Origin of the sequence: Bradyrhizobium sp. 87 (assembly GCF_023073015.1) — a bacterium.
Classification (GTDB): Bacteria; Pseudomonadota; Alphaproteobacteria; order Rhizobiales; family Xanthobacteraceae; genus Bradyrhizobium; species Bradyrhizobium canariense_D.
Genome location: NZ_JADPIQ010000007.1, coordinates 1 through 112,031, shown reverse-complemented (window position 1 = coordinate 112,031; position 112,031 = coordinate 1). Strand labels below are relative to the sequence as shown.

Here is a 112,031-nt window from a genome sequence, read left to right as displayed (position 1 = left end):
GGCGATCACACTTTCCGGCTCAGACACAATTCCGGCCCCTCCCCTGTCGGCGCGCCTGACCACGCAGCAGGTCTGGGGCATCTTGCTGCTTGTGCCCTATCTACTCGTCTTCCTGGCCTTCGTCGTCTATCCCGTCGGCTACGGCCTGTGGCTGGCGCGCAGTCCGGCGAACTATGTCGCGCTGTACAACGACCCGATCTTCGCGCGCGCCGCGGTCAACACGCTGATCTTCCTGGTCATCGGCATCAACGTGAAGATGCTGATCGCGCTGTTCCTGTCCGGCTTCTTCGCCCAGCAGCGCCCCTGGATCAAATGGCTGTCGGTGATCTTCATCCTGCCCTGGGCGGTGCCGTCGATCCCGACCATCCTGTCGGTCCGCTTCATGCTCAATCCCGAATGGGGCATGGTCAACCATTTCATCTTCTCTCTCACCGGCGATGACGGGCCGAACTGGCTGAACGATCCGACGGTCGCGCTGACCATGGCGATCGCCGTGCATATCTGGAAGTCGCTGCCGTTCTGGACGCTGATCCTGCTGACCGGGCGGCTCGCGATCCCGCAGGATCTGTACGAGGCGTCCGAGGTCGACGGCGCCAGTCCGTGGCAGAAATTCCGCTTCATCACCTGGCCGTCGATGCAGATGCTCTACGTCACCTGCACGCTGCTCTCGATGATCTGGACGCTCGGCGACTTCAACAGCGTCTATCTGCTCACTGGCGGCGGGCCGGCCGACCTCACGCACGTGCTGTCGACACTCGGCATCCGCTATCTCCGGCTCGACCAGCTCTCGCTTGCGATGGCCTCTATCGTCTGCGCGATACCGCTCGTGCTGCCGCTGATATACTTCATGATGAAACGGTTGTCGCGATGAAGCTTCCCACCCTCCGCGAAGTTGGCACCGAAGCCAAGCTCCTGCTGATCGGCATCCCGGTCTTCATCTGGACCATGATTCCGATCTACCACATGTTCCTGTTCGCGATCTCGCCCAAGGAGGACGCGTTCTCGGGCAAGCTGTGGCCGGATCATCCGACGCTGCACAACTTTCACATCGTGTTCTACCAGGAGCACTATTTCCTGCGAGACTTCTGGATCCAGTTCTGGAACTCGACGGTGATCGCGCTGGCCGCAGGCGCGCTGACCTTGTTCGTCGCGACCGCCGCCGCATTCTCGATCTCGCGGCTTAAGGCGCCGGGCGGCCGCTGGGTGATGAATCTCGCGCTGTTCACCTACTTCATCCCGGCGGCGTTCCTCGCCGTGCCGATGTACCGCACCATGGGCAACTACGGCCTGCTCAACAATCACTGGTCGCTGATCCTGGCGATGGTGACAATCGCTTCGCCTTACGCGATCTGGGTGCTGAAGCAGGCGTCCGACAAGCTGCCGGTCGAGCTCGACGAGGCCGCCGTGATGGACGGCGCGACCACGCTGCAGCTGTTCCGCCTGGTCTATGTGCCGCTGATGATGCCCTCGCTGGTCGCGATCGGCACCTATGCCGTGCTGCTGGCCTGGAACGAATATCTCTACGCGTTCCTGCTCTTGTCCAAGGACACCGATATCACGCTGCCGGTCGCGCTCGGCAACTTCCTCGCCGCCGACGACTCGCCGTGGGAGCTGTTGATGACCACCGGCTTCATCTACGCGCTGCCGCCGGCCGCGGTCTATTACGCCTTCAAGCGCTACATGGTGGGCGGGCTCACGGCCGGTGCGGTGAAGTCCTGAGATCCACGGCGCGCTTTCTTTGGTAGGCAACCAGCAGCGCGATCATCGAGCCGATGAAATAGCCCGCGGTCGCGCCCGAAATCGCGCGGCCGACGACGAGTGCGAGTGCACGGTCGCTCGCATCGACCGCCGAGATCACGCCGACCGCATACTGCAGAGAGAATATGACGAGGTTGCGGATCAGCGCAAAGGCGCCACCCGCGCGGATGATCTCGCCTGTCTTGTGATCGACGTCGAACGGACGCGACGTTAATACGCCGATCGGCAACAACACCAATGCGGCCCCGCCCCAGGCAACCAGCGGCCACGCGCTATCCTGATGTCCGAAGCCAATCCGCGAAATGCCCCAGACGATGAATACGATCGGAACGATCAGCGCACGCCAGATCGGCGTCTTGCGCGGCTGCATCGCCTTGATGCCCTGCCAGACCAGATAGGCGAGCAAGGTCCAGACCCAGAGCGGCGTATGCACCAGGACCTGATAGGCAAACGTCATCATCGCCTCCCGTTATAGCGGCGCCGCGCTCTCGCCCTGCGAGCTCGACAGTTTCGAGGCGAGCGAGGCGATGACGATGACAACAGCAATCAAGGCGATCACCAGCGTGCAGATCGCGTTGATCTCGGGCTTCACTCCGAGCCGCACTTCCGAATAGATCCGGATCGGCAGCGTCGCCGAGCCGGGGCCGGTGGTGAAGCTCGCGATCACGAGATCGTCCAGCGACAGCGTGAAGGCGAGCATCCAGCCCGCGACGATCGCAGGCGCGATCAGCGGCAGCGTTACGGCCACGAACGCGCGCAGGGGGTCGTAGCCGAGATCCATCGCGGCCTCTTCCAAGGAGCGGTCGAGCGAGCCGAGGCGGGACTGCACGACGACGGCGACGAAGCACATCGTCAGCGTGGTATGGGCGATCGTCACCGTCCAGAAGCCGCGCTCCGCGTTTAGCGCCACGAACAGCAGCAGCAGCGACAGTCCGGTGATCACCTCCGGCATCACCAGCGGCGCATAGAGCATGCCGGAGAACAGGGTGCGGCCGCGAAACCGCTCGCCGCGCGACAGCGCCACGGCGGCGAGCGTGCCGATCAGGGTCGCAATGGTTGCCGACGAAACCGCGACGCGCAGGCTCATCCAGGCCGCCTCGATCATGGCGCGGTCATTGAAGAACTCGTGATACCAGCGCAGCGACCAGCCACCCCACACCGTCACCAGCCGCGAGGCATTGAAGGAATAGATCACGAGGATCAGGATCGGCAGATAGAGGAAGGCCAGACCCAGCGAAAGCGAGGCGACGTTGAAGCGGGACAGACGGGAGACCTTGCGCATCGCCTCACCGCCCCTGTTCCAGCTGCCGCTTCTGCAGCCGTTCGTACAGCAGCAGCGGGACCAGCAGCACCACCAACAACACGATGGCCGCGGCGGAGGCGACCGGCCAGTCCTTGTTAGTGAAGAATTCGAGCCACAAGGTCTGGCCGATCATCAGCGCATTGGAGCCGGCCAGGAGATCCGGAATGACGAACTCGCCGACGATGGGGATGAAGCACAGCAGCACGCCGGCGCCGACGCCGGGCAGCGACAGCGGGAAGGTGACGAGCCAGAACACCTGCCAGCGCGGCGCGCCGAGATCGGAGGCGGCCTCCTCCAGCACCGGCTCCATTTTGGCCAGCGTGGCGTAGAGCGGCAGGATCATGAACGGCAGGTAGGAATAGACGATGCCGATATACATCGCGCTGTCGGTGGAGAGCCACACCACGGGCTGACTAACCAGATGCAGCGCCAGCAGTATCTGGTTGAGCAGGCCGTCGTGCTGGAGGATGTTGATCCAGGCATAGATCCGGATCAGGAACGAGGTCCAGAACGGCACGATCACCAGCACCATCGCCACGGCCTGCCAGCGCGCCGGCAGCCGCGCCATGCCGTAGGCGATGGGATAGCCGATCAGGAGCAACAGCGCGGTCGCGGTGACGGCGACGGTGAGGCTACGCACATAGGCGAACACGTAGATATCGTCGGAGACGAGCAGCCTGAAATTGTCGATCGACAGCGCGGCAAAGGCGGCCTTCAGCGCCCCCCATCCCGCCATCAGGTCGAACACCGGCTCGTAAGGCGGCTGCGCGATCGCCGTCTGCGACAGGCTGATCTTCAGCACGAAGCCGAACGGCACCAGGAAGAACAGCACCATCCAGACATAGGGCGCGATCGCGGCAAAGTGAGCCGGTCGCGCAAAAATGCGGCGCCCGCTCATGACGGCAGCACCACGCAGTCGTCGGGCGTGAACCAGGCGACGACAGGCTGGCCCACGCTGTAGGCGTCGACGTCAAGGCGCGCGCTGTTGGCGACCGACGCCTGCACCGTCCCGCCGGCCTCGAGCTTCACCTTGTAAGTGGTGGTGCCGCCGAGATAGCAGATGTCGGCGATCACGCCGTCCAGCTGGTTGATCGCCGTCTCATGACCGGCCTCCCTCGCCGGCCCACGGCGCGACAGCTTGACCTTCTCGGGGCGGATCGCAACCGATAATCTGACCTCACCGAACGGCTCGCGCGGCTCCGCCACCACCAGCGGTCCCGCATCGCGCGTGCCTATGACCAGACGATGACCGTCGCGCAATTTGGACTTGGCGTCGAACAGGTTGATGTCGCCGACAAACTCCGCGATCCAGCGCGAGCGTGGCGCCTCGTAGAGTTCGCGGGGACTCGCGACCTGCGCCAGCCTGCCGTCCCTCATCACGCCGATCCGGCTCGCCATCGTCATCGCCTCTTCCTGGTCGTGGGTGACGATGATGAAGGTCATGCCGAGCCGGCGCTGAAGCTCCATCAGTTCGCCTTGGGTGCTTTCGCGCAGCTTCTTGTCCAGCGCTGCGAGCGGCTCATCGAGCAGAAGGAGCTGCGGGCGTCGCGCCAGTGCACGCGCCAACGCCACGCGCTGGCGCTGTCCCCCGGAGAGCTGGTCGGGCTTGCGCTTCTCGAGTCCGTCGAGCTTCACCAGCGCAACCATCTCCGCCACACGCGTGGCGATGTCTGCGCGCGCCATACCGGCGCGCTTCAGGCCGAAGGCGATGTTGTCGCGCACCGACAGGTGCGGAAACAGCGCGTAGTTCTGGAACATCATGTTGATCGGCCGCTCATGCGGCAGCGCCTGCGCGATGTCCTTGCCGCCGAGCAGAATGCGCCCTTGATCCGGCGCTTCGAAACCGGCGAGCATGCGCAGAAGCGTGGTCTTGCCGCAGCCGCTGGGCCCGAGCAGCGCAAAGAACTCGCCGGCCTTGATGTCGAGCGAGACGCCATCGACGGCCCGGAACGTCCCGAACGTCTTGGCGACGCCCTCGATGCGCAGCAACGGCTCGCCGGCCGCGAGCTGCGTCTCTCCGACCGCAGCCGCAGCCGCGTCTGTTCTGGGCAACTCGTCAGTCATGGTTCCTGCCAACCCCAATCAAGCCGCACGCTAGCGGCCGATCGTCCCTCACTCAACCGGTTAGAGGCCGTTCGTTCACGCATTCGCCATGAACGCAGCCAGCGCATTGCATTCCCCCGCTGACATCGTCAGGCCGAGCTTGGAGCGGCGCCACAGGATGTCCTCGGGAAAACGCGCCCATTCGTGGGTCATGAGATAGCGCACCTCGGCCCCGGTCAGTTCGGGACCGAAGGCGGGGCCGAGATCGTCCCGGGTCTTCGCCTCGGCAAGCACAGCCGATAGCCGCGAGCCATAGGCCGCGACGAGGCGTTGGGCCTGCGCCTCCGAGAGAAAGCGCCAGCGGTCACGCGCAAGATCGACCTCGGTGTCGAAACGATCCCAGGCAAAATCTCCGCCCGGCAGCGCCGCGCCTGCGGTCCAGGGCGGCGACATCGGATAGAACGGCGTCAACTTCGTCACCGCGCGCTCCGCCCGCAGGCGCGAGGTGGTGACGTCACCGCCAAACATCGTGATCAGCGGCGCCTTGCGCCGTCGCGCGTCGAACAGCGTCGTGCCATCACGCCCGCGCGCGGACGCCAGCGTCAGGTTGACGCCGGAGACCGCGCGCACCACGTCGGTCGGGGCAACGCGCTCGCGGAAATAGCGACTGGCCGCTTCGCAGAGATAGCTGACGTCGGCCCCCCGCATCGCGACGATCGCAGGATCGCCGGTGAAATCGTGCGTGACTGTTCCAATCAGTGTGAAATCGCGCGCGATAGGACTCGCGAAGATCAGCCGGCCATCGCTGTTCTGGAAGACGTAGACGTTATCGGAATCGAACAATCGCGGGACGATGATCTGGCTCATCTGCATCGCCGCCACGGCGGGTTGCGGCTGCCGCAGCACGGTCTCGGCGACCATCGACGTCCAGCCGCCGGTGGCGTTGGCCAGTGCCCGGGCCGTGATCGTGCGACGATGGCCGCGGTCGACCACCGCGAGCCGCCATGTGTCGGTTCGATCGGCGCGCACACAGCGCGCTCCAGTCCGAATCACGGCGCCGCGCTCGGCCGCATCCAGTGCCGTGAGCACCACCAGTCGGGAATCGTCGACGACGCAATCCGAATATTCGAAGGCCGTGCCGAATGGTCGTTTCAGCGCGTTGCCGACCGGATGATGCGTGATGTCGAGGGTCGCCGTTGCAGGCAGGCCGCTCCGGCTGGTGGGGCTGTCGTAGAGGAGCAGGCCGACGCGCAGCAGCCATGGTGGGCGCTCGTCGGAATGCGCCGGGATCACGAAGCGCATCGGCCGAACCAGATGCGGCGCGATCCGGAGCCAGATCCGGCGCTCAGCGAGCGCCCGGCGCACCCGGCGGAAGCCGCGCCGTTCCAGAACCGACAGGTCGCCGTGGATCAGCCGCGGCGTTGCCGACGACGCCGCGCCGCCCAGATCGCCCTGCTCCAACAGGATGACCCGCAGGCCGCGGCCGGCGGCATCGCGCGCGAGGCTGACACCGTTCAGGCCGCCGCCGATGATCGCAAAATCGTAATCCGCCATGAAGCCGTCGAATGGGAGCGAAACGCTCGCCATCTCTAGAGCCATTTCCCTTCCGATGAAATCGGAACGGGGCTCTAGATTCTGGTTTGGCGCGTTCTCTTGACGCGAACCCGCATCCGCTGCGCTCGAAAAACGCTCTAGCCGGTCTTGAGCGCAAGCTCCATGACTTCGGCACGACCGACGAGGCCGGCATATTTCCCGATCGGCAGTGGCTTGCCGAGCAGATAGCCCTGCACGCCGTCACAGCCTTCCGCGGCGAGGAAGGCGAGTTGTTCCAGCGTCTCGACGCCTTCGGCGACGATCGACATTTCCAGGCCATGGCCGAGATCGATCACCGCGCGCACGATCGCCGCCGATTGCGGGTTGCGGCCGAGATTGATGATGAAGGCGCGGTCGATCTTGATCTTGTCGAACGGGAACGCCTGGAGATAGCTCAGCGAGGAATAACCGCTGCCGAAATCGTCCATGGAGATGCGCACGCCGAGCGCCTTGAGCCGGCGCAGCAGCGCCAGACCGCGATCGAAGTCCTCGATCAGCACGCCCTCGGTGATCTCGAGCTCGAGCCGACCGGGTGCGAGACCCGTCTCGAGCAGGATGGAATGCACGAGCCCGACCACGTCGCCGTGCATGAACTGCGCCGGCGACAGGTTGACCGCGATCTGAAGCGGCTTCGGCCAGGACGCGGCCTCGCGGCAGGCTTCGCGCAGGATCCACTCGCCCATCTCGACGATCAGGCCGCTTTCCTCCGCGATCGGGATGAATTCGGCCGGGGAGACCTGGCCGCGCACCGGATGCTGCCAGCGCGCCAGCGCCTCGAAGCCGATGATCTCGCTCTCGGCGACGCTGTGGCCCGCTGCTCCCTGCGGCTGGAAGGCGAGCGAGAGCTCGCCGTTCTTGATCGCCATCGAGAGATCCTGGTGCAGCACGCGGCGATCGCGGATCTGCTGGTCCATCTCCGGCTGGAACAGGCTGATCGTGCCGCGCGACTTCTGCTTGGCGCGGAACAGCGCCGCGCCGGCATTGGCGAGCAACGAGGCGGCGTCGGCGCCGTTGTGCGGGAAGATCGACATGCCGGTGGTGACGCCGGCGCGGACCGGGCGGCCGTCGATCTGGAATTCCTTAGCGACGGCATCACCGATCTGCTGCGCCAGCGCGAGACCTGCATCCGGCTGCTTACCGTCGATGATCAGGCCGAACTCGTCGCCGGACAGGCGCGCCACCACGCCGCCGCGCGCGGAGTCCTGGAGCCGCTGGGCCACCTCGACCAGGAGCTTGTCGCCGTGCGCATGACCGAAGACGTCGTTGACCTCCTTGAGACCGTCGAGATCGACGCACAGAACCGCGAACTCCTCGCCGGTGCCCTCGCAGGCCTCGATCATCTGGGTCAACGCCTGCAGGAAAGCGGCACGGTTCGGCAAATCGGTGAGGCCGTCGTGATAGGCCATGTGCGCCATGCGCGACTCGGTCTGCCGGCGATCGGTGACGTCCTCGTGGGTCTTGATCAGATATTGCGGCTCGCCGGTGTCGCTCAGCACGGTGGCGCGGCGGGTGAGGAACAGCCGCAGCCCGTCCTTTGTGGAGATCGGGTGCTCTTCGGTGATCATCCCACGCTTCTTGATCGCGGCTTCGTCGCGCGCGATGATCAGCTTGGCTTCCTTGGGATTGAAGATGTCGGACGCGGTCAGGCCTGTGGCTTCCTCGCGCCTGCGGTTGAGGATCGTCTCGGCGCTGCGGTTGGCGAGCAGGTAGCGGCCGTCCTTGACCTGCTCGACGATCAGGGCCACCGGGATGTTGTCGACCACGAGCTCGAGGAACTTCTTCGTGCTCTCCAGCTCCTTCGACAGCGAGCGGCGATCGGTGATGTCCTCGAACACGAGCATCAGGAATTCGGGCTTGTTGCTCTCGTTGCGGACAACGATCCGGATCGAGGCAACCATGCGTCGCTCACCGGCGCGGTCGACCTCGAATTCGTTGCGAAACTGGCCGTCCGGCGAATCGAGTGCCGTGCGGTCGGTCGCCTCGATGCTGTCCGCCGAGATCGGCGCAAACAGCTCGCGCGCGTTCTTGCCGACGACATGGTCGCGCGAGAAGCCCCAGAACCGCTCATAGGCGCTGTTGGCGAAGATGTAGCGACCATCCTCGATGTTCTTTGCGGCCACGCAGGCCGGCACGTTGTCCAGCACCGTTTCCAGGAACTGCTTGGTGGAGGCGAGCTGCCGCGACAGCCTGCGCTGCTCGCTGACGTCCAGATGCGTCGTCACCGAGCCGCCGTTGGGCAGCACGAAATATTTCACCAGGATGGCCCGCCCGTCCGGCAGTTCGGTGATCAAGCCGTTGGTGCTTGCCGCCTTCTCGTAGAACTCGTCGTTGGAGGCGGCGCCGAGCACCCCGCGCTTGCGTCGCAGCTCAAGGAGTTCGTAGCCGTTCATGTTGGCCCAGAGATCCGACCGCGCCAGGCCGTAAATCTCGATATAGCGGTCGTTGCAGAAGATGACGCGCCGCTGCGCATCCGTCATCACCACGCCCTGGTTGAGATTGTTCATGGCGGAGGAGACGAAGGCATTGCGCCGCAGCTGCAGACGCCTGGTCCGGCGCAGCGAGGAATGGATCCACAGCGCGATCGCGGCGAAGAACGAACAGATCACAATTCCCGCGATCAGGGCTTCCCAGATCACGTTGGGATCAAGCTCGCCGAGATAGCTCGGAGGGGTGAAGCTGTCTGAGAGGGCAAAGGCGCGCGCAGGCGCGACCGCTGCGGCCAGGCACACGACGGCCTGCACCGCAATCGGAAGCGCGCTGCCCGCGTGCCAGTTCTTCTCAGCCATCAGCCACCCGCGATTTCAACGTCGGATTGTCTGGCCTCGCGAGTTTGGATCGGGTAAACGCCTGTACGCGCAACGGAACAATGTGGCATCAAATACGGCAATTGCCCTGACATGATAAATGCTTCCTTAACGGAAAAAGCCCCCGCGTCGCCCTCCCCAGGCGTGGGGCCATCGTCGCTTCGAGCGGACGTCCTGCACGACCATGGATAGGGTGGACTGCGTCGTCATCGGAGCCGGCGTGATCGGGCTCGCGGTGGCTCGAAAGCTGGCGCAAGCCGGGCGCGAGGTGATCGTGCTCGAGCAAGCCGAGGCCATCGGCACCATCACCTCCTCGCGCAACAGCGAGGTGATCCATGCCGGCATCTACTACCGCGCCGGAAGCTGGATGGCGCGCATGTGCGTCGACGGCAAGCACGCGCTCTATCGTTACTGTTCCGAGCGCGGCATCCCGCACAGGAATTGCGGCAAGCTGATCGTCGCGACCAATCCGAAAGAGACCGAGAAGCTGCAATCGATCAAGGCGCATGCCGAGGCCAACGGCGTGCTCGACATGCAGTTGCTCACGGGTGATGCGGCACGTGCGCTGGAGCCGGCGCTCGCCTGTGACGCCGCGCTGCTGTCGCCGTCGACCGGCATCATCGACAGCCACGCCTACATGCTCTCGCTGCGCGGCGAAGCCGAGGACGCGGGCGCGGCCTTCGCGTTTCACACCCCGCTGATCCGTGCCAAGGCGACCGCCGGCGTCATCGAGATCGAGGCGGGCGGCGAAGCGCCGATGACGCTGCAATGCAGCCTCCTCGTCAACGCCGCCGGGCTCTCGGCGACCACCGTGGCGCGCAACATCGAGGGCATGCCGCTGGAACGGATCCCGACGGCCTACCTCGCCAAGGGAAACTACTTCAGCTGCAATGCTAGGGCGCCGTTCTCGCGCCTGATCTATCCGGTGCCCGAGCCCGGTGGCCTAGGGGTGCATCTGACGCTGGACATGGCCGGGCAGGCCCGTTTCGGCCCTGACGTCGAGTGGATCGAGACGATCGACTATGAGGTCGACCCGTCACGCGCCGAGCGCTTCTACCCGGCGATCCGCAAATACTGGCCGACGTTGCCTGACGGTGCTCTCATGCCGAGCTATTCGGGCATCCGCCCGAAGATTGTGCCGCCGGCGGTGGCCACGCAGGATTTCTTGATGCAGGGCCCGCGCGATCACGGCGTCGAAGGCCTGATCAATCTGTTCGGCATCGAGTCGCCCGGATTGACGTCATCGCTCGCGATCGCGGATCACGTCGCCGAGCTCGCAAACATCTAGTGGTTTAAAGCGAATTGGATTCCGGTTGCGCGTAAAGAACTGCGTCCAGACAAGACGCTGGAGCCGCGCAAATCCTTGCACGCTGCGCGCCTTGCAGCAGGGATGAGCGCAAAGGCTCCCATCCCTGCCTGAAAGGGTGCGATCAACTCTACGCTGTTACGGGGTTACTAGTGGAGCGTGTCGCCGTGCCTGAGACGCTCGATCTGGTCCTTGACCATCAACTTCCGGCGCTTCAACTCAACAATTTGCAGGTCGTCTGTTGAAAGGTGCACGAGAGCTTCGTGCAATTCGTTTTCGAGAGTTTTGTGCTTCCGTTCCAATTCAACCAGATGTGCCTGAATTGTCATTCGAAACCTCCTCGGTAGGGGTGAACCTTGGATTCGACCGGACGAGGAAGTGTACATCACCGATTTGTTCTGTCGATGGATATCAGTCGTCGCGCTGTCATTTTTAGAAATTCATATGTAACGAAGCGTGAGTAAGGGAACCACGCGGGAAAAATCCGTGATATCAATGCGCTTGCGCAACGCCGGAGCGACCGCAGAAATATCTCGCGGGAGATCGGCGCGCGACAGCCCGAGATCGCTTGCGATCACGGCGCGCAAGGACGATAGTTTCCACAGGGCATCCACAGCCTTAATCTCACGCCTATCGGTTTTTCGGCCACCGCAGACATGACCAATGAAGATGCGCGCGAACTCGAATCCGAGCTCGCCCGGTTGCACCAGGAACACCGAGATCTCGATGTGGCGATCGATGCACTGCATCAATCGCCCGCCCCCGACCTGTTGCGGTTACAGCGGTTGAAGAAACGCAAGCTGTTGTTGCGTGACCGTATCGCGTTCATCGAAGACCAGATCACGCCCGACATCATCGCCTGATCCACGGGTAGAACTTTACGGCGGCCCCGCCGCACGTAAATCCGCTTGACTCGAAAGGAACAAAATAAGAACATTTGAGCACCCAACACCCCCGGGGAAACCGTCTAAGGAAAATGCAGATGTCGGCAACCGCCCTTCTCGACAACAGCCATTATGAACAAGCCTGCGATCAGGCGATCGCGATGTGCGACGGCAATCTGCGCAGCACCATCAAGGCGCTGATCATGGCCAATGAATATCTGGAGGCCGAGCTGGAAGAATTGCAGGCGGCGGTTTCCGCAGGCTGCATTCCGGAGACCTCGCGCAGCAAGATGCGGAGCAAGAGCAGCGCCGCCTGACTGTCAGCTATCGGAGCCGACCATGTCCGATGTCACCTATTACGTTGCATTACCTTTCCTGACCGACGAGGACGGATCGCCGGTCGCGGGTGCGGCCGAGGAATGCCAGAGCGCGGCGGCCGCGCTACGGCGCGCCGAGATTATGTCGCACGGCGCCGGCCACACCGGCGCGGTCGCGTTCAGCCGCAGCGGCGATCCCATGACCGGCGAATTCGGGGACGCAAAACTGCTCCGCAGCTTCGGCGACGTACCGAAAGACCTCGGCACGCTTTAACTAGCTGCTGACGAGCCTGATGTGCGGCTCGTGCCGCCGGTGCGCCTTGCGCACATACATCGCGGCATCGGCCTCCTCCAGGGCGCGCGTGGCGTCGGATTGCACTCCGAGCAGGGCGACGCCGGCGGAAGCGCCCGCGCTCACGTGCTGGCCGCGAAAGACAAAGGACAATTCGTCGATGGCCTGCTCGAAAGCCGCGGCCTTCGCCTTGGCGTCGGTCTCGCTGAGATTCCAGAGCAGCAGCGCGAACTCGTCGCCGCCGAGCCGGCCGACCACGTCCGAAGCGCGGATCTGCCGCGTCAGCGTGGTGGCAATCGCCTTCAGGACCTCGTCGCCGGCCGCATGGCCGAAGGAATCGTTGATCGGCTTCAACCGATCGACGTCGAGCACGATCAGCGCCCCGCTGGCGCGGTAGCGCTTCATGTAGGCGACGGCGCGGGCGAGCTCGCGTTCGAAGCCGCGCCGGTTCGGAATTTCGAGCAGGAAATCGGTGTCGGCAGCCGCCTCGAGCTCCGCGACCCGCCGCAGCGCCCCCCTGAGCTTGCTCCGGAGCTCGCGGATGGTCGCGTTGATGGCCGGCTCGATGGCCGCTTTGGCCCCGTCATCGGCAGACGCTGCCCGCTGCGACGGCCTGGTCGGACGCCGCGCCGGACCCTTGATCCGACGCTTGGCCGGACGCTTGAGAGCAACTTTGGAGCGGCCGGCACTGGGCTTCGGGCCCTTTTTGGCCTTCGCAGCGCTTGCCCTTTTTGGTTTCTTCATGGGCATCCTGCTCAATGAAGGCTTGCGGGGATTCACCAAGACAGGATAGTTCATTCCCTTCTCCTTGCCACCGCCTTGCGAGCCACCGGCCGGAACCTTTAGTCTGGCCTATCTTTCTGTTTTTCGAGAACAATTCACGTCATGACCGCGCCGATCGCCATCATCATGGGAAGCCAGTCGGACTGGGACACGATGCGGCATGCCGCCGACACGCTCGCAGGGCTCGGCGTTGCCGCCGACACCCGCATCGTTTCGGCCCACCGCACCCCCGACCGGCTGTTTACGTTCGCCAAAGGCGCCAAGACGGCTGGTTACAAGGTCATCATCGCCGGCGCGGGTGGCGCAGCCCACCTGCCCGGCATGGCGGCGGCTCTGACGGAATTGCCCGTGTTCGGCGTCCCCATCGAATCCAGGACGCTCAAGGGCATCGATTCGCTCTATTCGATCGTCCAGATGCCCGCAGGCATCCCGGTCGGCACCCTCGCCATCGGCAAGGCGGGCGCCATCAATGCGGCGTTGCTGGCGGCGGCCGTGCTGGCCTTGTCCGACCCGGCCTTGTCCGATCGCCTCGCCGCCTGGCGCAAGGCGCAGACCGAGGCCGTGGCCGAGCGCCCGGAGGACAAGGCGTGACTGACGCAAAGCAGGTGAAGCTGAAGCCCGGCGACACCATTGGCATCCTCGGCGGCGGACAATTGGGGCGGATGCTGGCCATGGCGGCGGCCCGGCTTGGCCTGCGCTGCCAGGTGTTCTCGCCCGATCCGGACTCACCGGCCTTCGACGTCGTCCTGAATGCGACCTGCGCCGAATATGCCGATGTCGAAGCACTCGAGCTGTTCGCCAACGACGTCGACGTCATCACCTACGAATTTGAGAACGTGCCGTCCGCGGCCGCGATGGTGCTGGATGCGCGCCGCCCGGTGCTGCCCAACCGCAAGATCCTCGAGACCACCCAGGACCGGCTCGCCGAGAAGGATTTCGTGACGCGGCTGGGCATCGGCACCGCAGCCTACGCCGACGTCACCTCGGTCCCGTCATTGCGCGAGGCGATCGCCAGGATCGGCCTTCCGGCGGTGCTGAAGACCCGTCGCTTCGGCTATGACGGCAAGGGCCAGGCCATCATCCGCGAGGGCGACGACGTCGCGAAAGTGTGGACCAGTCTCGCCACCAAATCGGCCATCCTGGAAGCCTTCGTGCCGTACGAGCGTGAGATTTCCGTGATCGCCGCCCGCTCGGCCACGGGCCAGGTCGAGTGTTTCGACGTCACCGAAAACGAGCACCGCGACCACATCCTGAAGATCTCCCGTGCGCCCGCCCGGATCCCGGACGTGCTCGCCGAGGAAGCGCGCAGTATCGCCGGCAAGATCGCGGGCGCGCTCGATTATGTCGGCGTGCTTGCCGTCGAGATGTTCGTGCTCGCCAACGGCACCGGACCCAAGGTGCTGGTCAACGAGATCGCTCCGCGCGTGCACAATTCCGGACATTGGACGCTCGACGGTGCGTCCGTCTCGCAGTTCGAGCAGCACATCCGCGCCATTGCCGGCTGGCCCCTCGGCAAGCCCGTGCGCCACGGCGAAGTCGTCACCATGACCAATCTGATCGGCGACGAGATCAACGAATATGACAAGTGGCTGAGCGTCGCGGGCGCAACGGTGCACATCTACGGCAAGGGCGCGCCGCGTCCGGGCCGCAAGATGGGACATGTCACCGAAGTGCGACCCACGACCGGCAAATAACGGGACCGCGGCGCATGCCGCGATCCCGCTTTGCAGTTATGCCGTCTTCGCGCCCGCGACGACGCCAGTGGGCTCTTCGCTGAGCCAACGATAGATCACCCCGCCCAGCGCGCCGCCGATCAGTGGCGCAACCCAGAACAACCAGAGCTGCGACAGCGCCCAGCCGCCGACGAACAGCGCGGGCCCCGTGCTACGCGCCGGGTTCACGGAGGTGTTGGTGACGGGGATGCTGACGAGATGGATCATCACCAGCGCGAGCCCGATCGCCAGCGGCGCAAAGCCGGCGGGCGCGCGGCCGTGAGTCGCGCCCATGATGATGAACAGGAACATCATGGTCATGACCACCTCGGTGAGGAAGCACACGATCATGCTGTACTGGCCGGGAGAATGGGCATCGTACCCGTTGGACGCGAACCCCTTGCTGACGTCGAAGCCGGGAGCTCCGCTTGCGATGACGTAGAGCAGCCACGCGGCCACGATCGCGCCGGCGACCTGCGCAATCACATAAGGCAGGATCTGTCCGGCCGGAAAACGTCCGCCGGCGGCAAGACCGACAGTGACGGCCGGATTGAGATGACAGCCTGAGATGTGGCCGATCGCATAGGCCATGGTGACCACGCTCAGTCCGAACGCGAGGGAGACACCGACCAGACCGATGCCAACCTGCGGAAAGCCGGCTGCGATCACCGCACTTCCGCAACCTGCGAATGTGAGCCAAAAGGTACCGATAGCTTCGGCCGCGTATTTCTTCATATCCATGTGTCGTCCCCTGCTTTCAAAGATTCCGGAACAAAGCTCCGGAAACGGCCCCACCCTTGGCGTCAAATCTCCCAAATCAGGGCCGCACAGAGGTATTTTGCCTCATTTAATGGCTGAACTTGGCCCGAAAACCCGCTTGGCCGGTGGACATCCCAAGTTTTGTCTGATACATCCGCGCCCTCAAGGTTAAGGGCTTGTGCGTTTCGCCATCCCCTTTGACTTACCAGAATTCAAATCCGATCCACTGAAGAGGATGCCGCGTGCAGGTTCTCGTTCGCGATAACAATGTCGATCAAGCCCTCAAGGCGCTGAAGAAGAAGATGCAGCGCGAGGGTATTTTCCGCGAGATGAAGCTCCGCGGTCACTACGAAAAGCCCTCCGAGAAGAAGGCCCGTGAAAAGGCCGAAGCCGTGCGTCGCGCACGCAAGCTGGCCCGCAAGAAGCTGCAGCGCGAAGGCCTGCTGCCGATGAAGCCGAAGCCGGTGTTCGGTGCTGGCCCCGGCGGTGATCGTGGCGGTCGCGGCGGCCCGGGTGCAGGCGCAGGTGCAAGTGCTGGTCCGCGCGGACCGCGCTGATTTACCCGACTTGAGAGATTTCAGTTTTCGATGACGCGGGCCCCTGGCCCGCGTTATTGTTTTGTGAGCGGTGCCTTGCTGGGATGGGGCACTACCGATGCGGCACTAGCGCGAGCGAACCGTAGATGGCCTCCCCTCTCCCCAAGCGCGGCTTGGCGCGGCTACGGCAGATCTTGCAGCAGCCGTTTGCGCTGGCCTTGATGGGGATTTCGCTATGCGGCTGCTCCTTCGACCTGGGGTCGCTGACGCCGGAGAAGGAGAAGCCGCAGGAGGCACCCAAGGCGGCCACGACCGCTGAGAACGTGGTCAGCGCCGGCAATGTCAGCGAAGCCCAAGCCCATACGGCAAAGGCCCAGGCTCTGGCAAAGTCCGGCGAGACGGCGGCCGCGCTCGATGAATTCAATCACGCGGTCGGACTCGATCCGTACAACGCGCAGGCGCTCTATGGCCGCGCCCTGATCTACCAGGGCAAGAACCAGCACGACTTCGCCATCGCCGATTTCAGTGCCGCGAGCGGCCTTAACCCGCAGAAGGTCGAGCCGCTGCTCGGCCGCGCCACCAGTTATCTCGCCGTCGGCAAGGTCAAGGAGGCCGCGGCCGATCTGGATGAGGCTTCCGAGGCCGATCCCCACAATGCCCAAGTCTGGACCATACGCGGGCAAGCCTATGAACGGCTGGGCGACAGGACCAAGGCGGCGGCGTCCTACACCAAGGCGGTCTCGCTTCGCCCACGCGACGACGCCGCCCGCAGCGGCCTCGCCCGCGTCGGCGGCTGACGAGTCTGGCGCAGCGCGGGCGCCGTCTTAATCCGGGGTGACGCTCTTCGGCAGAACGGAGTGGAACATGGACTTAACGCCCGACAGCATGTCGTCGGCGACATTGGTCTTCGGCCGCGGCATCGACGCGCCGGCATCGGCGCGCAGATCGAGCGGGGGCGCAATCATCGGGACCGGAATATCAGCCGGCGGCGTCAGCCGATTCGGGTTCTCGTTGCCGACCGACGCCGTGTAGGGCGGGCTCGGCTGCGACGAGCCGCCATTGCCATAGGCCTCGGCTGCGGGTGTCGAGACCGTGATCGGCGGCGGCAACGGACGCACCGATGACGTATCCACGGGAATGATACGCGGGGCCTCCGGAGTGCGGGCGGCTTCACGCACCGCAGGCTCCTGAGTCTTCTCGGGCGCCTTGGTCTCGGAAGACTTATTGTCGGAAGCCTTTGTGTCGGCAGCCTTTGTGTCGGAAGCTTTGGCCTCAGCCGCTTTGCTCTCAGGCGACTTGCGCAGGCGCTCGATCGCGGCGCGCACGAGATCGTTGGCGTCGGGGGTTGCGGCCGGCGCGGCAGCAGCGGGCGCCGAATTGGCCTCCACCACCGGGGCGGCGGGAGCGGCTGCACTGACGGCCGGCGTGGACTTGGCGACTGCCTTCTCGCGACCGGACGGCTTGCCGCGCGGGGCGGCCTCGGCCGGTGCCACGTCCGCCGTCGAGGTCTTCGACTCCGCGCCCGGATGATCGGCAGCCTTCTCGGCCGCCGGCTTGTCCGTCACGTTCTTCTCGGAGATGCCCTTGGCCTTGACGCCGGGCGCGGGGAGGTTGGCCACATCGGCGGGCTTGCCGTTCTTGCCGGCCTCGGCGGGCGCCGTCACGGCCGCGGGCGCATCCGCCGCCGGCTTGGCGTTGATGTAATGATTAACGATATACGCCCCGATGATCGTTGCGAGCACCGAGGGGAAGATGTCCATCGAGATTTTAGCGATGTATTTCAGCATTCCGGCCACTCCCCGCGCGATCTGATGCGGGAACTTTGAGGCATAGTGAGGGATCAACTGCGACGGATCAATGGCAAAGGGGTACGCCGGACTTACGACTTCAGCTCAACCTCAAGGAACACGATCTCGGTTGCGGTTTCGTTAAGCACGTCGTGCTGGACGCCGGCCTTGCGAAAATAGGATTTCCCGGCCGCAAGCTGTGCTTTGGACCGCTCGCCATCGGGCGCCACGATGGTCATTTCCCCTCCGACCACGGGAACAATGACGTAGTCCATGCCATGGGTGTGATGCCCGGTGGCGCTGTTTGGCGCGAGCCGCCACTCGGTCACCCGAACCTGCTCATTGTCGACCTGAACCTCGGACTCGGCGGCAAGCATCGGAACTCTCCTGGGGCATATCCGGAAAACCGGTTCAGGGCACGAAAACCACGAACACGTAGACGGCAAATACCACCTTATGGACCAGCCCGAACAGGACATTGGTCCTGCCCGTACCGAAGGTCAGCATGCTCAGGAAGAAGGTCAGGAGCAAAGGCAGGCGGCGCGCCGATCCTGGCCGCGACGGCATCGACCACCAGCGAGAATTTCTTGGACAGCAACACGACCGCCAGCAGCGCAATCAGCAGCAGCACGACGCTGAGCACCAAGGCCCGGCCCGACAGATGCGCCTCGCACGGCCAGCGCCGGAAAGATCCAGGCCGATCGAGGCGTCGGATTGTGCGCGCTCATCCATCGGCTCCAATTGTCTCAGCCGAGCAGTAGCAATCGCGCGGCAGATTCAATGCCAGCGCAGGATCGGAGCGAACGGCAGCAGCGTCAGCAGCACGAACAGCGGGATCAGCACCGCGCTGGCGCGCAGGAAATAACCGAAGAAGCTCGGCATCTCGATGCCGTTCTCGCTGGCGATGCTGCTCACCATGAAATTCGGCGCATTGCCGATATAGGTAAGCGCGCCCATGTAGACTGCGCCCATGGAGATGGAGGCGAGCGTGCCCGAGAGTTCGTGCATCAGCATCTGCGGGTCGCCGCCGGCGAGCTCGAAGAACAACAGATAGGTCGGCGCATTGTCGAGGAACGCCGACATCAGACCGGTGAACCAGAAATAGGCAACCTCGCGCGGCGTGCCGTCCGGAGCGGTCACGGCCGACAACAGCCAGGCGAACGCGCCGTGATGGCCGGCATCGAGCATGGCGATGACCGGGATGATCGCGATGAAAATGCCGGCGAACAGCTTTGCGACTTCGCGGATCGGCTCCCAGGTGAAGCCGTTGGCCTGCCGGTGCTCGTCCGGCGTCAACCACACCGACAGGCCCGCTATGGCCAGCAGCGCCGCGTTGCGGGCGATATCTTCCAGCTCCAGCCTGGTTCCGAGAATGTCGAAAGCGATGCCGGGCTTCCACATCGCCGAGGCCAGCAGGCTCGCGACGATGGCTGCAATCAGCACCAGGTTGACGAGGCCGCGGATGCGGACCGGCTTCGCGGCGCCGGCGGCGCCGAGCAAGGGTTCGCTGCGGAAGCGCCAGACGTCGATGACGACGAAGATCGCGAGCAGCAGTCCGGCAACGATCGCCGTCTGCAGCCAGATGGTCCGCGTGGTCCAGAAGAAGTCGACACCATGCAGGAAGCCGACGAACAGCGGGGGATCGCCGAGCGGGCTCAGCGCGCCACCGACATTGGCGACCAGGATGATGAAGAAGATGACGACATGGGCGTTGTAGCGCCGCGGTCGGTTGGCGCGGATCAGAGGGCGGATCAGGATCATGGCCGCCCCCGTGGTGCCGACGACACTCGCCATCACCGTACCGAGCGCGAGGATGCCGGCATTTGATGCCGACGTCGCCTTGATGTCGCCCGTCACGAGAATGCCGCCAGCCACGACATAGAGCGAGAACAGCAGCACGATGAAGCCGAGATATTCGGCGAGCATGGCGTGAACGAGCGCCGCCAACGTCGCCATGCTCCCGGCCAGGATGACGAGCGAGGCGAGTGCCAGCAGCGACCAGGCCGCGGCGATCTTGCCGTAATGATGGTGCCAGACTTTTGCAAACAGCAGCGGCCCGAGAGCGATCGACAGCAGGAGGCCGGCAAAGGGCAGCGCATACGGCCAGCGCATCGCCGCGCCGTCGAGCCCGGTCGCCGCCCATGCGTGCTGTGGCAACAACACGACGAGGATCGCGGCGATGAACCCGCTCGCGCGCCGAACGACAAGCCGTCTAGAAAGCAATGAAGTGCCTCGCCGTTTCAATCGCACCGAACGCATCGAGATTGTCGTGTCCACCGCCCGCAAAGCGAACGAACTCCTTCGGTTCGTGCGCAAGCGCGAACAGACGCTCTCCGAACACGATGGAAATGGCAAGGTCATCGGTGCCATGCATCACCAATAGCGGCACAGTGACGCGCGGGATGCGCTCGTCGGAATGAAATGGATCTCGCATCAGCAGGCGGACCGGAACGTACCAGAACGATGAAGCTGCAATATCGGCCGTCGATGTATAGGGCGCTTCCAGGATGAGTTTTCCAACACGATGCTCCGAGGCGATCGCGACCGCCACGCCGGTCCCGAGCGAAAAGCCCCACGCGACGATTCGCTCCGCCGCGTAGCGCGCGGTGGTGAAGGCGTAGGCGGCCGCGGCATCGCGCAGCAGGCCCGCCTCGCTCGGCGCCCCGCTCGAGCCGGCATAGCCGCGATAGGACAGCGCGACCAGGCCGGTGCCGTCCGCCGTCATGGCCTTGAGGCGGCTGACGCGACCAGCGAGATAATCGCCATTGCCCGGAAAATACAGGATCACGGGGCGGCCTGGCTTCGCCGGCACGTGCCAGACGATGACATTCTCGCCATCGGAGGTAGTCAGGACGTGCTCTTCGGCCTCGGGGAAGCCTGCGGCGTCCGGCGTGGTGCGACCGACGGGCGGGATCGGAAACAGCATCTCGCGCTGCCTGACATACAGCACGAGGAGACCGGCGCAATAGACGGTCACGAGCAGGATGGCGATCCATTTGACGATGGTCATGATGACGCGACCCGGCCCCTGTTCAGGGTTTGCACCGGCTCGGCAGCAATTTCATGACATCGCCCGAGGCGGGCCGGAACGTCACGGCAGCCGCACGCCGCCTGGTGAGCGGTGTGCCACGCGACGCGCTGCTCGCGCGTCGCATTGGCAATGGCCCGCTTGCCTCCGCGCTACATCGCCTTGACGATGTTCTCGGTGACCTTCTTGGCGTCGCCGAGCAGCATCATGGTGTTGTCGCGATAGAACAGCGGATTGTCGATGCCGGCATAGCCGGAAGCGAGCGAGCGCTTGATGAACATCACGGTGCCGGCCTTCCAGACCTGGAGCACCGGCATGCCGTAGATCGGCGAGGTCTTGTCCTCTTCGGCCGCCGGATTGGTGACGTCGTTGGCGCCGATCACGAAGGCGATATCGGCCTGCGCGAATTCGGAGTTGATGTCCTCGAGCTCGAACACCTCGTCATAGGGCACGTTGGCCTCGGCCAGCAGCACGTTCATGTGGCCGGGCATGCGGCCGGCGACCGGGTGAATGGCGTATTTCACCTCGACGCCTTCTTTCTTCAGGATGTCGCCCATTTCACGCAGCGCATGCTGAGCCTGTGCCACCGCCATGCCATAGCCGGGCACGATGATGACCTTCTGCGCGTTCTTCATGATGAAGGCTGCGTCGTCGGCCGAGCCGAGCTTGGCCGGCTTCTGCTCGCCGCCGCCACCGCCGGCCGCCGCGGTCTCGCCGCCGAAGCCGCCGAGAATGACCGAGATGAAGGAGCGGTTCATCGCGTGGCACATGATGTAGGACAGGATCGCGCCGCTTGATCCCACCAGCGCGCCGGTGATGATCAGCGCGGAATTGCCGAGGGTGAAGCCGATGCCGGCCGCGGCCCAGCCCGAGTACGAGTTAAGCATCGAAATCACGACCGGCATGTCGGCGCCGCCGATCGGGATGATCATGAGGACGCCGAGCGCCAGCGCGATGATGACGATCAGCCAGAAGTCGAGCGCGCTGCCCGTCATGACCAGCCCGACGATGAAGACGACGAGCGCGATCGCGAGCGCAATGTTGATGATGTGGCGGAACGGCAGGATGATCGGCGCACCGCTCATGCGCGCGGACAGCTTCAGGAACGCGATCACCGAGCCGGTGAAGGTCAGCGCGCCGATGGCGACGCCGAGCGACATCTCGACCAGGCTCTGCGGATGGATGTTGCCGGGGCTGCCGATGTCGAAGGCCTCCGGCGCGTAGAACGCACCGGCCGCGACCAGCACCGCGGCCATGCCGACCAGCGAATGGAACGCGGCGACCAGTTCCGGCATTGAGGTCATCGGCACCCGGCGGGCAATCACTGCGCCGACGCTGCCGCCGATCGCGATGCCAAGGATCACGAGGATCCAGGCGAGGCCGTCCGCCGGCGGATGGCTGGCCAGCGTGGTGGCGACCGCGATCGCCATGCCGATCATGCCGAAGAAATTACCCTGCCGCGATGTGGCGGGGCTGGACAGCCCGCGCAGCGACAGGATGAACAGCACACCTGCCACGAGATACAGAACTGCAGCCAGATTGGCGTTCATCTCAGGTCCCCTTTGTCTTTGTCACCCCGAGGTGAACGCCGCTCACTTCACCTTCTTCTTGTACATCGCCAGCATGCGCTGGGTGACAAGGAAGCCGCCGAAGATATTCACGCAGGCGAAAATGAGCGCGATGAAGCCGAAGCCGCGCGCCCAGCCCGAGCCGCTCGAGATCATGCCGACCCCGACCGCGAGCAGCGCACCGACCACGATCACCGAGGAGATCGCATTGGTCACGCTCATCAGCGGCGTATGCAGCGCCGGGGTCACCGACCACACCACGAAATAGCCGACGAAGACGGCGAGAACGAAGATCGACAGCCGGAAGACGAAGGGGTCGACGACCTGTGCAACATGCTCCATGGCGGCTCTCCTTACGCTTTCGGCTGGAAGTTCGGGTGGATGACGGCGCCGTCCCTGGTCAGCGCGGTCGCTTTGACGAGCTCGTCGTCCCAGTTCACGGCCAGCGCCTTGCTGGTCTTGTCGACCATCGTTTCGATGAAGTTGAACAAATTGCGCGCGTAGAGGCTGGAGGCCGACGCCGCGACGCGGCCGGCGACGTTGGTGTAGCCGACGATCTTGATGCCACCGACATCAGCGACCTCGCCCGCCTTGACGCCTTCGACATTGCCGCCGCGCTCGACGGCGAGATCGACCAGCACTGATCCCGGCTTCATCGACTTGACCATGTCAGCCGTGACGAGCCTCGGCGCCGGCCGGCCCGGAATCAGCGCGGTGGTGATCACGATGTCCTGCTTCTTGATGTGCTCGGCGGTGAGCGCGGCCTGCTTGGCCTGGTATTCCTTGGACATTTCCTTGGCGTAGCCGCCGGCGGTCTGCGCGTTCTTGAATTCCTCGTCCTCGACGGCGAGGAATTTTGCACCGAGCGATTCGACCTGCTCCTTGGTGGCGGGCCGGACGTCGGTCGCGGTGACGACGGCGCCGAGACGGCGTGCGGTCGCGATCGCCTGGAGGCCGGCGACGCCGACGCCCATCACGAACACTTTGGCGGCGGGCACCGTGCCGGCCGCGGTCATCATCATCGGGAAGGCGCGTCCGAAGGCCTCGGCGCCCTCGATCACGGCGCGGTAGCCGGCGAGGTTGGCCTGCGAGGACAGCACGTCCATCACCTGCGCGCGCGTGATGCGCGGCATCAATTCCATCGCGAAGGCGGAGACACCGGCATCGGCGATCGTCTTCAGCGCGGCCTCGTTGCCGTAGGGGTCCATGATGGCGATGACGAGCGCGCCGCGCTTGTACTGCGCCAACTCGGAGGCTTCAGGGCGCTTCACCTTGATGATGATGTCGGCGTCCTTCAGCGCGTCGGCGCTGACGGTGGCGCCCACGGCGGTGAATTCGGAGTCCGGCAGGCCCGACTTGAGGCCGGCGCCCGGCTCGACGGCGATCTCGGCGCCCAACGCCTTGAACTTCTTCACCGTATCCGGCGAAGCGGCGACCCGCGGCTCCGACGGATCGATTTCCTTGGCAACGGCGATCTTCATAGGCCCTCCGGCGACGCGGGAAGAAGCGCGCACGCGAACTTAGCGTTACTCCCGCAACGTTGGATACCGGTTTTCAATCCGGCTTGATTGCAAATTTTATAGGCACCGACGACACTGGCGGTGCTGCAGGGGATGAATCAGGTCAGGAAGATCGCCATCAGGATCACGATAAGCGCGACCGAGACCGTGCCGTACTTCACCAGCTTGATGAAGCCCTCGTAGGTCTGCTCGTGGGCAACGTAGTCGTTGCCGTCGGCGGTGCTGTACGCCACTTCGCTATGGTCAGCCATGAATTGTCCCCAGTCGAAAGTCGAATTTCGTGGCTGGGATACCGCAAACTTCCGGGCAGGGCAACGGCACGGAGGCGCGGTTTCCCGGCAAATCAGGTCATTTGGAATTCCAATGGGCGGGAATTCGGCTCAGACCGGTGATCCGCCCGTCAGAGGCGGTCTCCGATGCCACGAGCCGAGGCCTCTCAGCGCAGGCCGAGCGCACGGCGGACTGCGCCGATCGGCTCCACCTTGCTGTCGCAGAAGTTTCGCTTTGCGCAGCGTTCTCCCGGAACGTTGACGACGATTGCATCCGCGCCGGCATCCTCGGTGAGAAAACCGTGGCTCATGTGGAAACCCAGCGCGCGGTAGACCTCGAACTGCTCCTCCGAGAAGAACTGGTCACCGGTGGTTTCATGCGGGAAGGTGTCGTTGCGGCGTGCATAGTCGCGGATGTAGTCGTTCTCGTCTCCGGTCAGGGACGACTTGATGTACACGAGGTACCCCTTTTCCCCCGAGCCGTAGTCGATGGTGCCGACCGCCACGTGCGGTCCGCCCGCCGTGCGCCGGGCCGGGGATTTGGTTGCGTTGCACTTCATCCACTCGAGCGTGGTGTTGCGGATCGGCGTCCACGGCAGATCGATGATGATCCCGAGATCGATGCGCGCATAGCGCTGCAGCGTCACCAGGGATGAGAAATTCATGGGTGCATCGGCTTCGGCGTCAACCGCGATGATCACCTTGCAGCGTCGTCGCAACAACTCGTAGACACCGAGATTCTCGATGTGTCCGCCGTCCGTCAGGTAGACCGCATCGGCATTCTCGTAAAGCCGGCCCGAGATCTCAGACCATAGAAACAAAGGGGTCGAGTGGTGCTGCGGCTTGTCCTTTGTCGAGACCCAGCGCGGGTTCTTCAACCAGTACCCCAGGCGCACGTTGAGGAGCGCCAGGGTCGGGGTCAGCGAGCGGATCGACCCCGAGCCCATGTTCGACGAAGCAGCGGCCCCGGAGATTGCCATCGCGGTCGCAAGATCGAGGCCCGGCGCGACCTTCTCGAATGCCGGTGTATTCGCATAGCCAGTGGCCTCGCTGCCGACGTGCAGCGGCGAGAATATGAAGAAATCCGCGTTCCGTCCCCGCCGATTGGCGAAGTCGGATCCTTGGATGTTCAGCGCGGCGTTGATGATGGGATATGGCGAGGCCAGGCTGCATTTTTTCGATGTCGCGACCGTCATCGCTCCCGCTGGATCGACCCCGTAGACCATCTGATGTAACAGACCGCTCAGCTTCTCCTCGTCGAGCGGAAGGAAATCCCTCCCCTGGTCCAGGCTCGGCATGTTCCGCGACGGCTCCCCGTCGGCGTAATAGAGCGGATTGAACAAGAAGGCCTTGCTGAGGCGATCACGATAGAGCCGGTGCAACGAATTGGCATTCGGCCCGAGAACCCACGACAGGCCGAACATGGCCGAGCCCGACAAGAAGTAGAGCAGCATCATCCGCCAGCTGACACTGTTGCCGAACTGGTACTTCGACCAAGTGAATTTGTCCGGGGACTGCAATGACGCAACGGAAAACAGCCATGCGGGAATGTGCGAGATCGGCCCCACCGGCTTGGAGACGACGACCTTCGCTTCGCGATTGGTGATTTCGGCCGAGAGCTTGCGGGTCGCCGAGTCAAACTGGACATTTCCCTTGACATCGACACCGGCCGCGGGCGGCACGGGTTGCACGCCAGCCGCTCCCCACTCCTCGATCATGGGGTATTGACGGTAGGCGGCGTCGAGGGTCTTGTCGTTCGCGATGCCCCAATAGCAAAGATAGAGATATCCGACCCAGATCAGCAAGGGCAGCGCCAGTCCCGCGACAAGCACGGCTGCTTTCGCCGCATGGGCGAGCAGGCGTGATCCCAGGTCCGAGGCGCCGGCGCCCTTCAGCAGGTCGGCGAATTGCTGCCGGAACAGCGTGACAGCCGCCGCAACCGGCGCAGTGATGGCCGCAAGCGATTGGACCCACTTGATTGCAACGCCGCCAATGATGCCGCCGGACTGAGTCGTGTTAGCGTCGGCGACATCGAACATCTGGGCGATCATGAAGGGCTGAAATTCGAAGAAGCAGATGGCGGCAAGCAGAACGAGATAGGTCGCGCCGACCGTCGACGGATAGCCGCGGAATTCACCTCCCTTGGTCGACGAAATCGATCGCAGCACTGCCCAGCCAAAGAAAAGCGCAAGGCCGAGCAGGACCGCTGCAAGCGAAAGGCCAAAGTGATCGACATTCAGGCAGCTGGCGATCGCACAGATGAGACCCATCGCAAACGCAAGACCGGCCAGGTACCGAAACAGCTCGCGCCGCCCGACTTTGAAAAGGCGCCCGACCAACAAAAGCAGCAAAGCGACAACAAGGCCGACAAGAAAGAAGGCAGGCATCAATCCCAGGCTGGAGAGGGGACCAAGATTGTGGGTGTCGTCGACGCTCAGGCCGAAGAAATTGGTCGTATAGAGTGACGAGCGTGCGGCGTTGGACAGGATCGTGATCACTGCAACGAGCAGTACAACCGGCAGCGTCAGGCTCAGATTGGCAACGAGTCCACGCACGACGATTGCGACGCCGGTGATCAGGTCGCGCGCGCCGGCCGGAACGAGATAGTTCGAGTAATTCCGGATATGGCCCACCGCAGGCGTGTCACTGATCTCATTTGCGCTCTCGGCTCCAGGTGTCGGCGTGCTTCCGAAGACGAAATTCTGCGCCCGCGTCATGGTCGCCGTAAACGAACAGCCGGTGTAACCGCCGCCCGATACGGTCGACAGATAGTCGATGTGCTTGATGAGCCCGTGGTGATTGAAAGCCTGCAAGACGCCGAGGCAGATTGCGGAGGATCGGATCCCGCCGCCTGACAGCGCAAGGCCGACCGTGTCGATCGCCTTTTCGTCGCCAGGGTATGCAACGGGATCCATACCCTGGGCTAGGCGGCGGTTGTTGATGGCTGCGAGCTCGCGCTTGACGATCTTCCGGTGCTGCGTCCCCCACAGCTGCTGTTCCCCCACAGCCCGTGGCGGCTCCACCTTGGGGTCTGGGGCACTGATCCTGGCCATGTTCGCCTCCCTGGCCGAGCACACGCGACGATCAACGATCACAGATTGCATTGCAGGTCGAACCCGCCTGCAAGAATTAGTCCGGTCCCGGGCACAAACGTTCAATGTGCATGGCGGGATCTTTACAACCCGCCTCCCCCGTTGTCGGAACAACGGGACACTCGGACGGCCGACCCGACCTGCTCGCTGCAGCGCTGAAGGCGGTTCGGCTCAGCCCATCGCTTCCAGTTCGTCGATCATGCCGGCGATGACGCTCAGGCCGCCGTCCCAGAACTTTGGATCCTTGGCATCGAGCCCGAACGGCCGCAGCAGTTCGGAATAATGCTTGGTGCCGCCGGCGGCGAGCATGTCGAGATAGCGCTCGGCAAAGCCTTCGGCCGCGTTCTCGTAGACGGCGTAGAGCGAGTTCACGAGACAATCGCCGAATGCATAGGCGTAGACGTAGAACGGCGAATGGATGAAGTGCGGGATGTACATCCAGTAGTTCTCGTAGCCCGCTTTGATCTCGATTGCCGGACCAAGGCTCTCGCCCTGCACCGAGAGCCAGATCTCGCCGAGCCGCGTCGCGGTGAGCTCGCCGTTCTTGCGTTCGGTGTGGACCGCGCGCTCGAAGGAATAGAACGCGATCTGCCGCACCACGGTGTTGATCATGTCCTCGACCTTGCCGGCGAGCAGCGCCTGGCGCTGCCTTGCGCTCCTGGTCTGCGCCAGCAGCCGCCGGAAGGTCAGCATCTCGCCGAACACGCTCGCGGTCTCCGCCAGCGTCAGCGGCGTCGGCGCCATCAACGCGCCGTTCCTGGCCGCCAGCACCTGATGCACGCCATGGCCGAGCTCATGGGCGAGCGTCATCACGTCGCGCGGCTTGCCCTGGTAGTTCATCAGCACGTAGGGGTGCGCGGACGGCGTGGTCGGATGCGAGAAGGCCCCCGGCGCCTTGCCCGGACGTACCGGCGCGTCGATCCAGCGGTCGGCAAAGAAGCGCTCGGCGATATCAGCCATCTTGGGCGAGAAGCCGCGATAGGCGGAGAGCACCATGTTTCGCGCATCGCCCCAGCCGATCACGTCGGTCGCAGCAAAAGGCAGCGGCGCGTTGCGGTCCCAATAGGCCAGGCGCTTCCTGCCGAACCAGCGTGCCTTCAGCGCGTAGTAGCGATGCGACAATTTTGGATAGGCTGCGCGCACCGAGGCGACCAGCGCATCCACCACCTCGCGCTCGACGCGGTTGTTCAGGTGCCGGGAATCTGCGACGTCCTTGAAGCCGCGCCAGCTATCGGAGATGTCCTTGTCTTTGGCCAAAGTGTTGGTGATCAGCGCAAAGGTGCGCTCATTGGCCTTGAAGGTCTTTGCGAGCGCCTCTGCCGCGGCCTTGCGCTTGGCGCCGTCGCGGTCCTGCAACAGATTGAGCGTCGGCTCGATCGCGAGCTCCTTGGGCCCGACCTTGAAGCGCAGGCTCGAAATGGTCTGGTCGAACAGCCGATTGAAGGCGGAATAGCCGGTCTGCGCCTTCTCCAGGAAGAGCTGCTCGAGCTTGTCCTCGAGCTGGTACGGTTTCTCCTTGCGTAGATCCTCGATCCAGGGACGGTAGTGCGCGAGCTCGGTGGCCTGCATCGCGCGGTTCAAAATATCGTCATCGATCCGGTTGAGCTCGAGCGCGAAGAACAGCAGATGCGTCGATGCCGCCGTCAGGCGCTCGGAAACGTCGCCGTAAAACTTTGAAATCTTGGGGTCCACGCTGTCGCCGGCATGAACGAGGCCAGCGTACGAGCCGAGCCGGCCGGCGAGGTCGTCGATCGCCTCATAGCGTCGCACGGCTTCTGCGAGCCATTTTCCGCCATCTTCCTTTGCTGTTCCTGTTGCGAGCTTGCCCTTGTAGTCCGTCTCGAACGCGACGCAATCGGCATCCATCTTTGCGAGATCGCGCGCCACTTCCGGCGCATCGATCCCGGAATAGAGGTCGGCGAGGTTCCACTCCGGAAGCTTGCCGGTCTTGCTCGCAGGCTTTGCGGGTGAAGGTCTGGAGGACTTTGCCTTGATGACCGATTGCTTGGTGCCTGGTTTGCGGAGAGCAGACTTTTTGAGAGCAGACTTTTTGAGTGCAAGCTTGGAGCTCGAATTCATTGTGTGGGAAACCTGTGTTCAACAATCGCGACGGCGGGCGGGGGCATCAGGATTTAACAGTGCGTTAATCGGCTTCGGCCAGAGTGCCCCGATTCGAGACAGATAGTAGTAGCGTGCGGGGAACACCATGGCTGCCAGTATTTTGATCGCCGACGACGACGCTGTAGCCCGCCGGCTGGTCGAAAACATGGTGCAGAAATGCGGCTATGAGACGATCGTGGTGGACTCCGGCGATGCGGCGATCGCCGCCCTCACCGCCCCCGACGCGGCCATCGACGGCGTCATCCTCGATCTCGTGATGCCCGGCCTCGACGGCATGGGCGTGCTGGCGAAAATCCGCGAAGCGGGTCTCAGCATCCCCGTCATCGTGCAGACGGCCCATGGCGGCATCGACAATGTGATCTCGGCGATGCGCGCGGGTGCGGCCGACTTCGTGGTCAAGCCGGTCGGCCTGGAGCGGCTCCAGGTCTCGCTTCGCAACGCGCTCAATTCGTCCGCGCTCAAGGGCGAACTGCAGCGCATCCGTCACAGCCGCGAAGGCCGGCTGACCTTCTCCGACATCATCACACGCGCCGAGGCGATGGCGGGCGTGATGCGCGCGGCGCAGAAAGCAACAAACTCCTCGATCCCGGTGCTGATCGAGGGCGAGTCCGGCGTCGGCAAGGAGATGTTCGCGCGTGCCATTCATGGCAGCGGCGAGCGCAAGGCCAAGCCGTTCGTCGCGGTCAATTGCGGCGCGATCCCCGACAACCTCGTCGAATCCATTCTGTTCGGTCACGAGAAGGGTGCCTTCACCGGCGCCACCGAACGCCACACCGGCAAGTTCGTCGAAGCTCATGGCGGCACGCTGTTCCTGGACGAGGTCAGCGAGCTGCCGCTGAGCGCGCAGGTCAAGCTGCTTCGCGCGCTCCAGGAAGGCGCGGTCGAGGCGGTCGGCGGCCGCAAACCCGTGAAGGTCGACGTCCGCATCATCTCGGCGACCAACCGCAGGCTGCTCGAGCGGGTCAAGCAGGGCCACTTCCGGGAAGACTTGTTCTATCGCCTGCACGTGCTGCCGCTGACGATCCCATCGCTGCGCGCCCGGCGCGAGGACATTCCGCATCTGCTCAGGCATTTCCTGGCGCGCTTTGCCGCCGAGGAGAACCGCCCCATCACCGGCATCAGCGGCGAGGCCGTTGCGCACCTTGCCCAGCTCGATTGGCCCGGCAACATTCGCCAGCTCGAAAACGCGGTCTATCGCGCCGTGGTGATGAGCGAGGGCGACCAGCTTGGCCTCGACGACTTCCCTCTGATCGCCTCGCAGCCGCATCCGGGAACAGACATTCCGACCGCGCCGCTGATGCTGGAGCCGATCGCGGCCCCCTCCGTGGTGTCAGGTAATGAAATACCGATCGCGCCGCTGCCCATGGCGGGTGCCCTCTCAATGCTGACCGCGACCGGCGACGTCCGGCCGCTGGAAGACATTGAGAACGAGATCATCCGTTTCGCGATCTCGCATTACCGCGGGCAGATGTCGGAGGTCGCCCGCCGCCTCAAAATCGGCCGGTCCACCCTCTACCGCAAACTCGATGAAGCCGGAGTTCCCGGCCATGGCGGCAAAAGCGGTGAGGAGACGCACTGAGCCGGACGCGAACGGCGGTTCGTCCGGGCGGAGCGATACGACTGTAAGCCGTTCGTATGACGACGGAATTCGACTGCGATTTGAACCGTGACTTGGAAGTGACAGACACAGGGAAAAGCGCGTGGCAGAAGCGCACAATCCGTTGCCAAGAGGCGTGCTTGAAGTCAGTTTGTCGTGAGTTGTCCCGGGTAGCGCTGGCTGCGAAATCGGGGCCTGTATATCGTCCGCGTAAGATTCGTCTGCGTAGGAATCGTTGCGTGCAGGCGTGCAACTTTCGAGAGGCCGGCGCGGTTTAGCCGAAGCTCAATAGGCGATAACGAAGCTGTTCCACGGGGGACAGTTCACCCGAGGGGTGCGACACAATGCGTGACTGTTTGAACCACCGTGCAGGCTTTGACCGTGTCTTGATCACGGTCGCGGCGACCTTCCTCACGGTATCGGCCAGCTCAGCCCTGGCGCAGGATCAGGCGCACAGCAGCGCTGCCGAGCTCGCGATCGAAGCCGCCATCCCGCGCCCCGAACCCGCAAACGTCCCGCCCCCGACCGCATCAGACATCAAGCTCGACACCACCGCCACGGTGGTGGACCCTGCTAAGGAGCCCGCCAAGGAACCCCTGAAGGCCGAATCCGCCCCCGCGCCGGACAAGGTCGAGACCAAGCCTTCCGACGTCGCCACCACGCCCGCCGCCGAGGCGACGAAGAGCGAGACGGCGAAGACTGAACCTGCCAAGACCGAACCTGCCAAGGCCGACACGGCGATCCCAACGCCGGCCGCGCCCGCCACCGCTGCGGCTCCGGCCTCGGAGCCGGTGAGGGCCGCGAGCAACGTTCCCGCGGCCGACCAGCCGGTCGCCGACAAGCTCAAGGACATCATTGGCGCAAAGGCCTCGCGCTATCTCGACCGTAAGAACGAACGCGCTGCGATCGAGAAGTTCTACGGTGCACGCGACTTCGCGCCGGTCTGGAGCCAGGGCGGCAGCCTGACCGCTGCGGCCAAGGGCGTGATCGCACGGCTGAAGGACGCGGCGTCCGACGGTCTCAATCCCGCCGATTACCCGGTGCCGGACTTCGCGGCCGCCACGACACCCGATACGCTCGCCGATGCCGAGCTCAAGCTCACCGCCAGCATGTTCGACTATGCGCGCCAGGCCCAGAGCGGCCGCATGCACTGGTCGCAGGTCAGCGGCGACATCCTCTATCCCGAGCATCCGGTCGATCCGAACGAGGTGCTCGCCAAGGTCACGACCGCGGCGGACGCCTCCGCGGCGCTCGACAGCTACAATCCGCCGCAAAAACTTTACAAGGAGCTGAAGGCGAAGCTCGCGGAGCTCCGCGGCCAGGGCAACGGCCCGGTGATCGAGATCGCCGATGGTCCGGCGCTGAAATACACCCCGGCCGGCAAGAAGCAGGCTGAAATCGTCGTTGAAGATCCGCGCGTGCCGCAGCTGCGCGCCAAGCTCGGCATCACCGAGAACGCCAGCGACACCCGCTATGACGCGGCGGTCGCCGAAGCCGTGCGCAAATTCCAGAACAGCGCCGAGCTCAAGGCGACCGGCATCCTCGACGACAAGACGGTGAGGGCGATCAACGCCCCGAAGCGCGACAAGCAGATCGACGTGGTGCTGGTGAACATGGAGCGCTGGCGCTGGCTGCCGCGCGACCTGGGCGCGCCCTCGCTGGGCGATGCCTATGTCATCCTCAACATTCCCGACTACACGTTGAAGGTGATGCAGCGCGGCCAACAGGTCTGGACCACCCGCGTCGTCACCGGCAAGCCCGGCACGCATGCGACCCCGCTGCTCACCGAGACGATGAAGTACATCACGGTCAATCCGACCTGGAACGTGCCGCCGTCGATCGTCTACAACGAATATCTGCCGGCGCTTCAGCAGGACCCGACAGTGCTCCAGCGCATGGGCCTCAAGCTCGAACAGAACCGCGATGGTTCGGTGCACATCTCGCAGCCGCCCGGTGAAGCCAACGCGCTCGGCCGCATCCGCTTCAATTTCCCCAACAAGTTCCTGGTCTATCAGCACGACACGCCGGACAAGAACCTGTTCGCCCGGGACGAACGCGCCTTCAGCCACGGCTGCATGCGCGTGCAGAACCCGGATCAGTACGCCTCGGTCCTGCTCAACATCGCGATGCCGAACGAGAAGTACACGCCGGAACGCATCCGCAGCATGTACGGCAAGAGCGAGATCGACCTGAAATTCCCGACCCCGATCCCGGTCAACATCACCTATCAGACCGCATTCGTGGACGATGGCGGCAAGCTGCAATTCCGCAAGGACGTCTATGGCCGCGACGCGACCATGATCAACATCCTGAAGAACGGTCGCGGCAAGGATCTCGAGAACGTCGTCGCGCACTCCCAGCCGAGCTATTCACGCCCGGCGACGACACTGCCGAACGGGGTGTTGGCGGCCAACAACGGCGGCTCGTCCGGGCCGAATTTCTTCGAGCGGCTGTTCGGAGCGCCCACCCCGCCGCCGGCCCCGGTCGGCCGCCGGCCGCAGCAGCAGCGGGTATTCACCCGCTGAGCCAGGCCGCCCGGCGCCTGATTTCCTGAAATTCTGCAGTAAAATCAGCGACCTCATCCTCTGGATGGGGTCGCTTAACGTTAACCATTCTCCACCTGACCTCAGGCAGCGGGCGTTTTTTTGCCACACTCACCCGGTTAGGTTCGCGATCTGACTTGGTTTGGGGGCGGGAAGGTCAACCTCGAATTAACCTTCTCGCTTTAACAAAGCGTTCATCCTCTTTCGCGCGCTAACGGGGTTAGCGGGAGAGTCCATTTTGAACGCTCGTCGACTGGGTGGGCTCTAACGTGCTGACTGGAATCGCACGCCAATTCGCTGTGCTGTCGTTGTCCCATGCGGGAGTGAAGGCCGGATCCAGAATCGGCCTCGCTGCCGTATTGCTGCTTGCTGCCGCGGGTTCAGTTCACAACGCCGCCGCGCTCAACGAGACCAAGACGCTCTCCTTCCACCACACCCATTCCGGCGAAGACCTCACCGTCACCTTCAAGCGCGACGGACGCTACGACGAAGCGGCGCTGAAGCAGCTCAACCACTTCCTGCGCGACTGGCGCAGCCAGGACGAGACGGTCATGGACCGTCACCTCTTCGACATCCTCTGGGAAGTCTACCGCGACGTCGACGGCAAGCAGCCGATCCAGATCATCTCCGCCTACCGCTCGCCCGCGACCAACTCCATGCTCCGCCGCCGCTCCTCCGGCGTGGCGCGCTTCAGCCAGCACATGCTGGGGCATGCGATGGACTTCTACATCCCGAACGTGCCGCTGGAGCAGATCCGCTTCGCCGGCCTGCGCCTCCAGCGCGGCGGCGTCGGCTTCTACCCGACCTCCGGCTCGCCGTTCGTACATCTCGACACCGGCAGCATCCGGCACTGGCCGCGCATGACGCATGACCAGCTCGCCCGGGTCTTCCCGGACGGACGCACCGTCCACCTCCCGACCGACGGCACGCCGTTGAAGGGTTATGAGCTCGCCAAGGCAGAGATCGAGCGGCGCGGCAGCGGCGAGGATTCCGGCAGCAAGTCGAATTTCTTTGCCGCCCTGTTCAAGGGCAAGTCGGCTCCGGCCGCGGCGAGCAACGACGAGGATGACGAGGGCGCGCCCGCCCCGTCCGCGAAGACTGTCGCGCCGACCGTGGTCGCCGCCGCGACCAAGCCGGCCGATCCGGTGCCGACGCCGCGCGCCAAGCCGTCAGTCGCGGCGACGATCCAGCTCGCCTCGGCCGATGCGCAGATCGTCGCGCTTGCCAAGCCGAAGCCGGCCCCCGTGGCTGACAAGCCGGCCGCCGGCAAATCTGCTGACGCCAAGCCCGAGACCCCCGCCGACATCATCAATGCCCGCGGCTTCTGGGATACCCCGACTGCGCCGCAGCAGGCGACGCCGGCCCAAATTGCTGCGCTGAAGGCACGGCAGGCGCTTGCCGCCGCCACCGATCCGCAGCCGACCGCGAGCGTGTCCAGCGCCGCCTATCAGGCGCTGGCCTACGCGCCGGCGTCCGCCTCCCCGGTCGACCGCGCCAATGTCGTCGCCGCCTCTGCGCCGATCCCGCGCTCCGCCCGTCCCGCCGCCGCATCGCGCAACGTTGCGCCCGCGACCGAGATCAACACGGTGGTCGGCAAGCGCATCGACGGCATGGTCGCAACCGCGACCCGGCTCTCCGCAGCCAAGGGCGAAAGCATCTGGCTCAAGATCGTGATGCTGTCGCCGAGCGCCAGCCGCGCGATGTCGGTCACGCTGATGGGCGAGCTCGACACCGCCGCAATGCGCGCCTACTTCGTCAAGCCGCAGTCCGTGATCGCCATGGGTTTTGCCGACGATCCGATGCAGGGCCTGTCCTGCGACAGTTTCTCGGGCACCGCCACCGCCAAACTCGAGACGACGTCCTTCGTCGTACGGACGGCTTCGCTGCGCTGACGTCTTCGCGCGCCGCTAACGCTTCCTCCGTCGATCCAGATGATACGTCCACGCCAGCAACAGGCAGACCGATAGGTCCTGCTTCGGCAGCTTGCCCGACACCGGCAACAGCAACGCCCTGGTCTGCCGATATTCGAACTGATCGGGAAAGCGTTCACGAAAGGTATCGACCAGCGTCGTCTTGCAGTTGAACAGAATCGCGGCGTGCGCGGAGTCCTTCAGGCGGCCGAGCCGGATCGTGCTGCCACTGCCGGTCTCTTCGGTCAGATAAGCAGGCTCGCCCCATTTCAACGTTTCGGTAAGACGGCCGATGCCTTCATGCGCCGCGGCGGCCGCGAAGATCAGCTCGCGTACCCAAAGCAGCCGCTTGCCGATCGACGCCGGAAAAGCATCGTAGGCACGGCTTACCTCGCGCGGCAGCGGCGGCGCAGTCACCGCGGTCTCCTTCGATCGGCATGGTGTCGCCCTGGCGAAAGCCAGGACGACACCGATAGCTCAGATCATCCCCAGTGCTTGCATGTAGGTCTCAAGGATCGTCTCGGCCTCGGCGCGCTCGTTCGGGTCCTGCTTGCGCATGCGCACGATGGTGCGCAGCGCCTTGACGTCGTAGCCGTTGCCCTTGGCCTCGGCGAATACGTCGCGGATGTCGTCGGAGATCGCCTTCTTCTCTTCCTCCAACCGCTCGATGCGCTCGATGATGGACTTGAGCTGGTCCTTGGCAAATTTCGTCGCGGGCTCGTCGTCGCGGACGGCGGCGGAGGTGGCCATCTTGGTACTCCCAATGGAACTGGCAAAACGAGGTGACGCCGGCATCCTCACCGCGCGTGCTGGTTAGACCCTTAGGGTTCGGACCTCTCGCGTTCAAGGCAGCATCGCGCTCGTCCACAGCGCGCCCACACCTTCCTGCGGCGTGTCGAAGAAAGCGGTTGTGTGATGCGACTCAAAGGCACCGCATATCAGGCTGCCGGCGAGGCCGTTCAGTGCCCCGGATGAACCTTCTTCATGGCATCGAGCTGCTCAGGCGTGGCCGCGCCCTGGTATTTCGACTTCCAGGCCTCATAGGGCATGCCATAGACGGCTTCCCGGCTCTCATCCTTGCTCAAGGCGACGCCTTGGGCGTCGGCGGCGTCCTTGAGCCAGTTGGACAGGCAGTTGCGGCAGAAGCCTGCGAGGTTCATCAGGTCGATGTTCTGGACGTCCGTCCGCGTCTTCAAATGATCGACCAGGCGCCGGAAAGCGGCAGCCTCGAGTTCCGTTCTGGTTTTGTCGTCAATTGCCATGGCTGGATCCCTCGGCTTTGCGAATTGGCTGTGACCTGGATGGGTCACCCTTACGAGATCAGGTGGGGCCTGTCACAGATTTTGCCATATCGCGGCGCAAACGGGCGCGAAGCCGGCTTCAGGCAGTTCCTGGGCCCTACGCCAAATCGTCAATGATCTGATATAGCTTCCGCGACAATGATCGCCGAATCTCCCCGCTCCCGCCTTCGCCTGCTCGCCCGGTTGGTCCCGGTGCTGGTGGTTGGCCTGCTGTACCTCTGGGCCAGCCCGGCTTCCGCCGATTTCCGGCTCTGCAACAACACATCGAGCCGGGTCGGCATCGCGCTCGGCTACAAGGATGCCGAGGGCTGGACCACCGAAGGCTGGTGGAACATCTCGTCGCGCTCCTGCGAGACCCTGCTGCGCGGAACTCTGGTGGCCCGCTTCTATTACATCTACGCCATCGACTATGACCGCGGCGGCGAATGGTCGGGCCAGGCTTTCATGTGCTCGCGCGATAAGGAGTTCACCATCCGCGGCACCGAGGATTGCCTTGCGCGCGGCTATGACCGGACCGGCTATTTCGAGGTCGATACCGGCGAGCAGCGGGCCTGGACGGTGCAGCTCACCGATGCCAACGAACAGCCGTCAAAGCAGCAGCGCGTGCCAGGCCTCCCCGGCCCTGTTGGCCCGGGGGTCCCGGGTTTGCCCAATGGCCCGCCCGGTGGTACGCCCCCCGCCGCGCCTGGCCTCCCGCCAGCTCCCTCGCCCCCGTCTGGAAATAAGCCATGAGGCGTCTTCGCCGTATCAAGATTCTCGCGACCCTTGGACCCGCTTCTTCGGACCTCGCGATGATCCGCCGCCTGTTCGAGGCCGGCGCCGACCTCTTCCGCATCAACATGAGCCACACCCCGCATGACAAGATGCGCGAGCTGGTGGCGACGATCCGCAACGTCGAGAGCAGCTATGGAAGGCCGATCGGCATTCTGGTCGATCTCCAGGGGCCAAAGCTCCGGCTCGGTGCCTTCGCCGAAGGCGCGGTCCAGCTCCAGAATGGCCAGACCTTCACGCTCGATTCCGACAAGGCGCCGGGCGACACCACCCGCGTCCAGCTCCCGCATCCGGAGATCCTGGCCGCGCTGCGGCCGGGCCACGCGCTGCTGCTCGACGACGGCAAGGTGCGGCTGATCGCCGAGGAGACCTCGAAGGAGCACGCGGTGACGCGCGTCGTGGTCGGCGGCCGGATGTCCGACCGCAAAGGCGTCAGCCTGCCCGACACCGACCTGCCGGTCTCGGCGATGACGCCGAAGGACCGCGCCGATCTCGAAGCGGCGCTGGTCACCGGCGTCGACTGGATCGCGCTGTCCTTCGTGCAGCGCGCCGACGACGTGCTCGAGGCCAAGAAGATGATCCGCGGCCGTGCGGCGGTGATGGCCAAGATCGAGAAGCCGCAGGCGATCGATCGCCTCGCCGACATCATCGACGCCTCCGACGCCCTGATGGTGGCGCGCGGCGACCTCGGCGTCGAGCTGCCGCTGGAACGCGTGCCGAGCCTGCAGAAGCAGATGACGCGCATGGCGCGGCGCGCCGGCAAGCCGGTGGTGATCGCGACCCAGATGCTGGAATCGATGATCCAGTCGCCGGTGCCGACCCGCGCCGAGGTCTCCGACGTCGCCACCGCCGTCTACGAAGGTGCCGACGCCATCATGCTGTCGGCGGAATCGGCGGCCGGCAAATTCCCGGTCGAGGCCGTCTCGACCATGAATCGCATCGGCGAGGAGGTCGAGCGCGACCCGATTTATCGCTCCGTCATCACCGCACAGCGCCCGGCCCCGGAAGCCACCGCCGGCGATGCCATCGCGGACGCTGCGCGGCAGATCGCCGAGACGCTCGACCTGCCGGCCCTGATCTGCTGGACCAGTTCGGGATCGACCGCCGTGCGCGTGGCGCGCGAGCGGCCGAAGCCGCCGATCGTGGCGATCACGCCGAACGTCGCGGCGGGACGCCGGCTGTCGGTCGTCTGGGGCATACATTGCGTGGTGGCAGAAGATGCGCGCGACCAGGACGACATGGTGAGCCGCGCCGGCCAGATCGCGTTCCGCGACGGCTTCGTCCGGGCGGGCCAGCGCGTGATCATCGTCGCCGGCGTGCCGCTCGGCATCCCCGGCACCACCAACATGGTGCGCATCGCCTCGGTCGGCCCCGAGGGCGAAGCGAATATCTAGCTCCGCCGGCACCCGGCAAACAAAAAATGTCGAAAACAACCCCATGCACAGTAGCCGGCGGGTCCGGCGGATGTGCTGAGGTTTTTTGAAAAGGCGAGCTCGAGCAACGGCCTGGGCGCGATCAGGTCCGCCGGTCGATCAGGATGACGTTTTAGGCCCCAACCAGCGCTTTCGCCGTCGGCAGCAGCGTCTGCTGCACGACGAGCCCCCTGGCGCGGGCGTCCATGACGCCGACCGCGCGGAGCGCCAGCAGCGTCACGGTCTGCACGGCATCGCGCATCCTGGCGGGATCGTCGAGATTGTCCGGCGCGAGCGGTCCGACCAGGGCCTCGTGCAGCGCGCCGAGCAGCGCGGTGGCAGCAAGGGCCGTGTCCTGCGCCGGCAGGTGGCCGGCGCGCACGGCGGCGTCGATCCGCGAGGCCATCTCGCCCGCGATCTCGCGCCGGCTGGCGAGACGTGAAGCGCTGACATCGACATCGACCGGCTCGGCCAGGATGCCCCAGGCGAGCCTGCGCTGTGACAGGGTATGGACAGCCACGGTGGTGACCGCCGCCGCCAGCGCCGAGGACGGCCCCGGCGCGGCATCGGCGGCTCGCCGGATCGCCGTGAGCTCGTCGCGGGAGACTTCGGCAATCAACTCGGAGATCAAATCGGCCTTGGAGGGGAAGTAGCGGTAGACCGTACCCGCAGCGACGCCGGCGCGAACCGCGACTGGCGCAATCTGCACCGCCGCCATCCCGCCTTCCGCCGCCGCCTCCCGCGCCGCCGCCAGTATCGCACTGCGCCGGGCCGCAAGGCGCTTCACCACTTGATGCGTCCGCCGATAAACCATGGCGCGCTTCCTGTCCCACACGCCGGTCGCACGCCTTGCGGCCGAACGCTTCGTCACTGATATCGCAAATCGCCCCGCAAGGACTGAACAACTATTCAGAGTGGATGACAAGGTGCAAATGCATGAAGCGTCACGCAAAAAAAACGCGAGCTCAAACAGCTAAAAACGTCGCGAACTGCTTTGGTGAAGGGGTAACCACGATCGTTACCGCCATCTTAAACCTGCTCCGCGACTGTGCTGCGGTATCGCGATCCCACCTCGGTGCAGCATGGTCGACACGGACGCCCGGACCGCCTGGCAGCTCTTCCACCTGAACTGGCTTCCCATCGCAGCCATGGGCAGCCTGCTGGCGCTGGGCCTCGCCTTCACCGGCCTGAGCCTCGAACCAGTCGCCTATTGGGTGACGCTGGCAGTTGCTGCAGTCTTGCTCGCGCTGGCCTATGGCCACCGCATCGTCAAAGGCGAGCTTGCCGACCCGAAGCTGCTGTTTTCGCTCGGAACGATCGGACAGATCATTCTCACCTGCGCCATCGTCGGACCGCTCAGCTATGTCGCGGCTAAGCTGAACTGGCCGCTGCAGGACCAGGCGCTGCTTGCGATCGACCGTGCACTCGGCCTCGATCCCGAACCGATCGCGCGATACGTCAACGACCATCCCTGGCTCGCGGACTGCCTGGCTCGCGGATATGGGCTGATCAAATTGCCGCTGCTCGGCATTCCCGTCGTGCTGGCACTGACGGCGCACTATATGCGGCTGCAATTGTTCATGCTCGCGATGAGCCTCGCGCTCGCGGTCACCATCGCGATCTCCGCCGTCGTGCCCGCGATCGGCACCTATTGGGGGCTGCAGCTGTCCGCCGCGCATTTTCCCGAAATCAACACCGCGGTCTATGCCGGGCAGTTGCGCGACATCCTCGCGCTTCGCGACGGTAGCCTGCACGAGCTCCAGTTGTTCTTCCTCGCCGGCGTTGTCTCGTTTCCGAGCTTCCACGCCGCATCCGCCGTGCTCTACATGTGGGCGCTGTGGCCGGTGCGCGGCCTCGGCGGCATCGCGGCTGCGCTCAATCTGCTGATGATTGCGGCAACACCGGTGATCGGCGCGCATTACGTCATCGACGTCGCCGGCGGAATCGCAGTCGCCGCAGCGTCGATCTGGGCGGCGAAATTCTATCTCGAATGGCACCGCCGCGCGCAGCAGACGTCTGCCGCGCCTGCGCCGTCGGCGGTCTGGCAGCCCGGCCTCGCGGAATGACAGCCGACAAGTTGCCCTAGGGTCCGCGCGTAGCGGCGTGCCCGCCGGCAACTTTCAATGTTCAATGTTCTCGACGGTGGGAACGCCTGCGCTTTCGGAGCCGCGGCAGACGCTTTGCCGCCCTACAAGCTTGCTACAGCTTCACGACTTCCCAGATCCGGAAATCGTCCGCCAAAAGAAAAGAGCCCCGTCAAGGACGGGGCTCTTTGAATTCGCGATTCGTACAGCGTTACTTGAGGCTGCTCGAGATCGAGGTGAACTTGGCGTTCAACGTGGTGCCCAGGTTATTGACGACAGTGATGATCGCCAGCGCAATGCCGGCGGCGATCAGACCGTATTCAATAGCGGTGGCGCCGGATTCATCTTTCGCAAAACGCGCAACGAGGTTCTTCATAAAGAGCTCCAAATGAGTACACGAGGCTACAACTGATCTGGTCTTTTGGGCTTCCCAGCGCCGCTTGACCATGGAACCGAACGTAGAGGCAAAGAATTGCGCCGCAGTTAATTCGACTGCGGAAACACAGAGCGGTTTGCGTGTATGCGTCGATGGTAAACCGAAATCTAAAACGATCCGTTAAATTGTCGAGACATCAAGCCGGCCCCGCCTCACCGGTTTACCCGGAATTATGACCGCCGTGGTCCAATGTCGATCGCTCGGCACAACGACAAAAACACCAGGACGACGAGGCGGCATGTCCCTTTCCTTTGCCAACAGCATCACGGTGCAGGGTCGTGCGCGAGCCCTGGTGCCGCTGTGCGTCGGTGCGGGCGCCTATCTCTTCTTCGCGTATGTCGGCGACACGCTGCTTCAGGACTCCGACTCGCTCTGGCAGATCAAGATCGGACAATGGATCCTCGATCACCAGGCGCTTCCCTACACGGACTTCTATTCCTTCACCCGTCCGGGGGCGCCCTGGGTTTCGACCTCATGGCTGTCGCAGGTCCTGTTCGCCCTCTCCTATGCGCAATGGGATTGGGCCGGCCCGGTGGTCCTCACCGCGCTTGCGGTCGCATTGTCGGCGGCGATGCTGGTCGGCCTGCTCGAGGCCCATCTGGAAATTCCGCGAGCGGTCCTGTTCGCGATGTTCGCGCTGTTGCTGTCGCTGCACCACGTTCTGGCGCGGCCACACATGCTGGCGCTGCCCGTGATGATCGCGTGGGTCGGCGTATTGATGGCCGCAGCCGACCGCAAGGGCGCCCCGTCATGGTACTGGCTGCCGCTGATGTCCCTGTGGTCGAACCTGCATGGCGGCTTCGTGCTGGGCCTGGCCCTGATCGGCCCGATGTCATTTGTGGCGCTCTGGGGCATGGAGTCCGGCAAGCAGGTCCGACTGCTGTCGCGCTGGTTCCTGTTCGGTGTTGCGGCACTCGCCGCAAGCTGCGTCACGCCTTATGGCTGGCGCACATTGCTCGGCGCGATCAACATCCTCAATCTGGGCGAGCTGCTGACGATCATCTCCGAGTGGGCGCCCGCGAACTTCGCCTCCTTCAACGCATTCGAAGGCGCGCTGTTCGGCCTGATTGCGATCGGGCTGTATCGCGGCCTGACGCTCTCGCCCCCGCGTATTCTTCTGATCCTGCTTCTGACCTGGATGGCGCTCACCCACGTCAGGAGCATCGAGGCCTTCGCCTTCCTGGTGCCGCTGGTGCTGGCCAAGCCCCTCGGCGAACGGTCTGCGCTGCCGCAGCCTGGCACGCAGGGCGGCGAGAGTTGGGCTGCCCGTTACGTCACCGCGACCGGCGCGCTGATGATCGTGGCCGCAGGCTGGACCTCGACCTCACTCTACATGGCGCATCACCGCTTCACCTTCACGATGGATCAGACACCGGTCGCCGCCGTCGATCTGCTCGAGAAACGCAAGGCGCAACGCATCTTCAACGCCTACCAGTTCGGCGGCTATCTGATCTCGCGTGACATCCCGGTCTTCATCGACGGCCGCGCCGAGCTCTACGGCGAAACCTTCGCCATGGACGTCTTCAAGGCCGTGGAGCTCAAGAAGCTCGACAGTCTGACGCGGCTGCTCGACGCGTACCAGATCGACGCCACGCTCATGGTCGCGGACGCACCGGCCGCCCAGGTGCTGGACCACATCAAGGGCTGGAAGCGGCTCTACGCGGACAACATCGCCGTGATCCACGTGCGAACCGGCGGCACAGAGGCCGGCGCGATGCCGGAAGCGGAGTCCTCGAGGGAAGCCGTCAAGTGAGCGCGTCAGCTCAGCAGCCGATATCCGGTCCATCGCGCCGCTGGATCGGAATTCCTCTCGTGATGCTGCCAGCGTTTTCGATCGCAACGCTCTTCGCCTGGGGCGTCCTGATCTCCACCTTCACCCATCCCGGTTGGATCGGGCTGAACCACGTCGCTCCCGGCACCGACTGGATGGTGTTTTACGGCGCCGTCAAATCGTCGCTCGCCGGCAATCTTGCGCTGGTCACCGATGGTGACGCGTTCACGGCCTATCTCAACCAGTCGTTCGCATCATGGCTCACGGTGCCTCTGGAGTTCCGTCCATGGTTCTATCCGCCCGGCTTCCTCGTTCTGCTGCTGCCATTCGCGCCGCTTGGCTTCATCGGCTCCTATGTCGCATTCCAGGCCGCGACCGCAGGCTTCCTGGCCTGGGCGCTTCGCAACCGGTCCGATCAGCCGCAACTGACGCCCTACATCATCGCGGCCGTGCTGGTCTCGCCATCGGCATCTCTCAACCTGGCCGATGGACAATGCGCCTTTCTCGTTGCCGCACTGCTGGTCGCGGGCGTCAGGCTGCTCGGACCGCGACCGCTCCTGGCCGGGGCAATCCTCGGGCTGCTGAGTTTCAAGCCGCAATTCTTCCTGCTCGTCCCGCTCGCGCTAATGGGGGCGCGCCGCTATGGCAGCCTGTGCGCTGCTGCATGCTCGGCATTCGCATTGGCGGCTGCAAGTGCCATGATTTTTGGCGTCGAATTGTGGCTCTGGTGGATACCGCAGGCGTACAACAATCTGGTCAGCCCCGACGCGAAATGGCTGGCCTATGGCCGCATCTGGGGTCACAGCGTGTGGGCCTGCGCGATGCTGCTAGGCCTGCCGGAGCGGCTGGCCTCCATCCTGCAGCTGGCCGCGATCCTTTCGAGCGCGGCGGCAACGTTCGCGGTCTTTCGCTCCTCGCTCCGTACCAACAACAAGCTGATCGTACTGCTTGCGGCAACCGTGCTGGCAGCCCCGCATTCGGGCCCTTATGACGCGACGCTGCTGACGGTCGCCGTCGTGCTGTGGCTTGCCGCATCGATCGATGCTCCACGCTTTCGCGACTGGCTGATCGGGCTCGGCATCTGGATGGTGCCGTTGCTCAGCCCGGCGGTGTATATTCCGGCGGGACGACTATCGCCGCTCCTCATCGTCGCTCTCATCGGCGTCGTGTTCGGCGCGTTGCGCAGTCCGGCAGGGTCTGGCGAGCCGGCAATGTCGCCGCATTCCTGAATCCAATCTGCGGCTGGCGATGCGGGCGCCGAAGTGATGACGCAAACTCCGGAGCGTGTGCCACCACTTCTAGCGTGATTGGCGAGAGATGGTGGGCCCGGCGCTTAGGCACCTTTGCCTGCCGTACTTCTGAGTTTCCAGTGCAACTGCATCAAAATCGTCAATGCGAGCGCAGTGAAGCAAATCCAGACTGTCACCGCGGATCTATTCTGGATTTCTTCGCTGCGCTCGCAATGACGGGCGCTGAGTTGGCACCACCCGCAAATCACCATCACCAACAAAAAACGCGGCGTTTCCGCCGCGTTTTTCAATTCGATCTGCCGTACGCGATTACGCCTGCGGCTGCGGCTCCAGGCCGGGATCCGGATCGGGTCGCGGGCGCGACTTGCCGGCCGGCGGCACGGCCGAGGCGCGCGGTGTGGTCGGCTCGAGCACGGATTCGCGGTTCGGCTTCTTGCCCTTGAGCAGGTCGATGATCTCGTCGCCGGAGAGCGTCTCGAATTCGAGCAGGCCCTTGGCGAGAGCTTCGAGATCGGCGCGCTTCTCGGTGAGAATACGCGTTGCCTCGTTATAGCCTTCTTCGACGAAGCGCCGGATCTCGGTATCGATCTTCTGAACCGTCGCTTCCGATGCGTTCTGGGTGCGCGACACCGACATGCCCAGGAAAACCTCGTCCTGATTCTCGCCGTAGGACACGGTACCGAGCGCCTCGGACAGGCCCCAGCGCGTCACCATCATGCGCGCCAGACGCGTCGCCTGTTCGATGTCGGACGACGCACCCGAGGTTACCTTCTCGCGACCGAAGATCAGCTCTTCGGCGACGCGGCCACCCATCATGATGGCAAGGCGCGAGGTCATCTGCTCCAGCGACATCGACAGCTTGTCACGCTCGGGCAACTGCATGACCATACCCAGCGCACGCCCGCGCGGAATGATGGTCGCCTTGTGGATCGGATCGGTCGCGACGACGTTGAGGCCGACGATGGCGTGGCCGCCCTCGTGATAGGCCGTCAGCAGCTTCTCTTCCTCGGTCATGACGAGCGACTTGCGCTCGGCGCCCATCATCACCTTGTCCTTGGCTTCCTCGAACTCGGCCTGGGTCACCATCCGCTTGTTGCGGCGGGCGGCGGTGAGCGCGGCTTCGTTGACGAGGTTCATCAGGTCGGCGCCGGAGAAACCCGGGGTGCCGCGCGCGATGGTCTTGAGGTTGATATCCGGCGCCAGCGGCACCTTGCGGACGTGGACCTTGAGGATCTGCTCGCGGCCGACGACGTCCGGGTTGGGCACCACGACCTGACGGTCGAAGCGGCCGGGACGCAGCAGCGCGGGATCGAGCACGTCGGGACGGTTGGTCGCGGCGATCAGGATCACGCCCTCGTTGGCCTCGAAGCCGTCCATCTCGACCAGCAACTGGTTCAGCGTCTGCTCGCGCTCGTCATTGCCGCCGCCGAGGCCGGCGCCACGGTGACGACCGACGGCGTCGATTTCGTCGATGAAGATGATGCAGGGCGCGTTCTTCTTAGCCTGCTCGAACATGTCGCGGACGCGGCTGGCGCCGACGCCGACGAACATCTCGACGAAGTCAGAACCCGAAATGGTGAAGAACGGCACGTTGGCTTCGCCCGCGACCGCACGCGCGATCAGGGTCTTGCCGGTGCCGGGAGGTCCGACCAGCAGCACGCCGCGCGGAATTCGGCCGCCGAGGCGCTGGAATTTGCCGGGGTCGCGCAGGAATTCGACGATCTCCTGCAGGTCCTGCTTGGCCTCGTCGACGCCCGCGACGTCCTCGAAGGTGACGCGGCCATGCGCTTCAGTCAGCATTTTTGCGCGCGACTTGCCGAAGCCCATCGCCTTGCCGGCGCCGCCCTGCATCTGCCGCGACAGGAATATCCACACGCCGATCAGCGCGATGAAGGGCAGCCAGGAGACCAGCAGCGAGACGAACCACGGCACGTTGTCGCCGGGCGGCTTCGCGGTGATCTGCACCTTGCTGTCATAGAGGCGCTTCACGAGCGTCGGATCGCTCGGCGCATAGGTCTGGAAGCTCGAGCCGTTGGTGAAGGTGCCGTGAATGTCCGGCCCCTGGATTACGACGTCGCGCACATTGCCGCGGTCAACCTCGCTCAGGAGCTGGGAGAAGGCGATGTCCTGCGAGGAGGCGCGCTGACCCGGATTCTGGAAGAGCGTGAACAACGCCAACAGCAGCAGGACAATGATGACCCAGAGGGCGAAATTGCGCAGATTGGCGTTCATCGATCTTCCTTCGTGGTCGCGCGGATCGCGGCCTGAGCCTTGGGCAGTTATTTGGGCAGCGCGAGGAAATCCCCAAGGAATCCTCTCGGTTAGACGCATACAATCTAGGTGTCGCTCCGGTCGCTGCCAAGGGAACGAGATGGGACTATTTAGCCCATCTTAGTCCGATTCCCGCTGAAATAATGGCGCCCGGATCCGGGTTTTTCCTGCCTGGTTAAGGTGTCCTCACGGCGCGGTCTCGAAATGGCCGGTGCCATGATCCGCCCTTATCCACCCTTGATCCACCCTTGCGCCGGGCCGGCGCCGGGGCGATGCGGATACGTCCCCCGGCAAGGCTGATCAAGGCTCCCGCAAGCGTCTGCTTCAGGGCCGGCCGGCCATTTGCGGGTGCGCGGGCACTTGCGGCAATGGCCTGATCGAGCACGGCCAGGAGGGATTCGACCTTGCCGAGTTCCGCCGGCCCCTCATGCCCGAACGCGTTGATGGCCCGCAGCAGGATCCGCAGCCGGACCTCCTCCGGCAGGGCGGCAAACCCGGAGGCCTCGAAGCTTCGAACGCCGGCCTGCGGCGCATCGCCGCGATCCCGCAAACGGAGGAAGCGCTCGGCTCCATCGGTCAGCACCTCGACGGCCAAATTGGCGCGCGCCAGCCTTGCCGCGAGCCGAGCCAGGCTGCGGGCATCACCGCCCTCCGCCGCGAGCTGCGGCAGCAGCGCACGCAGCCGCGGCCGGGTAAAGGCAGCGTCGTGGTTGGTGGGATCGTCGGCAAAGCCGATCTTCGCCCGCTTCAAGGTCGCGATCAGCTGCGACTTCGGAACATCGAGTAGTGGACGCGCAAGAACGACGCCGTCGCGCTCGGTGAGACGGGCCATCGCCGACAGCCCGGCTAATCCGCTGCCGCGCACAAGCCGCATCAACAGGGTCTCGGCCTGGTCGTCGCGGGTGTGGGCGGTCAGCACGTGGCTCGCACCGGCGAGGCGCGCGGCCTGCACAAGCAGGCGGTAGCGAGCTTCGCGCGCGGCGGCCGGCAGTCCCGTTTTCGGCTTTGCCCCGCGCCAGCGCACGGTCCGGTGCGGCAGGCCAAGCCCGGTTGCGAGACGCTTGACCGCGCGCGCCTCGCGCGCCGCCTCCGGCCGCAAGCCGTGGTCGATGGTGACTACGGTGAGACGCGGGCCGCGCGAAAGGCTGCGATGCCAGCGCGCCGCAAGCCACATCAGCGCCACCGAGTCGGGCCCGCCGGAGACCGCGAGCAGCAGTCCCTGCGCGCCTTTCAGGCCTGCGAAGAGGCGCTTGGCCTCACGCGCCGAGATCGGTGAATTGTCCTCTGACATGACACTGCAATCGTCCGCGGATGGACACTGTTTAGCGCAGCGCCATCCGTCTTGTCAGGATCAATCGCCGCGCCTCAGCACTTCACCCGCTTCTGCTCGCGGTCGACCGCAGCTTTGACGCCGGCGGAAGCGCGCGGATATTTGCGCCCGACTTCACCGAAGGCGGCACACGCCGCCTCCTTCTCCTTCAGCGCCGCCAGCGACTGGCCGAGCCGCAGCAGGGCATCCGGTGCCTTGGCGGATTTGTCGTATTTCGTGGTGACGGCGAGGAAGGCTTCCGCGGAGTCGCGATATTGCTGGCGCTGGAAATAGCTCTCGCCGAGCCAGTATTGCGCGTCACCGAGCAGCGGGTCGCTCGGATATTTCTGCGAGAAATTCTTCATGGTCTGCTCGGCCAGCGCGTAGTCCTTGCGCTGCATGTAGCCGATTCCGAGGTCGAATTCGTCGCGCGGCGTTGCCGAGGGCGGCAGGGTCGCAAGGCCCGTGCCGCCTGATGGCGCGGGAGAGCCGGATGAGACCGGCGGATAGCCGGGCTGCGCAGCCTGAGGCCCGACCGCCTGCGGATAGCGGGGGCCGCTGTTGGCGAGATCAAGCGGTTCGCCGGCGCCACGGCCGCCGGGCGCGCCGCTCGGGGCACCTGCAGGCATCGGTTGCTGCCCGCCGCCGAGCGCGCGCGGCGCACCCGGCGCATTCGGACTCTGGTTCGGGTCGAAGGCATCGCCGCGGCGGCGCGTGCCCGGCGCGCCGGGCGCAGGCTGCTCCTGAACGATCGGTGCCGGAGAGGCGATCTGCGGCTGCTCGTAATTCGGCTGGGCCGCTTGCTGGTGCGGCGGCTGCTGGCGATAGGCCGGCGCGGCTTGTGCGGGCGGCATGGCCGCGACATTGGGCTGGACCGGCGTCTGGCCGGGCGAAGCTTGCGCGCCGCCCTCGAGCGCTCTTAGCCGCTCTTCGAGCTGGCGGTTGCGATATTGCAGCTCTTCGTTCTGACCGGTGAGCTGGCGCAGCTGGTTCTCCAGCCGCTCGATCCGCATCTCGGGATCTGCATCGTCCGATTGTGCGAGGGCGGGCGAGCACAACGAAAGCAGCGCGGCGATCGCCACGGTGCCGGTGAAGACCTTAAATCTGGATGACATCTTGCCCTGACGACGAAAGCGAAATGGCCTGCGACCGAACATTCGACGCGCCACACATTGAAGGGGAGTACGCCAAAACTGTGACTGTAACAAACGGGTTTCTGTCACAGATCGCTGAAACGAAACCGGCGCCCGAGAGGGCGCCGGCATAATCGCTATCTGAAGATGAACGGCGCCTGACCGATCGTCAGGAGCTCGCGTTCAGCACGGTGACGGCGCGGCGGTTCTGCGACCAGCAGGAGATGTCGTTGCAAACGGCCACCGGCCGCTCCTTGCCGTACGAGATCGTGCGCATGCGGTTCGGATCGATGCCGCGCGAGGCGAGGAACGAACGCACCGATTGGGCGCGGCGAGCGCCGAGCGCGATGTTGTATTCGCGGGTGCCGCGTTCGTCGGCATGACCTTCGACGGTGAAGCTGTAGCGCGGATAGCTCTGGAGCCACTGCGCCTGCTTCTCCAGGGTCACGATCGCCTGCGGGGTCAGATCGGTCTGGTCGCTTTCGAAGAACACGCGGTCGCCGACATTGACGACGAAGTCTTGCTGGCTGCCCGGCGTCGCCGCGTTGGCCATCGCATCCGTGGCAGAGTTCTTGTTGGCGCAGGCACCCATCGACAACGCGACGGCAAGCACCGCGGCCAGCTTCAATCCCTGGAGGATGCGCATAGGATGTTTCATTCCGGAGCCTCCACGCTCACGTTTCGTCCACTGCTGTCCGGTCTACAGGGGGTTGGTTAAGCGAACGTTCCGTCAACCTTGATGGAACCTTGCCACAGCCGGTCAAATGCCCCCAACCAGCGAAAAGCAACCGTCATGGTTAATGGGTTGTAAATGTGGCGCGACGGTGAAGGCAAGCCGCAACGACCGGCAAAAACCGCGGCCTTTGCTGGAATTTTAGGCTCGTCGCGTGGGGCCTAGCGGGCAGAACCCGTTGCCGAGACGGCTACGTCCGGGGGCCGCTGCGTGGCCAGCGACACCGGGCGCGCGGCAGCCTGGCGGGGGCTGCTGCGTTGAAACAGCATGCGCCGCTCAAACGCGCTGGAGCGCATGATCGGAAAGCGCGTCAGGACCTTTTCCCGCTGGTTCCGGAAATCGGACGCCATCAGCACGGCCTTCTTGGTGGGCCAGCCCGGAAACCCGCGTGGCTCCGGTGAAATGGTCTCGTGCAGGAAGATGCGACGATAAAACGCCTGGTGGTCGGTCCGGATCATGGCCAGCCCGGTATCGGCGTTGAAATGATCGCAGGCCACAAAGGCCAGCCGCACCGTCAGATAGGGCAGCTCCGGAAAACGCTGGTGCTTTTCGGGATCGGCAACAAACCGGCATGGATCGATGAGAACTTCGCCGCGGTCGAGGCGGGGATGCAGCACGTCGCCAAACACTTCGGTCGTGTAGGACATCCGCCAGTCCGACGTCAGGACGTGAATGCGAACGGAGCTGCAGAGCTCTCCATCGACATAGACCCCGAAATTCCAGGTGTTGGGCGCATCGTCGAAGCGATCGGTTACGCGCCGCGACTCCGACGGCTCGATCAGACCGGCGTGCAGATAGGCCCGGTACCGCATCAAATAGAGGTTGTCTCGGTCCTCGGGAGTTTCGATCAGGCGGTAATCGATGCGGTCAAACAGAGCGGCTCCCCGCGGAAGGAGCACCGTTTGCGGTTCAGCTCCAGACGTCATCCAGTACCCCTACACTCCAAAGCAACTTCTGCGAGTGTGAGGAGATTAATGGTTCATTAACGGAATTGCAAAGGCTTAGAAACGTTAGGGTTAACCTTTGCAGCCCGCAAAAACACGGGCGAACGAGAGCTAAATGCGTTGAAGGAGCGAGGCGGAGAAAGATCAGGCGATCGATCGCGAGGACACCATGACGATGTGGTCCTCAGCCCCGCGGCGGCCATGCGAGGCATTGAGCAATTGGCGAATCCGGACTGCCGGCACCGGCCGGCTGAACAGATAGCCCTGCCCTTCGGTCACGGTGCCGTCGGCGCTGATCAACTCGAGCTGATCATTGGTCTCGATGCCCTCGACCACGACCGCCATGCCGAGATCGGCCGACAGCCGCGCTACGCCGCGCAGCAGCGTCAGCGGCCGGTCGGCATCGATGCCCTCGAGGAAGGAGCGGTCGATCTTCACCTTCTGCATCGGGAAATTGTGCAGGTAGCTGAGGCTCGAATAGCCGGTGCCGAAATCATCCAGCGAAATGCGCACGCCGATCGCATGCAATTGCGACAGGATGTCGTGCGTGAGCTGGGTGTTGCGCAACAGGGAGGATTCGGTGATCTCGATCTCCAGCCGATGCGCCGGGAGCCCCGAAACCTCGAGCGCGTAGCGGATTTCGCTCAAGACGTCGCGCTGGTGGAATTGCTGCGGCGAGAAGTTGACGGCGACGCTGACGCCCTCCGGCCATTTCATGCATTCCATGCAAGCGCGGCGCAGGATCCAGCGGCCGAGATCGACGATCAGCCCCATGTCCTCGGCGACCGGGATGATGTCGATCGGCGAGACCGTGCCGCGCACCGGATGATTCCAGCGCAGCAGCGCCTCGCACGTCGTGATCTTGCCGGATTTCAGATTGACCAGCGGCTGATAGAACAGCTCGAACTCCTCGTTGGCGAGCGCCTTGCGCAGATCGAGCTCGAGGATGCGGCGCGCCTCGACGGTCGCCGCCATCTCGTCGCGGAAGAAGCAGAAGGTGCCGCGGCCGTCGGCCTTGGCCCGGTACAGCGCCATGTCGGCATTCTTGAGCAGCGTGTCTGCGCTGATGCCCTCCGGCAAGGTCAATGCGATGCCGACGCTGGCGCCGATCTCGACCAGATGATTGTCGATGCGGTAACGCTCGCTCAGCCGTTCGACGATCCGGCGCGCCAGCGCAGCGGCGTCCTCGGGCGAGGAGATGTTCTCCTGGAACACGACGAATTCGTCACCGCCGAAGCGGGCGACGAAATCCTCGGGGCGCAGCATCTCGCGCAGACGGTTGGCGACCGCGCACAGGAGCTGGTCGCCGCAGGGATGGCCGAGCGTGTCGTTGACCTGCTTGAACTGGTCGAGGTCGACGAACAGCAGCGCGGACAGGCGCTCGGCGCCGTGCGAGATCGCCAGCAGCCTTTCGATCTCATCGCGGAAATGAACGCGGTTGGGCAGCGCGGTGAGGTCGTCGTAGCGCGCCAGATGCGTGATCTTGGCCTCGGCGCTACGTCGCTCGGTAATGTCCTCGAGCAGCACCACCGCGCCACCGTCAGCCATCGGCTGGACAGTCCAGGACAACGACCGGTTTCGCTGCGTATCGGGATCGGCGGTGATGATCTCCTTGGCTTGCGAACTCTCGATGTCCGCGACGATTCGCTCGCCGCTCCCAGCGGAGATGGATCCCGCGCTCACGCACGCCGCGACGATGTCACGCGCGTTGACCCCGCGCTGCGCGAGACCTTCCGGCAGATTCATCATTGCGCCGAAGCGGTGGTTCATGACCGCCAGCTGTCCGTCGACGCGGAACATGCAGAGGCCGTGCGGCATGTTGTTCAGAGCCGTATCGAACTGGCCGGCGAGCGCGGCTTCACGCTCACGTGCCACGACCGCTCCCATGAAGATTCGATGCAGATTCACCGAGAGCTGCATGATCGCCATCAGGAACGCGGCGCTGACCAGCGCCATCGCGATGTAGTAGGGTGTTCCACGCAGCGCCAAGGCAAGCACGGCCGGGCCGAAGATCAGCACGGCCTGGAGGTGGAAGATCGCAGGCCGGCCATATGCCCTGCCCGCGCCGCCTGCCGCGATTCCGGTCGTGACGGACAAGGCGATCATGTGGGCCACGGCGTCGTCCGTGGCCAACAGGGTGGTGGCGCACCAGATGCCGATCGCAGCCGCCTGGATCTTTGCTCCGATCTGATAGCGCTTCTGCCAGCGTGCGGCCGCCTCGACGGTCATGACCGCGTGACGTGCCTGATAGAGGCGCAGGTCGATCGCCCGCGCGGTCCCGGCCAGGATCAGAAGTGCGACGCACGCCCAGATCAGCGGCTCGCCCGTCCTCAGCGCGGTGAGGGCCGCACCAATCGACACGAAAATGAGTCCCGCCAGCAACGGGCCAGGCGCTTCGAACAGCGAATCGATTTGCGCCGCCGAAGTTTTCGGCGGCCGCTGTTCCGGCTCTCCGCTCTGACTTGCAAACTGCATCTGGTGTTTACGCGCGTCCTGTCTGGAGCGCAGTTTTACCGATCCGGTATGAAGTCTTTCTGAGGGAACATCGTTAAAGTCGAGTTGTTTTGAATGACCAATAGTCGGAATACATCAATAGAAACAAACCCATGGGAAAAGTTTGCCTAGTGCAACCTTAAAGAACAATTATCGCGGGGAAACATCTCGCCAAGTTTTCGGAAAAGGCGCGCGGTCAAATCATCGCGCGCCGGGGGCGGCGGCTAGCCCGATGTCGAGGACAAGAGCGGCGACCATGCCGGGTCGGAGGCGAAGCCCGGCGTCGGCACTTTCAGCTCGTTGCGCCCCGAGATGTCGACGGAGAACAGCGACGGCCCGCCGCTGCCGCCCGGATCGCGGAAGAACATCAGCACGCGGCCGTTCGGCGAGAAGGTCGGACCTTCGTTATGATAGCCGGAGGTGAGAAGCCGTTCGCCGGAGCCGTCCGGCTTCATCACGCCGATCGAAAACTGCCCGCCACCTTGCCTGGTGAAGGCGATGTAATCGCCCCGCGGCGACCACACCGGCGTCGAATAGGTGGCGTTGTTGTCGTCCTTGGAGAAAGAGATGCGCTGCGCCGCTCCGCCGCCCGCGGCCATGACATAGATCTGCGATCTGCCGCCGCGATCGGACTCGAAGCAGATGCGGGTGCCGTCCGGGGAGTAGGAAGGCGAGGTGTCGATCGCGGGCGTGTCGGTGAGGCGCGTGGTCGAGCGCGAGCGCAGATCCATCACGAACAGGTTGGAATTGCCGCCCTGCTGCAGACTCATGATGACGCGCTGGCCGTCCGGCGAGAACCTCGGCGCAAAGGTCATGCCGGGGAAGTTGCCGACGATCTCGCGCTGGCCGGTCTCGATGTTGAACAGGTAGACCTTCGGATCGCCCTGGCCAAATTCCATGTAGGTGATCTCTTGCGAGTTCGGCGAGAAGCGCGGCGTCAGCACGAGGTCGGAGCCGCGGGTCAGATAGCGCACATTGGCGCCGTCCTGGTCCATCATCGCGAGCCGCTTGACGCGGCGCTCTTTCGGCCCGGTCTCGTCAACGAACACCACGCGGCTGTCGAAATAGCCCTTCTCGCCGGTCAGCTTCTCATAGATCTGGTCGGAGATGATGTGGGCGATGCGACGCCAATATTCCGGCGAGGTGAAATATTGTTGGCCGGCGAGCTGCTGGCCCGTGACGACGTCCCACAAGCGGAATTCAGCCTTGAGGCGGCCGTCCGGCTGCCGCGTCATGCGGCCGGTGACGAGGGCCTGCGCGTTCAGGGTCTTCCAGTTCTCGAACTGCGGCGCGACGTCGATGTTGCTGATGCGCTCGATGAAGGCGGCCTGGTCGACCGGCGCAAACAGGCCCGAGCGCTTCAGATTGTTGGTGATGACCTGGGTGACGCCGTTGCCGACGTCACCGTCGGCCGGCGAGCCCGGCACAAAATTGGTGATCGCAATCGGAATCGGCCGAAACTCGGTGGGATCGATGCGGAGCCGTCCCTGCGGCTGCTGGGCCAAGGCTTGTCCGCCCCCCAGCATCGCGAGCGTCGATCCGGTCAGGGTCATGAAGCGGCGGCGGTTCATCGATCGAACGTCATTCATCGCAAAATTCTTTTGTTCGGATGTCACAACATGTCTTTCAGGCCGAAAGTCATCGGAATGAGCTTCCAGCTCTCGTATTGCTGCTTCGGCATGAACGAATAGACCTGACACTGCACGATGGCGCGTCTGGCACTCTCCGCCACCGCCTGTGCGATCGATCGCGACGGTCCCCTCACCGCGACGACGATCGGCTCGGACGCGAGCGATCCGTCGATCTTCATGGGAATGTCGATGTCGGCTTCGTATTGATCCGCATCCTGGCCGTTATAGGTCGGCGTGAAGCAGCGCTTCACCGCCCCCTGGAACGCGCCCCGCCAGGTCGCAATGTTGTTGGCGGCCGTTCCGGTCGTCGATCCCAGCGAGGCCGACGCATTCAGCGTCGAGCCGGCGAGTTCGTGCCGGGTCGCGGCGCGCTTGTCGAGATCGCGCTGGATCTGCGCGGGATCGAAGCTGCGCTCCTTGGGCTTCGGCAGCTGCTGTTGCGGCTGCACCGCCGCGACCTTTTGCTCCGGCGGCTTGGGCGGCGGCTTCTTGGTTTCGAGCTTTTTCTGCAGCTCGGCGATCGGATCTTCCTTGGCCGGGTCAGGCTTTTTTTCCGGCGGCTTCGGTTCTTCCTTGGGCTTCGCCTCAGCGACGGGCTTGGGCGGCTCGGGCTTCTTCTCGACCGGCTTCTCCACGGGTTTTGGCGGCGGCTCCGGCGTCGAGTTGGTCTTGATCAGCTCTTTCTTCTCGGTGACCTTGCCGACAGCGTCTTCCTCGGGCTTGGCTTCCGCGATCTTCTCGACCTTCGGCTTCGGCTCTTTCTTGTCGCCGGTCTTCTGCCCCGACATCATCTGCGCGAGTTGATCGGTGGAGATGATGTCGATCGGCAGCGACTCTTCCGCCGGCACAAAAGCCCTGCTGCTAAAGGTGACGAGCCCCCATCCCAGCACGAGGACGTGGAGGGCAATCGACGCAACGAGTGTCTTGTCGACCTTCACCTTCACGGTTTACCCCTGATCCGCTTCCGTGACGAGCGCCAGCTTCTTGAAGCCTGCGCCGGACAACTGGCCCATGACCTTGGCCACCGTCCCGTAATCCGCCTTCTTGTCGGCACGCAAATAGATGCGTTCCTCGAGCCCGCCGCGCGCGTCCGTGATCGCCTTCAGCTTGGGGATCAGTTCGTTGATCGCGATCTCGGCGTCGTTGATGAACACCTTGCCCTTGATGTCCACCGACATCTGGATCGGCTTCTGGTCGTTGTTTTCGAGGCTCTTGGCCTGGGTCTGCGGCAGGTCGAGCGGCACGCCGACCGTCAACATCGGCGCCGAGACCATGAAGATGATGAGCAGCACCAGCATCACGTCCACCATCGGCGTGACGTTGATTTCGGCCACGACCGGCTTGCGCCGGCCACGGCGCCCACCGCCTCCGGACGAACTCGCAACGTTCATGCCCATGGTCTGGTGCCCAAATTGCCCTTCACACTATACATGCCGTCCGTCAGCCCCGCTCGTCGATCTGGCGCGACAGGATGGCTGAAAATTCATCGGCGAAGCCTTCGAGCCGCTGGGCCTGCCGGTTCACCTCGGAGGTGAACTTATTGTAGAAAATAGTGGCAGGAATGGCGGCGATAAGGCCGACGGCGGTCGCAAACAGCGCCTCCGCGATGCCAGGGGCCACCACCGCCAAAGAGGTGTTTTTCGACGCCGCGATCGACTGGAAGCTCGACATGATGCCCCAGACGGTGCCGAACAGGCCGACGAAGGGGCCTGCGGAGCCGACGGTGGCGAGCACCAGCAGCCGGCGTTCCAGCCGCTCGACCTCGCGGGCGATCGAGACATTCATGACCTTGTCGATGCGCATCTGAAGGCCTGCGACCGAGCGGGCCTGGCTCTCGAACGAACGCTTCCACTCGCGCATCGCGGCGACGAAGCAGGCCGCCATGGAATGTGTCGGCTTGGCCGAGAGCGTGCGATAGAGGTCCTCGATCGACTCGCCGGACCAGAAAGCCTGCTCGAAACGGTCCATCGAGCGGCGGGTGCGGGCAAACAGGAAGATCTTGTCGATGGCGATCGCCCAGACCCAGACCGAGCAGGCGAGAAGCCCCAGCATCACCGCTTTCACGATCCAGTGAGCCTGCCAGAACAGCGCGATCAGCGACACGTCCGCGGAAGCGGCAACCGGAAGGGCTGACTGAGCCACGTCGGCCGGATTCATAAGCAGTATCCTCTCAAGGCGATCGTTACCTGATGTCCCGACCTAATGTCCCGGCCAGCAAATGGCCGCCGGTTCCCCAATAGCCGCGCTAGAACCGGCGCGGCCGGCAAGCCCGCTCAAAGCCTTGTCTTTCTGGGGTGCAGGGCTCGTCCAAAGCCGGCCGCCTGCATTCCCTGCCAAGATGTCAAAACTATGGGCCCGACCCCAAGGCTCAGACTTCAGGCTTTGGGCGCGCGATTGTCCGCAATTACCAGAGCCCGGCGATGGTTAATGCTGGGTTACCGCAGACGAATTTGAGTGCGGGAAAGGGAGGTCGCACAGGGGGATGGGAGGCGCGGCGGGCGGGCCGTGTTCCCGACGGGACGGTGCGCTGCGCCCGGGACAGCAGAGTTCCGCTTTCCCGTGCGCATCAGGAGCGGAGCCCGCTATCCCGGTCAGAGGAACCAGCCTACGTCCGAAAAATTGTCTGGAAAATCACTTCTCGCGAGGTTTTGCCATGAGCATCAACCCCAAGACGACCGCCGCGGTCGGCGATCATCCGCTCCACCCCATGATCATCCCGTTCCCCGTCGCCTTCCTGGTCGGCGCGCCCATCGCCGATCTCGCCTTCATCGGCACCGGTGACGGCTTTTGGGCCAGAGCCGCGATCTGGCTGATCGGCGCCGGTATTGTGATGGCGCTCGTTGCGGCCGTGGCCGGCTTCACCGACTTCTTCAGCGACGCCCGCATCCGCAGCCTCAATGACGCCTGGTATCACATGATCGGCAATCTCGTAGCCGTCGTGCTGGCCCTGATCAATTTCTACCTCCGCTACGCGCAAGGCGCGGAAGCTGCAATCAAGCCGTGGGGCGTGGCGCTGTCCCTGGTCGTGGTCGGCATTCTGCTTTTCACGGGCTGGAAGGGCTGGGAGTTGGTCTACCGGCATCACGTCGCGGTGCTGGACGCGCCGGGCCAGACCAGTTCGGAGCCGGTCAGCCCGCGTCATGGCGGCGAGAGCCGCCGCCGCGCCGCGTGAACGAGGAGCACGTCGCCTGATGACGTGACGGCGAGTCAGGCCGCGGAAGCGGGCTCTGGGCAATTGGTCAGCCGCGCCGGATTGCCGATTGCGGTGCAGCCCCGGGGCACGTCGCTCGTCACGACGGTGTCGGCGCCGATCTTTGCAAAATCGCCGATTCTGACGTTGCCGAGAATTGTCGCGCCGGAGCCGATGAACACGCCGCGACCAATGCGAGGCGAGCGCGCCGGCAGTTCCGTGCCACGACCGATGCTGACGTTCTGAAGGATGGTGGCCTCGTCGCCGATCACCACATCGGCACCGATCACGATGCCGGTGGCGTGGTCGAGATACACCGACGATCCCAAGCTCGCCGCCGGATGAATGCTGACCTGCAGGACGTTCGACGCCTCGTTCTGAAACAGCAGCGCCGCGTCACCATGGTCGTGATGCCAGAGCCAGTTCGAGACGCGCCACGCCTGCAAGGCGACGTAGCCCTTCAAGTGCAGCAGCGGCGCCAACACTCCGCTGATGGCGGGATCGCCAAGCACGATGGCCTGCAAGTCGCGGCCGGCCGCCTCGATCAGATCCGGCTGACCATTGAAGGCGTCGCGGGAAAATGTCGTGAAGCGCGCGCGTTCGACCTCGCTGTCGCCAAGCCGGCGTCCGATCAGGTCGGACAGTGCGGCGGTAAAATCGTCATGGACGAGGATGAGTCCGACAAGAGCCTTGCCGAATATGGCGTCGGCTGCCGCGGTGCGCTGCGCCTCGTCGCGGATCTTCTGCCAGAGGGTTTCGCTCGCCATCATCGCCGCTTCCGCCATCGTTGCTGCCTGCGGTATTTTGACGCTTCCTTTTCACTGTCGGCTATAGGCCGTCGGCAGCCCGCGCGCCACGCACCCCGTGAGGCTACGAGCTTGCATGCCAAGCAGTCGGGATCATATATATGGAGGCAGCCGAGTTCCGCCCGTAGCTATGGTCTCAGGTTCGTGCTGCCGCGCTGGCCCGGGTTGCTCAGGCAAAGCATCTCGTTCAAAGCCCCGCAGTGGTCCGCCATCCCCGGGATTGTCGCACACAGCGGCCCTCAGTGCTGCCGAAGCGAATCCCGAATCCCCGTCCTCCAAGGTCACGCCAATACATGTCGCCCAACGCCCCCGCTGACGACCAACACGACGACATCATGTATCCCTCCGCCCTGCCGTTCCTGCTGGTCCATCTCGGCTGCATTGCTGCGATCTGGACCGGCGTTACCTGGCAGGCCATCGCGATCTGCGCCTCACTCTATGTCGTCCGTATGTTTGCGATCGGAGCAGGCTACCACCGCTATTTCTCCCATCGGGCTTTTGCGACCGGTCGAGTGTTTCAGTTCATCCTGGCCTGGCTTGCGCAAAGCACCGCGCAGAAAAGCGTTTTGTGGTGGGCGGCCAAGCATCGACATCATCATCTGCATTCCGATACCGAAGACGACGTGCATTCGCCGCGTCATCGAGGCTTCCTCTACAGTCATCTCGGCTGGATTTTTTACAGGGAGCACGATGGCACCGACCTCGTGAAAGTCGGAGATTTCGCCGCCTATCCGGAGTTGATGTGGCTGCATCGCCTGGAACTCCTGCCAGCCGTCACGCTGGCTGCGCTCTGCTTCCTGGTTGGCGGATGGTCCGGTCTCGTCGTCGGCTTCCTGTGGAGCACCGTGCTGGTCTATCACGCGACCTTCTGCATCAATTCCCTCGCCCACGTGCATGGACGCAAGCGGTACGTGACCGGCGATGATTCACGCAACAATTGGCTGCTGGCCTTGTTCACTCTCGGTGAGGGCTGGCACAACAATCACCACGCCTACCAGAGCAGCGTGCGGCAGGGTTTTCGCTGGTGGGAAATCGACGTCACCTATTACATCCTGAAGGTGCTGTCCTGGTTCGGCATCGTCTGGAACATGAAGTCGCCACCCGAGCAGGTGCTGCGCAACGAGCAGCCGCTTGGCGCACGCGTCATCAACCGGGCGGCCCGCGAGCTTGCCGGACGGTTCGATGCGCAGACCCTGGCGCATGCGATTTCGTCGGCGCTCCGCCGAGCCGATTTGGCCCAGTTGCAACTGCCGACGCTGCACGACATCCTGAGTCGCGCGCACGAAGGTGTCGATGCACTGACGCATCTGCATTTGCCGAAGATTCCGACCCGCGACGAGTTTCTCGCCGAGGCCAAGGCGATGTTTGCGCGAACGCGATCACTGAACGAGATCGTGGACTATGCCTACGAACACTTCCTGGAGTCGGTTCGCGCGCAGCTCGCCACGGCGCGCTGACCAAGTCTCTCTGGACCAGGACTTTCCAGATCAAGACTTTTCCAAACCAAGGCAATCCGGACGGTCGCGGCAGCCTGACGCGCATTCCCAAAATCAAACCGCCCGCCTGCGGGTTGCGCAGGCGGGCGGCTCGGGGCCATCAGGACTTTGGGGGCATGCGCCTGACGGCTTTGAGAGGCGTCAGTCCCGAGATCAAGCTTGAGATCAACCTTGCTGCTGGTCGGTCGGCGGCGGGGTCGGGCGTGTCTTGTGTTGCGCCATGAACTGGTCGAACTCTTCCTTGTCCTTGGCGTGACGCAGACGGTCGAGGAAGTTCTTGAACTCGACCTGCTCCTCCTCGAGCCGCTGCAATGTCTCGGTGCGGTACTCGTCAAAGGCGCGGTTGCCGCTCGAGGGCGGACCGAAGCCAAAGCCGAAACCGTGGCGCTCCATGCGGCCGCGCATACGATCCATCTTGTACTGCATCCGCTCCATCTTGTTCTGCCAGCGATCCTGGTTGCTCCAGCACGACATTCTTCTGCTCCCGAGTGTGAAAAAGAGAAGGGCAAGTCCGATCGGCCACCAGATGATGAAGCCGAGGATGGTCACGGCGATCCAGCCGGGATGCCAGGGCGTATTGAGCATGTGGGGGCGCTCGTATTGTTGGTCCGAAGGGCCGCGCCATCGATTGACATCAGCGGTGTAGGCCATTTCCCTCTCCATGACGGCATCAGCGCCGTTGTGAATGTAAATAACATTTACATAGGTAGATCATCCCGCGGTTTTGTCAAGCCGACCGCCTGACAGGGCGGGGCAATTATTTGGGTAACTTTATTTCGGCTTGCCCCAGGGACCACCGGGCGGCACGCCTGAACCGGAGGATGCCTCCGGCGGCACCGGCGGCGGCTCGGCGCTTTTCGCCGGGGGACGGCGATCGGTCGGGAAGCCGAGACCGCGCAGATAGATCAGCACCTCAGCTTCGAGCAGCTCGTCCGGCGACATCGGCAGCTTTCGACGCGCGGCGTCACCGCGGGAGAACAGCGAGGCCACGCCATGCGCCATGGACCAGATGTGCAGCGCCATCATCATCGCCGGCGGCCGCGGCGTGCCCGGCGGCGCCAGCGCGGCAAGCCGCTCCGCCGCGGCACGAATGATGTTGAAAGCACGCTCGCTGGCCGCCTGGAGCGCCGGATTGGCATCCACCGGGAGGCCAGATTCGAACATCGCGTTGTAGAACGCGGGCTCCTCGCGGGCGAAGGCGAGATAGGCCCTGCCGACACGCTCGAACGCCGTGACGGTGTCGGGCCGTCCGTCGTCCCAAGCCGCGGTCAGGCGCGATTCAAACTGCTCGAAGCCGCGCTGCGCGATCGAGGACAGCAGTTCTTCACGGTCGCGAAAATGCCGGTACGGCGCCGCCGCACTGACGCCGGCCATGCGCGCGGCATCGGCAAAGGTGAAGCCGGCCGCGCCCTTCTCGGCGATCAATCCGAGGGCGGCCTGCAACAGGGCTTCCTTCAGATTGCCGTGGTGATAGCCGCGCTCGGCGCGGCGCGTCTCCTTGCGCCAGCTCATGTGAACGACCTTTACATGAGCCGGCGGTGAAGGTCACTAGCGGCGACGGGTTGATCAGCCCGTATTCTTCCCGGTCCGGCGAGGCGGCCCGAGATCCTAGCCGCTAGGGATCGGCAGCACCGGCATGATCTCGACGCGTTCGCCGGGGAAGATCGTGAAGTGCGGGTGGTTCTCGAACATCTTCGCCGCGGCTTCATGGGACGCTGCGCGCACCACGGTGAAGGCGCCCATCTCGTTGGCGATGTCGGCGATGCCCTTGCCGTCGACCTTCTTGGTCTTGCCGAGCGGGCCGCCCATGGCCTCGATCGCGCCCTGGTGCTTTTCGACCCAGCCTTTCCACGCCGCCATGCCCTCCTGCTCTTTCGCCTTGCGCTCGGCCTCGGGCATCGCATTCCATGCGGTCCATTTGGAACTGGTCTTGCTGCCGAGGAAAACGGCGAGATAGGTGTCGGTGCTCATCGGTTCTCTCCTTTGGTGATGGATAGACGAAGCTGCGGCTATTTCTTCAGGTCGCCGAAACCGGCGGCCTCCCGCACGTCAGGCGGGAAGTCGCTCATCTCCTGCACCTGACGGATCTCGATGATTTCGTTCGGTGCGGCCGGACACCGCCTGGCCCAGGCGATCGCCTCGGCACGCGAGGCAACCTCGATCATCCAGTAGCCGCCCAGGACCTCCTTGGCCTCGGCGAACGGACCATCGGTCACGATGGGCTTGCCGGCCGCAAACGAGACGCGCGCGCCCATCGAGGGCGGGTGCAGGCCGTCGAGCGTGATCAGCACGCCGGCGTCCTTCAGCGCCTCGTTGTAGCGCATCATCGCAGCGACCCGCTCGGGATCGAGTTGAACGTCGGGCGCCGCGGTCTCGTAGCCGAGCGGGATCATCAGCATCATGAATCGCATGAGCACTCCTTGCGTGCTTTTTCGTTCGGGTTGCGCGCCGAGGCGCCACTCCGGATGGGCGGAGCGACGGCCCGGGCCGCCCACCCTCACCTCCAAGACGAAGGAACCTTGACGAAACCGACAGGTGACGAAAATTATTCTGGCGATTATTGGCTGGCCCTAGCGCGCCTGCGGCAGGAAACGCCCGTCCTGCCGGGCAGCGCCGAAATAGACGTCGATGCAGCGAATCTTGCCGCCGGCGAAGGTGAAGAACTCGGTGTTGCGAAAGCTCCTGCCATCTGTCGCCAGGCAGAGATAGGTGACGAAGGCCTCGTCGCCTTGGACGAAAATCCGCTCGATGTCGTGCCGCGCAATCCAGCCGGTGTCCCTCCAGCAACGCTCGAAATAAGCCGCCTTGTCGAGATCGTCGTCGAACGGGCTGGTGAAGCGAAAATCGTCCGCCAACGCGTCGGCGACCCGTTGCCGGTCGTTGCCGAGATAAGCGGCGAAAAGGTCTCGAATCTGGCGCTCGTGGTTGGACATTGCGGATCTCCCTGGCAATGATCCCCTGGAAGACGATCCATCGAGGACCGTCCCGACATCGTGCCTTCGAGTTAAGGCCTTCCTCGTCGGGACGAAAGCGAAGTAAAAAGAGGCTCGCGTTTGCGCGACCCAATCTTTCATAAGGACCGATCAGCCAATGCCCCCTACCCCGCACCGCGTTGCCCTCGTCACCGGAGCCGCGCGTGGCATCGGGCTTGCGACCGCGAAGAAGTTTTTGAGCGAGGGCTGGCGGGTGGCGTTGATCGACATCGAGGGCGAGTTGCTCGGCTGCGCGGTCGCCGAGATCGGCCGGGACGAGGCCACGCTGGCGTTGACCTGCGACGTCTCGGACGCAGCCGCGGTTGCCGCCGCGATGACGACGGTCGAACAGCGGTTTGGCCGGCTCGATGCGCTCGTCAATAATGCCGGCGTTGCCGTGTTCGCGCCGCTGATGGAGACGTCGGAGACCGATTGGCGGCGCGTGCTCGAGGTCAACCTCACCGGCCCGTTCCTCTGCACCAAGGCGGCGGTGCCGCTGATGCGCGACGGCAATGGCGGCGCCATCGTCAACATCACCTCGATCTCGGCAGTGCGCGCCTCGACGCTGCGCTCGGCCTACGGCACCAGCAAGGCCGGCCTCGCGCACCTTACCAAGCAGCTCGCGGTTGAGCTCGCGTCCCTCAACATCCGCGTCAACGCGGTCGCGCCGGGACCGGTCGACACCGCGATGGCGAAGCAGGTGCACACCAGCGAGATCCGCGCCGATTATCACGACGCCATTCCGCTCAACCGCTACGGCCTGGAAGAGGAACTCGCCGAAGCCATCTACTTCCTGTGCTCGGAACGATCGAGCTACATCACCGGACAAATTTTGGCCGTCGATGGCGGCTTCGATGCGGCAGGCATCGGCCTGCCGACGCTGCGCGGCGAGCGGAGGAACGGGTAGGCACCGCGTAGGTTGGCCTAGCGAAGCGTTACCACCTCTTCTCGTCGGCCTATCCTACGGACTCGAATTCGCGGAGGCTTCATGCGGCGCGTCACCTTTCTCAGGGCCCTGATCCTCGCATCCGCGCTGCTCGCCGCCACACCTGCCTCGGCCGAAATCCGCATCATCCAGTCGCCCGGTGGACAGGTCGGGCCGTTCCTCGATTTGTTCGAGAAGGTGCGCGAGAGCGGCGAGCGCGTGGTGATCGACGGTCCCTGCCTGTCCGCCTGCACACTGGTACTGAGCATCGTGCCGGGCGAGCGGATTTGTGTGACAAAACGCGCCGTGCTCGGCTTCCATGCGGCGCGCTCGGTCGATCGGCGCGGACGCTTCTACGCCGAGCCGGAAGCATCCGATGCGGTGCTTGCGGCCTATCCCGGCCCGGTGCGCGACTGGATCAGTCGCCGCGGCGGCCTCTCGTCGCGGTTGCTTCTGCTGAAGGGACGCGACCTCGCCGCGATCTATCCGCGCTGCCGGTGATGATCGACGGACGCGAGTGCCCGGCAAAATTGCGCCGGTCACCTGCTTCGAGAGCTCTAGTAAAAACTCTGGATCAACTCGGTCAATTCCATGCTCGCGCAGATGAGCATACCCCAAAGTGCAAAGTTGATCTGCAGCGCCGCCGCCATCGGTCGCTCCCCTTCCAAGTCCGCCCGCCCCAGTTTTTAGAATTTATGACGGAATAAATAACGATTCTGTCCCGGAGTTCACAGCCTAATATTGCGCCAGTTGTTGTGCGATGCGGTCCGCATCATTTCACGAAGCGGCCTCACTGCTCTCGCAATGTGGTACGACAGCAGAATTCATATTCGGCCATGTCGGCCACGCGTTTCCCTTAGGTTCCATTTGAGCGGTGCGACGCAAGCTTCGGTAAGCGGACTTGGCGCGTCGCATACAACACCCAAGGGTCCGGCATGATCCGACACGGCTTCGTCTTGCTCACTTTTTGCGCAACGCTCATGGGATGCGTGGTCGCGCCTGCGCAGGATCGCCGTCCGATCGCATGGGACGGCCTCGGTCAGGATCCGAACCGTCCCTCCGGCATCAAGCGTCGCGTGGCGACCCAAGCTCCCGCGGCGAGTGATCCGAATCAGGAGCGGGAGAGAGTCCTCGGCACCTTGCGCCCGTACTCCCCGGCGTGGTGGGCAATCCATGACGAAATCGAAGCGGAGAATGACAGGCAGCTCGGGACAAAGCTCGTGATCTGTCCGCGCTGCGTTCCCTCCTCCCAGCCACCGAGCAATGACGTGACCGGATCGATCCGCTGAGGGGCACGCGGTCGACGCGACGTCCTCATGGGCGCCCCTCTCCCGCATCGTAGAGGAGAGGGGATCGCCGTTCAGCGCGTCAGGCGATCGCGCCTGTCACATTTCCTCGGCCGGGCAGTTCACCATCCAGGGAATGCCGAACTTGTCGACGCACATGCCAAAACCCTTGGCCCAGAACGTCTTGCTGAAGGGCATGGTGACGTTGCCCCCATCGGCGAGCGCGTTGAACTTGCGCTCGCCCTCCGCCGGGTCCGCGACCGTGAGCGAGATCGAAAAGCCCTGCGGCTTGTGAAAATGTTCGCTTGGTGCGTCGGAGGCCATCAGCACGCTGCCGTCGGGCAGCGACATCCGCGCATGCATGATCGTCTTCTCGCGGCCGGGCGCCGCAGCCATGTCCGGCGGTGCGTCCGAAGAACGCATCATGGCGTCGATCTTGCCGCCGAGAACCTTGGCGTAATAATTGAACGCCGCTTCGCAGGTGTCCTGATAGAACAGATAGGGATTGAGCATCGTTTCTCTCCTTTTTGCTTTGGTTCGGGGTGACGGCGCTACTTCTCGGTGAGCTTCTTCAGGCTGGCCAAGCCCGCCTCGAAATCCTTGCCGATCATGTTGTCCATGTTGACGAACACCTGCATGACTTTGGACAGGAACGGGGCCGGACCGGACATCGCCCACGTGACCAGTGTGGCATCGCCTTGCGGCACAAAGGTGAACTCGGCGGTGTTGTGGCCTTCGAAAGGCCGCTCGAAATCGAGCTTGATGCGTAGTTTTGACGACGCACTCGCCTCGAGGATCTCCATATGGCCGGCGCCGACATTGTTGTTGCCGTCCCAGGCATAGGTCGCGCCCTTGCCTTGCGCGGTGCCGCCAAACGCCCGCTTCATCGCAGGATCGCGGTTCTCGTAGGGGGACCAGGCCGTCCAGCGATGGAAATCGGCAACCAAGGGATAGACTGCATTGGCCGGCGCTTTCACGGCGAGGCTGCGCTCGACGCGGAATGTGTCGGGCTTCGTCAGGGCAAAGCCGAGCACGCCCACGATTCCGACCGCGAGCAGGATGGCGATGACGGCAATGGCTTTCAGCATGAATGGCTCCCTGGATACGCTCCTAGGACGAAGGGAGGGGACCGGGCCCGACAAGGCGAAGCGGAAAAATTTGTTATGCCCCAGGCAGGCGCTCCCTACTTCACCTTTGCGCCTTCGACCTTAGCGTCTTGCCTGGCGCCGCCATTGGCGCCCTTGGGCTGGCTGTCCCGGATCAGGCGATCGAGATGCATGCGGATGTGAGCGGCTTCTGCGGACGTGTTGGCGAGGGCGATGGCGCGGTCGAAGGCGATGCGGGCTTCGTCGTTGCGGCCGAGCTGCATCAGGAAGGCGCCGCGCACGCCATAGAAATGGAAGTAGTTGGCAAGCTTTGGCGCCAGCGGCTCGATCAGGTCGAGCGCGGCTTGCGGTCCGCGCACCTTGGAAACCGCGACCGCGCGGTTGAGCGTCACCACCGGCGAGGGCTGCACCACCTCCAGCGCACCATAGAGCAGGTCGATCTGCGCCCAGTCGGTCTCCTCAGGCGTGGAGGCGCGGGCATGCAGCGCAGCAATCGCGGCCTGGATCTGGTAGGGCCCGCTGCGGCGATGGCGTATCGCCTTGTCGATCAGCGCGAGGCCTTCCGCGATCATCGTGCCGTTCCACAGCGAACGATCCTGGTCGTCCAGCAGGATCAGCGAGCCATCCGCGGCAAAGCGCGAGGCACTGCGCGCATGCTGCAACAAGATGAGCGCCGTGAGTCCCATGATCTCCGGCTCGCTCTGGAACAGCCGCAGCAGCAGCCGCGCCAGCCGGATCGCTTCCTCGCACAGCGGCTTTCTGATTTCGGCGGTGTCGCCGCTCGCCGAATAGCCCTCGTTGAAGATCAAATAGATCATCGCCGCGACAACGGCGAGCCGCTCCGAGCGCTCGACCGCGCCCGGCGTTTCAAACGGCGTCCCGGCCTCCGCGACCTTGGCCTTGGCACGCGTGATGCGCTGCTCCATCGCCGCTTCCGACACCAGGAAGGCGCGCGCGATCTGCTTCACCGTCAGGCCGCAGACGATGCGGAGCGCCAGCGCGATCTGCTGCGTTGCCGGCAGCCCTGGATGGCAGCAGATGAACATCAGCCGCAAGATGTCGTCGCGGTAGTGCGAGCCGTCGAGCCGCTCGGCGAGCGCGCCCTCGGCGTCGTCGAGATCGGAGATCGCCTGGTCGTCCTCCGGCAGCGGCTGCTGCTTGCGGGTGCGGCGCACCTCGTCGATGGCAACGTTGCGGCCGACCATGATCAGCCAGGCGGCGGGATCGCGCGGCGGTCCGTTCTGCGGCCAGGTCTTCAGCGCGCGCAGGCAGGCGTTCTGGAAGGCCTCCTCGGCGGTGTCGAGATCGCGGAAATAGCGCAGCAGCGCGCCGACCGCCTGGGGGCGCGCCGAGGTCAGCGCGGTCTCGATCCAGGCGGTATCGGCTTCGCTCATTTCAGATTCCCTCCGGGACTGAACACGCCGACGGGGCGCACCTCGTAGGCGCCGCCGGGATTGGCGGCACCGAGGTCGCGGGCGACATCGAGTGCGTCATCGAGATTCTTGCAATCCACGATATAGAAGCCGAGCAACTGCTCCTTGGTCTCAGCGTAGGGGCCGTCGAGCACCAGTGGCGGGTCCTCCTTGCGCAGCGTCGCTGCCGCAGTGGTCGGCAGCAGCCGCGCCACCGGGCCGAGCCTGCCCTGCTTCGCGAGACCTTCCTGCACCACGGCGAGCTTCTTCATCACGGTCTCGTCCTGGTCCTTGCTCCATGAGCCGACGAAGTCCTCGTCGTGATAGCAAAGGATCGCATAAAGCATGGGCAGTACCTTCTCTGAGCGCTTGTTTTGAAGACGATCCAGTATGCCTTGCCCCGACATGGCTGCGGAAAAAAATTGCAAGAAAAATCCGGCAGATCGTGCCAAGGAGGGCCTTCAAAAGCGGAACTTAAAGAGGCACTTCGAATGACCGTTGGCACCCTGGCCGTCCTGATCAACAGCACGCAGCAGAACTGGCTGCCTGAGCGCTGGAAGGCCCGGTTCGACGCCGTCTGCGGCGGCCGCCGCGTGGTGCTGCTGCCCGATGCCGGGCTCGATCCGGCCGAGGTGCATTATGCCGCGGTGTGGAAGCCGGTGCCGGGCGACCTCGGCTCTTTCCCCAATCTGCGTGCGATCTTCAATCTGGGCGCCGGCGTCGACGCGCTGATGGCGGACAAGAGCCTTCCGAACGTGCCGCTGGTGCGCGTGGCCGTGCCTGATCTGACCGGCCGCATGACCGAATACGTCGTGCAGCACGTGCTGATGCACCACCGCCAGGAGCTTTATCTGCGCCAGTCGCAGCGCGAAAAGCGCTGGGAGCCGACCTATCAATGGCCAGCGAGCGCCGTCACGGTGGGTATCATGGGCCTGGGCACGCTCGGTACTGATGCGGCCGATGTGCTGCGGCGGCTTGGTTTCCGCGTCGCCGGCTGGAGCCGCAGCCCGCGTATCATCGCGGGTGTCGAATGTTTCCATGGCGCCGGGCAAATCGACGCGTTCCTGCGCACGACCGATATTCTCGTCAGCCTATTGCCGCTGACGCCTGATACACACGGCATCCTCAACCGCGACGTCTTCACCAAGCTCAACCGCAAGAGCCCGCTCGGTGCGCCCGTGCTGATCAACGCCGGCCGCGGCGGCCTCCAGAATGAAGCCGACATCCTGGCCTGCCTCGACGACGGCACGCTGGGCGCCGCCTCGCTCGACGTCTTCGTACAGGAGCCGCAGCCGGCGGACAGCCGGTTCTGGACCCATCCCAAGGTTTTGCTGACCCCGCACAACGCCGCCGACACCGACGCCGACGCGATCTCGGCCTATGTCGCCGAGCAGATCGCGCGGTTCGAGGCGTGTGGTGTGCTGGAGAACGTGGTGGACCGGACGCGGGGGTATTAGGCCGCACGCCTGAAAAAGGCACGACCGCTCCCTACCCTCCGTGTCGTCCTGGCGAAAGCCAGGACGACACCAGACTTCTTTGGTCACTCCGTCACCCCCGAAGGCACCCGCTCGGCCGGCATCCCGTTCACCCTCTCTTAGCGAGAAGTTGATAGGTCTCCTTAATCAACGCTCAACGAACGAGTCGGACATGCGCTTCACGCTCGGCCTCAGGATGCGGATCACGGTTGCGCTGGCGGTGACGGCGGCGGCGACCGCCCTGTTCGCCGTGCTCGGGGCGATGTGGATCATTTCCGGCATCATCGACCGGGCCGACCAGCGCGAGCTTCGCAGTCATTACGACGCGCTCCAGTCGCGAATTGCCGAGGAATCCCAGCGCGCCGCCGCCATGAGCGCCGTCGTCGCCGCGATGCCGGCAACGCAGGACGCGATGGCCAAACAGGATCGCAATGCCCTGATCAGCCTGTTCGGGCCGGTGTTTGCTGCGACCAAATCGGAGTACGGCGTCGAACAGTTCCAGTTCCACGTGGCGCCCGCGACCTCGTTCCTGCGCGTGCACTAGCCTGCTAAATTTGGCGACGACCTCTCGGGCTTCCGCAAAACCGTGATCATGGCCAACCAGGAGCGCAAGGTCGTGGTCGGCCTCGAGGGCGGCTTGGCTGGGCTCGGCATCCGCGGCGTCGTGCCGATCGCGCAAGGCGGCAAGCATCTCGGCTCAGTGGAGTTTGGCCTGACCTTCGGCCAGTCCTTCCTCGACGATTTCAAGACCAACCGCCATGTCGACATCGCCTTCCATCTCGCGGACGGCGGCGGCTTCAAGCTGTTCGGCGGCACGCTGAAGGGGAAGAGCTTCTTCGATGCGGCCGATTACGGCCGCGCCGCCGGCGGCGACTTCACGGTACGGCAGGCCAAGCTCGACACGACGCCGGTAGCGGCGCTGCTCGGACCGATCAGGGATTTTTCCGGCAAGCCGCTCGGCGCCGTCGAACTGGTGATGGACAATGCCGACTATGTGGCCTCCGCCGACCGTGCCTGGCTGCTGGCATTCGGCATCGCCGCGCTCGGGCTCGTGCTCGCCGCCATCGTCGGCTATCTCATCGCCCGCAGCATCTCGCGCCCGATCATTTCCATCACCAGCGTGATGCGCGAGCTGGCCGACGGACACCTCGATGTCACCGTCCCCGTCAGCAAGGCGAATGACGAGGTCGGCGCGATGGTCAAGGCTGTCGCGGTGTTCCGCGACAACGCCGTCAACTTCAACCGGCTCCAGGCCGAACAGGCCGACACTAAGGCGCAATCCGAAGCGGAGAAGCGACGCGCGTTCGCCGCGCTCGCCGACAATTTCGAAGCCAGCATCCGCGAGGTCGTCACCACGGTCTCCTCGGCCGCGGTCGAGATGGAGAACACGGCGCGCTCGATGTCTGATATCGTCGAGCGGTCGCGGCAGCAGACCGGCACGGTGTCGTCGGCCTCGGCGCTCGCCTCGGAAAATGTGCAGACGGTCGCTGCCGCCGCGGAAGAGCTGTCGTCGTCCATGACCGAGATCAGCCGGCGCCTTGCGCACGCGACCGCGGTGGTCGGCAAAGCCGCGAGCGACGGACGACGGTCGAACGAGCGCGTGCAAAGTCTGGCCGACGCCGCGCAAAAAATCGGCGACGTCGTCTCCTTCATCAGCGGCATCGCCGAGCAGACCAATCTGCTGGCACTCAACGCGACGATCGAGGCGGCGCGCGCGGGCGAAGCCGGCCGCGGCTTTGCGGTGGTCGCCTCCGAGGTGAAGGCGCTGGCAACCCAGACCGCCAAAGCGACCGAGGAGATCGGCGCCCAGGTCACGGCGGTACAAGGCGAGACCACCGGCGCAGTGGACGGCATCCAGTCGATCTGCGCAACGATCCAGGAGGTCGACGAGATCTCCGCCGCGATCGCCGCCGCCGTCGGCCAGCAGGGCACCGCAACGCAGGAGATCGCCCAGAACGTGCAGCAGGCAGCCGCCCGCACCGGCGAGGTCTCGCAAAACATCGCAGGCGTCACCGCCGGCATCGCCGCGACGGGAACAGCAGCGGAGGAGGTGCTGGGCTCCGCGATCGAGCTGTCAAAGCAATCGCAGCGGCTGCGGGACGAGGTGGACCGCTTCCTCGCGCATATTCGCGCGGCGTAGGCGGGCTACAGGGAGGAGCTGCGGCGCGACGGCGGCAACTCCGAATCTTCGCCAAACCAGATTCGGTGGCTAGGGGTCCTGGCTTTCGCCAGGACGATGTTAGCTCGCGCCACGCAACCGCCTAGCTCTTTCGTCCCACCATCACGTCGATCGCTCCCTTCACGATCGCCTCGAGATCCTTCCGCGACACGCGCGCGCGCGAACGAATGGCAATTGAGTGCACGGTCGCTGAAGCGAGCTGCGCCAGCACGGCGGGATCGGCGCTTTCGGGCAATTCGCCTTTCTCCTTGGCGCGGCGGAAGCAACTCGCAAACGCCTTGTCGAGTTCGTTAAGGCCATCGAGCACCATGGCGCGGATGTCGGGATCGCCGACCGCTTCGGAGGCCGCCGTGACCACGGTGAAGCAGCCGCGCGGGCCGGTTGCGCCGGACAGATAGATGTTCAGCGCGGAGGCGAAGATACGCTCCAGCCGCTGGCGCACGGGCATCTCCTGTCGAAAGATCTCCACCATGGATGCGCGCGCGTCCTCACGGTAGCGCTGATAGCTCTTGATGTAGAGCTCGCGCTTGTCGCCGAAGGCGCCATAGAGGCTCGGGCGATTCATGCCGGTGGCTTCGCTGAGATCGTCGAGCGAGGTCGCGGCGAAACCCTGCGTGCGGAACAGGTCGAGCGCCTTGCCGAGCGCGACCTCGGGTTCGTAGGCGCGCGGACGGCCGCGGCGCTTGGGCTCAGTGGCAGCAGCTGGCGGCTTCGATTTTTGTACCATTTCGCAATTTAATCCTTGACCAACTCCATAATATGCAAGACAGTACAAAAATCAATCTGGCCAGGTTGAGCGCCACTCCAAAAGTCACATCGAAGAATTGCCCAAGGAGGCTCAAGATGGATCTTTATTTCTCGCCGCTCGCCTGTTCGATGGCGAGCCGCGTCGCGCTGTATGAAGCCGGCGCCGAAGCCAATTATCTCGAAGTCGATCCGCCGACCAAGACGGTGCTGAGCGACGGCACCGACTTTCGAACCGTGAACCCGATCGGCCTGGTGCCGACACTGCGGACGGACGACGGCGTGGTGCTGACCGAGAACGCCGCGATCCTGCAATATATCGCCGACCGCTTCCCGCAATCGGGTCTCGGAGCCGCAGCGGGCATCGAGCGCACGCGACTGCATCAATGGCTCTGCTTCATCGGCACCGAGCTGCACAAGGGCCTGTTCATCCCGGTGCTCGACCGCAAGGCGCCGCAGGAGACGAAAGCCTACGCGCTGGAGAAGAACCTGTCGCGGCTGGACTATCTCGACAATTACCTGAAGGGGCGCGACTTCCTGCTCGACCAATTCAGCGTCGCCGACGCCTATCTCGTCACGGTCATCAACTGGACCATGGCGACGCCGCCGATCGAGCTCGCCAAATGGCCGAACGTGAAGGCCTATTACGAACGCCTGCGTCAACGGCCCTCGATCGCCAAGGCGATCGCGGAAGAGTTCGAGCTGTACAAGGCCGAGCAGGCGCGGAAGAAGGCCGCGGCGTAAGCTTTGACGATTGAGGCGCGCCGTCCCGGCTGAGCGGCCGGGACGGCGCAATCTATCCGTACAACACCCTCGGCAGGATCGTGACTATGCCGGGCCAGAGCGTCAGCAGCAGCACGAATCCGACCATGATGAGGAGATAGGGCATCGTGACGCGCGCGATGTAGCCGAGGCCGTCGTCGGTCAGGCCTTGGATCACGAACAGGTTGAAGCCGACCGGCGGCGTGATCTGGGCCATCTCGACCGCGAGCACGAGGAAGATGCCGAACCAGATCTCGTCGAAGCCCGCGCCCTTCACGATCGGCAGCACGATCGGCAGCGTCATCACGATCATCGAGAAGCCATCGAGGAAACAGCCGAGGATCAGATAAAAGATAATCAGCACCACGATCAGCATGAACGGCGATAGCCCCAAGCGCTTCACGAAGGCGGCGACTGCCTGCGGGATGCCGAGGAAGGCCGCGGCGTTGCCGAGGATCGAGGCGCCGAGCACGATCAGCGCGATCATCGAACAGGTCACGACCGAGCCGATCAGCACGTCACGCATCACCTGCTGCGACATCGAGCCCTGCGCCCAGGCGACCAGCGCCGCGCCGAACACGCCGACCGCGGCGGCCTCCGACGGCGTCGCCAGCCCGCCATACATCGAGCCGAGCACGCAGGCGATCAGGAACAGCGCCGGCGCGAGGTCCTTGAGCGCCGCAAACCGTTCGCGCCATGGCACTTGCGAGAGCTTGGCTTCCGCCTCCGGCACCATGCCGGGGTTAAGGGTCGTGTGCAGCATCACCCACCCCATGAAGGTGGCGGCCAGCAGCAGTCCGGGCAGCACCCCGGCCGTGAACAGTTTCAGGATCGAGACGTCGCCGAGCACGCCGTAGATGATCATGATGTTGGATGGCGGGATCAAAAAGCCGAGCGTGCCGGCGCCGGCGAGCGAGCCGATCGCGATGTCGCGGGAATAGCCGCGGCGCAGCAGTTCGTTCAGGGACATGCGGCCGATCACCTGCGTCGTCGCCGCCGACGAGCCGGAGATTGCGGCGAAGATGGTGCAGCCGATCACGTTCACATGCAGAAGACGACCCGGCAAAAGCCCCGCCCAGGGCGCGAGCCCCTGGAACAGAGAACGTGACAGACGGGTGCGAAACAGCAACTCGCCCATCAGGATGAACAGCGGCAGCGCCAGCAGTTCCTGCGTCGTCAAGATGTTCCAGGCGTATTGCGGCAGCAGCTTGTCGAGCGGGATTGAGCGGAACATCGCCAGCAGCAGCGTTGCGGTGAGCGCAAGCGTCAGGCCGATCCATACGCCGCATGCCAGAAGCGCAAACAGGATCCCGAAGAGAGCAATGACTTCGATGGTCATGGTATCCGGTGTCTGCTGGCTGGCGCGTGGGCGATCATTCGACGGGCGAGGCCTTCATGCGGTGGTCCTCCAGCGGCAGGCCGAGCACGGCCTGGATCACGCGCGCCAGGAACTGCAGCGTCAGCAGCAGCATGCCGAAGGTGACGACGGCCTGTGGAAACCACAGCGGGGTGTCGCTCGAGGTCGAGACCTGGCCGCGCACATAGGCGCCGAAGGCGAACTTCGCCATCGACGATGTCAGGAAGGCCATGAAGGCGAAGCCGGCGGCGGCCGACAGGATTTCGATCGCGCGCTGAAACGGAGCGGGGACGTTCTTCAGCAGCAGCACGACACGGATATGGCCGCCGACGCGCAGGGTCATGGCGGCGCCGAAGGTGAAGGACGCCGCCATCAGATAGGAGGAATACTCCCACGCGATCGAGATTGTGGGCGGAAAGAACGGCAGGAAGTTCGAGAGGAAGCGCGTTGCGACCTCGCACAGCATCAGCAGCGTCAGCATCAAGAGGCAGCCGCCACCGATCCAGCCGTCCAGCCGGCCAAGACGGTCGATGCCGTCGAGCAGGATGCGCAGCGGCTCCGGCGCCGTCGCGTTGAGACTATGGGACGACGCGGGCAAAACATCCGCCACTGCAAGTCCTCAGCGCTTCATTTCCGCGAGATAGGCCCGCACCGGCTTGTCGGCCGCCGGCACGCGCTTGACGAAAGCGTCGAGCTGCGGCGCGGTCTTGGCGCGAATGTCCGTGATCATGGCATCCGAGACCGGCACCACCTCCATGCCGCCTTCCTTGAGCCGGTTGAGGCTGTCGACGTCCGCCTTGAGCGAGTTCGCCCAGAAGCCCGGCTCCATCTTCGCGGCAATGCCGGCGACGAGCTGCTGCTGATCGGCACTCAGCGCCTTCCAGGAATCGAGGTTGACGGTGAGCATCTGCGACGACCAGACGTGGTTGGTCGGGTAGATGTATTTCAGGAATTCCCAGAATTTTCCGTCGACGCCCGACACCGACGAGGTGGATACGCCGGAGACCGCGCCCGACGCCAGCGCCGGGATGGTCTCGCCCCACGGAATCATCACCGGCGCCATGCCGACCACGGCCAGCATGTCGACGGCGTTCTTGTCGGGCACGCGGATCTTGATGTTCTTCAAGCCGTCGACATCGGCGACCTTGACCTTGAGATGCAGATATTGCGTCGGCCAGGGCACGATGTAGAGGATCTTCTGGTTGTTGCGCGCGGCGACCTTCTCGTATTCGGGCCGCACGTATTTGTGCAGCACCTTCAATTCGTCCATGGAGCCGCAGAGAAAGGGAATGCTTTCGACGCCCATGAAGGGTTCGTCGCCGACCTGCTGAATATTGAGGACGTCGGCGAGCGGCACCAGACCGTCGCGGACGGCGCGCAGATGCTCGGGGCCCTTGAAGCCGAGCTGTCCACCGGCCTTCACGGTGATCGCGACCGAGCCAGCCGTCTGCTTCTTCACCTCTTCCGCGAAGGCAAACGCGTTCTGGGTGTGGAAATTGCCGTCGGGCCATACCGTCGACATGTCCCAGCTTACCGTCGCCGCTCGCGCGCGGGTCGAGATGTGGCCGGCTGCGAGCAGCGTCGCTGCGCCCGCGGTAAAAGTCCGTCGCGTGATCATTGAGCCCCTCCGTTTGCTACGCGCACGACGCCTGAAGCGTCATCGCGTGTGCCCATAAATTTCAACCGCATTGTCGGCAGACACGAGGCCGCTTTCGATGTCGTCGTTGACGGCTGTCGGCGCGCGCTCCCGGGGATCGCCGATGCCGGCGCCGCCTGGTGTCAGCACCACCAGCCGGTCGTCCGGCGGCACCTGCTGAAAGCCTTTTCCACGCAGCTTCTTGCCGGACTTCAGGCCGACATAGCCGGCCTCGCCGTTCTTGCCGCCATCACGTCCGCGTGGCGGATGATCGATGCGATCGAATGCCGCCAGGATGTCGAACGGCCCATCGACACCGCTGCCGACCTCGATGATCTGGCCGAGGCCCCCGCGGGTTCGCCCTGCCCCGCCGGAATCCGGACGCAGTTCCTTGCGCCAGAAGATCAGCGGCGTCTGCGTCTCGGCGATCTCAACCGGCGTGCCGCGCACGCCGCTGGGATAGGCGGTCGCCGACAGCCCGTCCTTCGCGAAGCGCGCGCCGGTCCCGCCATTGGAGGTCACCGCCATCGAAAATCCGTAATTGCCGCCGGCGCCCGAGCGGGTCTGGCCGCGCACGTTGAGATTCCACAGGCACGAGGTGCCTTCCGCGGGCACGCGCTCGGGAATGATCTGGCGCAGGCAGCCGAACACGACATCGGGCAGCATCTGGCCGATGATGTGGCGCGAGGCGACCGGCGCCGGCTTTGGCGCATTGAGGATCGCGCCTTTGGGAGCCGACACCGTCAGTGGCGAGAGCGAACCGGCATTGTTCGGAATCTGGGAGGCGACGACGCAGCCGAGACCGAACACGGTGTAAGCGATGGTGTAGGACAGAGGCACGTTGATGCCGAACCTGGACGCGGCCGAGGTGCCGTCGAAGTCGACGTGGATGCCTTCGTCCGAGATCGTCAGCACGGCGGCCAGCGTGACCGGCTCATCATAGCCGTCGACCACCATGGTGTTGCGCCAGCTGCCTTTCGGCAGTTTGGCGATCTCGGCCAGCACGGCCTCGCGCGAGCGGTCGCAGATGTAGTCGCCGAGCGCATCGAGCGAGTCGATGCCGAACTCGGTCATCATCTCGACCAGGCGCTCGCAGCCGACGTCGTTGCAGCCGGCGAGCGAATAGGTATCGCCCTCGGTGTCGATCGGCAGCCGCGTGTTGGTGCGGATCATCGCCATCAGCGTCTCGTTGACGACGCCCTGGTCGATCAGCTTCAGCATGGGGATGTAGAGCCCCTCCATGAACACGTCGGTGGCGTCGGGTCCGAAGCCGATGCCGCCGATGTCCATGAGATGGCTGGTGCAGGAAAACAGCGCGACCGGCTTGCCGTCCTTGAAGCAGGGCGTGGTGACGACGAAATCGTTGAGATGGCCGGTGCCCATCCAGGGATCGTTGGTGATGTAGGCGTCGCCCTCCTTCATCGTCTCGATCGGAAAGTGGGCGATGAAGTGCTTGACCGATTCCGCCATCGAGTTGACGTGGCCGGGCGTGCCGGTCACCGCCTGCGCCAGCATCCGTCCCTTGAGGTCGAACACGCCGGCCGAGAGGTCGCCGCATTCGCGCACGATCGGGCTGAAGGCCGTGCGGAGCAGCACCTGCGCCTGCTCCTCGACCACGGCGATCAGCCGGTGCCACATGATCTGAAGGTCGATCAGGCTCGCGCCGCTTGCCTTGCTCATGATCAGGCCGCCTTCCGTTCCATGACGATGCTGCCGGCACCGTCGATATGGGCATCAAAACTGTTGGAGACGAACGTCGAGGTCTCGTCCTCCGCGATCACGGCGGGACCTGCAATCGTCGCGCCTGGCGCCATGTCCTCGCGGCGATAGAGCGGGATCTCGATCACCTCCCCGACCCGGCCATCGAAGAACTTGCGGCTGCCGGTCGCCTTCCCGGCGGGCTTGCGCGTAACGGCCGCGACAATAGGCGGATTGCGCGCCTCGGTCGTCGCAAGCACCGACCAGCTCAAGACCTCGATCGCCGCACCCGGGATCGGCCGCTCGAACATCACCGCATAATCCGCCTCGAACTTCTGACGCAGGCCGGCCAGATCGGCCGTCGCCAGCCGCCGGTTCGGCAGTTCGATCGAGATCTCATGGCCTTGACCGACATAGCGCATGAAGGCCGCGCGGCGCTCGCGGACCGGCGCGCCTGCCGCACCCGTCTCGACCAGCGCACGCGCTTCGGTCACCATCTCCTGGAGCAGATCGGAGACCCCTTCGGTGTCGAAATCGTCGAGCCGCACATGACGGCTGCGCACCAGCTCGTAGGCGATCGGAGCCGCGAGGAAGCCAACGGCCGAGCCGACGCCGGCATTGGAAGGAACGATCACGCGGGAGACACCGATCTTCTGGGCGACGCGCGCCGCATGCAGAGGCGCCGCGCCGCCGAAGGCGATCAGCGTGTGCTGACCGACAATCTCACCGCGCTCGACCGCATGCACGCGCGCCGCGCTCGCCATGTTCTCGCAGACGACCTCGTGCACGGCATAGGCCGCAGTCTCTGCCGACAGACCCAGCGGCTCGCCGACGCTGCGCAGCAGCGCCTGCTTCGAGAGTTCAGGGTCGAGCTTGATCGTGCCACCCGCGAAGTCGTCCGGATCGATCATGCCGAGCGCGACGTCGGCATCCGTCACGGCCGGGCGCAGGCCGCCGCGGCCGTAGCAGGCGGGCCCGGGCTCCGACGAGGCACTCTCAGGACCGACCGTGACGCGCTTCATCGCATCGACATGGGCGATCGAGCCGCCGCCGGCGCCGATCTCGACCATCTCGATCACGGGAATCCGCACCGGCAGACCCGAACCTTTCAGGAAGCGCGCTGCGCGATCGACCTCGAACACGCGCGAGGTCTCGGGCTGGTATTTTTCGATCAGACAGATCTTTGCCGTGGTACCGCCCATATCGAAGGACAGCACCTTGCTCTCGCCGAGACGCGCCGCGATCTGCGCCGCGAAAATGGCGCCGCCGGCAGGACCGGATTCGACGAGGCGCACCGGAAAGCGCCGCGCCGTCTCGATCGAGGTGACACCGCCGCCGGAGGTGACGAGATAGATCGCGCCGCGGTACTGCTCGACCTGCAAGGCGTCGGACATGCGAGCGAGATAACCATCGATTAGCGGCTGCACATAGGCGTTGGCCACTGCAGTCGATGTGCGCTCATATTCGCGGATCTCCGGGCACACCGCGGACGATACGGTCACGGAAATGCCGGGCATCTCCTCACTGATGATCGCGGCCGTGCGGCGCTCGTGCTCGGGATTGGCGTAGGAGTGCAGGAACGCGATTGCGACGCTCTCGACGTTCAGCGCGCGCAATCTTGGCGCGAGCGCGCGCACCGCCGCTTCGTCCAACGGGAGGCGGACGGCGCCATGCGCGTCGATGCGCTCGGGCACGGTGAAGCGCAAAGATCGCGGCGCCAGCGGCTTCGGCTTGTCGATGGAGAGGTCATACTGGTCGTAGCGGCTCTCGGTGCCGATATCGAGCACGTCGCGAAAGCCCTCGGTCGCGATCAACGCCGTCTTGGCGCCGCGACGCTCGATGATGGCGTTGGTCGCGAGCGTCGTGCCGTGAATGAAGACGTCGATGTCGCTGATATAGGCGCGCGCATCAGCGAGAATGAGCCGCATGCCGTCCAGCACCGCCTCTTCCGGCCGCTGCGGCGTCGTCAGCAATTTGCGCGTCTTGCGCACCTCGCCCACGTCCAGCACGATGTCGGTGAACGTGCCACCGATATCGACGGCAAGCCGCACCTCGGCTCCCTCAAGCATTCCAAACTCTCCGTGCTGATCGTCAAGACCGAGGACAAAAGCGCAGCAATTTCCATGCCATGGATGACAGGAACATGCTGCCGTCCAGCTATTCTGCTTGGCACCCATGCAATAGGCAAGGCGTGTTCGCAGGCCGCGCGATCAGAGCAGGAATGCAAGCGCCGCTTCGCAGCGCTCCTCGACCTTCAGCGTGAGGAGATCATCGGCGCGGGTGCGTCCGAGATTGACCGCAGCGATCGGGATTTGCCGTTGCGCGGCCGCCTGCACAAAGCGGAAACCGGAATAGACCATCAGTGACGAGCCGACGATGAGCATGGCGTCCGCCTGCGCCAGATGATCCTGCGCGGTCACGACCACGTCGCGCGGGACGGTCTCGCCGAAGAACACGACGTCGGGCTTGAGGATGCCGCCGCAGGATTCGCAGGCCGGCACCTTGAACGACGAAAAATCCGCATGCTCCAGGTCCGCATCGCCGTCGGGCGCATCGGCCGCGTCGAGCGTCAACCATTCCGCATTGGCGTGGCCGAGCGTCTTCTGGAATTCGCTCCGCGGGGTCTTTTGACCGCAGCCCATGCAGCGGACCAGATCGAGCCGGCCGTGCAGGTCGATCACCTGGCGGTGGCCGGCGGATTGATGCAGCCGGTCGACGTTCTGGGTCAGCAGCATTCCGCAACGCCCGCTCGCCTCGAGCCGGGCGAGCGCGTGATGCGCATCGTTCGGCCTCGCCTGGCCGAACCGCCGCCAGCCGATCAGGCTGCGCGCCCAATAGCGCCGACGCGTATGCTCTTCCGACATGAAAGCCTGGAAGTTCACCGGCTGGGTCCGCTTCCAGTTGCCGTGACTGTCGCGATAATCGGGGATGCCCGAATTGGTGCTGCAGCCAGCGCCGGTCAGCACGAACAGATTTTCGTGCCGTCCGACGAAATCGCGGAGCGGATGATTTGCCATGACGCAGATGTAGTCTGCGCAGGCCGGTTTTGCCAGATGGCGAGGAAGCCCGCTAGCTTGCCCAGTTCTCGCGGAATTCGGGAAACAGCGTCAGACCTCCGCACGCATAGATGGTCTGCCCCGTGATGTAGCTGGCCTCATCCGAGGCGAGGAAGGCGAACACGCCGGCGATCTCCTCCGGCGTGCCGACACGGCCGAGCGGAATGTGGCTGGTGACCACACCGCGCTTTTCCGGATCGCCGGTCCAGGCCGCGTTGATTGGGGTGTCGATCGCGCCTGGACCGACCGCATTGACGCGAATGCCGCGGCCGGCGAATTCGAGTGCCAGCGTGCGTGTCAGATTGGCCATGCCGCCCTTGCTGATGGAATAGGCGAGGTAGCCGGGTTTCGGGATGATCTGGTGGACGCTGGAGCAATTGATGATGCTGCCGCCTGCGCCGCGCGCAACGAAATGCGCGAGCGCCTTCTGGGCGCAGAGCACGGCGCCGTTGAGATTGACGTCGATGATGCGGCGATAGGTGTCGATGTCGAGCGCCTCGCTCGGCGATTCCCGCTGGAAGCCCGCATTGTTGACCAGGCAGTCGAGACGCTTCCAGCGCGCCAGGATCGTCTCGAACATCGCGGCTACGTCCTGCTCGTTGCTGACGTCGGCCCTGACGACGATATGGTCGAGCTTGCCGTGGCCGCGATCGCTCGATGCCGTACGCGCGGACGCGAGCACCTCCTCTGCCTTTTCCGGATGATCGACATAGTTGATGGCGACGGTCGCGCCTTCCTGGGCAAGCCGAATGGCGACGGCGCGGCCGATGCCTTGCGAGGCGCCCGTCACCAGCGCGTATTGGCCGACGAGGCGCGAAGAAAAGGTGGTCGAGCGGTCGATATGTGGCATCGTTCTTCTCCGGGGGACACATCAACATGGAGGGAACCGGCGTTTTGTTCCATCCGTCGGCGCACCGCTGGGATTCACTCCTAGCGGCGAGCCAGTCGCGAAGTCAGGATCTGGTACAGGATGATGGCGCCAAAGGTTGCGGTGCCGATCCCGCCGATCGTGAAGGCGCCGAATTTGAGCGTGAGGTCGCCGGCGCCTGCGGTGAGCGCGACCGCGACGGTGATCAGGTTTGCCGGACTTGAGAAGTCGACCTTGTTCTCGACCCAGATCCGGCCGGCCATTGCGGCGATCAACCCGAACAGCACGATCGAGAGCCCACCGATGACGGGACCCGGGATCGACAGGACCAGCGCGCCGAATTTCGGCGAGAAGCCGAGCACGATCGACACCATCGCCGCGAAGGCAAACAGCAAGGTCGAATAGACCTTCGTCGCCGCCATGACGCCGATGTTTTCGGCATAGGTGGTGACGCCGGTGCCGCCGCCGCAGGCGGCCACCATGGTCGCGAGGCTGTCGGCAAGCAAGGCGCGGCCGAGATAGTCATCGAGGCTCCGGCCCGTCATGGCGCCGACGGCCTTGATGTGACCGAGGTTCTCGGCGACGAGAATGATCGCGACCGGCGCGATCAGGACGATTGCATCGGCCTGGAAGGTCGGCGTGGTAAGACTCGGCAGGCCGATCCACGACGCAGCCGAAACTTGCGTGAAGTCGATCGGCCTGCCGAAGCCGAGGCCGTTCGCGAACAGCAGGTACAAAAGATATCCGCCGATCGCGCCGAGAATGATCGGCAGGCGGCGCCACAGGCCAGGCGCGCCAACGGCAACCACGCCGATGATCAGAACGGTCGCGAGCCCGATTCCTGTGTCGAACGCATTGGCGCTCACTGCCTTGACCGCCACCGGCGCGAGGTTGAGGCCGATCGCGGCGACCACAGCGCCGGTGACGACCGGCGGCAACAGCTTCTCGATCCAGCCAACCCCCGACCACATCACGACCAGCGCGATCAGGCCGTAGAGGACGCCGGCTCCTACGATGCCGCCAAGCGCAACCGACAGGTTCGGGTTCGGCCCGTGCCCGGCATAGCCTGTGGCGGCGATCACGACCGCGATGAACGCGAAGCTCGAGCCGAGGTAGCTCGGCACGCGCCCCGCGACGATGACGAAGAAGATCAGCGTGCCGATGCCGGAAAACAGCACCGCAACATTGGGATCGAACCCCATCAGCAGCGGCGCGATGATCGTCGAGCCCGACATTGCGACGCAATGCTGGAGACCGGAGACGACGGTCTGGCCAAGCGGCAGCCGCTGCTCGGGCATGATCACGCCGGAGGACTTCAGAATCCAACGCGGAAAATAGCCTTGCGCTCGCTCATCGGAGCCCGTTGCAATCGGCATGTTCCCCCCAGTTGCGGTGCAGCGACAGATCTTCGTGCGAACAGATAAAAATGTGATTGTCGCTTCTGCAGCGGCCATCACATGATGCAAATCAAACAAGATCAATACGTCCGGGGCCTATTCTATGACACACATTGCGATCCAGCCAGCCGTCCACCGCCGGCACCAGCCCTGGTACAAGATCCTCTACATTCAGGTGCTGATCGCGATCGCACTCGGGGTGCTCGTCGGCTATTTCTATCCCGATCTCGGCAAGGCCCTGAAGCCGCTCGGCGACGGTTTCATCGCGCTGATCAAGATGATGATCGCGCCGGTGATCTTCTGCACCGTGGTGCACGGCATCTCCTCGATGGGCGACCTCAAGCGCGTCGGTCGGGTCGGGCTGAAGTCGCTGATCTATTTCGAGACGGTCTCGACCGTGGCGCTCGCGGTCGGCCTGCTGGTCGGCGAGGTGCTCCAGCCCGGGCACGGCTTCAACATCGATCCCGCCACGATCGACCCGAAATCGGTGGCGACCTACGTCACCAAGGCCAAGGAAGAAGGCATCGTCGCCCATCTGATGGCGATCATCCCCGACAGCTATCTGGGCGCCATCGCACGCGGCGATCTGTTGCAGGTGCTACTGATCTCGATCCTGTCGGGCTTCGCCATCGCGTTCCTCGGCAAGGCCGGCGAGCCCATTGCGGAGGCGATCGACAAGGCCGCAAAGATGTTCTTCGGCATCATCCGCATCATCGTGCGCGTCGCCCCGATCGGAGCGTTCGGCGCGATGGCGTTCACCGTCGGTGCCTACGGCCTCGGTTCGCTGCTCAACCTCGCGGCCCTGATCGGCACGTTCTATCTCACCAGCATCCTGTTCGTGGTGGTCGTGCTCGGCGCAATCGCGCGGCTCGCCGGCTTCTCGATCTTGCGTTTCATCGCCTACATCAAGGACGAGCTGCTGATCGTGCTCGGCACCTCGTCATCAGAAACGGTGCTGCCGCAGATGATCCAGAAGATGGAGCATCTCGGCGCCTCGCGTTCGGTGGTCGGCCTCGTCATTCCGACCGGTTACAGCTTCAACCTCGACGGCACCAACATCTACATGACGCTGGCAACGCTGTTCCTGGCGCAGGCGACCAATACCCATCTGACCATCTGGCAGGAGCTCGGCATTCTCGGCATCGCCATGATCACCTCGAAGGGCGCCTCTGGCGTGACGGGGGCGGGCTTCATCACGCTGGCGGCGACGCTCTCGATCGTGCCCGACATCCCGATCCAGTCGATTGCGATCCTGGTCGGCATCGACAAGTTCATGAGCGAGTGCCGCGCGCTGACCAATCTGATCGGCAACGGCGTCGCCTGTGTCGTCATCAGCATCTCCGAAGGCGAGCTCGACCGCGATGCGCTGCACGAGACCATGGCCCATCCGCTGGAGATGGGTGAGGCGCTCGAACCGGGCGGCAGCGCCGCCTCCTAGGCCGCGCGCAGGTTGGGCGGCGTCCGGTTCCAACGCGGTAGTTTCCCGGAGTGGTAAATTGGAGCGACGCGAGTCACAACTGCTGCGTTGGGATCACGGATTGATACTCATCTTTTTCCACCCGACGCGCTGGGGGCAGGGCGTCGGGTTTTTGAAAATTGTCGTCGTGCCGAACCGCAAAGCGGGATCAAATGATCCTGCAACCGGCGCGCTGCCTCGGGGCAGCAAGATCGAGCCGTCGGGTAATCCCGATCGCCTGCAAAAACGCCTCATCATGACTGACGACGAGCAGCGCGCCGTCATAGGCCCTCAAGCCCGCTTCGACGGCTTCGATGGATTCGATGTCCAGATGATTGGTCGGCTCGTCGAGGATCAGCAGCGACGGCGGCATCGCTCCGCCCAGCACGCAGGCAAGGCCTGCACGAAACATCTGCCCGCCGCTCAAATGTCCCGCAATCTGCAAGGCGGCATCGGCTCGAAACATGAACCGGGCCAGCGCCGCATGGCATTCATTTGCACCCGCCTTCGGATGGAAGCGCCTGAAGTTATCCAGGATGGAGACCGCGGGATCGAGCAGGCTGGCCTTCTGATCGAACAGCGCAAGATCCGGCCTGACCCGCATGGTGCCGGAGAGCGGACGTAGTTCGCCGGCGACGAGTTTCAGCAGCGTCGTCTTGCCGGAACCGTTGGGTCCGACAATTGCCAGGCGCTCCGGACCAACGATCGCGAGCGATAGATCGCGCAAGACTTCCCGGTCCGGCCGATAGCCGGCGCTGACGCAATCGAGCCAAACCACCTCCCTGCCCGCTGGCAGCCGGGTCGAGGGCAGCTTCACCGACAGCGGCTGAAGAATCTCGATGCGCCGGCGCGCCGTATCAAGGGCCTCAAGCGCATCCGCACGCCGCCGCTCGGCGATCTGCGCGGTCTTGCCGCCGGTGTCTTCGCTACGGTCCTTGCGTGCGCCGGCCAGGATGCGCGGCATGTCGCCCTTGGCGCGCTTCTTCTTGCCCCCGCCGTCCTTGCGCGCTTTCCTCTCCGCGGCCTCCTGCGCTTTCCCGTCGATCTCGGACAGGCGCCTCTGGGCATGCGCGAGGTCGTGCCTGACAGCCGCGAGCGCAACGGCTTTCTGCTCGCAATAACTGCTCCAATTGCCGCCGTATCGCGTAGCTCCGAGCGACCTCAGCTCGACGATCGCATCCATGGTTTCGAGCAGGCTCCGATCGTGGCTGACGACGATCGCCCCACCGCGCCAAGACGCAAGGAAATCGATCACCGCCTTGCGCCCCTCCCGATCGAGATTGTTGGTGGGCTCGTCGAGCAGCAGGAAGTCTGGCTCCGCAAAGATCAGCGCGGCCAGACGAACCCGCGTGACCTGCCCGCCCGACAGGCGGTCGAGCTCGATCTCCGGAGCGACGTCGAACCCGACACGCGCAAGGGCGGACGTAAGCCGTGTTTCGAGGGTCCAATCGACCTCGGAAACCTCCTCGGCCAAGGCATCCCCGCGCTCGGCACGGCGAAGCACATCGAGCGCGGCTCGCGCACCGAACAGGTCGATCACCTTCGCGCCCGCAAGGGGCTGGACGTCCTGGCGCAACAGACCAACGGTTCCGTTGATAGCAACGCGCCCCGATTGAGGAATGTGCTCTCGCGAAATCGACGCAAGCAGCGTCGTCTTCCCGACGCCGTTGCGGCCGACGAGGCCGGTCCGCTCGGCGCCGAACGTCAGATCGATATTGGAAAAAAGAGAGCGGCCGTCAGGCGAGGACAGCGACAGGTTGGACAGGATGATGGAAGCAGGCATGGAATTCCCCGTGAGCAAGGCAGGTCGGCTTTGCGGTCGGGGTCAAATCCATGGATCTCGAATATCCTGTTTGAGGGCTCTCTAACTAATCCCATCGAAGGGCGAGATCAAGGCGAGGCTCTGAGGAACGACGGCGCGCGGAGCGCCGACGTCCGCCGCAGGCCCGCGCGATCAACCCTTGAGCGCGGTGACCACGACCTCGATCAGCGCGCTGCCGCCGAGATCGGCGACGCCGACGGTGGCGCGGGTCGGCAGATTGTCGCCGAAGAACTCGGTCCAGACCGCGTCCATCTCCTTCTTCTTGGAAAGGTCCGTGACGAAGATCGAGGTGCTCACGACGCGCGACTTGTCGGTGCCCGCTTCCTTCAGATAGCCGGCGATCTTGCCGAGGATGTTGCGGGTCTGCTCGCCCATCGACACAGAGGTGTCGTCGGCGATGGTGCCGCCAATGAAGACGAAGCCGTTGGCTTCGACGGCGCGGTGCATGATGGGCGTGCGGATGCTGCGGGTAATGCTCATGATGTCCTCTTTTGCTAGAGCGTGGAGGGGTGGAAACGGTCGATGCCGAGATCGCCGATGCGGGTCTGGGTGCCGCCGTTGACGATCAGCTCCGCCATGACGGCGCCCGCGCCGGGGCCGAGCTGGAAACCGTGCAGCGAAAAACCGAATTGGTGATAGAGGCCCTTGTGCCGGCTGCTCGGTCCAAACACGGGCAGATCGTCCTTGGTCTTGGCCTCGATGCCGGCCCAGGCCCGCATGATCGTCGCGTCGCGCATGACCGGGAACAGCTCGAACACGGTGCGGGCGCTGGTCGCGAGGCTTTTCCAGTCCAACACCGTCTCGTTGCGATCCTGATGGGGCGTAGCCAAATGGCCGCCGCCGATCAGCACCGTGCCGTTCTTGAATTGCTTGAAGGACAGCTTGCGGCCGCGCAGGATCACGACCGGATCGATGAAATGCGGCACGCGCGAGGTGATCATCAACATCGGCGCCACCGTCTCGACCGGAACGGGCTCACCGAGCGCGGCTGCGATGGTCCCGGCCCAGGCGCCGGCGGCATTGACGAGCACCGGCGCGGCAAAGCTCTCGGCGCCGACATCGACATGCCAGAGACCATCGGTGTGCCGGATATTCGTGGCGGCAATGCCCTCGCGCACGGTCGCACCTAGTTGCTCCGCCTTGCGACGGAACGCCGTCGTCGCCTGCGCGGGATTGGCCGCACCGTCGCGGCGCGAGACCACGCCGCCGGGACAGGTCTCGGCCACCGCCGGCACGAGGCGCCGCAGCTCTGCGGCATCGATCAGCTCTTCGTGGGTGAAGCCGAGCGCGTTGAGCTCGGCCACACGTGCGCGGCAGACCGCGAGTTCCTCTTCGTTCTCGGCGACGAGGACCTGGCCATAGCTCTCAAAGCTGCAATCGTCGTCGAGGAGATCGGTGATCTTCTCCCAGATACCCATCGAGCGGATCGAAAGCGGGATTTCGGGGATGTGCCGCGCAAGCTGGCGCACGCCGCCGGCGTTGACACCGGAAGCGTGCCGGCCGGCATAGTCCTTCTCGATCAGCACCGGCTTGAGGCCGGCGAGACACAGATATAGCGCGGTCGAGCACCCGTGGATGCCGCCGCCGACGACGATCGCATCCACGTTTTTCGTCATCCGCGCACCACCGCCTTGATGTCGTCTGCGCTCTTCGGAACGGCGGCGAGCTCGGCGAGCGTGATCGGCTTGACCGGCGCGCGCAGCCGGTAATAGCCAATCTCCTGCGGGCTCTTGCCCCGCGCCTGCGCCATCAGCTCGGTGACGGTGAGGCCGCAGAGCCGGCCCTGGCACGGCCCCATGCCGGTGCGGCGGTAGGCCTTGAGCTGGTTCGGCCCGGTCGCGCCGATCGCGACGGCGTCGAGAATATCCTTTGCGGTGACCTCCTCACAGCGACAGACGATGGTGTCGCCTGCGGGAATGCGAAACTGCGGCGCCGGCCGGAACAGCGTGTCGAGAAAAACGCGACCACGTTCGGCCTTGGCGAGATCGGCGCGGAGGCTCGCCATCGGCGCAGATTTTTTTGCAGCCGCAGGCGCCAACGCCTCCACTGCCGCGCGTGCCGCGATGCGGCCGCGCACTACGGCTGCGTTCGCCCCGCCGATGCCGGCGCCGTCGCCAGCAATCGCAATGCCGGCGACCGACGAATTGCCGCTGGCATCCAGCACCGGAGACCAGCACAATTGCAAATCATCCCAGCGATGCTCGATTCCGGCCGCCATCGCCAGATTGACGTTGGGCACGACGCCCTGGTGCAGCAGCAAGAGATCCGCAAGGACGGTCTCGCGTTTGCCGCCGGCGACATAGCTGACGTTCGCGAGTTGGCCGTCACCAGAGGCAGCAAGCTCGCTGACACCTGAGACGACCTGCACCTTCGCCTTCACCTCGCGCATCATCGACAAGCCCTTGGCGAAATACGGCGAGGTCAGGAAAGCGAAAGCGTGGGGGAGTGCGGCGAAATAGTTTCCGCGCTCGGTGGTGTCGAGAATGCGATCGATGCGACCGCCGAGACGCAAGATCTGCGCGGCGAGCAGCCAGAGCAGCGGCCCCTGCCCCGCGATCACCGTGCGGCCATCCGGCACCAGGGCCGATGTTTTCAACATGGTCTGCGCGGCGCCCGCGGTCATCACGCCCGGAAGCGTCCACCCGGGAATCGGAAACGGCCGCTCCAGCGCGCCGGTCGCGAGGATCACGCGCCTGGCCTTGACGAAGGCGGACGCGCCGCCGACCGAGACGGCGATATCGAGATTGCGATCGAGGCTCCAGACCGTTGCGCGCTGAATGACCTCCGCGTTGCCTGCGCGTAGCGCCTGCACGAGATCGGTACCGACCCAATAGTCCTCACCGAGCTGGCTGCGGTCGGTCACCGGCGTCGAGGCGATGGCACGAAACACCTGGCCTCCGGGGCCGATATTCTCGTCGAGCAGCAGCGTGGACAGGCCGGCTTCGGCGGCCGTCGCGGCGGCGGCAAGGCCGGCAGGCCCGGCCCCGATCACCACGACGTCATATTCTTCGCGCTTGGGAGCCACAGTCATTTCCCGATCTCCCGCTTGCCCTTCTGAATCTCGATCTGCATGCCGTCGGTGACCGGCACCAGGCAGCCCTGTCGGTTGCCGACGCCATCGATGGTGACGAGGCAATCGAAGCACACGCCCATCATGCAATAGGGCAAACGCAGCGCCCCGCTGACTGCGGTCGAACGGCGTGCATCGCAGCTCGAGGCCAGCAGCGCGGCGGAGACGGTGTCGCCCTGCCGCGCCGCGACGGCAACGCCATCGACGAAGATTTGCACCGCTGGCCGCTTGTCCTGCTCGGATCGTTTGAACATCCTGGCTCCTTCAATGTCCCTAGTAGCCGCTGTTGTTCGCGGCACCGGCGGCGCCAAAACGGCTGGCCGAGAACGCGCCGACCAGCTCGGGCTCGAGCGCGCCTTGCGCAACCATCCGCGCGATCTCGAAGGCGTGGTTGGAGGCGAGTGTCACCCCGGAGTGGCAGCAGGCGACGAAGGCACCGGGATGCGTCTCCGACTGGTCGTAGATCGGAAAGCCGTCCTGCGGCATGACGCGGATGCCGGCCCAGCTCCGGACCACGTTGAGCCGCGCGAGATGCGGAAACATGCGCTGGGCGCGATCCGTCATCACGGCGCTGATCGAGTGCTTCAGCGCGCGATCGTCGAGCTCGTCTTCCTTGCTGTCGCCGATCATCACCGTGCCCTCGTCGGTCTGGCGGATCGTGGTCAGCGGATGCGGCAGAAAGGGCATGGTGCGCTCGGTCACCACGATCTGGCCGCGGGTCGGGCCCATCGGGGCGTGGAGACCGACCATCGGCGCCAGGGTCTGGTTAGCATTGCCGGCGGCGAGCACGATCTTGGCGGCACGGAGCTCGCCCTGCGGCGTCGTCAGGCAGAATTCGCCGCTGCTCCTGCTGATCGCCGAGACCGGGCGCTCCGGAAGATAGTCGATGCCGAATGCCTTGAAGCCGGTGTGGAACGCACGAAACGTGCGCAGCGAATTGACGTGACCGTCGAGTGGACAATAACTGCCGCCGGAGACCTCGGGCCCGATCAGCGGCAGCGCCTTCTTCACCTCGGATGCCGGCAGCATCTCCATCTTGTAATCGGCGGCACCCGTCTGGTTGTGCATGCGCTTGACCAGCTCGGCGCGCTGACCGAACTCGTCCTCGCCAAGCGTCAGATGAAAACCGCCGTTCTGCTGAAGCGAGACATCGAGGCCGGTCTGCTGCTTCAGCTCCGAGGCGAGCCTGCTCCACGCCTGTGACGCCTGCACCGTCCAGACGGTATAGGCTGGCATGCCGAGCCCCTTGCTCTGGACCCAAACCAGCGCAAAGTTCGCGCGTGAGGCGCGCTTGGTGATGTCGCCTTCGTCGAGCACGGCCACCTTCTTGCCGAGTCTTCCCAGGCCCCAGGCGATGGCGGAGCCGAGCAATCCGCCGCCGACGACGGCGACGTCGTAATCTGTTCGCATGGATTCTCCTATCGCCCTGTATCGCCCTTGCCGGCGAGCACGCGGTCGAGCCCGTAGAAGCGATCGAGCAGAATGAGGGCGGTCATGGTGATCGCGATCACGCAGGCCGAGACGGACGTCACCAGCGGATCGATGTTGTCCTGGATGTAGAGGAACATGCGCACCGGCAGTGTTTCGGTGCCGGGTCCCGCGAGGAAGACGGTCATGGTGAGATCGTCGAAGGACTGGATGAAGGCGAGCGCCCAGCCGCTGATGACGCCGGGCAGGATCAACGGCAGCGTCACGCGGCGGAATAGCGTCCAGCCGCCGGCACCGAGCGAGACCGCCGCCATCTCGACCGAAAGGTCCATGCCGGTCGCCGCCGCCAGGGTCAGCCGTAGCGCGAACGGAAACACGATGATGACATGCGCGATGATCAGCGCGGCGAAGCTGCCGCCCATCCCGGCCGAGGTGAAGAAGCGCAGGAACGCGATGCCGAGCACGACATGCGGGATCATCAGCGGCGAGAGAAAGAGGGCCGCGAGCGCATCACGGCCGCGGAAGCGATAGCGCGCGATCGCGAGCGCCGCCGGTACCGCGAATAATAGCGCGACGAACGACGATAGTGCGCCCAGGCCAAGGCTGACCCAGAAAGCATGGACGAATTCGGGATAGTTGGCGATCGCCAAGAACCAGCGCAACGAAAAACCGTTTGTCGGCAACGACAGGAAGCCTTCAGGCGTGAACGCAACGAGGCAGACGACGAGGATCGGCGCCACCATGACGATGACAAAGATGGTGTGGAAGATCAGCGCGAGCGGGCCATTCCGGCTCATCGGAACACCTCCGCGTAACGGCGCTCGATCAGTGCGTTGCTGCCGACGACGATCAAGACCAGCGCGGCCAGCAGCAGCGTGGCGACCGCCGCCCCCAGCGGCCAGTTCAGCGTGTTGAGGAACTCGTCATAGGCCAGCGTCGCCGCGACCTTGAGTCGACGGCCGCCGATGATGGCGGGCGTCGCAAACGCGCTGGCCGAGAGCGAGAACACGATGATCGCCCCAGACAGCACGCCCGGCATGATCTGCGGCATGATGATGCGGTGGATGATGGTCGCAGGGCCGGCGCCGAGCGACATCGCGGCATTCTCGATCTGCGGATCGAGCCGCTGCAGCGCCGCCCACACCGACAGCACCATGAACGGCATCATCACGTGCGCGAGTGCGACCACCATGCCGGTTTCGGTGAACATGAAGGGGATAGGCGCGCGGATCAGCCCGGCCGACATCAGCAGCTTATTGACGAGGCCGTTGTTGCCGCCGAACAGCAGCGCCCAGCCGAGCGTCCGCGCCACCACGGAAATCAGCAACGGCCCCAGGATGACCAGGAGAAAAACGCTCTTCCAGCGTCCGCTCATGCGGTTGAGGATGTAGGCTTCGGGTGCACCGAGCACGGCGGTGAGCAGCGTAGTCAGGATCGCGATGCGAAACGTCCGCCCGAACATCTCGGCGTAATAGGGATCGGTTACGATCTCATGCCAGTTCTTGAGGATGAAGACCGGCTCGATGCCCTTGTACTGGCCCCAATCATGGAAGGACAGCATCACGGTCATTGCCAGCGGAATCAGGAGCACGCCGACGAACAGCATCAAAGCGGGCGCCGTCAGCGCCCAGGGCGTGCGTGCGTTTCGTTCCTCGGCGGAAGCGCTCATGCGACGCCCCTCACGCTCATGTCCTCGGGCCGCCAGGTGAGGTGAACGGCCTCGCCTTCGACCGGCTGCGACCGGCCGTCATTCTGGCGGATCACGGTCGCCGGGCCGCATTCGCTCTCGCACTGGAACAGCCAGTGATTGCCCTGGAAGATGCGTGTGACGATCTTTGCGCTGAGGCCCGCGTCGCCAAAGTCGATCCGCTCGGGGCGAATGCTAATGGTGACGGGACCGCCGCGCCCGACATGCGCAGGCGCGCTCCACGAGCCGACAATCAATCGCCCAGGCGCACTGGTCCGATCGATCGTCGCGGCAAAGTCGTTGGTCTTTCCCAAAAACTGCGAGACGAAGGCCGAGGCCGGCTTCTCATAAGTCTCTTGCGGCGTGCCGATCTGCTCGATCCGGCCCTGGCTCATCACCACGATGCGGTCGGACAACGACATCGCCTCGTTCTGGTCGTGGGTGACGAGGATCGTGGTGGTGCCGATGGTACGCTGGATCTGGCGCAGCTCGATCTGCATCTCCTCGCGCAGCTTGGCGTCGAGATTCGATAGCGGCTCGTCGAGCAACAGCACGCTCGGCTTGATCACCAGCGCGCGCGCCAGCGCCACGCGCTGCTGCTGGCCGCCGGACATGCGACGCGGATGGCGATCCTCGTAGCCGGCAAGCCCGACCATCGCGAGCGCTGCGCGAACGCGCTCGGTCCGTTCGCCGCGCGGCACATTGCGCATCTCGAGCCCGAAGGCGACATTCTCGGCCGCGGTCATGTGCGGAAACAGCGCGTAGCTCTGGAACACGATCCCGAGCCCGCGTTTGGCCGGATGGATCGCGGTCAGATCCTTGCCTTGCAGCCGGATCGCGCCGCGGGTGGGATCGAGGAAGCCCGCGATCATCTGCAGGGTCGTGGTCTTGCCGCAGCCGGAGGGGCCGAGAAAGGAGACGAACTCCCCCTTCCCGACCGCGAGACTGAAGTCGTCGACGACAGTCTGCGCTCCGAATTGCTTGGCGACCCCTTCGAGCTCGAGATAGGCCATCGCACTGTCTCCGGGATGACCGATCAGCGCTCGACCTCGCGATTCCAGCGCTTGGTCCATTCCTCGCGCTTCTCGTTGATGACGGTCCAGTCCGGATTATAGAGCTTTGCCGCGCGCTCGCCGATCGGCGCCATCTTGCCGAGCTCGGGCGGGATCACCAGCGATTTCAGCACCGGGCCGTAGCCGTAATCCTTCAGCATCACGAGCTGGATCTTGGGTTCGAGCAGCATCTTGACGAAGCTAGACGCAAGCGGCGAGGCGTTCGGCTTGGTGATCGGACAGGCGGTCGTCAGCAACGTCGCGGCGCCCTCCTTCGGATAGACGAAATCGACGGGGAAGCCGGTATTGGCAAAGCTCTGCACGCGGCCGGTGCCCCACACCGCGATCACAGCCTGCCCGGACTGGAACAGCTCGGTCATCTTGCCCGGCGACGGCTCATAGGCGAGCACGTTCGGATTGATCTGCTCCTTGAAGATCTTGAAGCCGGAATCGACATTGGACTCGCCGCCGCCATTCATCTTCGACAGCATCACCAGCGCTTCGAGGCCATAGGTGTTGTTGATCGGCGGGATCACGAGCTGCTTGGCGTATTTCGTGTCCTTGAGATCGTTCCAGGAGGTCGGCGGCGCCCAGCCCTTCTCCGCAAACACCTTGGTGTTGTACATCAGGCCGGTCGCGACGATGCCGATCGCGACCGCACGATCGTCCTTGAAGCGCGCGGTGTCGTAGAGATCGGTCGGCAGGCCATCGAGCTTGCCGCAGAAGCCGAGTTGGATCGCCTGGTACATCGGGCCGTCGTCAACGATGGCGACGTCGATCTGCTGGTTGCCCTTCTGCGCCTGGAGCTTGGCCAGCGTGTCGGTGGAGTTGCCGGCGACGTACTCGACCTTGACGCCGTTCTCCTTCTCAAAAGTCGGGATCACCTCGTCGCGGATGGTCTTCTCGAACGAGCCGCCATAGCCGGCGACATAGAGCGTCTTTTGCTGAGCCGTGGCAACCGAGGGGGCGGCGATGAGGGCCGCGATGCTGACCGCTGTCAGAAGGCGAAAAGTCTTCATGTGGTCCGATCTCCATACCGGGATGAGGTGACGTGCCGACGAGTCTCGTTGGCTGAACCTTCCGCATTTCCTTCCGCGCAGATCCCTCTCCGACTAGGGCTCCAGCCCTTGCGCGGCGAATTTTGGCGCGATCCGGAGGTTTAAACCCCTCCAATCTGCCGAAAAAGCGGGCCGTCTCCAGCACTGATGAAAAAGATCGCAAACTCCGGCTTCCATCGTCCAATGAATAATGGCAGCCTCTGCATGCCTAAATATTATGAATGGAAATGGGGATGGCCCGGATCAATTCGCGGCAGGTGGAGGCTTTCCGGGCGACGATGCTGACCGGCAGCGTGACGGAGGCGGCGGCGCTGATGACCGTGACGCAGCCGGCGGTCTCCCGGTTGCTGCGCGACCTCCAGGCGCTGTTGAAGATGGAGCTGTTCGAACGGCGCGGCACCGGCCTCGTGCCGACCGCTGCGGCCATGGCACTCTACACCGAAGTCGAGCGCTCCTTCGTCGGCCTCGAACGCATCACCGCGGCAGCCGAGGAAATCCGCGGCCGCCGCACCGGCTCACTGCGGATCGCGGCACTTCCAGCATTGTCGAATGGCTATTTGCCGCGGCTCACCGGGCACTTCCTGAGGGAGCGGCCGAACCTCAACCTCGCTTTCTTCGGCGTGATCTCGCCGATCGTGGTCGACTGGGTACTGAACAATCAGTGCGACGTCGGCTTTGCCGAGGTGCCCATCGCGCATTCGGGCTTGCCGAGCCAGAAGCTGCCGGCGCCCGCGCGTGTGGCTGTACTGCCCACCGGTCACCGCCTCGCGGAAAAGGAAGTGCTGGAGCCCCGCGACTTCGAGGGCGAGACTTTCATCTCGCTGTCGGCGGGCTCGTCGAGCCGCCACCTCGTCGACCAGGTCTTCCATCGCCACGATGTCCGCCGCGTGCTCAGGGTCGAGACCACGCTGTCGGAGATCATGTGCGGCATGGTGTCGTCAGGACTTGGCGTCGCCATCTGCGATCCCTTCACCGCCCAGGAATTTTCCACCCGCGGCGTCGTCGTGCGCCGCTTCCTGCCGCGCATCGACTTCGAATTCTCGGCGGTCTTTCCGGCACAGCGCAGCCCCTCGCCGGTAGCGCTCGATCTGGTCGAGACCATACGCAAGGCGCTCGCCGAATTCGACGAGCCACCCCTCAGCCGTTGAACGCCGCCTGTGCCTCCGGCAGGTCCCAGATCTTGCCAATCGCAGCGGTGCCGGCAGCCGTGATCGCCGCCTCGTCGGCGCCGAGATAGCGGCCGGCATCGACCAGCATGCGGCCGTCGACCATGACCTGATCGATATTGGCGCGATTGGCGAGCGCGATCAGCGCGCGGCGCGGGTCGAACAGCGGCTGAAGATGCGGATGGGTGAGATCGACGATCGTGAGGTCGGCGGTCGCGCCCGGCTCGATACGGCCGAGATCGGGCCGCTTGATGACATCGGCCGCGATTGCCGTGTTCGCCTCGATCAACTCGGGCGCGTTCGCGACATCGGCACGCGCCGAGGTGATCTTGGAGATCAGCGACGCCGCATTGAGCTCGCCGAGCAGGTCCATGTTGTAGCCGTCGGTGCCGACCACCGTGCGCACGCCGTGCTCCGCGAACTGGCTGAAGGCCGCGGTGACGCCGGCGCGCGCGAACACGCGCGGGCAGTTGAGAACCGTCATACCGCGCGCGGCCATCAGCTTGAGATCGTCATCGGTGCTGAACATGCAGTGTGCCGCCATCAGGTCGGGCGCCAGCAGGCCGAGCCAGTCGAGATATTGCGCCGGCGTGCGGCCGCCATAGCGCTTGCCGATGGTTTCGACCTCGGCGCGGCTCTGCGCCATATGCGTCGTGACGGGCACGCCGAGCTCGCGTGCCCGCGCGGCACAGGCCCTCAACAGATCAGGCCCGCAGGTGTCGGTGGCATGCGGACTCATCGCAAGGCCGATGCGGCCGTCGCCGCGATTATTCCAGCGCTGGTAGAGTGCATCCCAGGTCGCCATGTCGGCTGTGCCGTCATCGCCGGAATAGTGCACCACGCCGTCGGGGCCGGCCTTGGCGTCCGACGTCGAGAACAGATAGGGCGCGCCGTAGAAGCGGATGCCCATCTCCTCGGCGGCATCGAACATCTCCGGGATCGAGTTGCGGAACGGCTCCATCACCGTGGTGGCGCCGCCCTTCAGGAGTTGGAGGATGCCGAGCCGCGCGACCGCCATGCGCTCTTCCGCCGACAAGATATCTGCACCGCGCTTGGTCAGCGGCAAAAGCACCGTGTAAACGATGCTCTGATTGTTGCGGCGGCCGTTGCCGTCCTCGGTGTGGCTGCGCGCCAGCGCTTCGGAGAAGCAGTGATTGTGCAGGTTCAACAGGCCCGGCAGAACGAAGCGGCCGGGACGGTCATGCACCTCGTCCGCCCGCGGCTTGTCGCGCGTGACCGCGGCAATCTTCTTGCCTTCGACCAGAACCCAATGGTCGCGCAACACGTCCTGCGCGCCGTCCTTGCGTGACAGCACATAGCTGCCGAAGATTGCGATCATGCTCATGCGGGGCGTACGTTCCAGAAGACGGCGGTGCCGTCGAGAATGCCGGTGATGGCTTTGCGATAGGCGGTCGGCTGCTTGTACAGGCCAATCGGAATATAGGGGATTTCCTGGAAAGCCACCGCCTGGATCTCACGGCAGATGCGCTGCTGCTCCGCGAGCTCGGAGGCCGCCAGCCACTGGCTGCGGAGCCCGGCCATCTTCTCGCTCGCATACCAGCCGGCGACCTTGCCCTCACCACGGATATTGGTGTTGCCGGCCGGATTGAGCCAGTCGATGCCCTGCCAGTTGCCGACCGCCGCGCTCCAGCCGCCCTGCCCGATCGGGTCCTTCTTGAGTTGGCGTTGCAGCACCACGGCGAAATCGAGCCCGGCATATTCGACGTTCATGCCGGCCTTGCGCAAGGAGTCGACGGCGATCTCGCCAAGCGGCTTCTGCGCCAGTGAGTTGGTGGGCACGAGCACCACGACCTTCTTGCCATTATACCCCGCGGCCTTGAGATCGGCCTTCACTTTGGCGTAGTCACGCGGGCCGCGGAAGACATCGAGGCCGACATCGCTGGCCATCGGCGTATTCGGCGCGAAATAGCCGATCGGTGAGACCTGGAAGTTCGGATCGGTACCGGCCACCGCGGTCATGAAGGCGGATTGATCGATGGCCCCCAGGAGCGCGCGGCGAACGGCAGGATTGTCGAACGGTGGCTGAAGATGATTGAGGCGCAGCATGCAGGCGTAACCGCGGGGATCGAGGATCCGCGTCTCGATGTCGCCGGCCGCCTTGATGATCGGCAGCAGGTCGTGTGGCGTGGTCTCTTGCCAGTCCTGCTCCCCGGTCTGCAGCGCGGCGACGCCGGTGCCGGCATCGGGCGTGGTGGTCCAGACCACCCGATCGTAGTGCACGATCTTCGGGCCCGCTGTCCAATCCGGTTTGCCGTCCGTGCGCGGCTGATAGCGCTCGAACCTGGCATACGCGTTGCGCGCACCCTGCACGCGCTCGTCGGCGAGATAGCGGAACGGGCCGCTGCCGATCACTTCGGTGAGCGGCTTGAACGGATCCTGGCCCGCCAGCCGCTCCGGCATCATGAAGCACGCGTTGATCGCGGCCTTGCCCAGCGCTTGCGGCAACAGCGGGAATGGACGTTTGAGGCGGAAGCGGATGGTGCGGTCGTCAGTGGCCGACAGCTCGTCAGTCGCCTCCATCAGCTCGCCGCCAAAGCCGTCGCGCGCGGCCCAGCGGCGGATGCTCGCGACGCAGTCGCGGGCGAGCACGCGCTCGCCATCGTGCCAGAACAGACCGTCGCGCAAGCTGAGGTCCCATTGCAGCCGGTCGCCGGAGACGACATGGCCCGACAGCATCTGAGGCGAGACCTGGAGCGAAGAGCTCATGCCGTAGAGCGTGTCGTAGACCATGAAGCCGTGGTTTCGCGACACTTGTGCCGTCGAATAGATGGGATCGACGAAGGCGAGGTCGATCACCGGAATGAAGCGTAGCGTGGTCTGGGATTCGGCGCGCAGGATGCCCGGAAATGACAGCGCCGGCACCGCGGCTACGGCCTTGAGGAGCGAACGGCGGGAGACGGGCATTGCAAGAGGCTCCTGAAGGATCTTACGTGTTCAACAAGACCGCGCCGATCGCAGCGGCCACCGCCTGCTGCGCCGGCTCGACCACGGGCACACCGATGGCATCCGCAATCGCCGCGCGGTGCGAGGCCATGCCGGCGCAGCCCATCACCACGACATCGGCACGGCATTGCGAGACCAGCGCGCGGCCGGCTTCAATCAACCGTCCCCGGATGTCCGCGCCTGCCGTCTCCGCCGCGCTCGCGCCGACCGACCAGCTTCCGGCATAGCGGCTGTCGATGCCCATCAGCCGCACCATCCGCTGCTGGCGGCGAATGCTCGACGGCGACAGCGCGATGACGCCAAATCGCTCGCCCAGCATCATTGCGCGAAAGATGCCGCACTCGGCGATGCCCATCACCGGGCGCCCGCCGGCCGCCTCGCGCACCGCATGCAGGCCGGGATCACTGAAGCAGGCGAGCACGAAGGCATCCGCATCGGCGCGCGACACACGGTTGACCAGCGGCATCACCATGCTGTCGGCGTCGCGTTGCGAGCTGATGCCCGGCGGCCCCCCGGCAAGGCCGACGACCTCGATTGCGGGTCCGCCGGCGATGCGTAGCGGCGCGACGGCGTCGTCGATCGCCGCCGTCACCGATGCGGAGGAGTTGGGGTTGATGACGAGGATACGGGTCATGGCGTGGCTCAACTTTTTCCGGCCTCGTGGCGCAGGAAGTTGGCCGCGATCTTCTCACCGGTCGTGATCCAGACATCCGGGCACGACTTTGCGTAGGTCAGGAATTCGCGCAGCAGGCGCAGCCGCATCGGTCGACCGCTGCATTGTGGATGCAGCACGGTCGTCACCATCGCGCCCCAGTCTCTGGTTTCGTCGAGCTCGTCCTTCCAGATCGAGAGCACATGCTCCTTGGGGAAAATCGAGCGCGGACTGAAGCGCGCGGACAGGCCGTGCATCCAGTCGTCATAGCTGGCGGTCACCGGCAGCTCGATCGTGCCCGGCTTGCCGTCGGCGAGACGATGGCGATAGGGCCGCACGTCGTCGCGGAACGAGGAGGTGTAGACGATGCCGTGGCGCACTAACGCCACCCGCAGTTCCTCGGTGAATTCGCCGTAGGGCGCGCGGTAGCCGGTCGGCCTGACGCCGAGCCGGCGCTTGAGCGCCTCGAACCCGCGCTCGAGCTCCTCCTCGATCCAGGGATCGCCGGGATCGGGCAACAGATGGTGATAGCCGTGGTGGCCGATCTCGTGACCGGCCTTGAGAATGGCCTCGGCCATCGCCGGATGCGCGTCGACCGACCATCCCGTGACGAAGAAGGTCGCCTTGAGATCGAGCTGTTCGAGCAGCTCCAGGAGCTTCGGCGTGCCGACGCGCGCCTCATAGCCGCCATAGCTCATGGTGATGAGCCGCTGGGCGTGCACCGCGTCCTTGCTGGTCCAGGCGCTCTCCGCGTCCACGTCGAACGACAGGAACATCGCCGAATTGTACGGCTTCGGCCAGGGGTATTCCGGTGCAGGATCCGCGGTGTTGGCCGGAACGAGCGGAATGCTCTGGAGTGCCTTACTGTCCAGCATTGATGGTCGCCTTTTCGAGTGCGTTGTCGGTCAGTTTCCACTTGGCGAGGAGCGTGCGATAGGTGCCATCCGCGATCAGTGCATCGACCGCCTCGAGCATGGCTTGCTGCAGCGCCTTTTCCTTGACCGGCAGAGCGATGCCGGTGAATTGCTGCGCGATGGGCTCGCCCACGGTCGCATAGGTGCCGGGCTCGAGGTCCATGATGTAGGGCAGCGTCTCGTTGCCCTGGGCGGCGGCATCGATGCGGCCCTGCCTGAGCTGGGTGCGGGCGTCGGCCGAGCCGTCGGTGCCGACGAACTGGATCGGATTGGTGCCGCAATTCTTCTCGCTCCAGGCCGCGATCTGCGCGGGGAACATGGTGCGGCGGCTGGCGCCGACCTTCTTGCCACAGAGCGCGGCTGCGTCCTTGAACTCCGCCTTGCGCGACTGCTGCACGAAGAACTGCGGGCCGCTGCGCAAATAATCGACGAAGGACGCGATCTCGTGCCGGCTGGCATAGTCCGTGAAGCCGGACAGGATGGCGTCCACCCGCCCGGTCGAGATCGACGGCATGAACTCGGCAAAGCTGGTCTCCTGCCACTCGATCTTGACGCCGAGCTTGCGGCCGATGGCCTCGCCGAGATCGATGTCGAAGCCGGACAACGCGTTGGTGGCGGGATCGCGGAACTCCATCGGTGGATAGTTCGGCACCAGCGCGACCTTGATGCTGCCGCGCTTGGCGATCTCCGCCGGCAGCTCGACTGCCATGACCGGAGCGCTCATGGCGCCAACGAGTGCCGCCGTAACCAGAAGTCTCTTCATCGATACGCCCCCATTCAGATCACTGCCGAAAGAAATGCCTTGGTACGCTCCTCGCGCGGCGCGCCCAACACATCGGATGCGCGCCCGTGCTCGATGATCGCGCCCTGGTCCATGTAGACGACGCGGTCGGCGGCCTCGCGCGCGAAGCCGAGTTCGTGCGTCACGACCATCATGCTCATGCCGCTCCGCGCCAGCTCCTTCATGACCGCCAAGACCTCGCCGACGAGCTCGGGATCGAGCGCGCTGGTCGGCTCGTCGAACAGCATCAGCATCGGCTTCATGGCAAGCGCGCGGGCAATCGCGACCCGCTGCTGCTGGCCGCCGGAGAGCTGGGCGGGATACGCGTCCGCTTTGGCCGACAATCCGACGCGCCGCAGCAGCTCGATCGCCTCAGCGCGCACCTCGTCGGATTTTCGGCCTTGAACCTGGAGCGGACCCTCTGTGATGTTTTCGAGCGCGGTCTTGTGCGGAAACAGGTTGAAGCGCTGGAACACCATGCCGGTTTTCAGCCGTTGCCGCCCGATTTCGCGCTCGCTGAGCCGATGCAGTCGTCCGCCCTGCTCGCGCACGCCCAGGAGCTCGCCGTCGAGCCAGATGCCGCCGCTGTCGATCGCCGCGAGCTGGTTGATGCAGCGGAGCAGTGTGGTCTTGCCCGAGCCGGAGGCGCCGATCAGACACATCACCTCGCCGGGCCAGACGTCGAGCGTGACGCTCTTGAGAGCCTGGAACTCGCCGAAATTCTTGGCGACGGAGCGAATCGCGACGAGGGGTCTTGTCATCGCGCGAGCCGCAATGTGCCGCGCGCAAAACGGCGTTCGAGCAGCATCTGGAGCGGCGTCAGGATTGAGACGACGAGCAGGTACCAGAGCCCGGCCACGATCAGGAGCTCGATCACGCGCGAATTGGCGTAGTAGATGTTTTCGGCGTTGTGCAGCAGTTCCGGATACTGGATGACGCTGGCGAGCGAGGTCGCCTTCACCATGCCGATGAACTCGTTGCCGAGCGGCGGGATCACCACCCGCATCGCCTGCGGCAGCACGATCCGGCGCAGCGCACGCAGGCGTCCCATGCCAATCGCCTGCGCGGCCTCATATTGCCCGATATCGACTGACAGCATGCCGGCGCGCATCACTTCCGAGGTATAGGCACCCTGGTTGATGCCGAGCCCGAGCAGCGCGGCAAGGAACGGCGTCATGACGTCGACGGCGCGCGCACTCCACAGGCCGGGAATGCCGATGGTCGGAAACACCAGCGCGAGATTGAACCACAGCAGCAGTTGCAGGATCAGCGGCGTGCCGCGGAACAACCAAGTGTAGCCGGCGGCAACGGTCTTCAGTACCGGGTTGGGCGACAGCCGCATGATCGCGACGACGACGCCAAGGAAGATACCGAGCGCCATCGCCAGCACCGCCATCACCATGGTGTTGACGATGCCCTCTATGATCACCTTTGCGGTCAGGAAGCGGCCGACATAAGACCATTCGATCTGGCCGCCCGCAAAAGCGCGCCCGATCAATGCAAGCACGAGGACGATCAGCGCCGCGCTGAGCCAGCGAAACCAGTGCGGCTCGCGCGCGACCCGCATTCCCGACAGATCGGGAAAACCCTCCGCGAGTGCCGGTGCCGGCTTCATTGCGGCGCCGCGTTCAGCATGGGCTGGGCGACCGCGTTGCCGCCAAGGCTCCATTTGTCGAGGACGGCCTTGTAGGAACCGTCGGCGATCATCGCGATGAGCTTCTCGGTCACCACTTCACGAAGCGCCGCATCGTCCTTGCGGAACATGATGCCCTGATAGCCTTTGGCAAAGGGCTCGCCGATCACGCGGTATTTGCCGGGTTCCTGCGTCTGCGCATAAGGCAGCGTCTCGCTGCCCTGTACGGCGGCGTCGATACGGCCCTGCTTGAGCTGGTTGCGAACGTCGATCGAGTTCTCGCCCGGCACGTACTGGATCGCCGGCTTGCCGGCCGGCTCGCAATTCTGCTTGCTCCACTTCTCGATCTCGACCGGGAAGCTGGTGCTGCGGGTGGTCCCGACCTTCTTGCCGCAGAGATCGGTCGCAGCCTTGGCTTCGTTCTCCGCCATCACGAAGAACTGCGGGCCGGTCCCGAGATAATCGACGAAATCTGCGGTCTCGCGCCGCGAGGCGCGATCGGAGATGCCGGAGATGATGAAGTCGGCGCGCCTGGTCTGGAGCGACGGGATCAATTCGGCGAACGGCGTCTCGCTCCAGACGATCTTCACGCCGAGGCGCTTGGCGAGCTCGTTCGCCAGATCGACGTCGAGCCCGACGAGCTCATTCGTTGCGGGATCGCGATATTCCATCGGCGCGTATGTCGAGTTGACCGTGAGCTTCAACGCGCCCGCCTGCTTGATCTCGGCCGGAAGCTCCGCCGCCTGCGCGGACGTGGCGGCCGTCAGCGCTGCGATGCCGAGGAAATACGAGAGGCGCGTCATATCGGCTCCTTTGCCAACGTTGCTGGAACGTCCTGTCAGTCCGCGTCGAGAACCGCGGGTTCGATGACGCCGGCGCGTTCGGTGATCACCCTGTATTGCTCCGGCCGCCGGTGCGCGGCGAAGTTGAACATCTTGTCCTTGCCCTGGCGGCAGAGGTCCAGATCGATATCGGCGACGATCACCTCGTCGGTCAGCGTTGCGGCCTGCGCGACGATGCGGCCATTGGGATCGACGATGCAGGAGCCGCCGATCAGCCCGGAGCCGTCCTCCTCGCCCGCCTTCGCCACCGAGATCGCCCAGGTCGCGTTCATATAGGCGTTGGCCTGCGTCACCAGCGTGGAGTGGAAGGTGCGCAAGGAGGCATCTTCCGTGCTACCGCCATTGGGATCATAGGCCGCCGAATTGTAGCCGATGCAGACAAGCTCGACGCCCTGCAGGCCAAGCACGCGCCAGGATTCCGGCCAGCGGCGATCGTTGCAGATCATCATGCCCATAATGGCGTGGGCCCAGGCCGAGCCGGCGCGGAAGGCCGGAAAGCCGAGGTCGCCATAGTCGAAATAGCGTTTCTCAAGCTGCTGGTAGCGCGCACCTTGTCGCGGCTCGACCGAGCCCGGCAGGTGCACCTTGCGATAGCGGCCGAGCAGCTCGCCGTCGCGGTCAACCAGGATGGCGCAATTGTAGCGGCGTCCATCCGGCGTCAGCTCGGCATAGCCAACATAGAAGCCGACGCGCAGCGCACGCGCACGGTCAAACAAGGCGGCGACGTTCGGGTTCGGCATTCCGCGTTCGAAATAATGGTCGAGCGCGTCGCCTTCGAGCAACCAGCGCGGAAAGAATGTGGTGAAGGCAAGCTCGGGAAACACCACGAGGCTGGCGCCGCGGCCGGCCGCCTCTTCCAGCAGCGCAAGCATCCGCGACAGCGTATGCTCGCGCGGATCGGCTTTTTGCGTCGGCCCCATCTGTGCGGCGGCAGCGCGAAGGACACGAACCAAGATTGCCTCCAATCTGTGCGCAGTGGCGCCTCAATGGGCGGATGAACCCTTTGATGCGACGTGCAAATCCGCGGCCATTACGCGGAAGCGGGGCTGCAAAATCAATTCGTTCTGCTATGATGTTTTGGCCCAGAGTATAATCGGCAGTGATATGAACCTGCGCCAGCTCGAGATTCTCCGCGCCGTCATCCGCCACCGCACCACGGTTGCGGCCGCCGACGAACTGGCGCTGTCGCAGCCTGCCGTCAGCAATGCGCTGAAGACGATGGAGGCGCAGGCGGGTTTTGCGCTGTTCGAGCGCGTCAACAACCGGCTGTTTCCGACCACGGAAGCGATGGCGCTCTACAAGGAGAGCGAGGCGATCTTCGCGCTGCACGCAAAGCTCGAGAACCGCGTTCGCGATCTGCGCGAGAACCGCTCCGGGCATCTCGCGCTGGTCGCGACGCCGCCGCTCGCCTACAGCATCATCCCCGCGGCGCTGTCAGGCTTCCTGCGCCGCCGCCCGGAGACGCGGGTGTTCTTCGACGTGCGGCGCTATGAGGGCATCATCGAAGGCGTGCTCAACCGCGTCGCCGAGCTCGGCTTCGCGCTCGGGCTGACACATCATCCGGGCATCGCCCATGAGGTGGTGCACACCGGCGAGATGGTCTGCGTGCTGCCGCCGCAGCACCCGCTCGCCGACCGGCCGGTGATCTCGGCAGCCGACCTGTCCGGCCTGCCCTTCATCGGGCTCGAGCGCGGCACGCGGCTTGGCGAGGCCGTGCGCGACAGTTTCGCACGCGCCGGCGCGCCGTTCCAGCCGACCGTCGAGGTGCGCTACTGCAACACGGCCTGCGTGCTCGCCGCCGCTGGCGTCGGCGCCGCGGTGGTCGATCCCTTCTCGCCACGGCAGAACGGCGGGACCGGCCTCGCCGTACGGCCGTTCGCGCCGACGACGCACGCCGTGGCCTATATGCTATGGTCGGAAGCCGAGCCGCTGTCGCGCCTGGCCAAGGCGTTTCTCAACGAGGTCCGGAAAGAGAGTGCGCTGCTGGAGCGCACAGCGCCACACCAACAACATGGGGCAGGAAGCGACTGAGCTTGACCTTTACCGGAGGGCACATGGCACGCATCACCATCATCGAGACCGGACAGGTCCCACAAAAATATTGCGAGCGCCACGGTTCATTCCCGGACATGTTCGAGCGCATGGTCCGCGCCGAGGATCCGACAGCTACGGTCGAAATCGTCAGCATCCCGAACGGCGATGCGCTGCCCGATCCGCGCAATTTGGAGGCGGTGCTGATCACCGGCGCGGCCGCCGGCGTCTATGACGGGCTCGACTGGATCGCGCCGCTGGAAGATTTCGTGCGCACGGCCTACGCCAACAGGACACCCATGGTCGGCGTCTGCTTCGGCCATCAGTTGATCGCGCAGGCGCTCGGCGGCACCGTGCGCAAGTCGGAGAAGGGCTGGGGCATCGGCCGGCACGTCTATCAGGTGCTGCCGGACAACGGCGTCGTTGACGGCGAAGCGGTCGCCATCGCCTGCTCGCATCAGGACCAGGTGATGGAGCCGCCCAACGATGCGCTGACGATCCTCTCCTCCGATTTCACCCCGCATGCCGGCCTGCTCTACGCCAACGGCGCGACGCTCACCCTGCAGCCGCATCCGGAGTTCGACGTGGAGTTTGCGCAAGTGTGCTGCGAGCTGCGCATCGGCAAGGCGCCGGAGGATGTCGTTGCCACCGCGAGGGAATCACTGGCGCAGCCGATGGATCACGCCAAGCTTGGTGGCGCGATTGCAAGGTTTCTGGCGAAGCGTACGGCAACGTAGTCCGCAGCTCTCGCCACGCAGACTCTTCCCTTCTCCCCTTGTGGGAGAAGGTGGCGCGAAGCGCCGGATGAGGGGTCTCTATCCGCGGATTCAATCGCGAGAGGTGCTCGCTGAGGGAGACCCCTCACCCGTCTCGCCGCTTCGCGGCGAGCCACCCTCTCCCACAAGGGGAGAGGGAAGAAAGCGACAAGCTCGTCTTGATAGGCCTCAGAACGGATCCGTCCCCAGCCCCACCACATCCGCAGGCCTCGGCCCCGGTGCCGGCCAGTGAAACCGCCGGTCCTTCTCCGCAATCGCGATGTCGTTGATCGAGGCCTCGCGGCGCCGCATCAGGCCGTGCTCGTCGAACTCCCACTGCTCGTTGCCGTAGGAGCGATACCACTGGCCGCTCGCATCGTGCCATTCGTACTGGAAGCGAACCGCGATGCGGTGTTCGTCAAACGCCCAGAGGTCCTTGATCAGGCGGTAGTCGTGCTCCTTCTCCCATTTGCGGGTGAGGAACGTGACGATGGCCTCGCGCCCCTGAAAAACCTCGGAGCGATTGCGCCAGCGGCTGTCCTCGGTATAGGCGAGCGAGACGCGCACCGGGTCGCGCGAATTCCAGGCATCCTCGGCCATGCGGGCCTTTTGCGCTGCGGTCTCACGGGTAAAGGGCGGGAGCGGCGGGCGCGACATGAGGGCCTCATCGGTTGGCGGGAGTGCAATCTATCGCCGCGCGCGGAGGAGTCGAGAGGCCGTCCGCTATCGCCCGATCACGAAATCAGATCAGCCTTCATCAAGGCGCGGATCGATTTCGGGATCGGCTGGGCACGTCCGCCGCTGATGAAGGCGACCTGCACCTCGGCTTTGACCAGCACGACTTCGCCGCGCCGCACCTCCTGCGCCAGCATGATGGAGGCGCCCTTCACGGCGACCGGCCAGGTCACGACATCGAGCACGTCGTCCATCCGGGCAGGCTTGAGGAAATCGAGATGCATCGAGCGCACCACGAAGGCGAAGCTTGCCTCTTCCGCCCCGGCCTGCTCGAACAATGCCTGCTGCTCGGCGCCCATCAGCCGCAGATGATTGGTCCGCCCGCGCTCCATGAAGCGCAGATAGTTGGCGTGATAGACGATGCCGGAAAACACTGGTTTGACGATGTCGCAACAGAAGCCCAGCGGGTTGGTTTCAATGGGTCGCTGGACGCTAAGGCGTGAATGAGCAGCAGATTATTTATCTATGCCCTTCCATCGCAAGCCGCAGCGCCTTCGGGATGCGCTGCGCTTTCTGTTGGACCGCCGGGCCGCCGACCGGCAGACATAATTTCAGAATGTTGATTTCGAGGGCCGGACGAAGATGTCCGTCTCGCTATTCCAGATACGGCGTCAGCACATCTTCGATCCATTTCATGAATGCGCGGACTCGACGCGACAGATCGCTCCGATGTGCTACGACGAGGGACACGGCGAGCGCCCGGCGACGAAAATCGGGTATGATCTCCACAAGCGCTCCACTCTCTAAGTATCGGCCAATCCCCAAGAGTGGCGCCTGAATCAGGCCAAGGCCGGCGAGGGCAGCGGCTTCGATAGGTCTGCGCGCTGTTGACGTGTAGCGCACCTGGCAACTGAAGCGTCGCGTAGCTGTCGCCGTCCGGATATTCCCATCCATAGGGTCTTGCGCCCAGCATCGTCGAAAAATGAATAGTCCGATGTTCCTGATGCCGGAGATCATCCAGCGATCGAGGGACGCCGTAGCGCGCCAGATAGGGGGGACTGGCAGCGTTGACCATGCGCAACAGGCCCAGTGGACGGGCAATCAGCGTCTCGTCCCCTATTGGTCCAAGCCGCAATACACAGTCGAACCCTTCTTGAACAAGATCGACTTGCCGATCCGTACTCGACACCTCCAGCTCCAACTCGGGGTGAGCCGCCATGAAATCCGGCAACGCCGGCACGATCGTTGTGCGCGCCACCTCGGTCGGAAGATCGACCCGCAAACGCCCGCGAAGTGCCACGCGATCGCCTGCGAACATGGAGTGCAGGTCATCGACTTCAGCAAGCAGATCGCGGGCACGCGCATGAAATGCGCGTCCGTCTTCCGTCAACTGAACGCTGCGCGTCGTCCGGTGCAGGAGCCTCACACCAACATCTTCTTCCAGCTTCCGGACCGCCGTTGAAGCCCTTCCCTTCTGAATGCCCAGGCTATCGGCTGCGCGGGTGAAGCTCCCCATTTCCGCTACCGTTATGAAAATGAGGATCGGTTCGAGATTCTGCATTTTCATGCCTCGGTATTGTTCACCGCAGGGAGAACAGTGAGTTCATTTCCTGGGTGTTTATCATACCTAAGAGACACAGTAAGTGAGCTCCGAATATGGGATCCCCCCATCGGAGAACGACAAGTGTCCCAAACTATGAACCTGCATCACGTGCCTGAAGCTATGATCTTGCATCGCAGCCTATGGGCCGGCCGGATAGTGAGCGCGTTTTATCGCTCTGGTGGCAGACGGCACTATTCAGCTTTTCGCGCCGTCACAGATCGCGAGCATGTTGCACGAAACCGGGTTCGCGATGGACCTGACCTGTGTCGTGGGTCCGATCATACTCGCCTGCGCCATCCTTTACGCCATCCCGGCCACCGCCGTCCTCGGCGCGATCCTAGTGACGGGCTTTTTGGGAGGTGCCATCTGCGCCCATGTCCGCATTGGTGAGTTGGGATCGCCGCCGGAAATCATTTTCCTGCTTCTGGGCGCGATGACATGGGGCGGCCTCTACGCGCGCGATCCCCGAATCCGGGCCATTCTGCCGCTCATCCGTTGAACCAACAGGGGCAGTGCTCTGTCCCTCAAGATCAGGAGAAAACGCATGTTCTTAGTAATGGGAATCACGGGAAAAGTGGGCGGCGCAACGGCAGAACATCTCTTGGCGCACGGCAAGGAGGTACGCGCGCTAGTCCGCAATCGCGAGAAGGGGTCAAGCTGGGCGAACCAGGGCGTGGAACTGGTTGACGGTGATTGGAATGATTCGGCAGCCATCGAGCGGGCGCTCAAAGGCGTCGAAGGCGCGTTTGTCATGTTGCCGGCTGTCTGGGCCCCCTCGCCCGATTACAAAGAAGCCAAGGGCGTGATTGCGAACTATGTCGAGGCGCTCACCCTTGCCGCGGAGAAATATCTCGACGGTCTTTTGGGTGATGCGGGCCTCACCCGTGAGCCCGTCAACCACCTCCATCGTGTGGCCGGAATAGTCGACGAACAGCTTCTCGCCGGCGACATGGACCTGGCGCAGGGTCGGCTTGAGGCGGCCGGCCCACTCCTTGTAGCGTTCGCAGAACCATGAGTAGCTGAAGCTGTCGGAGCTTGCGTCGCAATACTCCTCCCACAACAGCATCAGCGTGACGTTCGGGCGCCGCAGCTCGCGATGCACGAGCGCCCAATCCGGCTGCGGACGTTCCTCGCTGGGCCGATCAGAGGGGGTGGCGGATACAGGCGGTTCTCGAGCCGGACATCGTCATCCAGCTCTGGCCGCAACGGCCAGGTCAGGCCGGCGCGGCGGGCGCGGTTGAGGTACTTGCTGACCGTGCCTTGGGCCAAGCCGAGGCTGCGGGCAACGGCGCGTTGCGACATGCCGACACTGTAGTGCAGGCGTAGAGCTTCACGAATGTGGCGCATGGACAGTCTCTCTGGTCTCTCTGTCGGCATCTCGATCCTCTGCGGTTGGGCAAAAGACCAAGGTAGCCGGGTTGCAGACTGTCAGCGGTGCGCGCCTCCCCGTTGCCCCCGATCATGATCGCTGGAAATAGCGATCACGATCGGCTGGAAACGACGATCACGATGCTCTGGAATGGGTGATCACGATGGCCTGGAATCGGTGATCACGATCGGCTGGAACACGCAGTCAGGGGGCCGTTTTGATGATCCCCCCGGAAAAGGCGGTGCGATTCGAGATCATTCGGACGGCCGCCTAAGTCCACTTAAATCCCGTCGCGCGTCATCTTTGGCCGTCCGCCGCTAGCTTGCGCAGGTTTCCTCCATCGGACGCTCAGACCTGTCCCGGCCGGCCCTACCCGGCCGCTCCCCCCGTCAAAGTACGGGCGCAGATCGAGTTAGACGTGGAAAACGGCGCCGGGAGCATGCCCGGTCGGCGGCGGCGCGTGCAACATCGAGCGGAATCAGCAGCTCAGGTCGGTTACAGGCGAAATTCGTGCGAAGAGTGATCTTGCCCGCGACCTCGAAAGCCGGATCTCCTCCGGCACAGGGCCCAGGACCCGATCCGGCTCGTGACTGAGTCCGCCACGGCTTTTATTCAATGGCGGACGAATGGAGAACAGCGTCGGCGAACAGGCGATTTGAGAGGTCGTCCGCGAGGACAACTACGTTTGGATGCTTCAGAAGCGAGCGATGGTCGCCAGGAAGAGGCGGCGCTTCAATGACGCTATCGAAGACAGCGCGCCATGAAGTTGCTGTGTTGGCGGAGTTCTGATTGTAAGAGACGCCGAGCGCCGAAACCTTCTTGGGTACGTAGAGTCTGCCCGCGCGAATATGGCGAACGAACACTTGGAAGATTTCCTCAAGCGCGGGTGCACCAATTTTCCATGCACCCGAGAGGGCGAGAGCAAGCGCTGCGAAGTCAGCTGGCCGAATTTCGGTCGTTGCACCGTGTTGAGGCGACAATCCACCCTCCTCCGCAAGGAATATAAGGAATTCAGACCATTCCTGGTCCATGGAGAGACTGAGAGGCGCTTCTAGGACCGACGGATAGGCACTATCGATCATAGCCACAAAATCGACCCTCACGTGTGCGGAAATAAGTACCCCAGCGATGGCGTGGGCGAGCACACCACCAAAAGACCATCCGGCGAGCGTACAAGCCATGTCCGGTAGCACTGGAAGAATGGCCCGAGCATAGACTTCAGCTATCTCGTCAATCGAACGCACCCTCGCGAGTTCGTGACCGAAGTTTAGGGCATGAATACCATAGATGTTTTGCGTAGGTGGCAACGCCCGCACGAGGTCATCATAGATGCTCAGGCCTCCGCCACGCGCGTGACAGAGGATAAGCGGCCGACTCTTGGCGACTCGAAGAGAAATGAGTTGGCCCGCAGATTTTCGACCGTCCTTTGATCGCGAGCGCACTTTCTCGGCGCACTGGTCGAGGCGGGGACTCGCGATATGCGCGGAAAGTTCGAGGGTAAGACCCCGCCGCCGGAGTTGCTCAAGCACTTGCAGTGCCAGCAGTGAGTGCCCGCCCAGCTCGAAGAAGTTGTCGTGCCGGCCGACACGTTCCAGGCCCAGAAGCTCGGCCCAGATCTGCGCCAGCGCGATCTCGATCTCGCCC

General features: G+C 64.4%; 109 protein-coding genes and 2 pseudogenes (1 of these 111 running past the window's edge). 32 read left to right on the top strand and 79 right to left on the bottom strand.

All coding sequences use genetic code 11. From position 1 onward, the window contains the following. Positions 1-871, top strand: partial view of a sugar ABC transporter permease gene (locus tag IVB50_RS01635; RefSeq protein ID WP_018453834.1) — the 3' portion only. It extends 2 nt beyond the left edge of the window; the window shows 871 of its 873 coding nt (coding positions 3-873); its start codon straddles the left edge of the window (only 1 of its three bases is visible, at position 1); the stop codon is at positions 869-871. Continuing rightward, entirely contained in the window at positions 868-1,719 is an 852-nt protein-coding gene (locus tag IVB50_RS01630) for a carbohydrate ABC transporter permease (RefSeq protein ID WP_018453833.1), read from the top strand. Before IVB50_RS01635 ends, IVB50_RS01630 begins: the two co-directional genes overlap by 4 nt. Here IVB50_RS01630 and IVB50_RS01625 read toward each other — a convergent pair. The 6 genes from IVB50_RS01625 to IVB50_RS01600 all read right to left on the bottom strand — a co-directional run bounded on the left by IVB50_RS01625 (position 1,694) and on the right by IVB50_RS01600 (position 9,483). Further along, positions 1,694-2,215 (bottom strand): DUF6622 family protein, encoded by a 522-nt coding sequence (locus IVB50_RS01625; RefSeq protein ID WP_018453832.1) that lies wholly within the window; start codon positions 2,213-2,215, stop codon positions 1,694-1,696. The genes IVB50_RS01630 and IVB50_RS01625 overlap by 26 nt on opposite strands. A 12-nt stretch (positions 2,216-2,227) precedes the next feature. Continuing rightward, positions 2,228-3,040, bottom strand: a complete 813-nt coding sequence (locus IVB50_RS01620) for an ABC transporter permease subunit (RefSeq protein WP_018453831.1) — start codon at positions 3,038-3,040, stop codon at positions 2,228-2,230. Between the two features lie 4 nt (positions 3,041-3,044). After that, positions 3,045-3,959, bottom strand: a complete 915-nt coding sequence (locus tag IVB50_RS01615; protein WP_018453830.1) for an ABC transporter permease — start codon at positions 3,957-3,959, stop codon at positions 3,045-3,047. Next, a complete protein-coding gene (locus IVB50_RS01610) occupies positions 3,956-5,125 on the bottom strand; it encodes an ABC transporter ATP-binding protein (protein ID WP_026232604.1) in 1,170 nt (389 codons plus the stop codon). The genes IVB50_RS01615 and IVB50_RS01610 overlap by 4 nt, the downstream gene beginning before the upstream one ends. A 75-nt stretch (positions 5,126-5,200) precedes the next feature. Beyond that, positions 5,201-6,658: a glycerol-3-phosphate dehydrogenase gene (locus tag IVB50_RS01605; protein ID WP_247294096.1), complete on the bottom strand. Its 1,458-nt coding sequence runs from the start codon at positions 6,656-6,658 to the stop codon at positions 5,201-5,203. 137 nt (positions 6,659-6,795) lie between these two features. After that, positions 6,796-9,483 (bottom strand): EAL domain-containing protein, encoded by a 2,688-nt coding sequence (locus IVB50_RS01600; protein ID WP_018453827.1) that lies wholly within the window; start codon positions 9,481-9,483, stop codon positions 6,796-6,798. Positions 9,484-9,685: 202 nt separating this feature from the next. Between IVB50_RS01600 and IVB50_RS01595 the strand changes: the two genes are divergently transcribed. Then, positions 9,686-10,789 (top strand): NAD(P)/FAD-dependent oxidoreductase, encoded by a 1,104-nt coding sequence (locus IVB50_RS01595; protein ID WP_018453826.1) that lies wholly within the window; start codon positions 9,686-9,688, stop codon positions 10,787-10,789. Positions 10,790-10,956: 167 nt separating this feature from the next. Here IVB50_RS01595 and IVB50_RS01590 read toward each other — a convergent pair whose 3' ends face one another. Beyond that, positions 10,957-11,136: a DUF465 domain-containing protein gene (locus IVB50_RS01590; protein ID WP_007596254.1), complete on the bottom strand. Its 180-nt coding sequence runs from the start codon at positions 11,134-11,136 to the stop codon at positions 10,957-10,959. Positions 11,137-11,247: 111 nt separating this feature from the next. Then, the gene (locus tag IVB50_RS01585) at positions 11,248-11,394 is read right to left on the bottom strand and encodes a hypothetical protein (RefSeq protein ID WP_240543946.1); all 147 of its coding nucleotides are present in this window, start codon (positions 11,392-11,394) and stop codon (positions 11,248-11,250) included. A 69-nt stretch (positions 11,395-11,463) separates the two neighbouring features. Between IVB50_RS01585 and IVB50_RS01580 the strand changes: the two genes are divergently transcribed. The 3 genes from IVB50_RS01580 to IVB50_RS01570 all read left to right on the top strand — a co-directional run bounded on the left by IVB50_RS01580 (position 11,464) and on the right by IVB50_RS01570 (position 12,282). Continuing rightward, the gene (locus IVB50_RS01580; protein ID WP_007596255.1) at positions 11,464-11,670 is read left to right on the top strand and encodes a DUF465 domain-containing protein; all 207 of its coding nucleotides are present in this window, start codon (positions 11,464-11,466) and stop codon (positions 11,668-11,670) included. 119 nt (positions 11,671-11,789) lie between these two features. Next, the gene (locus tag IVB50_RS01575; protein WP_007614210.1) at positions 11,790-12,008 is read left to right on the top strand and encodes a hypothetical protein; all 219 of its coding nucleotides are present in this window, start codon (positions 11,790-11,792) and stop codon (positions 12,006-12,008) included. Between the two features lie 22 nt (positions 12,009-12,030). Beyond that, the gene (locus IVB50_RS01570) at positions 12,031-12,282 is read left to right on the top strand and encodes a hypothetical protein (RefSeq protein WP_007614211.1); all 252 of its coding nucleotides are present in this window, start codon (positions 12,031-12,033) and stop codon (positions 12,280-12,282) included. Here the strand turns inward: IVB50_RS01570 and IVB50_RS01565 are convergent, their stop codons facing one another. Further along, on the bottom strand, positions 12,283-13,044 hold the full coding sequence (locus IVB50_RS01565) for a GGDEF domain-containing protein (protein WP_018453822.1): 762 nt from the start codon (positions 13,042-13,044) through the stop codon (positions 12,283-12,285). A gap of 141 nt (positions 13,045-13,185) precedes the next feature. Between IVB50_RS01565 and purE the strand changes: the two genes are divergently transcribed. Both purE and IVB50_RS01555 read left to right on the top strand, forming a co-directional pair. Beyond that, positions 13,186-13,674 (top strand): 5-(carboxyamino)imidazole ribonucleotide mutase, encoded by a 489-nt coding sequence (gene purE, locus IVB50_RS01560; protein WP_007614214.1) that lies wholly within the window; start codon positions 13,186-13,188, stop codon positions 13,672-13,674. After that, on the top strand, positions 13,671-14,777 hold the full coding sequence (locus IVB50_RS01555) for a 5-(carboxyamino)imidazole ribonucleotide synthase (RefSeq protein WP_018453821.1): 1,107 nt from the start codon (positions 13,671-13,673) through the stop codon (positions 14,775-14,777). The genes purE and IVB50_RS01555 overlap by 4 nt, the downstream gene beginning before the upstream one ends. Before the next feature lie 36 nt (positions 14,778-14,813). On the opposite strand, the gene aqpZ is transcribed toward IVB50_RS01555, so the two are convergent. Continuing rightward, positions 14,814-15,536 carry an aquaporin Z gene (gene aqpZ / locus IVB50_RS01550; RefSeq protein ID WP_018453820.1) on the bottom strand — a complete coding sequence of 241 codons (723 nt, stop codon included), beginning with the start codon at positions 15,534-15,536 and terminating at the stop codon, positions 14,814-14,816. 260 nt (positions 15,537-15,796) lie between these two features. Between aqpZ and rpsU the strand changes: the two genes are divergently transcribed. Both rpsU and IVB50_RS01540 read left to right on the top strand, forming a co-directional pair. Then, entirely contained in the window at positions 15,797-16,111 is a 315-nt protein-coding gene (gene rpsU, locus IVB50_RS01545; protein WP_007614218.1) for a 30S ribosomal protein S21, read from the top strand. Positions 16,112-16,236: 125 nt separating this feature from the next. After that, positions 16,237-16,887 (top strand): tetratricopeptide repeat protein, encoded by a 651-nt coding sequence (locus IVB50_RS01540; RefSeq protein ID WP_026232602.1) that lies wholly within the window; start codon positions 16,237-16,239, stop codon positions 16,885-16,887. Between the two features lie 27 nt (positions 16,888-16,914). Here IVB50_RS01540 and IVB50_RS01535 read toward each other — a convergent pair whose 3' ends face one another. The 11 genes and pseudogenes from IVB50_RS01535 to IVB50_RS01485 form a co-directional block, all read right to left on the bottom strand. Continuing rightward, positions 16,915-17,877, bottom strand: a complete 963-nt coding sequence (locus IVB50_RS01535; RefSeq protein WP_018453818.1) for a hypothetical protein — start codon at positions 17,875-17,877, stop codon at positions 16,915-16,917. A gap of 92 nt (positions 17,878-17,969) precedes the next feature. Further along, on the bottom strand, positions 17,970-18,254 hold the full coding sequence (locus IVB50_RS01530; protein WP_018453817.1) for a cupin domain-containing protein: 285 nt from the start codon (positions 18,252-18,254) through the stop codon (positions 17,970-17,972). Between the two features lie 34 nt (positions 18,255-18,288). Continuing rightward, positions 18,289-18,544: pseudogene (locus tag IVB50_RS01525) on the bottom strand (ionic transporter y4hA); the annotation flags it as partial. Positions 18,545-18,654: 110 nt separating this feature from the next. Further along, positions 18,655-20,136 carry a sodium:proton antiporter gene (locus IVB50_RS01520; RefSeq protein ID WP_026232601.1) on the bottom strand — a complete coding sequence of 494 codons (1,482 nt, stop codon included), beginning with the start codon at positions 20,134-20,136 and terminating at the stop codon, positions 18,655-18,657. Then, on the bottom strand, positions 20,090-20,887 hold the full coding sequence (locus IVB50_RS01515; protein WP_018453814.1) for an alpha/beta hydrolase: 798 nt from the start codon (positions 20,885-20,887) through the stop codon (positions 20,090-20,092). The genes IVB50_RS01520 and IVB50_RS01515 overlap by 47 nt, the downstream gene beginning before the upstream one ends. Before the next feature lie 170 nt (positions 20,888-21,057). Beyond that, a complete protein-coding gene (locus IVB50_RS01510; RefSeq protein ID WP_018453813.1) occupies positions 21,058-22,455 on the bottom strand; it encodes an NAD(P)(+) transhydrogenase (Re/Si-specific) subunit beta in 1,398 nt (465 codons plus the stop codon). A gap of 42 nt (positions 22,456-22,497) precedes the next feature. Beyond that, positions 22,498-22,815, bottom strand: a complete 318-nt coding sequence (locus tag IVB50_RS01505) for a proton-translocating transhydrogenase family protein (protein ID WP_018453812.1) — start codon at positions 22,813-22,815, stop codon at positions 22,498-22,500. Positions 22,816-22,826: 11 nt separating this feature from the next. Continuing rightward, on the bottom strand, positions 22,827-23,954 hold the full coding sequence (locus IVB50_RS01500; protein ID WP_018453811.1) for a Re/Si-specific NAD(P)(+) transhydrogenase subunit alpha: 1,128 nt from the start codon (positions 23,952-23,954) through the stop codon (positions 22,827-22,829). Positions 23,955-24,091: 137 nt separating this feature from the next. Further along, on the bottom strand, positions 24,092-24,244 hold the full coding sequence (locus tag IVB50_RS01495; protein ID WP_007596280.1) for an aa3-type cytochrome c oxidase subunit IV: 153 nt from the start codon (positions 24,242-24,244) through the stop codon (positions 24,092-24,094). Positions 24,245-24,429: 185 nt separating this feature from the next. After that, on the bottom strand, positions 24,430-27,315 hold the full coding sequence (locus IVB50_RS01490) for a cell division protein (protein ID WP_026232600.1): 2,886 nt from the start codon (positions 27,313-27,315) through the stop codon (positions 24,430-24,432). 210 nt (positions 27,316-27,525) lie between these two features. Further along, positions 27,526-29,433 (bottom strand): M3 family oligoendopeptidase, encoded by a 1,908-nt coding sequence (locus IVB50_RS01485; RefSeq protein WP_018453809.1) that lies wholly within the window; start codon positions 29,431-29,433, stop codon positions 27,526-27,528. Between the two features lie 127 nt (positions 29,434-29,560). On the opposite strand from IVB50_RS01485, the gene IVB50_RS01480 reads away from it, so the two are divergent. From IVB50_RS01480 to IVB50_RS01470, 3 genes are all read left to right on the top strand, one after another. Continuing rightward, positions 29,561-31,054: a sigma-54 dependent transcriptional regulator gene (locus IVB50_RS01480; protein WP_018453808.1), complete on the top strand. Its 1,494-nt coding sequence runs from the start codon at positions 29,561-29,563 to the stop codon at positions 31,052-31,054. A 362-nt stretch (positions 31,055-31,416) separates the two neighbouring features. Next, complete coding sequence (locus tag IVB50_RS01475) at positions 31,417-33,597, top strand: L,D-transpeptidase family protein (RefSeq protein WP_026232599.1); 2,181 nt, start codon at positions 31,417-31,419, stop codon at positions 33,595-33,597. 275 nt (positions 33,598-33,872) lie between these two features. Beyond that, entirely contained in the window at positions 33,873-35,507 is a 1,635-nt protein-coding gene (locus tag IVB50_RS01470; RefSeq protein ID WP_026232598.1) for a DUF882 domain-containing protein, read from the top strand. A gap of 15 nt (positions 35,508-35,522) precedes the next feature. Here the strand turns inward: IVB50_RS01470 and IVB50_RS01465 are convergent, their stop codons facing one another. The 3 genes from IVB50_RS01465 to IVB50_RS01455 form a co-directional block, all read right to left on the bottom strand. Beyond that, positions 35,523-35,942, bottom strand: a complete 420-nt coding sequence (locus IVB50_RS01465; RefSeq protein ID WP_247294058.1) for a DUF1801 domain-containing protein — start codon at positions 35,940-35,942, stop codon at positions 35,523-35,525. A 60-nt stretch (positions 35,943-36,002) separates the two neighbouring features. Beyond that, positions 36,003-36,275, bottom strand: coding sequence for a DUF2312 domain-containing protein (locus IVB50_RS01460; RefSeq protein WP_007596286.1), 273 nt, complete (start codon positions 36,273-36,275; stop codon positions 36,003-36,005). 209 nt (positions 36,276-36,484) lie between these two features. After that, positions 36,485-36,787, bottom strand: a complete 303-nt coding sequence (locus IVB50_RS01455) for a DUF1244 domain-containing protein (RefSeq protein ID WP_007596287.1) — start codon at positions 36,785-36,787, stop codon at positions 36,485-36,487. 177 nt (positions 36,788-36,964) lie between these two features. Here IVB50_RS01455 and IVB50_RS01450 point away from each other — a divergent pair, with 177 nt between their 5' ends. Both IVB50_RS01450 and pyk read left to right on the top strand, forming a co-directional pair. Continuing rightward, entirely contained in the window at positions 36,965-37,558 is a 594-nt protein-coding gene (locus IVB50_RS01450) for a DUF1036 domain-containing protein (RefSeq protein WP_018453803.1), read from the top strand. Continuing rightward, positions 37,555-38,991 carry a pyruvate kinase gene (pyk, locus tag IVB50_RS01445; protein ID WP_026232597.1) on the top strand — a complete coding sequence of 479 codons (1,437 nt, stop codon included), beginning with the start codon at positions 37,555-37,557 and terminating at the stop codon, positions 38,989-38,991. Before IVB50_RS01450 ends, pyk begins: the two co-directional genes overlap by 4 nt. 151 nt (positions 38,992-39,142) lie before the next feature. Here pyk and IVB50_RS01440 read toward each other — a convergent pair whose 3' ends face one another. Next, the gene (locus IVB50_RS01440; protein WP_026232596.1) at positions 39,143-39,823 is read right to left on the bottom strand and encodes a TetR/AcrR family transcriptional regulator; all 681 of its coding nucleotides are present in this window, start codon (positions 39,821-39,823) and stop codon (positions 39,143-39,145) included. A 268-nt stretch (positions 39,824-40,091) separates the two neighbouring features. Here IVB50_RS01440 and IVB50_RS01435 point away from each other — a divergent pair, with 268 nt between their 5' ends. Continuing rightward, positions 40,092-41,075 carry a phosphatase PAP2 family protein gene (locus IVB50_RS01435; protein WP_018453800.1) on the top strand — a complete coding sequence of 328 codons (984 nt, stop codon included), beginning with the start codon at positions 40,092-40,094 and terminating at the stop codon, positions 41,073-41,075. A 229-nt stretch (positions 41,076-41,304) separates the two neighbouring features. Here IVB50_RS01435 and IVB50_RS01430 read toward each other — a convergent pair whose 3' ends face one another. Then, entirely contained in the window at positions 41,305-41,469 is a 165-nt protein-coding gene (locus tag IVB50_RS01430) for a Flp family type IVb pilin (protein ID WP_007614256.1), read from the bottom strand. Between the two features lie 298 nt (positions 41,470-41,767). Here IVB50_RS01430 and IVB50_RS01425 point away from each other — a divergent pair, with 298 nt between their 5' ends. Both IVB50_RS01425 and IVB50_RS01420 read left to right on the top strand, forming a co-directional pair. Next, on the top strand, positions 41,768-43,282 hold the full coding sequence (locus IVB50_RS01425) for a hypothetical protein (protein ID WP_204512217.1): 1,515 nt from the start codon (positions 41,768-41,770) through the stop codon (positions 43,280-43,282). A gap of 62 nt (positions 43,283-43,344) precedes the next feature. After that, positions 43,345-44,529, top strand: a complete 1,185-nt coding sequence (locus IVB50_RS01420) for a glycosyltransferase family 87 protein (protein ID WP_018453798.1) — start codon at positions 43,345-43,347, stop codon at positions 44,527-44,529. Positions 44,530-44,859: 330 nt separating this feature from the next. Here IVB50_RS01420 and ftsH read toward each other — a convergent pair whose 3' ends face one another. The 10 genes from ftsH to tolQ all read right to left on the bottom strand — a co-directional run bounded on the left by ftsH (position 44,860) and on the right by tolQ (position 57,221). Next, entirely contained in the window at positions 44,860-46,782 is a 1,923-nt protein-coding gene (gene ftsH, locus IVB50_RS01415; RefSeq protein ID WP_007596301.1) for an ATP-dependent zinc metalloprotease FtsH, read from the bottom strand. A gap of 214 nt (positions 46,783-46,996) precedes the next feature. Further along, entirely contained in the window at positions 46,997-48,112 is a 1,116-nt protein-coding gene (gene tilS, locus IVB50_RS01410; RefSeq protein ID WP_018453796.1) for a tRNA lysidine(34) synthetase TilS, read from the bottom strand. A gap of 74 nt (positions 48,113-48,186) precedes the next feature. Beyond that, complete coding sequence (gene ybgF / locus IVB50_RS01405; protein ID WP_018453795.1) at positions 48,187-49,245, bottom strand: tol-pal system protein YbgF; 1,059 nt, start codon at positions 49,243-49,245, stop codon at positions 48,187-48,189. A gap of 187 nt (positions 49,246-49,432) precedes the next feature. Next, on the bottom strand, positions 49,433-49,921 hold the full coding sequence (gene pal / locus IVB50_RS01400) for a peptidoglycan-associated lipoprotein Pal (protein ID WP_026232595.1): 489 nt from the start codon (positions 49,919-49,921) through the stop codon (positions 49,433-49,435). Positions 49,922-50,157: 236 nt separating this feature from the next. Continuing rightward, the gene (locus tag IVB50_RS01395) at positions 50,158-50,922 is read right to left on the bottom strand and encodes a hypothetical protein (protein WP_026232594.1); all 765 of its coding nucleotides are present in this window, start codon (positions 50,920-50,922) and stop codon (positions 50,158-50,160) included. A 162-nt stretch (positions 50,923-51,084) separates the two neighbouring features. After that, complete coding sequence (locus IVB50_RS01390; RefSeq protein ID WP_018453792.1) at positions 51,085-53,415, bottom strand: EAL domain-containing protein; 2,331 nt, start codon at positions 53,413-53,415, stop codon at positions 51,085-51,087. Between the two features lie 242 nt (positions 53,416-53,657). Continuing rightward, complete coding sequence (gene tolB, locus IVB50_RS01385) at positions 53,658-55,004, bottom strand: Tol-Pal system beta propeller repeat protein TolB (RefSeq protein WP_026232593.1); 1,347 nt, start codon at positions 55,002-55,004, stop codon at positions 53,658-53,660. Between the two features lie 41 nt (positions 55,005-55,045). After that, on the bottom strand, positions 55,046-56,008 hold the full coding sequence (locus tag IVB50_RS01380) for a hypothetical protein (protein WP_018453790.1): 963 nt from the start codon (positions 56,006-56,008) through the stop codon (positions 55,046-55,048). 3 nt (positions 56,009-56,011) lie between these two features. After that, positions 56,012-56,461: a protein TolR gene (tolR, locus tag IVB50_RS01375; RefSeq protein WP_018453789.1), complete on the bottom strand. Its 450-nt coding sequence runs from the start codon at positions 56,459-56,461 to the stop codon at positions 56,012-56,014. Between the two features lie 43 nt (positions 56,462-56,504). Then, positions 56,505-57,221 carry a protein TolQ gene (tolQ, locus tag IVB50_RS01370; protein WP_007596319.1) on the bottom strand — a complete coding sequence of 239 codons (717 nt, stop codon included), beginning with the start codon at positions 57,219-57,221 and terminating at the stop codon, positions 56,505-56,507. A gap of 496 nt (positions 57,222-57,717) precedes the next feature. Between tolQ and IVB50_RS01365 the strand changes: the two genes are divergently transcribed. Then, positions 57,718-58,236, top strand: a complete 519-nt coding sequence (locus IVB50_RS01365) for a DUF2231 domain-containing protein (RefSeq protein ID WP_018453788.1) — start codon at positions 57,718-57,720, stop codon at positions 58,234-58,236. 35 nt (positions 58,237-58,271) lie between these two features. Here the strand turns inward: IVB50_RS01365 and IVB50_RS01360 are convergent, their stop codons facing one another. Then, a complete protein-coding gene (locus IVB50_RS01360) occupies positions 58,272-59,039 on the bottom strand; it encodes a serine acetyltransferase (protein ID WP_247294056.1) in 768 nt (255 codons plus the stop codon). A 314-nt stretch (positions 59,040-59,353) separates the two neighbouring features. On the opposite strand from IVB50_RS01360, the gene IVB50_RS01355 reads away from it, so the two are divergent. After that, entirely contained in the window at positions 59,354-60,517 is a 1,164-nt protein-coding gene (locus IVB50_RS01355; RefSeq protein ID WP_018453786.1) for an acyl-CoA desaturase, read from the top strand. 204 nt (positions 60,518-60,721) lie between these two features. Here the strand turns inward: IVB50_RS01355 and IVB50_RS01350 are convergent, their stop codons facing one another. The 5 genes from IVB50_RS01350 to IVB50_RS01330 form a co-directional block, all read right to left on the bottom strand. Further along, positions 60,722-61,207, bottom strand: coding sequence for a DUF2852 domain-containing protein (locus IVB50_RS01350; RefSeq protein WP_018453785.1), 486 nt, complete (start codon positions 61,205-61,207; stop codon positions 60,722-60,724). 120 nt (positions 61,208-61,327) lie between these two features. Next, entirely contained in the window at positions 61,328-62,068 is a 741-nt protein-coding gene (locus IVB50_RS01345; protein WP_085348908.1) for a TetR/AcrR family transcriptional regulator, read from the bottom strand. A 96-nt stretch (positions 62,069-62,164) separates the two neighbouring features. Further along, positions 62,165-62,527, bottom strand: coding sequence for a YciI family protein (locus tag IVB50_RS01340; protein WP_018453783.1), 363 nt, complete (start codon positions 62,525-62,527; stop codon positions 62,165-62,167). Between the two features lie 38 nt (positions 62,528-62,565). After that, complete coding sequence (locus IVB50_RS01335; protein ID WP_247294054.1) at positions 62,566-62,967, bottom strand: YciI family protein; 402 nt, start codon at positions 62,965-62,967, stop codon at positions 62,566-62,568. Between the two features lie 159 nt (positions 62,968-63,126). Beyond that, entirely contained in the window at positions 63,127-63,489 is a 363-nt protein-coding gene (locus IVB50_RS01330; protein ID WP_018453781.1) for a nuclear transport factor 2 family protein, read from the bottom strand. A 157-nt stretch (positions 63,490-63,646) separates the two neighbouring features. On the opposite strand from IVB50_RS01330, the gene IVB50_RS01325 reads away from it, so the two are divergent. The 3 genes from IVB50_RS01325 to IVB50_RS01315 all read left to right on the top strand — a co-directional run bounded on the left by IVB50_RS01325 (position 63,647) and on the right by IVB50_RS01315 (position 65,742). Beyond that, entirely contained in the window at positions 63,647-64,435 is a 789-nt protein-coding gene (locus tag IVB50_RS01325) for an SDR family oxidoreductase (protein ID WP_018453780.1), read from the top strand. A gap of 81 nt (positions 64,436-64,516) precedes the next feature. Next, positions 64,517-64,954 (top strand): hypothetical protein, encoded by a 438-nt coding sequence (locus tag IVB50_RS01320; protein ID WP_018453779.1) that lies wholly within the window; start codon positions 64,517-64,519, stop codon positions 64,952-64,954. Positions 64,955-65,388: 434 nt separating this feature from the next. Further along, a complete protein-coding gene (locus tag IVB50_RS01315; RefSeq protein ID WP_018453777.1) occupies positions 65,389-65,742 on the top strand; it encodes a hypothetical protein in 354 nt (117 codons plus the stop codon). A gap of 96 nt (positions 65,743-65,838) precedes the next feature. Here IVB50_RS01315 and IVB50_RS01310 read toward each other — a convergent pair whose 3' ends face one another. From IVB50_RS01310 to IVB50_RS01295, 4 genes are all read right to left on the bottom strand, one after another. Further along, the gene (locus IVB50_RS01310; protein WP_204512222.1) at positions 65,839-66,252 is read right to left on the bottom strand and encodes a VOC family protein; all 414 of its coding nucleotides are present in this window, start codon (positions 66,250-66,252) and stop codon (positions 65,839-65,841) included. Positions 66,253-66,290: 38 nt separating this feature from the next. Further along, positions 66,291-66,827, bottom strand: a complete 537-nt coding sequence (locus IVB50_RS01305) for an SRPBCC family protein (protein ID WP_018453775.1) — start codon at positions 66,825-66,827, stop codon at positions 66,291-66,293. Between the two features lie 95 nt (positions 66,828-66,922). Further along, positions 66,923-68,239, bottom strand: a complete 1,317-nt coding sequence (locus IVB50_RS01300; protein ID WP_018453774.1) for an RNA polymerase sigma factor — start codon at positions 68,237-68,239, stop codon at positions 66,923-66,925. Next, a complete protein-coding gene (locus IVB50_RS01295; RefSeq protein WP_026232592.1) occupies positions 68,236-68,604 on the bottom strand; it encodes a YciI family protein in 369 nt (122 codons plus the stop codon). The genes IVB50_RS01300 and IVB50_RS01295 overlap by 4 nt, the downstream gene beginning before the upstream one ends. A gap of 144 nt (positions 68,605-68,748) precedes the next feature. On the opposite strand from IVB50_RS01295, the gene IVB50_RS01290 reads away from it, so the two are divergent. Together IVB50_RS01290 and IVB50_RS42620 are read left to right on the top strand one after the other, a co-directional pair. Further along, on the top strand, positions 68,749-69,714 hold the full coding sequence (locus tag IVB50_RS01290) for a glyoxylate/hydroxypyruvate reductase A (RefSeq protein ID WP_018453772.1): 966 nt from the start codon (positions 68,749-68,751) through the stop codon (positions 69,712-69,714). Positions 69,715-69,904: 190 nt separating this feature from the next. Continuing rightward, a pseudogene (locus IVB50_RS42620) lies at positions 69,905-71,872 on the top strand (cache domain-containing protein). Between the two features lie 121 nt (positions 71,873-71,993). Here the strand turns inward: IVB50_RS42620 and IVB50_RS01275 are convergent. Continuing rightward, positions 71,994-72,638, bottom strand: a complete 645-nt coding sequence (locus IVB50_RS01275) for a TetR/AcrR family transcriptional regulator (protein ID WP_018453770.1) — start codon at positions 72,636-72,638, stop codon at positions 71,994-71,996. Between the two features lie 116 nt (positions 72,639-72,754). Between IVB50_RS01275 and IVB50_RS01270 the strand changes: the two genes are divergently transcribed. Further along, entirely contained in the window at positions 72,755-73,399 is a 645-nt protein-coding gene (locus tag IVB50_RS01270; protein WP_018453769.1) for a glutathione binding-like protein, read from the top strand. 52 nt (positions 73,400-73,451) lie between these two features. Here IVB50_RS01270 and IVB50_RS01265 read toward each other — a convergent pair whose 3' ends face one another. The 8 genes from IVB50_RS01265 to IVB50_RS01230 form a co-directional block, all read right to left on the bottom strand. Next, positions 73,452-74,756 carry a TRAP transporter large permease subunit gene (locus IVB50_RS01265; RefSeq protein WP_247294052.1) on the bottom strand — a complete coding sequence of 435 codons (1,305 nt, stop codon included), beginning with the start codon at positions 74,754-74,756 and terminating at the stop codon, positions 73,452-73,454. Between the two features lie 34 nt (positions 74,757-74,790). Then, positions 74,791-75,384 carry a TRAP transporter small permease gene (locus IVB50_RS01260; protein WP_247294042.1) on the bottom strand — a complete coding sequence of 198 codons (594 nt, stop codon included), beginning with the start codon at positions 75,382-75,384 and terminating at the stop codon, positions 74,791-74,793. Between the two features lie 9 nt (positions 75,385-75,393). Then, the gene (locus IVB50_RS01255; RefSeq protein WP_018453766.1) at positions 75,394-76,392 is read right to left on the bottom strand and encodes a TRAP transporter substrate-binding protein; all 999 of its coding nucleotides are present in this window, start codon (positions 76,390-76,392) and stop codon (positions 75,394-75,396) included. A gap of 39 nt (positions 76,393-76,431) precedes the next feature. Further along, the gene (locus IVB50_RS01250; RefSeq protein WP_018453765.1) at positions 76,432-78,090 is read right to left on the bottom strand and encodes a hydantoinase B/oxoprolinase family protein; all 1,659 of its coding nucleotides are present in this window, start codon (positions 78,088-78,090) and stop codon (positions 76,432-76,434) included. 2 nt (positions 78,091-78,092) lie between these two features. After that, complete coding sequence (locus IVB50_RS01245; RefSeq protein ID WP_247294041.1) at positions 78,093-80,177, bottom strand: hydantoinase/oxoprolinase family protein; 2,085 nt, start codon at positions 80,175-80,177, stop codon at positions 78,093-78,095. 141 nt (positions 80,178-80,318) lie between these two features. Beyond that, positions 80,319-81,125, bottom strand: a complete 807-nt coding sequence (locus tag IVB50_RS01240) for an NAD-dependent protein deacetylase (RefSeq protein ID WP_018453763.1) — start codon at positions 81,123-81,125, stop codon at positions 80,319-80,321. Between the two features lie 52 nt (positions 81,126-81,177). Next, positions 81,178-82,014, bottom strand: a complete 837-nt coding sequence (locus IVB50_RS01235; RefSeq protein WP_247294038.1) for an SDR family oxidoreductase — start codon at positions 82,012-82,014, stop codon at positions 81,178-81,180. A gap of 80 nt (positions 82,015-82,094) precedes the next feature. Next, on the bottom strand, positions 82,095-83,408 hold the full coding sequence (locus tag IVB50_RS01230) for a solute carrier family 23 protein (RefSeq protein ID WP_085394694.1): 1,314 nt from the start codon (positions 83,406-83,408) through the stop codon (positions 82,095-82,097). Positions 83,409-83,532: 124 nt separating this feature from the next. Here IVB50_RS01230 and IVB50_RS01225 point away from each other — a divergent pair, with 124 nt between their 5' ends. Beyond that, the gene (locus tag IVB50_RS01225; RefSeq protein WP_018453760.1) at positions 83,533-84,867 is read left to right on the top strand and encodes a dicarboxylate/amino acid:cation symporter; all 1,335 of its coding nucleotides are present in this window, start codon (positions 83,533-83,535) and stop codon (positions 84,865-84,867) included. Between the two features lie 187 nt (positions 84,868-85,054). On the opposite strand, the gene IVB50_RS01220 is transcribed toward IVB50_RS01225, so the two are convergent. The 10 genes from IVB50_RS01220 to IVB50_RS01175 form a co-directional block, all read right to left on the bottom strand. Continuing rightward, positions 85,055-86,668, bottom strand: coding sequence for an ABC-F family ATP-binding cassette domain-containing protein (locus IVB50_RS01220; RefSeq protein WP_247294036.1), 1,614 nt, complete (start codon positions 86,666-86,668; stop codon positions 85,055-85,057). A 171-nt stretch (positions 86,669-86,839) separates the two neighbouring features. Then, the gene (locus tag IVB50_RS01215) at positions 86,840-87,187 is read right to left on the bottom strand and encodes a RidA family protein (RefSeq protein WP_007596366.1); all 348 of its coding nucleotides are present in this window, start codon (positions 87,185-87,187) and stop codon (positions 86,840-86,842) included. Positions 87,188-87,201: 14 nt separating this feature from the next. Next, the gene (locus IVB50_RS01210; RefSeq protein WP_018453758.1) at positions 87,202-88,323 is read right to left on the bottom strand and encodes an FAD-dependent oxidoreductase; all 1,122 of its coding nucleotides are present in this window, start codon (positions 88,321-88,323) and stop codon (positions 87,202-87,204) included. Beyond that, positions 88,320-89,738 (bottom strand): (2Fe-2S)-binding protein, encoded by a 1,419-nt coding sequence (locus tag IVB50_RS01205; RefSeq protein WP_018453757.1) that lies wholly within the window; start codon positions 89,736-89,738, stop codon positions 88,320-88,322. The genes IVB50_RS01210 and IVB50_RS01205 overlap by 4 nt, the downstream gene beginning before the upstream one ends. Then, complete coding sequence (locus tag IVB50_RS01200) at positions 89,735-90,031, bottom strand: (2Fe-2S)-binding protein (protein ID WP_018453756.1); 297 nt, start codon at positions 90,029-90,031, stop codon at positions 89,735-89,737. The genes IVB50_RS01205 and IVB50_RS01200 overlap by 4 nt, the downstream gene beginning before the upstream one ends. 19 nt (positions 90,032-90,050) lie before the next feature. Beyond that, the gene (locus tag IVB50_RS01195) at positions 90,051-91,187 is read right to left on the bottom strand and encodes an FAD-dependent oxidoreductase (RefSeq protein WP_018453755.1); all 1,137 of its coding nucleotides are present in this window, start codon (positions 91,185-91,187) and stop codon (positions 90,051-90,053) included. A gap of 8 nt (positions 91,188-91,195) precedes the next feature. Then, on the bottom strand, positions 91,196-92,002 hold the full coding sequence (locus tag IVB50_RS01190) for an ABC transporter permease (RefSeq protein WP_247294034.1): 807 nt from the start codon (positions 92,000-92,002) through the stop codon (positions 91,196-91,198). After that, positions 91,999-92,874 carry an ABC transporter permease gene (locus IVB50_RS01185; RefSeq protein WP_018453753.1) on the bottom strand — a complete coding sequence of 292 codons (876 nt, stop codon included), beginning with the start codon at positions 92,872-92,874 and terminating at the stop codon, positions 91,999-92,001. Before IVB50_RS01185 ends, IVB50_RS01190 begins: the two co-directional genes overlap by 4 nt. After that, positions 92,871-93,905, bottom strand: a complete 1,035-nt coding sequence (locus IVB50_RS01180) for an ABC transporter ATP-binding protein (RefSeq protein WP_247294024.1) — start codon at positions 93,903-93,905, stop codon at positions 92,871-92,873. The genes IVB50_RS01185 and IVB50_RS01180 overlap by 4 nt, the downstream gene beginning before the upstream one ends. A 23-nt stretch (positions 93,906-93,928) precedes the next feature. Next, positions 93,929-94,963 (bottom strand): ABC transporter substrate-binding protein, encoded by a 1,035-nt coding sequence (locus IVB50_RS01175; protein ID WP_018453751.1) that lies wholly within the window; start codon positions 94,961-94,963, stop codon positions 93,929-93,931. Between the two features lie 272 nt (positions 94,964-95,235). On the opposite strand from IVB50_RS01175, the gene IVB50_RS01170 reads away from it, so the two are divergent. Beyond that, positions 95,236-96,150 carry a LysR substrate-binding domain-containing protein gene (locus IVB50_RS01170; protein ID WP_018453750.1) on the top strand — a complete coding sequence of 305 codons (915 nt, stop codon included), beginning with the start codon at positions 95,236-95,238 and terminating at the stop codon, positions 96,148-96,150. On the opposite strand, the gene IVB50_RS01165 is transcribed toward IVB50_RS01170, so the two are convergent. The 9 genes from IVB50_RS01165 to IVB50_RS01125 are packed head-to-tail and all read right to left on the bottom strand — an operon-like array spanning position 96,140 to position 104,907. Next, a complete protein-coding gene (locus IVB50_RS01165) occupies positions 96,140-97,513 on the bottom strand; it encodes an amidohydrolase family protein (RefSeq protein WP_018453749.1) in 1,374 nt (457 codons plus the stop codon). The genes IVB50_RS01170 and IVB50_RS01165 overlap by 11 nt on opposite strands. Continuing rightward, positions 97,510-99,093 (bottom strand): ABC transporter substrate-binding protein, encoded by a 1,584-nt coding sequence (locus IVB50_RS01160; RefSeq protein ID WP_018453748.1) that lies wholly within the window; start codon positions 99,091-99,093, stop codon positions 97,510-97,512. Before IVB50_RS01160 ends, IVB50_RS01165 begins: the two co-directional genes overlap by 4 nt. A 22-nt stretch (positions 99,094-99,115) precedes the next feature. Then, positions 99,116-99,766, bottom strand: coding sequence for an aspartate/glutamate racemase family protein (locus tag IVB50_RS01155; protein ID WP_247294022.1), 651 nt, complete (start codon positions 99,764-99,766; stop codon positions 99,116-99,118). Positions 99,767-99,774: 8 nt separating this feature from the next. Beyond that, the gene (locus IVB50_RS01150; protein ID WP_018453746.1) at positions 99,775-100,659 is read right to left on the bottom strand and encodes a polysaccharide deacetylase; all 885 of its coding nucleotides are present in this window, start codon (positions 100,657-100,659) and stop codon (positions 99,775-99,777) included. Further along, positions 100,646-101,461, bottom strand: coding sequence for an ABC transporter substrate-binding protein (locus tag IVB50_RS01145; protein WP_026232589.1), 816 nt, complete (start codon positions 101,459-101,461; stop codon positions 100,646-100,648). Before IVB50_RS01145 ends, IVB50_RS01150 begins: the two co-directional genes overlap by 14 nt. 14 nt (positions 101,462-101,475) lie before the next feature. Next, a complete protein-coding gene (locus tag IVB50_RS01140) occupies positions 101,476-102,240 on the bottom strand; it encodes an amino acid ABC transporter ATP-binding protein (protein ID WP_018453744.1) in 765 nt (254 codons plus the stop codon). Beyond that, a complete protein-coding gene (locus tag IVB50_RS01135) occupies positions 102,237-103,094 on the bottom strand; it encodes an amino acid ABC transporter permease (protein ID WP_018453743.1) in 858 nt (285 codons plus the stop codon). Before IVB50_RS01135 ends, IVB50_RS01140 begins: the two co-directional genes overlap by 4 nt. Beyond that, positions 103,091-103,915 carry an ABC transporter substrate-binding protein gene (locus IVB50_RS01130; RefSeq protein WP_247294020.1) on the bottom strand — a complete coding sequence of 275 codons (825 nt, stop codon included), beginning with the start codon at positions 103,913-103,915 and terminating at the stop codon, positions 103,091-103,093. Before IVB50_RS01130 ends, IVB50_RS01135 begins: the two co-directional genes overlap by 4 nt. A 35-nt stretch (positions 103,916-103,950) precedes the next feature. Further along, a complete protein-coding gene (locus IVB50_RS01125) occupies positions 103,951-104,907 on the bottom strand; it encodes an N-carbamoyl-D-amino-acid hydrolase (RefSeq protein ID WP_083926347.1) in 957 nt (318 codons plus the stop codon). A 151-nt stretch (positions 104,908-105,058) separates the two neighbouring features. Here IVB50_RS01125 and IVB50_RS01120 point away from each other — a divergent pair, with 151 nt between their 5' ends. Both IVB50_RS01120 and IVB50_RS01115 read left to right on the top strand, forming a co-directional pair. Further along, entirely contained in the window at positions 105,059-105,985 is a 927-nt protein-coding gene (locus tag IVB50_RS01120) for a LysR family transcriptional regulator (RefSeq protein WP_018453740.1), read from the top strand. A gap of 23 nt (positions 105,986-106,008) precedes the next feature. Beyond that, positions 106,009-106,722: a type 1 glutamine amidotransferase gene (locus IVB50_RS01115; protein ID WP_018453739.1), complete on the top strand. Its 714-nt coding sequence runs from the start codon at positions 106,009-106,011 to the stop codon at positions 106,720-106,722. A 207-nt stretch (positions 106,723-106,929) separates the two neighbouring features. On the opposite strand, the gene IVB50_RS01110 is transcribed toward IVB50_RS01115, so the two are convergent. The 3 genes from IVB50_RS01110 to IVB50_RS01100 form a co-directional block, all read right to left on the bottom strand. Continuing rightward, the gene (locus IVB50_RS01110; RefSeq protein WP_018453738.1) at positions 106,930-107,397 is read right to left on the bottom strand and encodes a nuclear transport factor 2 family protein; all 468 of its coding nucleotides are present in this window, start codon (positions 107,395-107,397) and stop codon (positions 106,930-106,932) included. A gap of 77 nt (positions 107,398-107,474) precedes the next feature. Next, positions 107,475-107,807 (bottom strand): thioesterase family protein, encoded by a 333-nt coding sequence (locus tag IVB50_RS01105; protein WP_345946379.1) that lies wholly within the window; start codon positions 107,805-107,807, stop codon positions 107,475-107,477. Between the two features lie 131 nt (positions 107,808-107,938). Then, on the bottom strand, positions 107,939-108,931 hold the full coding sequence (locus IVB50_RS01100) for a LysR substrate-binding domain-containing protein (protein WP_247294089.1): 993 nt from the start codon (positions 108,929-108,931) through the stop codon (positions 107,939-107,941). 313 nt (positions 108,932-109,244) lie between these two features. Here IVB50_RS01100 and IVB50_RS01095 point away from each other — a divergent pair, with 313 nt between their 5' ends. Continuing rightward, complete coding sequence (locus IVB50_RS01095; protein ID WP_247294018.1) at positions 109,245-109,517, top strand: DoxX family protein; 273 nt, start codon at positions 109,245-109,247, stop codon at positions 109,515-109,517. 45 nt (positions 109,518-109,562) lie between these two features. After that, on the top strand, positions 109,563-110,033 hold the full coding sequence (locus IVB50_RS01090; protein ID WP_345946377.1) for an NmrA family NAD(P)-binding protein: 471 nt from the start codon (positions 109,563-109,565) through the stop codon (positions 110,031-110,033). Between the two features lie 50 nt (positions 110,034-110,083). Here IVB50_RS01090 and IVB50_RS01085 read toward each other — a convergent pair whose 3' ends face one another. Continuing rightward, complete coding sequence (locus IVB50_RS01085; RefSeq protein ID WP_247294006.1) at positions 110,084-110,365, bottom strand: sigma factor-like helix-turn-helix DNA-binding protein; 282 nt, start codon at positions 110,363-110,365, stop codon at positions 110,084-110,086. 630 nt (positions 110,366-110,995) lie between these two features. Continuing rightward, positions 110,996-112,031, bottom strand: a 1,036-nt coding sequence (locus IVB50_RS01080; protein WP_247294004.1) for a thioesterase domain-containing protein, incomplete at its 5' end; no start/stop codon positions are given.

Bases quoted from the DNA above. Each gene is read 5' to 3' on its own strand.
- IVB50_RS01165 (WP_018453749.1), bottom strand. From the start codon at position 97,513: ATGAGCATGATCGCAATCTTCGGCAGCTATGTGCTGTCACGCAAGGAC.
- IVB50_RS01085 (WP_247294006.1), bottom strand. From the start codon at position 110,365: ATGCGCCACATTCGTGAAGCTCTACGCCTGCACTACAGTGTCGGCATG.
- IVB50_RS01500 (WP_018453811.1), bottom strand. From the start codon at position 23,954: ATGAAGATCGCCGTTGCCAAGGAAATCGATCCGTCGGAGCCGCGGGTC.
- IVB50_RS01190 (WP_247294034.1), bottom strand. From the start codon at position 92,002: ATGAGCCGGAATGGCCCGCTCGCGCTGATCTTCCACACCATCTTTGTC.
- IVB50_RS01225 (WP_018453760.1), top strand. From the start codon at position 83,533: ATGACACACATTGCGATCCAGCCAGCCGTCCACCGCCGGCACCAGCCC.
- IVB50_RS01265 (WP_247294052.1), bottom strand. From the start codon at position 74,756: ATGACCATCGAAGTCATTGCTCTCTTCGGGATCCTGTTTGCGCTTCTG.
- ftsH (WP_007596301.1), bottom strand. From the start codon at position 46,782: ATGAACGCCAATCTGCGCAATTTCGCCCTCTGGGTCATCATTGTCCTG.
- IVB50_RS01630 (WP_018453833.1), top strand. From the start codon at position 868: ATGAAGCTTCCCACCCTCCGCGAAGTTGGCACCGAAGCCAAGCTCCTG.
- IVB50_RS01515 (WP_018453814.1), bottom strand. From the start codon at position 20,887: ATGACCATCGTCAAATGGATCGCCATCCTGCTCGTGACCGTCTATTGC.
- IVB50_RS01090 (WP_345946377.1), top strand. From the start codon at position 109,563: ATGTTCTTAGTAATGGGAATCACGGGAAAAGTGGGCGGCGCAACGGCA.
- IVB50_RS01360 (WP_247294056.1), bottom strand. From the start codon at position 59,039: ATGGCGGAAGCGGCGATGATGGCGAGCGAAACCCTCTGGCAGAAGATC.
- IVB50_RS01120 (WP_018453740.1), top strand. From the start codon at position 105,059: ATGAACCTGCGCCAGCTCGAGATTCTCCGCGCCGTCATCCGCCACCGC.
- IVB50_RS01570 (WP_007614211.1), top strand. From the start codon at position 12,031: ATGTCCGATGTCACCTATTACGTTGCATTACCTTTCCTGACCGACGAG.
- IVB50_RS01485 (WP_018453809.1), bottom strand. From the start codon at position 29,433: ATGAATTCGAGCTCCAAGCTTGCACTCAAAAAGTCTGCTCTCAAAAAG.
- IVB50_RS01240 (WP_018453763.1), bottom strand. From the start codon at position 81,125: ATGGCAAATCATCCGCTCCGCGATTTCGTCGGACGGCACGAAAATCTG.
- IVB50_RS01510 (WP_018453813.1), bottom strand. From the start codon at position 22,455: ATGAACGCCAATCTGGCTGCAGTTCTGTATCTCGTGGCAGGTGTGCTG.
- IVB50_RS01200 (WP_018453756.1), bottom strand. From the start codon at position 90,031: ATGTTCAAACGATCCGAGCAGGACAAGCGGCCAGCGGTGCAAATCTTC.
- IVB50_RS01600 (WP_018453827.1), bottom strand. From the start codon at position 9,483: ATGGCTGAGAAGAACTGGCACGCGGGCAGCGCGCTTCCGATTGCGGTG.
- IVB50_RS01620 (WP_018453831.1), bottom strand. From the start codon at position 3,040: ATGCGCAAGGTCTCCCGTCTGTCCCGCTTCAACGTCGCCTCGCTTTCG.
- IVB50_RS01100 (WP_247294089.1), bottom strand. From the start codon at position 108,931: ATGGGGAGCTTCACCCGCGCAGCCGATAGCCTGGGCATTCAGAAGGGA.
- tolB (WP_026232593.1), bottom strand. From the start codon at position 55,004: ATGAACCGCCGCCGCTTCATGACCCTGACCGGATCGACGCTCGCGATG.
- IVB50_RS01460 (WP_007596286.1), bottom strand. From the start codon at position 36,275: ATGGCCACCTCCGCCGCCGTCCGCGACGACGAGCCCGCGACGAAATTT.
- IVB50_RS01495 (WP_007596280.1), bottom strand. From the start codon at position 24,244: ATGGCTGACCATAGCGAAGTGGCGTACAGCACCGCCGACGGCAACGAC.
- IVB50_RS01425 (WP_204512217.1), top strand. From the start codon at position 41,768: ATGTCCCTTTCCTTTGCCAACAGCATCACGGTGCAGGGTCGTGCGCGA.
- IVB50_RS01315 (WP_018453777.1), top strand. From the start codon at position 65,389: ATGATCCGACACGGCTTCGTCTTGCTCACTTTTTGCGCAACGCTCATG.
- IVB50_RS01170 (WP_018453750.1), top strand. From the start codon at position 95,236: ATGGCCCGGATCAATTCGCGGCAGGTGGAGGCTTTCCGGGCGACGATG.
- tilS (WP_018453796.1), bottom strand. From the start codon at position 48,112: ATGTCAGAGGACAATTCACCGATCTCGGCGCGTGAGGCCAAGCGCCTC.
- IVB50_RS01230 (WP_085394694.1), bottom strand. From the start codon at position 83,408: ATGCCGATTGCAACGGGCTCCGATGAGCGAGCGCAAGGCTATTTTCCG.
- IVB50_RS01140 (WP_018453744.1), bottom strand. From the start codon at position 102,240: ATGACAAGACCCCTCGTCGCGATTCGCTCCGTCGCCAAGAATTTCGGC.
- purE (WP_007614214.1), top strand. From the start codon at position 13,186: ATGACCGCGCCGATCGCCATCATCATGGGAAGCCAGTCGGACTGGGAC.
- IVB50_RS01530 (WP_018453817.1), bottom strand. From the start codon at position 18,254: ATGCTTGCCGCCGAGTCCGAGGTTCAGGTCGACAATGAGCAGGTTCGG.
- tolR (WP_018453789.1), bottom strand. From the start codon at position 56,461: ATGGGCATGAACGTTGCGAGTTCGTCCGGAGGCGGTGGGCGCCGTGGC.
- IVB50_RS01215 (WP_007596366.1), bottom strand. From the start codon at position 87,187: ATGAGCATTACCCGCAGCATCCGCACGCCCATCATGCACCGCGCCGTC.
- IVB50_RS01610 (WP_026232604.1), bottom strand. From the start codon at position 5,125: ATGACTGACGAGTTGCCCAGAACAGACGCGGCTGCGGCTGCGGTCGGA.
- IVB50_RS01440 (WP_026232596.1), bottom strand. From the start codon at position 39,823: ATGGTTTATCGGCGGACGCATCAAGTGGTGAAGCGCCTTGCGGCCCGG.
- IVB50_RS01625 (WP_018453832.1), bottom strand. From the start codon at position 2,215: ATGACGTTTGCCTATCAGGTCCTGGTGCATACGCCGCTCTGGGTCTGG.
- IVB50_RS01095 (WP_247294018.1), top strand. From the start codon at position 109,245: ATGTTGCACGAAACCGGGTTCGCGATGGACCTGACCTGTGTCGTGGGT.
- IVB50_RS01615 (WP_018453830.1), bottom strand. From the start codon at position 3,959: ATGAGCGGGCGCCGCATTTTTGCGCGACCGGCTCACTTTGCCGCGATC.
- IVB50_RS01235 (WP_247294038.1), bottom strand. From the start codon at position 82,014: ATGCCACATATCGACCGCTCGACCACCTTTTCTTCGCGCCTCGTCGGC.
- IVB50_RS01355 (WP_018453786.1), top strand. From the start codon at position 59,354: ATGTCGCCCAACGCCCCCGCTGACGACCAACACGACGACATCATGTAT.
- IVB50_RS01310 (WP_204512222.1), bottom strand. From the start codon at position 66,252: ATGCTCAATCCCTATCTGTTCTATCAGGACACCTGCGAAGCGGCGTTC.
- IVB50_RS01565 (WP_018453822.1), bottom strand. From the start codon at position 13,044: ATGAAGAAACCAAAAAGGGCAAGCGCTGCGAAGGCCAAAAAGGGCCCG.
- IVB50_RS01420 (WP_018453798.1), top strand. From the start codon at position 43,345: ATGCTGCCAGCGTTTTCGATCGCAACGCTCTTCGCCTGGGGCGTCCTG.
- IVB50_RS01535 (WP_018453818.1), bottom strand. From the start codon at position 17,877: ATGCTGAAATACATCGCTAAAATCTCGATGGACATCTTCCCCTCGGTG.
- IVB50_RS01210 (WP_018453758.1), bottom strand. From the start codon at position 88,323: ATGACGAAAAACGTGGATGCGATCGTCGTCGGCGGCGGCATCCACGGG.
- IVB50_RS01110 (WP_018453738.1), bottom strand. From the start codon at position 107,397: ATGTCGCGCCCGCCGCTCCCGCCCTTTACCCGTGAGACCGCAGCGCAA.
- IVB50_RS01350 (WP_018453785.1), bottom strand. From the start codon at position 61,207: ATGGCCTACACCGCTGATGTCAATCGATGGCGCGGCCCTTCGGACCAA.
- IVB50_RS01590 (WP_007596254.1), bottom strand. From the start codon at position 11,136: ATGACAATTCAGGCACATCTGGTTGAATTGGAACGGAAGCACAAAACT.
- IVB50_RS01505 (WP_018453812.1), bottom strand. From the start codon at position 22,815: ATGGAGCATGTTGCACAGGTCGTCGACCCCTTCGTCTTCCGGCTGTCG.
- IVB50_RS01185 (WP_018453753.1), bottom strand. From the start codon at position 92,874: ATGAGCGCTTCCGCCGAGGAACGAAACGCACGCACGCCCTGGGCGCTG.
- IVB50_RS01605 (WP_247294096.1), bottom strand. From the start codon at position 6,658: ATGGCGGATTACGATTTTGCGATCATCGGCGGCGGCCTGAACGGTGTC.
- IVB50_RS01180 (WP_247294024.1), bottom strand. From the start codon at position 93,905: ATGGCCTATCTCGAGCTCGAAGGGGTCGCCAAGCAATTCGGAGCGCAG.
- IVB50_RS01250 (WP_018453765.1), bottom strand. From the start codon at position 78,090: ATGAGCAAGGCAAGCGGCGCGAGCCTGATCGACCTTCAGATCATGTGG.
- IVB50_RS01540 (WP_026232602.1), top strand. From the start codon at position 16,237: ATGGCCTCCCCTCTCCCCAAGCGCGGCTTGGCGCGGCTACGGCAGATC.
- IVB50_RS01150 (WP_018453746.1), bottom strand. From the start codon at position 100,659: ATGCTGGACAGTAAGGCACTCCAGAGCATTCCGCTCGTTCCGGCCAAC.
- IVB50_RS01255 (WP_018453766.1), bottom strand. From the start codon at position 76,392: ATGATCACGCGACGGACTTTTACCGCGGGCGCAGCGACGCTGCTCGCA.
- pal (WP_026232595.1), bottom strand. From the start codon at position 49,921: ATGAAACATCCTATGCGCATCCTCCAGGGATTGAAGCTGGCCGCGGTG.
- IVB50_RS01115 (WP_018453739.1), top strand. From the start codon at position 106,009: ATGGCACGCATCACCATCATCGAGACCGGACAGGTCCCACAAAAATAT.
- IVB50_RS01475 (WP_026232599.1), top strand. From the start codon at position 31,417: ATGCGTGACTGTTTGAACCACCGTGCAGGCTTTGACCGTGTCTTGATC.
- IVB50_RS01490 (WP_026232600.1), bottom strand. From the start codon at position 27,315: ATGGCCAGGATCAGTGCCCCAGACCCCAAGGTGGAGCCGCCACGGGCT.
- IVB50_RS01145 (WP_026232589.1), bottom strand. From the start codon at position 101,461: ATGAAGAGACTTCTGGTTACGGCGGCACTCGTTGGCGCCATGAGCGCT.
- IVB50_RS01295 (WP_026232592.1), bottom strand. From the start codon at position 68,604: ATGCTTTATGCGATCCTTTGCTATCACGACGAGGACTTCGTCGGCTCA.
- IVB50_RS01105 (WP_345946379.1), bottom strand. From the start codon at position 107,807: ATGGAGCGCGGGCGGACCAATCATCTGCGGCTGATGGGCGCCGAGCAG.
- IVB50_RS01520 (WP_026232601.1), bottom strand. From the start codon at position 20,136: ATGCGTTCGGTGCGATTGAAACGGCGAGGCACTTCATTGCTTTCTAGA.
- IVB50_RS01245 (WP_247294041.1), bottom strand. From the start codon at position 80,177: ATGCTTGAGGGAGCCGAGGTGCGGCTTGCCGTCGATATCGGTGGCACG.
- IVB50_RS01455 (WP_007596287.1), bottom strand. From the start codon at position 36,787: ATGGCAATTGACGACAAAACCAGAACGGAACTCGAGGCTGCCGCTTTC.
- IVB50_RS01175 (WP_018453751.1), bottom strand. From the start codon at position 94,963: ATGAAGACTTTTCGCCTTCTGACAGCGGTCAGCATCGCGGCCCTCATC.
- IVB50_RS01325 (WP_018453780.1), top strand. From the start codon at position 63,647: ATGCCCCCTACCCCGCACCGCGTTGCCCTCGTCACCGGAGCCGCGCGT.
- IVB50_RS01580 (WP_007596255.1), top strand. From the start codon at position 11,464: ATGACCAATGAAGATGCGCGCGAACTCGAATCCGAGCTCGCCCGGTTG.
- IVB50_RS01430 (WP_007614256.1), bottom strand. From the start codon at position 41,469: ATGAAGAACCTCGTTGCGCGTTTTGCGAAAGATGAATCCGGCGCCACC.
- IVB50_RS01155 (WP_247294022.1), bottom strand. From the start codon at position 99,766: ATGACCCGTATCCTCGTCATCAACCCCAACTCCTCCGCATCGGTGACG.
- IVB50_RS01395 (WP_026232594.1), bottom strand. From the start codon at position 50,922: ATGACGTCTGGAGCTGAACCGCAAACGGTGCTCCTTCCGCGGGGAGCC.
- IVB50_RS01335 (WP_247294054.1), bottom strand. From the start codon at position 62,967: ATGCGATTCATGATGCTGATGATCCCGCTCGGCTACGAGACCGCGGCG.
- IVB50_RS01305 (WP_018453775.1), bottom strand. From the start codon at position 66,827: ATGCTGAAAGCCATTGCCGTCATCGCCATCCTGCTCGCGGTCGGAATC.
- IVB50_RS01340 (WP_018453783.1), bottom strand. From the start codon at position 62,527: ATGAGCACCGACACCTATCTCGCCGTTTTCCTCGGCAGCAAGACCAGT.
- IVB50_RS01205 (WP_018453757.1), bottom strand. From the start codon at position 89,738: ATGACTGTGGCTCCCAAGCGCGAAGAATATGACGTCGTGGTGATCGGG.
- IVB50_RS01345 (WP_085348908.1), bottom strand. From the start codon at position 62,068: ATGAGCTGGCGCAAGGAGACGCGCCGCGCCGAGCGCGGCTATCACCAC.
- IVB50_RS01575 (WP_007614210.1), top strand. From the start codon at position 11,790: ATGTCGGCAACCGCCCTTCTCGACAACAGCCATTATGAACAAGCCTGC.
- IVB50_RS01195 (WP_018453755.1), bottom strand. From the start codon at position 91,187: ATGCGAACAGATTACGACGTCGCCGTCGTCGGCGGCGGATTGCTCGGC.
- IVB50_RS01130 (WP_247294020.1), bottom strand. From the start codon at position 103,915: ATGACGCGCCTCTCGTATTTCCTCGGCATCGCAGCGCTGACGGCCGCC.
- IVB50_RS01435 (WP_018453800.1), top strand. From the start codon at position 40,092: ATGGTCGACACGGACGCCCGGACCGCCTGGCAGCTCTTCCACCTGAAC.
- IVB50_RS01365 (WP_018453788.1), top strand. From the start codon at position 57,718: ATGAGCATCAACCCCAAGACGACCGCCGCGGTCGGCGATCATCCGCTC.
- ybgF (WP_018453795.1), bottom strand. From the start codon at position 49,245: ATGTCATCCAGATTTAAGGTCTTCACCGGCACCGTGGCGATCGCCGCG.
- IVB50_RS01270 (WP_018453769.1), top strand. From the start codon at position 72,755: ATGGATCTTTATTTCTCGCCGCTCGCCTGTTCGATGGCGAGCCGCGTC.
- IVB50_RS01300 (WP_018453774.1), bottom strand. From the start codon at position 68,239: ATGAGCGAAGCCGATACCGCCTGGATCGAGACCGCGCTGACCTCGGCG.
- pyk (WP_026232597.1), top strand. From the start codon at position 37,555: ATGAGGCGTCTTCGCCGTATCAAGATTCTCGCGACCCTTGGACCCGCT.
- IVB50_RS01220 (WP_247294036.1), bottom strand. From the start codon at position 86,668: ATGCCTGCTTCCATCATCCTGTCCAACCTGTCGCTGTCCTCGCCTGAC.
- IVB50_RS01450 (WP_018453803.1), top strand. From the start codon at position 36,965: ATGATCGCCGAATCTCCCCGCTCCCGCCTTCGCCTGCTCGCCCGGTTG.
- IVB50_RS01320 (WP_018453779.1), top strand. From the start codon at position 64,517: ATGCGGCGCGTCACCTTTCTCAGGGCCCTGATCCTCGCATCCGCGCTG.
- IVB50_RS01480 (WP_018453808.1), top strand. From the start codon at position 29,561: ATGGCTGCCAGTATTTTGATCGCCGACGACGACGCTGTAGCCCGCCGG.
- IVB50_RS01330 (WP_018453781.1), bottom strand. From the start codon at position 63,489: ATGTCCAACCACGAGCGCCAGATTCGAGACCTTTTCGCCGCTTATCTC.
- IVB50_RS01275 (WP_018453770.1), bottom strand. From the start codon at position 72,638: ATGGTACAAAAATCGAAGCCGCCAGCTGCTGCCACTGAGCCCAAGCGC.
- IVB50_RS01160 (WP_018453748.1), bottom strand. From the start codon at position 99,093: ATGCCCGTCTCCCGCCGTTCGCTCCTCAAGGCCGTAGCCGCGGTGCCG.
- aqpZ (WP_018453820.1), bottom strand. From the start codon at position 15,536: ATGGATATGAAGAAATACGCGGCCGAAGCTATCGGTACCTTTTGGCTC.
- tolQ (WP_007596319.1), bottom strand. From the start codon at position 57,221: ATGAATCCGGCCGACGTGGCTCAGTCAGCCCTTCCGGTTGCCGCTTCC.
- IVB50_RS01595 (WP_018453826.1), top strand. From the start codon at position 9,686: ATGGATAGGGTGGACTGCGTCGTCATCGGAGCCGGCGTGATCGGGCTC.
- IVB50_RS01290 (WP_018453772.1), top strand. From the start codon at position 68,749: ATGACCGTTGGCACCCTGGCCGTCCTGATCAACAGCACGCAGCAGAAC.
- IVB50_RS01135 (WP_018453743.1), bottom strand. From the start codon at position 103,094: ATGAAGCCGGCACCGGCACTCGCGGAGGGTTTTCCCGATCTGTCGGGA.
- IVB50_RS01390 (WP_018453792.1), bottom strand. From the start codon at position 53,415: ATGCAGTTTGCAAGTCAGAGCGGAGAGCCGGAACAGCGGCCGCCGAAA.